Origin of the sequence: Streptomyces sp. NPDC046887 (genome assembly GCF_040644755.1) — a bacterium.
Taxonomy (GTDB): domain Bacteria; phylum Actinomycetota; class Actinomycetes; order Streptomycetales; family Streptomycetaceae; genus Streptomyces; species Streptomyces lichenis.
In genome coordinates this window covers 1-115,343 of record NZ_JBEYXH010000018.1, presented here as the reverse complement: position 1 = coordinate 115,343, position 115,343 = coordinate 1, and the positions used below count along the sequence as shown (strand labels likewise).

Sequence of the window (115,343 nt, the reverse complement as noted above, 5' to 3'; positions counted from 1 at the left end):
GGCCCCCGGAGGCCGGTCGGTCCGGGGGCTCTCCGGTGCCGGGGGTCAGCCCGCGTTCTGACCCGGGGTCCCGGAGCCCTTGGTGACGTCCTTGGCGATGTCCCGCGCGGTCTTGCCCGGGCCGCTCGCCGCCGCCGTACCGTCCACCGCCCCGTCGTCCACCCCGGCGGTGGTCCCGCTCCGGCCGAGCACCCCGGCGCCCAGCACCAGGCCGAAGGCCAGCACCGTCACCACGCCGAAGGAGACCGCCAGCGAGGTGAGGTCGGCGAGGCCGCCGATCGCCGAGGGGGCGATCAGCCCGGAGGTGTACGTGATGGTGGCGACGCCCGCGATCGCCTGGCTCGGGTTCGGCCCGCTGCGGGCCGCCGCGGCGAACGCCAGCGGGACCACCACCGCGATGCCCAGCCCGATCAGCCCGAATCCGGCCAGCGCCACCGCCGGGTGCGGCGCCAGCACCACCAGCGCCCCGCCGGCGGTCGCCGCCACGCCGCCCGTCCGGACCGTGCGGACCGGGCCGAAGCGGTCCACCACCCGGTCGCCGACCAGCCGCACCACCGCCATGGTCAGCGCGAACGCGGTGGTGGAGGCGGCCGCCAGCCCCGCCGAGGTGCCCAGTTGGTCCCGGAGGTAGACCGCCGACCAGTCCAGGCTGGCGCCCTCCGCGAACACCCCACAGAACCCGATCGCCCCGATCACCAGCGCCGACTTCGGCGGCAGCGCGAACCTCGGCGGCGGCTCCTCGTCCGGGGTGCTCCGCAGGTCCAGCACCCCCTGGCAGAACAGCAGCCCCAGCGCGGTCAGCACCACCGCGGCGATCAGATGGTGTACCCGGGCGTCCCCGCCCAGATGCGCGGCGAGGGTGCCGACCGCCGAGCCGAGCAGCGCCCCCAGGCTCCACATACCGTGCAAACTGGACATGATCGACCGGTCCAGCCGCCGCTCCACCTCCACCCCGAGCGCGTTCATCGCCACATCCGACATTCCGGAGGTCGCCCCGTAGACGAAGAGCGCGGCGGCCAGCCCCCAGACGTTGGGCGCGAGCGAGGGCAGGGTCAGCGACAGCGTCCAGAGCACCAGCAGCAGCCGTAGCGCCGGGCGGGAACCCATCCGGTGGCTGACCGCCCCGGCCAGCGGCATCGCCAGCGAGGCGCCCAGCGCCGGGAAGGCCAGCGCCAGACCCAGCTGACCGGCGCTCACCCCGGCGTGGTCCGCGATCCAGGGGATACGGGTGGCGAAGCTGCCCGTCACCGCGCCGTGCACACAGAACACCGCCGCCACCGCGAACCGCGCCCGGCGCAGCCGCTCGGCACCGAAGACCGTCTCCGTCGCCATAGGTCCTTCCCGTCCCTCCCCCTGGTCCCCGTGGGCCGGTTCCCCGGGGATCGGCCGTAAACTATCAGGAAGCCTGCCTGATAGTAAGATGGCCGCCTCACACGCTGCCCGCACGGTCCGCGGCTCCGGCTCCCGGACGGGTCCCGGCCTCTGGAAGGATTCCCGGCATGCCTGCATCGCCCAGCACCGCCCGGGCCATCAACGACCGCCTGGCCCTGCGCTTCCTGCGCGACGAGGGCCCGCTGACGGCCGGTCAGCTCAAGACGCTGACCGGGCTGTCCCGGCCCACCGTCGCCGATCTGGTCGAACGGCTCCGGCACACCGGGCTGGTCCGGGTGGTCGGCGAGACGGGCGCCCAGCGCCGGGGCCCCAACGCCAAGCTGTACGGGCTCGTGGCCGACCGCGCCCATCTGGCCGCCCTCGATGTGCGCACCGACAGCGTCACCGTCCTGGTCACCGATCTGCTGGGCGCCGAGCTGGCCCGGGCGTCCACGCCGATGGGGGAGCCCGGAAAGGGAGTGGGCACGGGCCGGGCGGAGGAGGCGGGTCCGGCGGTGGAGCGGGCCGTCGCGCTGCTGGAGCGGACCGTGGCCGAGGCCGGGGCCACCCGGCTGCACAGTGTCGGCATCGGCGCCCCCGGGCTGATCGACCCGTCCACCGGGGAACTGCGCGACTCCGGCGGGCTGCCCTGGTGGCACCGCCGGCTGGTGGCCGCGCTCCAGCAGCGGCTGACCGCCATCGTGCAGGTGGAGAACGAGACCAATGTGGCCGCCATCGCCGAGCAGCGCGAGGGCGCCGCCCGGGGCCGGGACACCTTCGTCCTGCTCTGGCTCGGCCAGGGCGTCGGCGCCGCCCTGGTGCTGGACGGCCGAGTGAGACGCGGTGCCTCCGGCGGGGCGGGGGAGATCGGTTTCCTGCCGGTCCCGGGGACGGGCGGGCTGCCCTCGGCGACCGACTGCGACGGCGGCTTCCACGCCCTGACCGGCTCCGCGGCGATCGCCCGGCTGGCCGCCCGGCACGGGGTCGCGGTGGACGGCGGGGGTACGGAGCCGGCCGGGGCCGTCGCGGTACGCGCCGCGCTGGCCGCCGGGGCGGACGGCTTCCTGGACGAGCTCGCCGGGCGGATCGCGCTGGGCGCGGCCTCGGTGAGCGCGGTGCTGGACCCGGGCTGTGTGGTGCTCGGCGGCGAGATCGGCCGGGCCGGCGGGGCCGCGCTCGCCGCCCGGGTGGAGGAGCGGCTCGCCGGGCTCTCCCCACTGCGGACCGAGGTCCGGGCCGGGGCGCTGGGCGGCGGCGCGGTGCTGCGGGGCGCGCTGCTGACGGTGCGCGACGCGGCCCAGGAGCAGTTGTTCGCGCCGGAGCCGATGTGAGGTGACGTGACCTGCTACCGCCCGTGCCCCCGGACGGATGGTCCTGGGGCACGGGCGGTAGGGACGGGCGGCAAGGGGGTGGGTGCTGGGTGCGGCCCGGCGGCGGGAAGGGCCGGTCTCCGCCGCCGGGCCGCGCTCTGGGGGGACCCGATCAGGGGTCTGCTGCGAGTGGCTCAGCAGGCGCCGAGGTCCTGCCAGACGCCCCACTGGCCGGTGGTCCCGGGCTCCTCGCCCTTGGTCCACCACTTGGCCTTCCAGTTGCGGGACTTGTGGGAGACCGCGGTCCCGCCGCCGTACTCGGTGGTCGCCTTCCAGGCGGGCGCGGTGCAGGCACCCGGAGTCGGAGTCGGCGTCGGGGTGGGAGTGGGGGTCGGCGTGGGGGTGGGTGTCGGGGTCGGGGTGGGGGTCGGGGTCGGGTCCGTGCCGCCGCCGGGCTCGACCACGGTGGTGCCGCGGGCCAGGTCGCCGGCGAGCGCGTAGCTGGTGCCGCCGATGTCCACCGTCCAGTTCCACGGGGTGGAGACTGGCAGGTAGTAGTTGAAGGAGAGCTCGACCGAGGCGCCGGGGGCGAGGGACTGCCAGGCCGGCAGCTTCAGCGAGGCCCGGTGGAAGTCGCCCTTCAGCCCGCCCACATTGGAGCCGGTGTGGTCGCTGGAGATCACCTTGGTGCCGAAGCCGGACTGGTCGGAGGCGTTGCCCGGGGCGGAGGTGGAGTAGTCGAACTGGAACTCCGTACCCCCCGGCAGGGCCGACTTGGTGTTGTTGGTGATCTTCACCTTGGGGGTGATCGGGTAGTTGGAGTCACCGAGCTTGAACTCGCCGAACTCCACCCCGATGTTCACCGCCTTGGTGGGCAGCGCCTTGTTGGAGACCTTGGCGCCGTACGCCGGGGCCGACTTGAACTTCTCGTACATCAGCGAGGTCAGGGTGGAGCCGGGCTCGTACTGGCCCTTGGCCGCGTTCCAGCCGTAGTCACCGGCCAGCTCCCAGACCATGGTGCCGCCGATGCCCTTGTCCACCACGTAGTCGGCCTTGCGGGCCACCGACTGCTCGTCCTCGGTGGAGAGGAAGGTCCTGGTCTGGGCGTTCCACAGCCAGGGGGCGACCAGGGTGGAGTCGTACTTGCGGGTGTAGCTGCCGGCCAGCTTGGTGCCGGCGCCGAAGCCGTAGCCGGTCAGGTAGTCGCCGAGGATCCCCTTCTCCAGGTTCTTGGCGTGCCACATCGGGTTGGAGCCGGCCGGGGACTCCTTGCCGTTGTCGTCCTTGTCGTGCCAGAGGTTGTCGATGCCGGTCGCCCCGTCACCGCACTTGGTCAGCCCGGAGCCGGCCGGGCAGCTGCTCGCCGTGGCTCTTCCCCACAGGCCGTCCGTGCCGCCCTGCACGTTCTTGTGGCCTCGCGTGTAGTACGGCAGGCCGATGTTGATCCGGCCGGCCGGCATCGAGCCGCGGAAGTAGTGGTATGCCCAGTCGGTGTTGAGGTAGCCGACGCCGCCGTACTGCTGGCTGCCGTACACGTTGGAGGCGGCCAGCTCGGCGTCCTTGCCGTCGTCGAAGAGCGAGGCGTTGGGGCCGACGTACTCGTTCCAGGCGCCGTGCAGGTCGTAGGACATGATGTTGACGTAGTCCAGGTACCTCTGCATCTGGTACGTCTCCATGCCGCGCAGCAGATAGCCGGAGGAGGGGGCCGCCACGGTCAGCAGGTAGTGCCGTCCGTCGGCCGCGCCCGCCCGGTCCAGCTTCTCGCGCAGGGTCTTCATCAGCGCCGCGTAGCCCTTGACCAGGCCGCCGCGCCGGGCGTTGGAGATCGCGAAGTCGGCCGGGTGGCCCGCGTCCTTCATCGAGGTGGCGTACTCGTAGTCGATGTCGACGCCGTTGAAGCCGTACTTCTTGATGAAGGCGACCGCGGAGTCGCTGAAGGTGTCGATGCCGGCCTGGTTGACCGAGCCGTCGGCGTTGGTGGCCATGGTGTAGAAGCCGCCGGAGCCGACCCGCTTGCCGTCCTCGCCGAAGTAGCCGCCGGTCTCGGCCCAGCCGCCGACCGAGATCAGCGTCTTCACCTCGGGGTGCTGCTTCTTGTACGTGTTCAGCAGGTTGAAGTGGCCCTTGTAGGGGAGCGCCGGGTCCATCTCGGCGCCCGCGGTGCCGGGCCAGGTCATCCCGGTGGCCGCGTTGTTCGGGCCGTCGGCGCCGACCGAGAGCTTGTTGGCGGAGTCGATGTGGCCGAAGGCGTAGTTGAGGTGGGTGACCTTGCCCCAGGGGATGTCCTTGGCCAGATAGGCGGGGGTGCCGTCCTTGCCGGTGCGCCAGCCGGTGAAGTAGCCGATGACCCGGCGCTGGTGGTCGGCGCCCATCTTCTCGCGGCCCTCGGTGTCGTACACCGAGCAGTACGGGACGTCGACGCCGGGCGTCTTGTAGAGCCCGTCGGGGCGACAGTTCTCTTGGTCCGCGGCGTGCGAGACGCCGCCGGAGAGCATGCCGAGCAGCAGTCCGGCGACGGCGGCGCCGGACGCCAGCGCGGTGGCTCTGGCGCGGGTGGGGGACAGCACGGGTTTCCTCCCGGGGAGGTGGGAGCGCGCCTGCGGCGGGGACGCGGGCACACGGCGGGGATCGGGACACACAGCGGCGAAAGCGGGGTGGTGCGTGTCGGCCGGGGTGTGCGCACACCGGGAGGCCGGCTCCGAGGAGGTGACGCAGAGATTAAAAGGACTAGACCAAGGGGTCAATAGGTCTGGACCAGTGGAATGTCCGCAGGTCCCGAAGGTTTCCTCGTATGGGCATGCTCATGACGTGATGTGACAGAGTCCATAGGACCGCCTTGGTGGGGCGGTGGGCGGCCGTGGCACACTTGCCGCATATCAGCAGCAGCGCACTCCGGGGTCGGTGCAATTCCGAACCGGCGGTTACAGTCCGCGACCCGACCGCATCCAGCGGCCGGTTGACCAGGTGAAATTCCTGGACCGACGGTGAAAGTCCGGATGGGAGGCAGTGCGCGGCGGGTGACCCTGCCCTCAGGGCCGCACCGGCCGTATCCACCGGCCGCCGTCTTCGGCGACCGGTGCCTCGGCCGATCGGCGTCCCCTGCGTACGGTGGTTCCATCCGTCCTCTGTCGTCATCGACAGGCCCCGGAGTCCGCGCCTCGACAGGCAGGAGGACCCGGTGGCCACCGCAGCCGACCACGCCGCCATGCGGCGGGCGATCACCCTCGCCGCCCGCGGTCTCGGCTCCACCAGCCCCAACCCGGTCGTCGGCTGCGTCGTCCTCGACGCCTCCGGCGAGACCGTCGGCGAAGGCTGGCACCAGCGCGCCGGCGGACCGCACGCCGAGGTGCACGCCCTGCGTGCGGCCGGGGAGCGGGCCCGCGGCGGCACCGCGTACGTCACCCTCGAACCCTGCAACCACACCGGCCGCACCGGCCCCTGCGCCCAGGCCCTGACCGACGCCGGGATCACCCGGGTGGTCTACGCGGTCGGCGACCCGAATCCGCAGGCCACCGGGGGCGCGGACACCCTGCGCGCGGCCGGCGTCCACGTCGAGGCCGGGCTGCTCGCCGAGGAGGCCGAGCAGGGCAACACCGCCTGGCTCACCTCCGTACGGCTCGGCCGCCCGCATGTCACCTGGAAGTACGCCGCCACCCTGGACGGCCGCACCGCCGCCGCCGACGGCACCAGCCGCTGGATCACCTCCGCCGAGTCCCGCGCCGACGTCCACCGGCTGCGCGCCGAGTCCGACGCCGTCCTGGTCGGCGGCGGCACCCTGCGCACCGACGACCCGCACCTGGCCGTCCGCGGCATCGAGGGCGCCGTCCAGCCGCTGCGGGTGGTGCTGGACACCCGGGCCGGCATCCACCCCGGGGCCAGGGTCCTGGACGGCGCCGCCCCCACCCTGCTGGTCGTGGGCGAGGACGCCGACACCCGCCGGCTGCCGGCCGGGGTCGAACTGCTCCGGCTGCCGCTGTACGACGGCCGGATCGGCGTAGACGAGCTGCTGACCGCCCTGCACGCGCGCGCAGTGCGCTCGGTGCTGCTGGAGGGCGGGGCCACCCTCGCCGGGGCGTTCGCCGCCGGCGGGGCGATCGACCGGGTCGTCGGCTATCTGGCACCGGTCCTGCTCGGCGCCGGACCGGCCGTCCTCGCCGACGCCGGAATCACCACCATCACCGGGGCGTTGCGGCTCGACGTCACCGAAGCCGTCCGCATCGGTCCCGATCTGCGGATCACCGCCAAGCCGAAGGAGAGCTGAGCGTGTTCACCGGAATCGTCGAAGAGCTGGGCGAGGTCACCGCCGTCGATGACCTCGGGGACTCCTGCCGCTTCCGCCTGCGCGGACCGGTCGTCACCGAGGGCGCCAAGCACGGCGACTCGATCGCCGTCAACGGCGTCTGCCTCACCGTGGTCGACACCGCCGACGGCGAGTTCACCGCCGATGTGATGGCCGAGACCCTCAAGCGCTCCAGCCTCGGCGCGCTGGCCCCCGGCTCCCGGGTCAACCTGGAGCGGCCCATGGCGGTCGGCGGCCGGCTCGGCGGGCACATCGTCCAGGGCCATGTGGACGGCACCGGCGCCATCCTGGCCCGTACCCCCTCCGAGCACTGGGAGCTGGTGAAGGTCTCCCTCCCCGCCCCACTCGCCCGCTACGTGGTCGAGAAGGGCTCCATCACGGTGGACGGCGTCAGCCTCACCGTGGTGGACGCGGGCACCGACCACTTCACCATCAGCCTCATCCCGACCACCCTCGCCCTCACCACCCTCGGCGTGAAGCAGCCCGGCGACCCGGTCAACCTGGAGGTCGACGTGATCGCCAAGTACGTCGAGCGGCTGATGGGCGCCGGCGGCGGGGCACCAACCCCCGGCCTGGCCGCCCCGGCCGGTGCCGACCCCGCGGACCCCGCTGCCGAGGCCCCCACCGCCCCGCCCACCGACCCCGAGGGGACCCTCCGGTGAACTGGCTCAACTCGGAGGCCTTCACCGCCTTCGGCCAGCAGATCAAGTGGGCCGACATGATCGGCAACACCATCGGCCTGATCGCGCTCGCCCTCGGCTGGCGGCGCTCCGTGCTCACCTGGCCCGCCCAGTTCCTCGCCGGGATCATCCTGTTCGCCGCCTTCGCCAATTCCCACCTGGCCGGCAGCGCCGGCAAGCAGGTCGTGGTGATGGTCGTCGCTTCCTGGGGCTGGTGGCAGTGGACCCGCGGCCGCCGCACGGCCCAGGACGGCTCCCTCGCCGTCCGCTTCGCCACCTGGCGGGAGCGCGTCCTGATGGCCGGCGCCGCCGCGCTCGGCACCCTCGCCGTCGGCGGGCTGTTCACCCTCTTCCCGAAGCTCTCCTGGGACCCGTGGCCCGACGCGTACATCTTCGTCGGCACCCTGGTCGCCATGTACGCCCAGGCCCGCGGCATGGTCGAGTTCTGGTTTGCCTGGCTGCTGGTCGACCTGGTCGGCGTGCCGCTGAACTTCGCCAACGGCTTCGCCTTCTCCGGCTTCGTCTACGTCATCTACGGCGCCCTGGTGCTGTGGGGCCTGCGCGACTGGTGGCTCCGCTCCCGCACCGACGCCCCCACCCTGGAAGGAGCGGGAGCATGACCGCGCACAGCATGATCTGGGACAACGAGGACCTCTCCCTGGACCCGGTGGAGCAGGCCATCCGCGACATCGCCGCCGGCCGGCCCATCGTGGTCGTCGACGACGAGGACCGGGAGAACGAGGGCGACCTGGTCGTGGCCGCCGAGAAGGCCACCCCGGAGATCGTCGCCTTCATGATGAGCGAGTGCCGCGGCCTGATCTGCGCCCCCATGGAGGGCGGTGAACTGGACCGGCTCCACCTGCCGCAGATGGTCGGCGACAACACCGAGTCCATGAAGACCGCCTTCACCGTCTCGGTGGACGCCGCCCCCTCCTACGGGGTCACCACCGGCATCTCCGCCGCCGACCGGGCCACCACCCTCCAGCTCCTCGGCGGCGGCCGCGCCGAACCCGGCGACCTGGTCCGCCCCGGCCATGTCTTCCCGCTGCGCGCCCGCCCCGGCGGGGTGCTCACCCGACCCGGCCACACCGAGGCCGCCGTGGACCTCGCCCGGCTCGCCGGACTCCGCCCGGCCGGCGCCATCGTGGAGATCGCCGGCGAGGACGGCACCATGCTCCGGCTGCCCGAACTCGTCCCGTTCGCCCGCAAGCACGGACTGACGATCATCTCCATCGAGGACCTGATCGCCTACCGCCGCGGCAACGAGCCCACCGTCCGCCGCGAGGCCGAGGTCCGCCTGCCCACCGCCCACGGCGACTTCACCGCGTACGGCTACCGCTCCACCGTCGACGGCGTCGAGCACATCGCCCTGGTCCACGGCGACCTCGCGGACGGCGAGGACGTGCTCGTCCGCGTCCACTCCGAATGCCTCACCGGCGACGTCTTCCACTCGCTGCGCTGCGACTGCGGCCCCCAGCTGGACGCCTCCATGGAGCGGATCACCGAGGCCGGCCGGGGAGTCGTGGTCTACCTCCGCGGCCACGAGGGCCGCGGCATCGGACTGCTCTCCAAGCTGCGCGCCTACGAGCTCCAGGAGCGCGGCCACGACACCCTCGACGCCAACCTGGAGCTGGGCCTGCCCGCCGACGCCCGGGACTACGCGGCCGGCGCCCGGATGCTCGCCGACCTGGGCGTCCGCAGCCTCACCCTGATGACCAACAACCCCGACAAGGTGGACGCCCTCACCCGGCACGGCCTCACCGTCACCGGCCGCGAACCGATGCCCGTCCAGGCCGGTGAGCACAACATCCGCTATCTGCGCACCAAGCGCGACCGGATGGGCCACGATCTGCCCTGGCTGGACCCGGCGGCCACCTCCCCCTGCCACACCCAGTAACCCCGAGAACCCCCGACCCAAGGAGACATACACGTGAGCGGCAAGGGCGCACCCGAACTGAGCGTGAAGAACTGCGGCGACCTCCGGGTGGCCGTGATCGCGGCCCAGTGGCACGAGAAGATCATGGACGGCCTGGTGGACGGCGCCCTGCGCGCCCTGCACGAGCTCGGCATCGACGAGCCCACCGTGCTGCGCGTCCCCGGCAGCTTCGAGCTGCCGGTCGTCGCCAAGGTCCTGGCCGGCCGCGGCTACGACGCCATCGTGGCCCTCGGCGTCGTCATCCGGGGCGGCACCCCGCACTTCGAGTACGTGTGCCAGGGCGTCACCCAGGGCCTGGTGCAGGTCACCGTGGACACCGGCGTACCCGTCGGCTTCGGCGTACTGACCTGCGACACCGAGGAACAGGCCCTGGACCGCGCCGGACTGGAGGGCTCCACCGAGGACAAGGGCCACGAGGCGGTCACCGCCGCCGTCGCCACCGCCACCACGCTGCGTACGGTCAGCGAGCCCTGGCGCTGAGTGCCGGGCCCTGGCGCCGGACGCCGGGCCCGCACCCCGTACTCTGGGGACCATCATGGCGAACAAAACCTTCGAAGAGCTCTTCGCCGAGCTGGAGCTCAAGGCCAAGACCGGCGACCCCGCCACCTCCCGTACCGCCGAGCTGGTGGACAAGGGCGTCCATGCCATCGGCAAGAAGGTCGTCGAGGAGGCCGCCGAGGTCTGGATGGCCGCCGAGTACGAGGGCAAGGAAGCCGCCGCCGAGGAGATCTCGCAGCTGCTGTACCACGTCCAGGTGATGATGGTCGCGCGCGGGATCTCCCTCGACGACGTCTACGCCCACCTCTGAGCCGCACCGCACCACCACCGACCCACCGCGAAAGAAGGAACCGCCCCATGCTGCGCATCGCCGTCCCCAACAAGGGTTCACTGTCCGGACCTGCGTCGGCGATGCTCCATGAGGCCGGCTACCAGCAGCGCAAGGAGTCCAAGGAACTGGTGCTGGTGGACCCGGCCAACGAGGTGGAGTTCTTTTACCTCCGCCCCCGGGACATCGCCATCTACGTCAGCTCCGGCAAGCTCGACATCGGCATCACCGGCCGCGACCTGCTGCTCGACTCCGGGGCCAGCGCCGAGGAGATCCTCCAGCTCGGCTTCGCCCGCTCCACCTTCCGCTACGCCACCCGGCCCGGGACGGCCTCCGGCCCGGCCGACTTCGGCGGGATGACGATCGCCACCTCCTACGAGGGGATCGTCGCCAAGCACCTCGCCGACCAGGGCATCGACGCCTCCGTGGTCCACCTGGACGGCGCCGTGGAGACCGCCATCGAACTGGGCGTCGCCCAGGTCATCGCGGACGTGGTGGAGACCGGCACCTCGCTGCGGAACGCCGGTCTGGAGGTCATCGGCGAGCCGATCCTCACCTCCGAGGCGGTCGTCATCAGGCGCACCGGCGCCCCCACCGACGACCCCAAGGTGCAGCAGTTCCTCCGCCGCCTCCAGGGCGTCCTGGTCGCCCGCTCCTACGTGATGATGGACTACGACTGCCGGGTAGAGCACCTGGAGCAGGCCGTCGCCCTCACCCCCGGGCTTGAGTCGCCCACCGTCTCCCCGCTGCACCACGAGGGCTGGGTCGCGGTCCGCGCCATGGTCCCGGCCCGCGAGGCCCAGCGGATCATGGACGACCTGTACGACCTGGGCGCCCGGGCCATCCTGACCACCGAGATCCACGCCTGCCGGCTCTGACCGCGGGCGGGCCGGGACCAGACCCGGCCGGGCGGGCCGGGACCAGACCCGGGAGAAAGCCGTCAGGGCCCGGGAAGCCGTCGGAACAAGAAAAGAACCGGAACCGCACATGCCCGACCCGCAAGCGCCCGCCCTCCCGGCGGTCTTCCGGCCGACCCGCACCCGGGTCGTCCTGCTGACCGCCGGCGCGGCCATGTTCGTCGTGATCACCGTGGTCGCGCTGGCGCTGGAGAAGCTCGGCCCGGGCGAACGGGCCAGCTTCATCTTCGTCGCCGCGCTCTTCGCCGCCGTGCTGGCGCTGCTCTCCCGGCCCAAGGTGGTCGCCGACGAGACCGGCGTCACCGTGGTCAACCTGGTGCACAGCCGCCGCCTCGCCTGGGCGGAGATCCTCCGGGTCAACCTCCGCGAGGGCGACCCCTGGGTCTTCCTGGACCTCAGCGACGGCACCAGCCTGCCCGCCCTGGGCATCCAGCCCGGCATCGGCCGCCGCCAGGCCATCCGCGACGCGACCGCCCTGCGCGCCCTCGCCGAGACCCGCGGCACCGGCACCGACCGCACCTCCTGACCACCGCCCTCCTGATCCCTTCGGGCCGTCAGGCCTCCGGGATGATCAGGCAGGTGGTGGTGGCGTGCGCGACCAGCCGCCCGTCCCCGTCGTGCACCCCGCCCTCGGCGGTCGCGGTGCGGCGGCCGACATGGACGGTGGTGCCCTCCGCGACCAGGGTCAGCCCGTCGGTGCGGGCCGCCCGGATGTAGTTCACCTTCAGCTCCAGGGTGGTGTAACCGACCCCGGCGGGCAGGGTGGTGTGCACCGCGCAGCCCATCACCGAGTCCAGCAGGGTGGCGGCGACGCCCCCGTGCGTACTGCCGAGCGGGTTGGCGAACTCGGGCCGGGTGTCCAGCGAGATGACGACCCGGCCGTGCTCCACGGTGTCGAAGCGCATACCGAGCAGCTCGCCGATGAACGGCCGCCCGGTGCCTCCCTGTGCCTGGACCCGGCGGATCACCTCCAGTCCGGACGGCTGGGACGGGGTGGCGGGGCTGTCGGCGCTCAACTGGTGCTCCTGAAGTGGGAGATGGGGTCGGGGAGGGGGTCGGGCTCGTCCAAGGCTGCCTTCAGCCGGCTCAGGGTCGTCCGCATACCGGACCGGTTCACCCGGACCCGGTCCGCCGGGCCGGTCCCGGCGACCAGCACGCCCAGCGCGTCGCCGACCCGGCCGGCGGGCCCCCGGCGCAGGTCCCGCCAGTGCTCGGTCACCCGGGTGGTGCGCTCGTCCACCGCTTCCACCCGGTACTCCCAGTCGGCCAGCGGCAGCCCGAACACCGAGACGCGGTAGGCGAACTCGTAGGGCGGAACGGCCCGGATCACCCGGCACAGGGTGATCCAGAGCCGGGGCCCGCGCCGGTTGAGGCCGAGGAACCACCGCCTCTCGCGCCGCGCCGACGGCAGCCGCAGCACCCCGGCGCACTCCGGGCTGAACCCGGCCATCCGCCGAGGATCGGCGACGATCCCGAAGACCCTCTCGGGTGAGGCGGCGACCACCACCGACTCCGTCAACTCCCAGGTCCTGCGGGACGCGTCGGCGCTCATGAGGCGAACCGCCCGCCATGACCCCGTATCACCGTGAACACCACGGCGTAGGTGATCGGTACCAGCAGCACCGGCAGCCCGACGGCGGGGGAGGCCCCGGCCGGGTGCCCGGTGTGCGGGGTCGCGGCGACCGGATGGGCGTGCCCGGGCCCGCCCATCGCGGCCTGCCGGAAGCCCGGATCGGTGAGGAAGGCGTACAGCAGGGCGCTCAGCGCCCAGGCCAGGGCCAGGCTCAGGGCAGCCGCCACCGGCAGCGCCCGCGGGCCGGGCAGGCGTCGGCGGACGGTCCGGAGTACGAGGAGGGTCAGCGCGCCCGGGGCGAGCCCCCACACCATCACCAGCCACCCCCCGAGCAGTGCCGCCCCCGGCCCGCCGCGCGCCGAGGCGAGCAGGGTGTCATGCCACAGCGCGATATCGACCAGGGCGGCCGCCGCCGACACGGCGAGGGCGGTACCGGTCTCACCCGGCGGGCCCGCCGCCATCCGCCTCGGTGCCTCGCTCACCGGAACACCCCGACCCGGCGTGTCAGCGCCCTGCCCGCCGGCGTATGGAGCTGGAAGGCGCCGAGTATCCCGCCCAGCACCGCCGCGACATACCCCTTGACCAGGAACAGCACCGGTTGGTCGACCGAACCCCAGTAGTTCAGACCGACGTTGTGGTCCAGGCTCCAGCACAGGGTCTGGCAGACGCTGTAGAGGGCGGCGGCACTGCCGGCCGTGGCGAGCAGGGCGGGACGGCTGCCCGGGGCGAGCCGACCGGTCACCAGGAACGTCAGCGCCCCGACGGCCGCCCCCATGCCGACGCCGCACAGGCCGAGCGTCCACACCGCCCGCCACAGCAGCGGGCCGTGGTCCGGGAAGAGGACCAGCCCCAGGACGAGGAACGAGGTCTCAGCGGCGAAGCCGGCCAGCACGAACACCTTGATGGTGTCCGCCGCCCGGCTGTCGGCGGTGGCGCCGGGCGCCGGAGGAGAGGCGGTGGGGGACAGGGAGGGATTCCGCACGGTGACACCTCGTCATGGTCGTCGTCGGCTCGGGTGCTTCTCTTACGGAGAGGGCGGGGCGCGGCTCAGGCGATGTACCGCGCGAGCTCGCCGGCCGCCTCCAGGAGCTGCGGTGCCAGATCGCGGATGCGCGCGGCCGGCAGGCGGTCGTTGACCCCGGACAGGGTGATGGCGAGATACGGATCGGAGGCCGCCGACGGCACGGGCGCCGCCATCCCGGACACGCCCGGCATCACCGTGTCCTTGTCAAAGCAGTAGCCGTACTCGCGGACCTGGGTGATCTGGCGCCGTACCGACGTCAGGGTCTCCTCGGGCCCGGCGACCGGGAACCGCATCAGCCGCCGCAGGGCCGCGTTGGCCCGCACCTGCGCCTCCACCCGTTCCGGTTCATGCCAGGCCAGCAGGGCGATCCCGGCGTAGGTGACACCCAGCGGCACGGTCTCGCCGACCTCGACGATCTCCGCACGGATCGGGTAGCCGCCGTCGGCCCGGGTCAGATAGTGCACCCCGTCCAGCCGTCTGATCGCCACATAGACGGTGTCGCCGGTCCGCCCCGCCAGATCCTGCGCCACCTGCCGTACGGCGTCGTGATCCCGGATCGGGGAGGGGGCGCCGAGCCCCAGCAGATACAGGGCGGGGCCCAGGCCGTAGCGCCGTCCCGGGCGCTGCTCCACGAACCCGGCCTCCGCCAGCTCGCGCAGGATGCGGTGCACCGTGGGCCGGGCCAGCCCGGTCTCACCGGCCAGGTCGAGCAGCCGGCGCCCGGCCGCTCCCTCCCGCGCCAGCGCGGTCAGCACGGCGGCGACCTTGCCCACCACCTGCGGCCTGCCCTCCTGTGCCGGTTCCATGATGCGGCTCCCCTCGGACGTGCTTCGGCCAGACCGAGTCCACTCGGTGGACTCGCGACCGCCTTACCGCGCCCCGTACCGGAGTCCCGGTCCGCGACGCGTTGACAGTGAAACCGACGGCGGCGTGTCATCGCATCACCGGCGGCGGTCCTCCGGCCGCCGATCAGGAGTCCGGACCGCTCAAAGTCCGCCCGACGGACTATCGGCCCTCTCCGACCTCGTCCCCACGCCCCGGCACCCTTCTCCGCCCCCGAAGGAGCACCACCATGACCACCCCCATCGACGCCCGTACCACCGAGGGGAGCGTCACCGTCGACGGCGTCCGGGTCCGCTACCTCGACTCGGGGGAGCCGGACCCTGGAGGCGAGGGTGATCGGCCTCCCCTCGTCCTCGTCCATGGCACCGGCGGCAGCATCGAGCGCGAGTACGGCTATCTCTTCCCGATGCTGGCGACCCGGCAGCGCGTGGTGGCGCTGGACTTCGCCCAGCCCGTCCACGCGGGGGGCAGGCTCACCCTGGACCAGTTGGAGCGCCAGGTCGCCGCCGTCCGCGAGAGCGTGCTGCCCGGCCGCCGGGTGACCCTGGTCGGCTACTCGCTGGGCGCCGTGGTCGCCACCGCCCTGGCCGCGCACCGGCCCGAACTCGCCGCCAACCTGGTCGCGGTGGCCGGTTGGGCGGCCACCGACACCCAGCAGCGGCTGCGCGGCGGCGTGTGGCGCCGGCTGCGCGAGGACCGCTCCCCGGCGCTCGCCTCGTACACCGCCTTCTGCGCGCTGGGCGGCCCCTTCCTGGCCGCGGCCACCCTGGAGCAGCTCGCCCCGCTGCTGGAGGGGCAGGTGCCCGGCGACTTCGACGACCTCCAGATGGAACTGAACCAGTCGATCGACATCACCGCGCTGCTGCCCGAGGTCCGGGCCACCACCCTGGTCATCGGCTGCACCCACGACCAGATGGTGCCGGTACGCCACAGCAAGGCCCTCTTCGCCGCCATCCCGGACGCCCGCTACACCGAGGTCGCCTCGGGACACGCCGTGCTCTTCGAGCGACCGGCCCAACTGGTGCAGCTGATCGACCGGTTCAACGCCATGCCGGGTGCCCGGCCGGCCGGCCGCATCATCCCCGAAGCCCGCGTCTGACCCCTCACCTGGAGCACCCCATGAGCCGCACCACCATCCCCCGAAGTGTCGACGTCCTCGTCATCGGCACCGGATTCGCCGGTCTCGGCACGGCCGCCCGGCTGAAGCGCGAGGGCACGCACTCCTTCCTCGTCCTGGAGCGCGCCGACGACGTCGGCGGCACCTGGCGGGACAACACCTACCCCGGCGCCGCCTGCGACGTCCCCTCCCACCTCTACTCCTTCTCCTTCCGCCCCAACCCGGACTGGTCCCGGCTCTTCGCCCGGCAGCCGGAGATCCACCGCTACCTCCGCGACACCGCCCGCGAGGAGGGGCTGCTGCCGCACATCCGCTTCGGCGCGGAGGTACGGGACGCCCGCTGGGACCCGGCCGAGGGGCGCTGGACCGTCACCACCACCCGCGGGGTCTTCAGCGGGCGGTACCTGGTGACCGGGACCGGCCACCTCAGCGACCACAGCCTCCCGGAGATCCCGGGCATCGAGACCTTCGGCGGCCCGGTGTTCCACTCCGCCCGCTGGGACCACGGCACCAGTCTGGAGGGCAAGCGCGTCGCGGTCGTCGGGTCCGGCGCCAGCGCCGTCCAGATCGTGCCCGAGGTCGCGGGCACGGCCTCCCAGGTGACTGTCTTTCAGCGCAGCGCCCCCTATGTCGTCCCGCGCCCCGACCGGGCGTACACCGAGACCGAGCAGCGGATCTTCCGGCGGGACCCGGAGGCCGTCCCCGCCCACCGCGCCGAGATCTTCTGGTACCTGGAGGCGGGGTTCGCCGCCCGCCGGGCCGCCCCGCACCAGCTCGCCGAGGCCAAGGCGGCGGCCCGGGCCCACCTGGAGCGGCAGATCGCCGACCCGGCGCTGCGCCAGGCGCTCACCCCCGACTACGAGCTGGGCTGCAAGCGCGTGCTGATCTCCGACACCTACTACCCGGCCCTCACCCGCGACCATGTCACCCTGGAACCCTCGGCGCTGGCGCGCGTCGAGCCCGGAAAGGCGATCGCCGCCTCCGGCACGGCTCACGCCGCCGACGTCATCGTCCTCTGCACCGGCTTCGAGACCACCGAACCCCCCTACGCCCGCCTGGTCCACGGCGCCGACGGACGGTCCCTGGCCGACCACTGGGCCCGCGGCATGGAGGCGTTCGCCTCCACCACGGTCGCCGGATTCCCCAACCTCTTCCTGGTCAACGGCCCCCACACCGGCCTCGGCCACAACTCGATCGTCCATGTCATCGAGGCGCAGATCGACTACCTCCTCGGCGCCCTGGCCTGGAGCCGCGCCCAGGGCGACCGCACCGTGGAGGTCTCAGCCGCCGCCCAGCAGCACTACGCGGCCGAACTCGACCGGCAGGCCCGCGGCACGGTCTGGGACGGCGAGCGCTGCCGGAGCTGGTACGTCGATCCGCGCAGCAAGCGGGTGACCCTGATCTGGCCGGACTTCGCCGACGCCTTCCGGCACCGCAACGGCACCTTCGACCCCGCCCCCTACGCGGCCACCGCCGGCTGAGCCCCCGATGCCTCTGCTGACGACGAGCGGCGCCGCGACCCTCGCGTACACCGACACCGGCCCGCCGCCGGGCCGCCCGGACGCCCCGACCGTGGTCTTCGGCCATGGACTGCTCTTCGGCGGCTGGATGTTCCGGCCGCAGACCGCCTCGCTGAGCGCCGACTACCGGTGCGTCACCCTGGACTGGCGGGGGCAGGGCGACAGCCCGCGGGCGCCCGGCGGCTACGACATGGACACCCTGACCGCCGATGTACGTGCGCTGCTGGACGCGCTCGGCACCGGACCGGTGCACTTCGTCGGCCTTTCCATGGGCGGCTTCGTCGGGATGCGGCTGGCGGCCCGCCACCCCGAGTGGCTGTGCTCCCTCTCCCTGCTCGCCACCACCGCCGACGGCCTCACCCCGGCCCGCTCCCGGAGCTTCCGGCAACTCGCCCTGGTCCACCGGCTGGTGGGCATCGGGCCGGTACGCGGACGGGCCGCCGCGATGGCCTTCGGGGCCTCGTTCCTGCGCTCCCCGGAGAGCGGGCCGGTGCTCGCGGAGTGGGAGCGCCGACTGCGCCGGAGCGACCGGGCCGGGATCGCGGACGCGGTACGCGGAGTGGCCGGCCATCCGCCGATCGGTGCCGAGCTGGGCCGGGTCACCGTGCCCACGCTGGTCCTGGTGGGGGAGGAGGACACCTCCACCCCGCCGTCCGACGCGGCCGGGATCGCCGCCCGGATACCCGGCGCGCGGCTGGAGCGGATCCCCCGGGCCGGGCACACCCTCACCCTGGAGCGGCCCGAGGCGGTCACCCCGGCTCTGCGCGCCTTCCTCGCCACCGCGTGATCCCGCGCAGGGGGCCGGCTCGGTAACACCGGGCAGCCCGGGGCCCGTCGGCTCAGTAGCCGGGCAGCCCGGGGAAGCCGGGGCCGCCGCCCGGGGGCGGCTCCTCCGGTCCGCGCCGTGCCGGATCGCGGCCGGACAGCACCTCCCCGTACGCCTGCATCAGGTCCGCCAGCCGCAGCGTCGCCAGGTCCTCGCGGGTCGGCTCGCCCCGGTAGGTGGTCAGCCGCAGGTCCCGGTACGCGCACGACTTCTCGTACAGGGTGCGCAGGAACCGGCCGTTGCCCAGCTCGTCGATCCAGCCCTGCTCCACCACATGGCCGCTGATCGACAGCAGCTCCTCGCGCGCCTCCGGGTCCCATACGTCGTCGTTGGCCGCCGCCAGCACCTCGCCGATGGCGGTCAGCTCCAGCGGGCGGTACGAGGGGAAGTCCACCCGGGTGGTGAAGCGCGAGGACAGCCCCGGGTTGGCGGCCAGCAGCCGGTCCATGCCCTCCGGATAGCCGGCCAGGATCACCACCAGATGGTCCCGGTTGTCCTCGGCCCGCTTCAGCAGTACCTGCAGCGCCTCGTCGCCGTAGGCGTCACCCTTGCTGTAGCCCGAGTTGGACAGTGCGTACGCCTCGTCCACGAACAGCACCCCGCCCAGCGCCGAGTCGATCAGCTCGTTCGCCTTTACCGCGGTCTGCCCCAGGAACTCGCCCACGAGGTCCGCCCGTTGCGCCTCCACCAGATGGTCGCCGCCGAGCAGCCCCAGGGCGTAGAAGGCCCGGCCCAGGATGCGGGCGACGGTGGTCTTGCCGGTGCCGGAGGGGCCGGAGAAGACAAAGTGACGTTTCGGCGGCTGCACCGGCAGCCCGCGGGCCGCGCGCAGCCGGGCCATCTCCAACTGCGCCGAGACCGCCTTCACCTGGCGCTTGACCGGTTCGAGACCGACCATCCGCTCCAGCTCGGCAAGGGCCTCGGCGAGCAGCTCCGGATCGGCCGGTCCCGCGGGGGCGGCCGCCGGGCCGGAGCCGCCCCGGGCCCGCGCCCCGCCGTCGAAGGCGGCCGAGGAGCCGGGGCCGGCCGGTGACCGGCGGCTCGGCCCGTCCGGCGCGCCCGAGCCAGGACCCGGGCCCGCCCCGCGCCGGGCGCCGCCACCGGCACCGGGTGGGATGTCCGGCCCGTCCGCCATATCCGTGCCGTCGCGCAGGTCCAGCGCGGTCACCGGGCCCTGCCCGACGCCCCCGCCCGCCCCACAGCCCCCCTCCTCCGACCCGTAGCCTCCGTCCCCCGGCCCGTAGCCCGCCTCCTCCGGCCCGCGACCGCCGTCCGGCCCGTAGCCGGCATCCGCCCCGGAGCCGCCGCTCTCCGCCCCGAACCTCGCGCCGCCCGAGCCGAAGGGGTCGCCGTCCTCCGGCCCGAAGGCCCCGGTGTCCTGCGCACAGCCCGGCTCCTGGAGGGTGAAGGCAGCGGAGTCCGGCCCACCGAAAGCGCCGGCATCCCGCCCCGGACCGGAGTCCCATCCCGGACCGGAGTCCCGCCCCGGACCGGAGTCCCTACCCGGACCGGAGTCCCGCCCCGGACCGGAGTCCCTACCCGGACCGGAGTCCCTACCCGGCCCCGGGTCCTGCCCCGGACCGGAATCCTGCCCCAGCCCGCCGTCCTGACCGAGGCCGGCCAGGGAGACCGCCGCGAGATCGGCGCCAGCCCCCTCGACCCCTTCCATCCCCTCCACCCCGTCGAACCCGTCGTCGGTGATGGCGGTGAGCCGGGCCGCGGTGTCCATGAACGCCGGGTCGATCCGGTACACCGCCCGGTAGAGCGGCAGGGCGGCCGCGCTGCGACCGGTTCCCTCGTGGGCGCGCGCCAGCCAGTAGCGCAGCTCCTTGCGCTGCGGCTGCTCGCTGCGGCAGCGCATCAGCGAGGCCGACAGCAGCGGCTCCGCCTGCGCGTACATCTCCAGCCGGACCCGGGCCATCCCGCCGAACAGGCCCGCCTCGATACCGAGCTGCGGATCGTCGACCAGCGGCTCGGTGTGGCGGGCGAGCTCCTCCCAGTCCTTGACCAGATAGGCGCGGCAGGCGTGCAGAAAACGCACCTGCCGGTCGGCGTCCACCGGCGGCAGCCCGGCGAGCGCCCGGTCCAGCTCGGGTACATGCCGTCCGTCCAGCCAGTGCGAGGCGTGCGCGAGCAGCAGATCGCGTGGCCGCTCCAGCACCGGCTGCACCCACCAGCCGAGCCAGTACCAGGAGTTGAGCCGGCGCCGATGGCGGGCGCGCTGCTCGCCGAACCGCTCGCGGTTGCGGTACATCCGCAGCAGCGCGGTGGTGGTCTCCACCCGCAGCGCGTGCAGGCCCAGCCAGCCGTCGGCCATCCCGGGATCGATCCGCACCGCCGTACGGAACTCCTCCTCCGCCTGGGGGTAGGCGCCCATCGTGTAGGCGTCCACACCGCGCAGCCAGGCGAGGTCGGCCGGGGCGTGTGCGCCCCGCGTGCCGATGTTCATCGGGTCCCCCCGCATCACCGTGTCCCCGTGCCGGTACCAGCCGGGCGACCGCCCGGTGGCGTCGATCCCATCGCCCTTCCGTCTCACGGGACTTGCCCGTAGCTGCCCACACCGAGAGGCATCGTACCGGCACGGGGAGTGCGCGACGAAGGGCGCGTGAGGCGGCCGGAGCCGGGCGCGGACGCGCGACGGCGGCGCGAACGGCGCGGTGACCGAGGGTGAGTGAGGCACCCACGCCAGGAGTGACGGAACGGGAGAAAGCGGAAAGGACGAAGCCCCCGGTCACGGGGGAACAACCAGGGGCTTCGCGTCGGGGGCGGCTTCCGAAAGCCGCACATTGAGAACGTAAGACCTGTACGGCCGCCCGGTCAAGCGAAGTTGGGGCGGTCCATCGGCCATTTTCCGACTAGTCGGTATGCGATCCCCGCCGGGTCACCCAGAGTGACGCTCTGCTGCGTGCAGCGTCGTCGCGGCGGGCCCGGGCCGCCACGCGTACCCCTCCCGGCACTCCCTTACCAGCCAGTCGGCGAACGGCCGGGACGGGTCGGCGGCGAAGTGGCGGGTCTCCGCCACCGTCCAGCCGTCCCAGAAGGCAGCCTGCGGGGGACCGTCCCGCCTCCGGCCCCGCTCCCAGGAGGTATCCCGGTCCCGGTCCATCCAGAGCAGCCCCGCCAGTCGCGGCCGCACCGCCCGTCGCCCGGCGCCCACCCCCTCGACCAGCACCACCTCCGCCGTCGGCAGCGTCCTCGGCGGCCCGAAGCGGCGCAGATTCCAGTCGTACGGGTGAACCCGCGCCGACTCACCACGGGCGAACGGCTCCAGCACCTCGGCCCGGAGGCGGTCCGTCCAGCCGAACAGCTCCTCATGCGTCGCGATGTCGTCCAGGTGGAGCACCGGGGCGCCCCCGAGCGAGACCGCCAGCCGAGCGGCGAAGGTGGACTTCCCGGACCCCGCGTGACCGTCGACGGCGACCAGCCGCACCGGGCCGCACGAGGGCGCCAGAGCGCGCAGTTCGGCGGCGAGCGGGGCGAGTCGGTCCATACGGCAACCCTATAGAGCCCCTCCGCCCCCTCCGCCGAATCCCCCTCCCACGCCACTGGTCGAGACCAATAACGGTGCGATGGCCCGGGTCCGACGGGTGGCTGACCGGGCCGTCAGGCCGGGATAGTGGCCCTGACCGGGACCGCGCCCCGGGCCCCTGGCTCCCATCGCCTCCGCCCGTGTCCTCCGCCCCGCCCCCACCGCCCTCATCCGCTCCGTTCCCACCGCGACCGATCGGGGATCACCGTATGACCGACAACCTGGGCACCTCCGGCGCCTCCGACGCCGGCGAGCCCACCCCTCCCGCCTCCCGCCGGGCCCTGCTGGCCGCCGCGCTCGCGGTGGCCGGCACCGCCGCCGCCACCGCACTGCCCGGCGGCTCCGGTACCGCCCGGGCCGCGACCGCGACCGCCGCGCCCGCCTCACCCCCGGCCCCGTCGGCCGGCGGCGGCGCGGCGGGCGGAGGCCTGGTCGACAACCGGTTCTGGACCTCGTACAGCGACTGGTGCGGAGGCGACCGCGCCGGCACCCGCGCCCTCGCGGGCGACCGTCCCGGACTGGTCATCGCCTCCGCCGCCGGACGGGTCGAGCGCACCGACCCGCACACCGGCGCCCGTACCACCTGGGAGTACGCCCGCTGGACCTCACCCGAGCACACCTCGGCGGTCCCGGCGACCGAGGTCATCGCCTCCTGGAACGCCGACACTCCGGCCGGCACCTGGCTCGCGGTGGAGCTCCAGGGGCGGTACGGCGACGGGACGCGGACGCCCTGGTATGTGATGGCCCACTGGGCGGCCGGCGAGGGCGACATCGCCCGTACCTCGGTGGACGGCCAAAAGGACGGCCGCAGCACGGTCTGGACCGACACCCTGGCGGTCGACGACGCGTCGACCGGCCTGCGGCTGGCCGCGTACCGGCTGCGCCTCACCCTGCACCGCCGCCCGGGCAGCGGGCTCACCCCGACGGTCTGGCGGGCCGGGGCGATGGCCTCCGACATCCCGGACCGCTTCACCGTCCCCGCCTCCACCCCCGGGACGGGCCGCGAACTGGCCGTCCCGCGCTACTCGCAGCACCTCCACGACGGGCGGTACCCCGAGTACGGCGGCGGCGGTGAGGCCTGGTGCAGCCCCACCTCCTCGCAGATGATCCTGGAGTTCTGGGGCCGCCGGCCCACCGCGCAGGACCTGGCCTGGGTGGACCCGGCCTACAACGACCCCCAGGTGTGCCACGCCGCCCGCCGTACCTTCGACCACGCCTACGACGGCTGCGGCAACTGGCCGTTCAACACCGCCTACGCGGCCACCTACCGGGACATCAACGCGGTCGTCACCCGGCTGCGGTCGCTCGCCGAGCTGGAGGACCTGCTCCGGGCCGGCATCCCGGTGATCACCTCGCAGTCCTTCCTCAAGGAGGAGCTGACCGGCGCCGGCTACGGCACGGCGGGCCATCTGATGACCGTGGTCGGCCTCACCTCCTCCGGCGACATCGTCGCCAACGACCCCGCCTCCCCGTCCAACCCGGCCGTCCGCCGCGTCTACCAGCGCCGGGAGTGGGAGAACATCTGGCTCCGCACCAAGCGCTACGACGCGAACGGCAAGGTCAGGGGCGGTACGGGGGGTGTCTGCTACATCTTCTGGCCGGTCAAGTCAGCACCAAGTCAGCACCGCGCGCTGCAGGCACTCGGCCTGGTGTGAGCATGTGCGGCCCGACGGCCGTCTCGACGACCTGACGGCAGCGCTCCTGACCGTCCTGCGTGAGGTGGCCGTACCGGTCCACCGTGACCTTGATCGAACGATGTCCGAGCCAGCGAGACACCTCGTGAATGGACACTCCGTCGGTCAGGGCCACGGTGGTCCACTTATGCCGCAAGTCGTGCGGGTTGTATGCGGGAAGCTCGAGCCGCCTGACGGCGCGGTCCCACGACTTGCGCAGAAGGTCGGGATACGGCATTCCGCCGCTCGCGTTGCGGATCGGAAGCCGGTCGATGAACGGCTCAAGGGAAGCAGGCACGGGTATATCGCGCCACTCGCCTTCTTTCCGATGCTTCAGCGGGGCGTATTTCGGCGTGTACTTTCCGGAGGCGTCCTTGTAGCGAATCACCTGCCGCCGGATTCGCAGGGTGCCGTCGCGCATGTCTTCCGGGAAGACTCCCAGCGATTCCCCTATACGAAGTCCGCAGCACGTCATGAGCCATGCCGCCGGAGACAGGCGAGGCCCGATCTCCTTGGCGATGGCGGTTATCTCGTCGAAGCTGGGAAGTTTCCTGTCGTCGACAGGAATAACAGGGTTCTCCAGCTTCTCGGCCTGCGTCATGGGATTCACGGGAATCCGCCTGTGGCGCACAGCGTGGGAGAACAGCGCCGAGAGGGCTATGTGCCGGGACTCGATGGTGTTGAGGGCCGCCCCATCTCGGCGCCAGCGTGCGTACAGACCCTCGATGTCCGTCGCGGTGACCTGCGAGATCATCTTGCTCCCCAGGTGGGGGACTACGTGGAGGCGGACGATGCGCTCGTACGACTCGAGGGCGCCGGCGGAAGCGGTCTTCTTCGCGAGCCAGTCGTCCGCGTACCGGCGGAGCGACACCTTGCCGGCGTCGGGATCGACGTAGATGTTCTCGCGCTTGTCGCCTTCCATCTTGGTGGCGAAGTCGACCGCGTCCTTCTTCCGGGCGAACGACTTCTCCCGCTGACGCCCGGTGCGTCCGCCCGGCTCCCGGTAGCGGACGGTCCACCGCTTGCCGGACACGGCAGAACCGTTGTCGATGATTTGAGCCAACCTGTCTCCCCATCTCTGCTCACACGGCCGTCGGCCATGTTTTTCGGTGTGGGTGGTGTTGTAGTCGATGTTTCCGGGCGCGCCAAATCTCCGGGCGTCGGAGGATTTGGCGGCCCACGTTTCCGCGGATGAAAAGACCACGACGTTCGAGCCCGTTCGACGGCAGACCAAAACGTCAAACTTAGCTCCGAGCCGCGCTCCACACGGTGGTCCCCTCGCCCCCCGATGTCAGTGCGGCGGGATACCGTTCTCATCACGCTGAGGTGAGGGGAGAATCATGGCGAGGAACGCCCGGGCCGAGCAGCTGCGGGAGTACGGCCGGTCCGTGCTGGAGGGGGCTCGGTCGGAGCAGGTCCTGCGCATGGCACGGCAGGTGAACGCCGTGTCGTACACGAGCGCGCGAGAGTACGCCGGCCGCTCGCTCTTCGAGTTGCTGCAGAACGGCTACGACGCTCATCCGACGGACCGCCGCGACGGACATGTCCACGTCCTGCTGGACGAGGCGGAGGGCGAGTGGGGGACGCTGTATATCGCCAACGGCGGCACGCCCTTCACCTGGCAGAACGTCGAGCGGATCTGTGAGCTCGCCCAGAGCTCGAAGGAGATCGGCGAGGGCATCGGGAACAAGGGCGTCGGATTCCGCAGCATCCTGCTGATCAGTGAAGCGCCCGAGATCTACAGCGCAGACCCCGACAGCCCGCTCGGCCCGGAACTGGACGGGTACTGCTTCCGCTTCGCGCAGAGGGCCGACGTGGAGGAGTTCCTCGGCGGTGAGGACAACGCCTATGAGGTGGCCGCCACGTATCCGCCGTTGCAGGCACCCCTGCCGCTGGACGACGTGCCCGCGACCTGTCAGCAGCTCGCCGCCCAGGGATACGTCACTGTCGTCCGGCTGCCCTTGCTGAGCGAAGCCGCACGGGCCGATGTCCGGTTGCGAATGCGTGAGCTCGTGGAGGCGAACGTACCCGTGATGCTGTTCCTCGACCGGCTCGCCGGCCTGACGCTGGAACGGCGGGCCGCCGGTGAGACGGGCGAGTTGGACGACCGCCAAGAGGCGCACGAGCGGCACGAGCTGACCCGCTCAGAGGAGCGCTTCGCGGTGGCGCAGGACGGCGCCGGGAACGGGCCCCCCGTCTCCTGCGCGACCGTGGATCTGGGGCCGTCCGGCACCTTCCTTGTGGCCCGGAGCACCGTCGAGAAGGAACGGCTGAATAGCACGCTCGCCGAAGCCGTGGGCTCCGGGCTCCTCGACGACACGTGGCAGGAGTGGAAGCGGTCCGCCGTCGTCGAGGTCGCACTCCCGCTGCCCGCCCCGCGTCGACCGCTGCATGGGCAGATCTACACCTTCCTGCCGATGGGAGAGGACCAGGCCGCGCCCTTCCCTGGTCATGTGAACGCCCCGTTCTTCACCAAGTTCGATCGCACTGGGCTTCCCTCCGACAACCCGCTGAACGTGCTGCTGCTCGATGCGGTCGCCGAGACCTGTCTGGCGGCCGCTGCGCTATTGCGCGCCTCGCCCGAGCCGTCCATGCGGCAGCTGGCCGTGGACCTGGTGAGCTGGGAGAACAAGAAGGACTCGGTGGGGCGGCTCCGCGCGGCGGCTCTGCGCGTGCACGGGAGCGAACTGGCCGACGTACCGCTCGTGCCCGTCCTCGCCGCGGACGGCACCCCGCCGGAGGCGGGATGGGCGGCGCCCCGGGGCGCCGCCCTGTGGCCGGACCTCGACCTGACGGTCCTCACGGCACACCGCGCGCACGAGGCCGGAATCGTAGTGGCAGACCCCGGGATCGGCAGCGACCGGCTGAAGCGGCTGGCCACCCTGTGCCGCGCCCTCGCATGCCCGTGGGAGCCGGCCCCGGAGCTCCTCGCCGATCACGTGGAGCGGATCGTCGGGTCCCTTCCGCTCCCCAGGTCCGGTGAGTTCCCCGAGGAGTGGAGCGCGCTGTACGAGGACCTGGCCGCCCTCTTCGAGGACCACGGGCGGATCCTGCATGACAGGCGGTTGCTGCTCGCGGAGGACTGCACGCTGCGGCACACCAACCGTTCCCCCGGCACGGCGGGTACGGCCACGAGCACACGTGCACAGGGCAAGCCGAGCGGTGCCCGTCGGGAGGCGTTCTTCCAGCCGGTGTGCACGGAGGCGAACCGGGCCGAGGGCCCGTCCGTCCCCTCCCTGCTCGGCAGGCGGTTGTTCTGCCTGCACCCGGGGCTGGTCTGGAAGGACCGCGGCGAACGTACGCGTGGGCGTTCCGCCCGCGTCTTCCTCGAAGAGGAGGGGCTCGTCCGGCCGTACGACACTAAGGGCCTGCTGGACCACGCACGGCAGCAACTCAACGCGAGCACCGATCTCCGACTGCGGCTCCGGACCCTGCGGTTCGTCTTCCGGCTGTGGCAGGCTCGGCGTTCGCTGGACGGGACGGAGGTCTCCTCGCTCGGACTGTACGTGCTGTCGGCGGACGGTCGGATGATCAGGGCGAGCAACGCCGTCTTCGGCCGGGGGTGGGGCCGCGGGTCCGTCGGTGAGGACCTGGCGGCGGTGGTCGCCGCCGGGCAGGACGTGTCGAAGAGCCTCAAAGCAGTGGCCGGATGCCTCCTCGCCGCGCCCGAGGAGTTTGCCAAGGGGGACGCGACCACGGCTGAGGAGTGGCGGGCGTTCCTGAAGGAGGCCGGGGTGGCCGACGGGCTGGTTCCGGTCAGGTCCTCCGACGCCGTGAGCTGGGTGAACCAGGGCCGGGAGCTCACCGCTCGGCAACTGGTCCGCATGGCGAAGGTGTCTGCCGAGGTGCAGGAACAGTGGGAGCCATACATCCGCAACTGGTCCCGTGCCTACTACCCCCGGACGCCGTATCGGGGAACCCACGCCTGGCGGCTCCCTGGCCAGGACGTCGTCGGACGCCTCGGCCAGGAGGCTCGGCTGGCGTACGCACGGCTCGTCCTGCACGGCCTGGCCGACTGGAGAGACAGGAGGTTCACCAGCGTCTGGACCAGCGCCGGCAGCCAGAGTTCCCCGGACACGGAACGGGTCCCGACCCCGCTCGGCGCCTTCGTCCGGGAGCAGTCGTGGCTCCCGGTGCGGGGCCGCGACCGGGCCGTCCGGTTCGTCCGGCCGGCCGACGCCTGGCACTGCCCGCCCGGGCTGGAGGAGGAGCCCTCATATGCACCGACTGTCGACCATCGACTGCGCCACCTTCTGGAACGTGGAAAGGCGGGCGCTCGGCTGCGGGAGATGGGGCTGCCGACCTGGGGCAACTCTTGGGACAGCGATCGCCTCATCGCCGCGCTGGGACGGCTTGCGGCGGAGGGCGCCCTCGGGACGGAGGACCGGCCTGCCGCGCAGCGCGCCAACGAACGCGCCTGGAGGTACCTCGTACAGCAGCCGCATCCCGTACTGCCCGAGGGCGCCAGTCTGCTCGCAGAGTCCGGGGACCGGCTGATCAGCGTTCCACTGTCCGACCTGGACGCCGGGGAGAGCGATGGCGATGCAGTGCTCTACGTCAGCGGTGAACGCGACGGTCTGACAGCCCTGCTGGTACGGGAGACGGGGCACCCCCTGCTGACCCTTCCGGATGTCTCGGCGGAGGCCGCCGAGCTGCTGGCGGACGGCCACCCCGCCACCGTCCGGCACACCGACGACCTGATGTTCACGGTGACCGTGGACGGCGCACGGGTGGACCCCGCGTCGATGGGAGAGCCACTGATCCAGCAGCTGCCCTGGCTCACGCTGGCCGTGGGTGTCCTCGCCGACCACCTGGCGCGCGGCCCCCGGGCGAGCGAGGCCGAGCTGAGCGAGCTGACGTCTCTGGTCCGGAGCATACGTCTGCACCGCTACCGCTCCTGGGACATCGAGCTCGACGGTCGACCCGTGACGTTGCCGGGCCGCCTCGGCGGAGTACTGCCGCTGCCCGACCCGAAGCATCCGCTCGTCCTCGCCCCGGCAGGCGAGCCGGGCTGGCCCGAGACCACCCGCATCGTGGTGGCGGTCGCCGAGCTGCTGGGGCGGCGGGAGTTCGGCGACCGGCTGCGTCTCGCTGCCCACCAGCTCGCCTCCCGCTACGCCGACCTGCACGACCCGGGCCACGAGGAGCTCGCCGATGCCCTCGAAGTCACGGTCCACCAGGTTGAGGAGACGAGCCGCCGGATCGACGGAGCTATCGGCGTGGTCCTGGAGCGCTGCCAGCCCTTCCTCGTCCACCTGCTCGGACCAGAGACGACGAACTCGCTGCTCCTGCCGCCGCCGGGCGACACCCGGGAGTTCCAGGCCCACCTCGAGGACTACGCCGCCGAGCTCCCGGTCCCCGTATCCGAGTTCATCGCCAGGGCTCGCGCGGCGCGCGGTACGGACGAGCTGCGGCGCGACCTGGGCATCGGATTCGCTGAGCTGAACGACACCCTGCGCGCGATGAGCCCGCTTTGGGAACCGGTCAGCCACGCCGACGAGCACGAGGAGGCGCTCCGCACCTACCTGGACCCGCGCAAGAAGGAGCTCGTCAACCGGCTGCGCTGGGCGGTGCTGGAGGACTTCGACGCGCGCCGTCCGATGCCCGACTGGCCCTCGGTCAAGACCCTGGACTGGATCACCGTGCCGACAGCATGGGAGTACACCGTGGACACGGCCGACACGGGGAGCCTGGCAGCGCACGTGGAGGAGCAGCTGGCGCTGCGCCTTGGCCGCTCGGCGCCGTTGCCCCGGTCAGGCGAACGCCTGCCCGCCCCCGACCAGGTAAGCGGCGTGAACCTCCGTACGATCACCGGCCTGGCCGCCGACCTCGCGGTTCTGGTCAGGGCGGCCGGCCACCCGTTGCCAGCGGCCCTGGCCGGAGCCGAGCCCGCCGAGGAGGTCACCGCGCGGCTGGAGGCCGCGGGCGCGTTGGACTTCCGTCCCTTGTCCCCCGCCGACGTCGTCGGCTGGCTGGCGATCCTCGGCCAGTGGCCCGAGGGGATGGCGGTCGACCCAGATCTCGGGCGGCACGGGCTGTCCGAGGCCGACCTGGATCGGGTGCGCAACGCGGCGGACCACGAGCGTCGCGAACGGGAGCGCAAACGACGGTCGATCACCGTCGGTGGCCGCGCTTTCGACGTGCACTCCGGCGACTACGCTGCCCTCACCCGCGAACTCGACCGGCTCCTGCACAGCGGCTCGGCGCTGGGCATCACCGCGGCCGGACCGCTCCGCTTCATGGACCCCCGTCCCCGGACCGGGCGCACCGGGCCCATCGGTCGCACGCCCGGATGGCGCTACGGGGGCAGCTCGGACAGCGGGCTCACCACGGCCCAGCGGGAGGCCATCGGGTACGTGGGCGAGTGGTACGCGTACCAGTGGCTGTGTGCGCGCTACCCGGACCGTATGGACGAGACGGGCTGGGTGTCGGGGAATCGCCGCAAGGCCTTTCCCGGCCCATCCGGCGACGACGGCCTCGGCTACGACTTCCGGGTCGGCTCCGGCAGTCAGCCCTACCTCTATGAGGTGAAGGCGACCGCAGGCGAAGGCGGGCGCTTCGAGCTGGGAGAGAGCGAGGTCCGCGCTGCCCGCCAGCACGCCGGCAATGACCGCTGGCGTCTCCTGGTGGTCACCCACGCGCTCACCCCTTACAAGGTAGCCATCCAGATGCTCCCCAACCCCTACGGGAAGCGCGGCCAGGGCCGCTACCGAGAGGAGGGCGGGGCACTCCGCTTCTCCTACCTGCTGTGACTTTGACGGTTAACCCCAGTGCGAGATGAGTCGGGGTTAAACGTCAAGGTGAGCCGGTGTGCGCGCTGATGGCGAGTGTCCCCGTCTCGGATGATCTGGTTCGGTTTTGCCGTTTCGAACTTCTACCACGCGCGCAGGGTGCGGACTGCTCCGGACAGAGGTTCCGCGAACTGGCGGTCGGACGCCGCAGGTTCTGGAAGAATTGTCGCTAGCAACCACTGGAGGGGCGGGGCGCCGGGTGAGGGAAGCCGCCGAGCTGCTCAGCAGGGTGGCCGTGATCGGGTCCCGGATGGCACAGCGCGCGACTCAGTCGCAAGCCAAGGAGACTGTGATTGCGTTGATCGATGGAGAATCTGACAGCGGCGATGCAGGGGTGGACGGATAGGTGACGGGTGACTTTGGCCCCGACCGCTTGCGGCAGCTCTTCGGCGACCCGAACGAGGACGGGGTCTACCTGGTCGGCGTCGTGGAGTTCTCGGACGATGCGAGCGAGGACCAGTGGTCGTATGTCGGGAACACTCAGATGGGGACCCTGGAGTCAGTTGCCAGCAGGCTCGGCTATGAGCGGCGTGACATCACGATTGCGGAGCCTTACCGAGAGCCTGGCCGTGGGGTGCTGCCGGACGGAACAGAGCTGGCAGTCACCTCGACCACCGTGCGAGGGAGCGCATCCTGGCATCGAAGTAGCCGGGAGCCAACCCCGGAGGAACGGCTCCGGTGGGCAGGGCATCCAGTGCCGCCGCCACCTCCGCCCGAGCCGGTGCCGGTCGGTCCCAACATGGAGACGGCGAGGCCTCGGATCGAGGAGCACCAGGGCGAGGTCTTCTACACGAAGACCGGCAAGCCCTTCACCTACCGGACTAACCACTACACCCTGGTGATCGTCGAGAGCCGGCGCAACGTGCAGTGGCACGAGATCAGGTCAGCGCTGGAGGCATGGCCGATCGCGGGGCCGTCGGAGATTCCACGATGCCCCGAACGTTCTGGGCGCTACGTCTACGGGATCGTGTCCGACGAGCGGATCCGGCAAGAGGACTGGTGACAACCTTGGGCCTGCGACTTTGTGGCGGCTGATGCTATGCCCGCCGAACCTGCCAAATAGTCGGACGCTGCAGCTACGGTCATGGGTGAGGTTCTACTACCGCGTCTTTCTCGTCGACCGAGCGCTGAGGAAGACCCGAGCACTGGCGAGGACGCATGGCCGAGGACCAAGAGTACGACGAGGTCCCTGCAGTCGTTCGTATCCCCAAGGGCGAGCGCCTCGCTGACTCGCGGAAGAGCGAAGGCTGGAAGTGTGGGTTTACTCCCAAGACGAGTGACAAGGGGCCGGAGCACGTCGAGATCCGCCTGAAGGCCGAAAAGGAGTCAGGTTTCACAGGCAAGCCCGAGATCGTCTACGTCACCGAGTACGTGGACGATCAGCGTCCTCAGCTCACCCCCGGCCAACAGGCGGTGGTTGACATCGCGGTCCAGGTCATCGATGGTCTCGTAGAAATCGCGGATGTGGCCACCGCGCCCAGCGACCCGAAGGCCACTGTGACGAGCGAGCAGTTCCAGCAGATGTTCATGACTTGGCTCGCTCGTGAGGACGCACAGCAGGCGCTCTGGAGCCTCATCGTGGATGCCGAGGTCGAGGATGGCGGTGCTGCCACCCTGGCATGGCAGCAGGAATTGAAAGAGCTTTCGCCTGAGCAGCGAACCGAGCGGGTCATGGAGTTCCTCGTTACCAACCCCTTAATCCTGGAGGACTTCGCTCGTCAGCTCATGGGCTGCATGGCCATCGGGCTCGGCGAGACGACTCTCAGGCGCGACCGGGTGTAGTGCCGTGCCGTTTCAGGATGGCGCGTCACTATCGTGCAGCACGGACTCGGCGATCTCGCGCACGCGGTCCATCGTGATGCCAGCGCGCTGTTCGACGGCGAGCGGGTGGTCGGTGGGTTCGAGCTCGACCAGGGGCCGCTCGCCGATCGGGTGAGTGTGGACGTGGGTCTTCAGGTTGATGGTCTACAACGGCATCTACGTCGCCCCCTGACCGCGAAACAAGGTGATCAGACACATCCCCGAAGCCTCCACGCACCCCAGTGTGGAGGCTTCGGCCCGTCCTGGGCAGAACGCTGGGGACGGTAGACCCCGGCATCAGGTCTGGTAAGCGGACCTGAGAATGCTCTCCCTGCCGAGTGAGAGGGCCGTCGGCAGGCGCAAGCGGGCTCCGCTGCTGCGCCGACCACTCGAGGATCCTAGGCCGGTCGAACGACCCTGCGTAAGGCGCGGCTGACGTGATCACGGACCACCGCCGCGGACACGTAGGAGAGCGCCTCCGGCAGGGACTCGGACACGGATGCGATCTGGTTCTCCTGCTGGCGCAGGTGGGCGTCAAGGAAGGGAACCATCGCACCCGTGGCGCTGCAGCGGGCCTGCCGCGCGTACAGCGCGGTGAGGGAGAAGGCCCAGCAGGCATGGAGGAAGCCGTAGACGGGGCGAGGCGTCCCCCGCCAGGGGGAGAAGAAGTTGACGTCGGCGGGGAGGCGCACGTCGTGGGCGGTCAGGGCGTCGTTGAGCCAGTTGTGGGCGGCCTCGTGGATAAGGTCGCGGGCCAGGACCTCGGAGTGCGCGGTGTAGTCGGTGAAGACCGTGCCCGGGAGGCGGGTGAGGGCCCAGCTGTGGAGGGTCTCGTCGAGCCGGCGGCGGTTGAGCAGGCAGATGACGGGGGCGTGCTGGGTGAGCAGGGTGCCGAAGCCGTACTCGGTTGCGGAGGCGATCGCAGCACGAACGAGGCCGAGGGCCTCGGCTAGGGCAGGGCTGGTGTCGGGGCCGACGAGGTAGTACGCGGTTTCGGAGATCTCCGAGCGGAGCAGGTCCGCGGGGTGCGGGCTGAGCACGATGTGCGGGCCGGCCGACAGGTGGGTCAGGTCTCGCACCGTCGTACGGCGGTGCCAGGCGAGGCGGTCCGCGTCCCGGGCGCGCGCCGCGTGTTCGGCGCCCTCGAGCAGGTGGTGGGCGACGGCGTAGTCGAGGGCGGACGAGCCGAGGCGGTTGCCGAGTACGGAGGCGATACGGCTGGTCCGTTGGCGCTGGTGGTCGGCGATGCCATCGAGGGCGACCAGGGCTTCCGGGGAGAGAGCGCTCATCTGGGGCTCCGGGAGTGGGACGGGGCCGGGCCGGGACGGGCCCGGCCCCGTTGCGGGTCAGGACTCGGTGGTGGGCTCAGCGGCGTCAGGCTGCACAGTGGTGGCCAGCCAGGTCTCGGTGGCCGCGTTGGAGGTGTGCGCGGTGGTGCGCACGGGGTCGCTGTCACGCAGGGACGCGACCGCCTCCAGGAACTCGTCGAACGTCTTCTCGTCTGCCACTGCTCGCTCTCTCTCCTCAAGTAGGGGCGGTGGGTCGGGGCGAAGGGCTGGTGCGGGCGGGCCGCGGGGGCCGGTCACGGATGCGTGGCTCCTTACTCGGAGACGAAGAGCGTCAGGAACTTACGAACGCGGCCGGCGCGGACCGGTTCGGTGCCGTGGACGAGCTGGCTGCCGAAGACCACGAGAGTGCCGGGAGAGGGGGCGACGCTCCATCGCGTGCGCGGCATGCTGCGAAACCAGGAAGAGGACGCATCCGTCCCGTCATGTGCGAATCGCATCCCCGGGGCGTAACCCGACCCGGTCGGCGCCTCGTCGGCGGTCCAGACGGCGTCGCTGCCCGTGGTCTCCACGTAGAACGTGCCGCCCGTGTCGTGGATGTCCGTGAGCGTGACCGTCGCGGCCGCGATCTGGCGGGGACGGGTGAGGGGATCGGGGGCGATGCCGTCGGCATGTGGGGTGATGTACTGGCCGGCGCCGTACTCGAGGTAGATCCACGGCCGGTGGCCGGTGACCGATGGCAGGGTGCGCGTGATGGCGGCCATGTGGAGCTTGAGGGCCTGGTCGAGGAGGGTGGTCGCCTCGTACGGGATGTCGGTCATCTCGATCCGGCCGGCCGGCTCGTAGACGTCCTGCGCCTCGGCGGGGGAGTGACCGGGGATCTCGTGGATGGTCGTGTGGCGGTCCGCGCCGTACCGGTCGCGCCCGAGGGGGCCGAGCGCGTCGTCCATGACGTCGTTGAGGCGCTCGATCTCGTTCGGCTTGAGGAAGCTCTCCACGGTCCGGATGGACAGCGTCTCGGCGATGTGGATCACTGCTCGCCTCCATCGCTGGAGGGGGTGGTCTCGGTCGCGCAGGCGCAGAGAGTGGACGGCGGGGCAGAGGCGGCCTCGGCCAGGGCTTCCGTGAGGACGTGCACAGCCCGGGCGAGGTCCTCGAAGTACTCGGGAGGCGTGGTGCCGGCAGAGGGTACGAGATGGAGGTCGAGCGTCGGATACACCCGGCCAGTAGTGCGGCACGTGAGCTCGTTGCGGCCGAGGACCAGCGAACACGCTGCGGGTAGGGAGGACTCGGCTCGGCTGGCGGCACGGCACAGGCGCGCGGCTGTTCGCGCGTGCTCGGTGCGGTCGCGCGGCAGGACGCCGACCGAGAGGAACCGGGGGTCGGCTCCGGGGAGGTCAGCGTAGGCGTGGCCCTGGCAGCTGTCATAGGTGACGGTGTTCCAGCCCGCGGTGAGCGCGTCGACGATCGGGCGGACGCCGGGCTCGATGCCCTCGTACCACTGGGGGTGTCGCGGGTCGAGATCGTCCGCCTCGTGGATGCCGGGGAGGCCGACCGTGTTGATGTTGCCGTGGGCGCTTACCTGGAGGCGTGCTGGCGGGCGTGGTGCGGCGGGGTCATCCCAGCGGGCCAGGAACGCCATGATGTGGTGCATGTCGTTGGGGCGGACGGGACGCCAGTGCAGCCGGGAACAGGAGGCACCGGGCGGGAGATCCGGCTGGGCGAGCAGGGCGGCGACGCCGTCGATCAGGCGCATGCGGTGGTCGCAGTACGCGTCCTCGTCGCCCGCGGCGGCGAAGCGGAGGCGGACCGCCGGGCAGCCCGCGCCGCAGGTGTCGCGGTAGTCGCAGGTCGTGCACTTCGTGATCTGGGAGCGTGCCTGCTGAAGCAGGGAAGAGCTGCCCTGGGTTCTGGCCACGTCCGCCTCAGCGTGTACGTCACCGAGCGCGGCGAGGCCGGCCTGCGGCCAGGGCAGTTCGTCGCAGCTTCCGAGGCGGTCATCGGGATAGAGCGTGAGGACGTGCTCGCACTTCAAGTCGGAGAAGTGACAGGAACGGGTTTGTAGACCCCTCAGGCGGCGGATGACGGAGACGACGGGCTCCAGCTTGACGCGGCAGAACAGGCCGTCGGCGACCCAGTGGTGGGCGGCCTCCAGAACGAAGTCGGCGTACTGACGCGGCGTGACGGCCCAGGCCGGGCCGGTGGGGCCGATGGCCCGTCGCTGGAGTGCCCGGCTGGTCGGCGTACGGGATCCGACCACCGTGGTCGACCGGGTGACGGCCGCGTCGAAGCACGGCACCAGGCTGACCGTCGTCACGGAGGGAAAGGAGGCGAGGTGCTCCATGACCTCGGAGGCCCGGCCGAGGACGTACGGGGTGACGGCGCAGATGACGCCGACGCGGCGTTCCCGACGGCCGAGAAGTTCCAGGGCTTCGACCACTCGGGGGTACGTGGGCTGGCCGTCGTAACCGACGCGCCACGAGTTCCCCAGTGCGTCCCCATCGAGGGAGAGGCCGATCTCCAGCTGGGGGCAGTGCTGCTCGAACAGGTCCAGCCAGGCATCGTCGAACTGGAGGCCGTTGGTCTGGAGGCTCACGCGGATGACGTTCGGCTGTGCGGCGAGCGCGTCCAGGATCTCCGCGATCCGTTCCCGGCCGGCGGTCAGGGGCTCCCCGCCGTGGAGTTCGACGCTGAGCGGACGCCCGGAGAAGATCGAACCGAGGCGGTGGACCTGTTCCGCGCTGATGCGGGCGCCGCCCGGTGACTCCTTGCGCTTCTCGAAGCAGTACAGGCAGTCGATCTCGCAGGTCTCCCCGCGGAGCTTGAGGATGACGGAGACGGCCGTGTCCGGCCCGGTGCTCAACAGCGGGGCGTAGAGACTCTCCAGGTCGATGGAGGCGGTGCGGGTGACGGGCATCAGAGGACTCCGGAGGAGGAGAGGCGCGGTCTACGCGTCATCGGTGGAGACCGTGGACAGCCACCCGAGGAGCTGTCCGCCGGTGATGGGGATGTGGACGTCGCCACGGCGAAGGAACCACCCGTCGGCGTACCGCTGGGGCAGCCAGCCGGCGTCAGGGGCACCAAGATGGGGAGGTTTCTGCAGTGGGTCGTCGACGGGCCAGCAGTCCAGAAGCGCTCTCGTCACGCCTCGCTGAACCGGACGGAACCACTCCCACGTCTCTGCGCGAGCCGGGTCGATCGACGGGCGGGGCTGCGCGTCGGCAAGCAGCGGCAGCCACTTGTCGCCGAGGACCGGGTGGCCGGCCGCCGCGCAGCCGAGCGCGGTGAGGCAGGTCTCCAGCTTCCGGCACACGACGCCGGCCGGTTCGGCCAGGCCGTCCTCGACGAGGCCGGTCAGGTCCTCCGCGAGACTCGCAGCGACCTCGGCTTGGTCGGCGACCGCCCAGCGGCGGTAGCCCTGGCGCTCCCCGGGGTCGAGCACCGGATCCCAGCGCCCGGAGTCGTAGGAGAGGGCGGTACGCAGACACATGAGGTCGTGCATCGAGGCGCGCACCCGACGGAACGATCCGAGGTCGTCGCGGCGCACGTCGAAGGAGCGGAGCAGGTGACGGAGTTCCTCGGCCCGCTGCGGCGCCGTCGCCTGGAGGTCGACACGGATGCCGTCCACGATGCGCGACTCCCACGCCGGAAGGCCGCCGTCCACGATGCCACGCAGGTCGATGTCGCTCGCTGCGTGGGCGAAGCCGCAGGCGAGGGCTCCCTCCAGCCAGACCTCGCGGGCCTCGCCGGATGCGACCAGCGCCTGGGCGACTCTGTCGGCGATCTCCCGGCGCAATCGTGCCGATGGGTTCACCGGTGGCCTCCTTCGATCAGGATCCTGTTGTCAGCGGTGATCTCCTTGAGGACATCGACGGCCCATCGGTCGAGCGCGCCGCGCACGTCGGAGCGCTGGGCGCCGATGTGGGGCGAGGCCAGGAGGTTGAGCGGCGTCGTGGAGCCGGTGAGGAGCGGCAGGTGCTCTCGCTCGACCGGGTCGAGGGCGAGCCCGGAGAGCCTCCCGTCCGCCAGTGCCCGCAGGCAGGCGGCCACGTCGAGGGTCTCCAGCCGACCTGCGCAGATGAGCAGAGGCCGCTGCGGTGCGACGCGTGCGAGGAAGTCCTCGCCGATGAGCTGTTCGGTCGTGGGACGCAGCGGCAGAGCGATCACGTGCACCTGAGACTGCTCCATGAGGGCTGTAGCTGACAGCTCCCGCAGACCGGGAGGGTTCGACAGCCACGCGGCGAAGGCCGTCCGGCCCACGAAGGGGGCAAGGGCCCAGTCGGCGGCCAGCCCGACCTGACCCGCGCCCCAGATACCTGCGGCCAGGGTGCCGAGTGACGCACCCATGCACGCCTGCTTCTCGTGCTGTCCGAGCAGCAGCGCGTGATGCCCCAAGGGGATCCGCCGGGCCAGGGCGAGGGCAGCGGCAAGGACCCACTCGCCCACGGCGCCCGCGCCGGCCTCGGCGTTGCGGTGCAGTGTGATGCCACGGTGCCGGAGGGCGCTCACGTCGATGTGGTCGATGCCGGAACCGGCCCGTACGACATGCCGCAGGCGAGGGAGCGCGTCGAGCTCCCGCTCGCCGAGCCGGACGCCGGAACGCAGGACGAGCACGACCGTGTCGGCGGGCGGAGGCGAGTCCAGGTCCGGCAACTCGTGTACGGCGACATCGGGCAGGGCGCGGCGGATCGCGTTCGTGTCCGCCGCACCGCGTAACACCAGGACAGCGCTCATCCGAGGAACTCCGGCTTCTCGTACCGGCCGAAGGCGAGATCACCCTCGCCGACGACGACGGTTACGGGCGACGGCGTGCCGAAGTACGCGTCGCAGGCGCGCTTCACGCCCGGGAGCCCGTCCCAGGCTCGCGGATTGACCGCCGTGTCCGCGTAGTCGTCGACGAACAACACGCCCGTCGGCATCAGGCGGGTGACGCAGTGCGTGAGTCCCGTGAGGGTCGAGTCGTAGAAGTCGCCGTCCAGGTAGGCGAACGCGATCTCGTCGGGCAGCTCCTCGGAAAGGGTCTCGTCGAACCATCCCGGATGGATGACCGGCGCCGGCCTGCCCCAGGCCGCGTGCGTGGCGCGCACGTCGTCCGGGGACGACCGGAGTTCGCCCGCCGCCAGGTGGTCCGAGTCCTCGGAGCCGGGCGCGGGCATGCCCTGGAAGGAGTCGTAGACGTGGATCTCGCGGTCGCGGTCGCCCAGCGAGTCGAGCACGCTACGGATCCAGAGGGCCATCGCGCCCCTGTAACAACCGAGTTCGACCACAGCTCCCGGCAGACTGCGGTCAGTCAGGTCGGCGAGCTCGTCGGCGATCACGCGGAGCCGGTCGGCACAGACCGTCCCTGCGTGCTCCCGTAGCAGCCACTCCCGCAGATCCTTCAGCTTCGGATCCATGAAGGTCACCACCTGTCCACGAAGGGGTCGGCGAGTTCCCCGCTCAACGCCGCGGACAGCGGGCGGTTGATCCGGGGTAGCAGATACACGTCGCCCAGACGTTCCAGCGGGACCCACTCGAAGCCCACCTGGATGGGGTCCGGCGGTTCCGGCATGCGCGGCTCCGCGTCGTCCACCTGCTCCGCGAGGAAGTTGAACTGGACCTTCTGTACGTCTCCGAACTCGTCCTTCCACGACTCGGGGACGTACTCGACGACGTACAGCAGACGCCGGGCCACGACCTGCAGACCGGTCTCCTGCGCGACCTTGCGGTTCACGGCCCGGCGCAGATCCTCGCCGACCTGGGCCTTGCCGCCGGGAAGGTTGTAGTGGAACCCAGCCTCGTCGTCGTACGACAGCAGGAGGACGGCGCCGTCGCGCACGATCGCCGCCTTCACGGAGACGCTGATCCGAGGCAGTTCGGGTGTCAGAGGCACGACAGCGCCTCCGGCTCGCCGACGCGCATCAGGTCGCCGACCTCCGCCAGAGACCCCACGACGGTGGAGTGGAAACTCCCTCCGCGCCGGAACTGACGGGCGGCGGCGCGCATACCCGCGAGGGCGGCACGGCTGAGCTGGTTCGCGTAGATGCACAGGCGGAAGCCGGCCTCGCCGAGTTCGGCGGCGCTCAGGTCGGGGAACGCCGTGGGCACGCTGACCAGCGGCACGCCGTGACTCCACGCTCGCCCGATGGCCCGCGCCTGATCACCGGTCGCGTCCTTGGAATGGATGAGTACCGCATCCGCTCCGGCTTCGGCGTACGCCTCGGCGCGGGCGATCGCCGTAGCCATGTCATGGCCTGCGATCAGGGCCTCGGTGCGGGCCACGACCACGAGGCCGTCGCCGGCGACCTTCCGTATGCGCCCCACCTGCTCGCACAGCAGGTCCCGGTCGGCGAGGTTCTGGGCCCGGTGGGCCGCGAAGCTGTTGCACTTCGGGTACGCGCTGTCCTCCACACACACAGCCGCGGCTCCGGCGCGCATCAGGTCGTACGCGAACCGCTCCGCCGTGCGCCCCGAACCGCCCGCGTTGTCGATGTCCACGATGACGGGCAGATCGGTGACACGGCCGAGCGACGCGACCACGTCGGACAGGTCCCGGGGGCCCAGGACGTTGGCGTCCGGCAGCCCGGAGGCCGCAGACACCTCCAGACCGCTCACCCACAGGGCGTCGAAGCCCGCTTTCGCCGCGACATGCGCGGCGAGCGCGTTGACCGCACCGATCGCCAGGAGCGGGTGCTTCCGTTCGCTGTCGGCAAGGGCCTTGCGCAGATGCACCGCCTTCGTGCCGTCAGCCATGGGTCTCTCCTCCTTCCGTGCGGGCGGCGACCGGCGGCACCAGCTGCCGTTCACGCAGTACGTCCCAGGCAGCGAGCAACACCTCGGACCGGGGCCGACGGGCGTCCAGGCGGACCACGTCGCCGAGGAGCGGGAACTCGTCGGGTTTCGAGACCACGGCCTCGTAGGTCTCGCGAACCCGGCTTTGGACGTCGTGCACGTCCCAGTCGGCCCGGACGGCGTCACCCTGGCGGGCCTGCGCCCGGCTCATCGAGGCGTCGGTCTCCAGGTCCAGGACGAACGTGAGATCCGGGGCCACGGTGAGCTGCGCGGCCAGCACCTCGTACGTCTCCGACACCCTCATGTCGTGCTTCACGGCGAAGAAGGCCAGCTCGCTGAGGAGCCAGCGATCCGCGATCACGGGCCGGGCCGGCCGCTGCGGGAGCACGAGGCGATCCAGCGTGGTCCGCTTGTCCGCCGCGATCGCGGACAGGTAGGCGTCACGGTTCCCGGCGTTCGGCTGGTACTTGCCGGTGACGATGGCGGCAGCCTGGTCTGCGGCGAGGAAGTTGGTGGTGAGCATGCAGAGCGGGGTGACGCCGTAGAGCCCGTCCCAGAGCCGGAACAGACCCTTGCGCAGCGTCGTCTTACCGGTGCCGTCGAGCCCCTCGATGACGATGAACGGATAGCGGTGGTTCATTCGACCTGCCCCGCCCCTGTGCCGCCGACGTACTTGGTGAAGCGACCCCGCCAGCGGGCCGTGGTGGACACCAGGTCCACGAGCCGGAGCTCCGCCAACTCGTCGATGAGGCCGGGCAGCTCAGGCTCGACGCAGATTCCGGCCTCGATGGCCCGGCAGTACGCGGCGCGGAGGGCCGGGTCATCGTCGGAGTCACGCAGCGCCGCCTCCAGCACCCGCGTGGCCATGCCGTGGGCCACGACGCTCACCGCGGTGCCCAGGGCCTGCTCATGGAGCGGGCTCGGGTGCGGCTCCAGCGTGATGTGGTGCACCCCGCGGTGGCGGATGACCGTGAAGAAGCCCACCCACCACGCGGCGGCGGCGCTGACGGTCGTCACAGCGTCGGACCAGGCCGCCCCGGACTGCTCAGCGAGGATGCTCTGGGCAGCGGCGTCGGCGGCGCGCTGAAGTGCCCCGTGCCGGTTCCGCGACTCCGCTCCGTGTCGCTGGGGCAGCTCCCACCAGAAGCCGAGCCCGGCGTCCTCCAGCAGCGCCATCGCGGACCCGTCGGTTGCCGGCAGCGGAGACGGGCGCTGGGCCAGCACGGAGACATCGGCGCCCGGCACGTCCGGCAGCACCTTTCCCTCGGCGACGGCAGCCCGCCATTCGTCGAGATGGAGATGGAGCCGCTGGGTCAGCAGCCCGTCCGCCAGCGTCTGCCAGGCATGGGCCAGCGGCGGCGAACCGGGGGGCCGTGGCGGCAGGGTCAAGGAGGTCACAGGTCGGATCCTCACGTCCGGGGAGTCGCGGCACGCGGCTCCGGTCGGTGGTGCTCCACCACGATGGCCGCCACCAAGGCCCACGCCTATGAGTGTTTATGAGCCCCACCAGCGGAACGTGTCCGGGCGGTCGCAGAGCGAGGGAGAATGCCGACCATGGTCGACAGCGGACAGCGGCGGTGTACGCGCTGCGGTGCCCTTCTCAGTCGCTTCAACGCCGGTACACGATGCGCCTCGTGCCAGGACGGGCAGGCCGCCCGACGGGCCGACTCGGCCTTCTGGCGCGATCCGACGGTCCGGCGAGCCGTGGCCGCATGGGAACTCGGCACCGTCGTCAAGCTGTTCAGGAAGCACACGGGCCTGTCCCAGGCCGGCGTGGCGCGGATGGTCCGCATCGACCAGGCCGAGGTCAGCAGACTGGAGCGCGGGCTCAAACAGATCCGCGACCGACGGCAGTTCGTCCAGTGGACCGACGCGCTGGGAGTTCCGGAGGAGTTGCTCGGGCTCCTGCCCACGGCCGATCCGCACATCCCGGACTCCACAGGCCGACCGGGAACGGCGGACACCGGAGCCCGTGGGTACGCGGCGTTGCCCGAAGGGTCGGGACAACTTCTTTTACCCGCCGGGCGGTCCGTCTCGACGACGGCGATTCCCGTGCTGACCCTTCCCGCAGCCTCCTTCCTCGGGGACAGCCTGCGACTCGACTCCCGCCCGGAGCTGGACGCCTGGCGCACTATGCCGATGCGCGCGCTCGTCGTCGCGAACCGCACGGTGGACGGGGCGGTCCGGCAGTTCGTCACCGACGCCCGACCGAGCGGCGTACGCGCCACCGCCTCCGACCCGGTCGACATTCCCGCCGCGTACGAACTGGACGACCTGACTTACGGCATCCTGTGGGCCGTGTCGGGATTCGAGGCGGCACTGCTCGGCGACGACCAGACCCTGCACACCTCGCTGGCCACGCTCACCGCTTCCCCAGGCGCGCCAATCGCCTCCGCCCAGGGACTGACCGATGTCTCCCGGATGCTCATCGGCTCGGAGACCGCAGCCCGGTACATCCTGGGCCACCGTGACCACCTGGGCGACGCACCCGTCTTCTGGACCAGGGAGCAGCGCGGTGAGGAGGCCGCCACCTGGCTGTTCTTCCGGCACAAGTACCGCTACCTCGAACGAATGGCACCCCGGCGACCGGGCGGTACCAGTGGCCGGGGGTTCTGCGTCCCCGAGACGGCGGTCGCAGCCTCGCCGGCGTACGAGCGCGTTCTGCTGTTCCTAGCCATCGCGCTCATGGAGTCCTTCGGCATCCGTACCTGGGTGACCGATGACGGAGGCTTCGCCCACACCGACGGCTTCGCGCTCTCCCACGGGCGCCGCGCCGTCATTGCCTCATGGGTACGGACCGATGGAGCGTCCCACCTCGCGGTCACCGCGCGGCCGGGAGCCCTGCGGACGTTCGCCGATGTGACGGGCCACGTCAGCCACCACTCGGCCACGGCGGCCGAGCAGGCCGGACAGCGCCTCGCGGCAACCGCGGAGTACCTCGGCCTCAACGTCTCCTGGCTCGGTCGCCGGTGCGCAGAGCTGTCGGCCGTCGGCACCGAGCGGCTCGCCCGGCCGCGCAGCCGGCTGCTCGGCCTCGAAGGGCTGGAGGCCGCCTGCCGGTTCGTGGCCGAGCAGCTGGTGATCATTCCGCGTACCCGGACGGCGCCGACCCGATAGCCTGCGTGAACCACTCGCGAGGCCGCGCTCGGCGGCGTCCGGTCAGGGGAGCAGGGGATATGACGGAGTCGGTCAGGAACGTGGCGGTCTTCTCCCTCGGCGGCACAATCGCCATGACCACGGATCCCACCACCGGAGGCGTCGTACCTGCGCTCTCGGCCCACGAGCTCCTCGCCGCGGTACCCGCCCTGGCCACGAGCGGCATCGGCCTCAAGGTGCGGGACTTCCGCCGTCTGCCTGGCGCCTCCCTGACCTTCGAAGACCTCACCGCCTTGTCGGCCGCGATCGCGGCGGAGCTGGAGACCGGAGACGTCGACGGAGTCGTCATCACCCAGGGAACCGACACCATCGAGGAGACCGCCTTCCTCCTTGACCTCTACCACGGCCACGAGCAGCCGGTCGTCGTCACCGGCGCGATGCGCAATCCCACTCTGCCCGGCGCCGACGGTCCGGCCAACCTCCACGCCGCCGTCCTGGCCGCCGCCGACCCCGTACTCCGGGGCGCTGGCTGCCTCGTCGTACTCGGCGACGAGATCCACTCGGCCTGGACCGTCCGCAAGTCCCACACCACCAGCCCCGCCGCCTTCACCTCGCCAGCGTGCGGCCCGATCGCGCGGATCGCGGAGAACCGGGTGCGGATGGTGAGCGGCCTGCCGCGCCGCGGACCGCTGGTCGGAGCCCCCGACCGTGAGGCGCGCGTCGGGCTCTACACCGTCACCCTCGGCGATGACGGAGCCCTGCTCGACCTGTGGGACGGCAACTGCGACGGACTCGTGGTCGCGGCCTTCGGCGTCGGCCACGTTCCGGAGTGCCTCGTCGAAGGGCTTACCAAGCTCGCGTCCCGCATCCCCGTGGTCCTCGCATCCCGCATCGGCAACGGACCCGTCCTGTCCGACACGTACGGCTTCCCCGGCTCCGAGAAGGACCTCCTCGGCCGCGGGCTCGTCGGCGCCGGAGACCTCGGCCCGTACCAGACGAGGCTTCTGCTGCAGGCGCTGCTCGCCCAGGGCGCCGACGGGGCGACTGTCCGCGAGACCTTCACCACCGCCTCCGCCCGCTGATCCCACTCCATCAGGAGACACCCGCGCATGCGTGCTCACGAGCTGACCGTCGGCCGTACCTTCGGCGTCACCTTCGACCACGGGGAGGATTTCTTCGAGGCGCTGTCCACGTTCTGCCGGGACAACGGCGTACGGCAGGGCTACATCCCCTCGTTCATCGGAGCCTTCGCGGAGGCCGAAATCGTGGGTGCCTGCGAGAAGCTTGCGGACCCGGACGCACCGGTCTGGGCGAAGACGTACGTCACCAACGTCGAGGCGTTCGGCGCCGGCACCCTCGCCCATGACCCCGCCACCGGCGGGATACTCCCGCACATCCACGTCTCCGCCGGCCTGAAGGCCCAGTCGGCCGACGGCAGGACGAGCCACCTCCTCAGCGCCAAGGTCCAGTTCCTCAGCGAGCTGCTGATCGTGGAGGTCACGTCGCCCACGATGACCCGGCCCCGGAACCCCGACCTCTACGACGTACCGCTGCTCACGTTCGGCTGACCGGCAGGAGCTGGCGGAGCCAGTGGTGGCCGGGCGCGATCACCTTGATCGCGTCCGCCAGCCAGGCACGTGCCGGGGCGTCGAGCAGCGGCAGTACCGCTTCGAAGTCGGTCTCGTCCTTGTCCCGGGTCGCCTTGGCCTTGTAAAAGAGCTGCACCTCGGGCGCGAGATACGGGATGCCCGTCTCGGTCGTGCGTCCGAGCTGGTCGATCGGGAGGCGAACCGCCGGGTCACGCCGCGAGACCCACTGGGTGCCCTCGGCCTCGTCCAGCATGAGCTGCACCGACCAGGGCGCCTTGGGCGTGCGGCGGCACCAGATGTCGTGGAGCGGCTGCCGAAGGACCTCGCCAGGACGCCATGGTCGAAGCTCCCCCTGGCCGGGCGGGTCCGCCACGTACAAGTCCCAGTCGGCCAGCAGGCCACGTACGAGGGCCTGGTCGCGCCGGAGGATGAGGACATCGAGATCGCCGTGCGCGCGCAGCTCGCGGCCGACCACGAGTTCGATCGCGTAGCCACCGGCGATCCACCACGGGAAGTCCGCCTTGGCGAAGACCGCGGCCACATCCACGGGGCGATCCGGCACCCAGCGTCCCAACAGGTCAGCACTCACATGCCCATACTCCCAGTGATCAGACTCGCGGAGGCGAAGGCCGGTGATGGGTCGGAGGTCTCGCTGGGGCGCCCTGTTGCCCGCTCGCACTCTCTGCGCTCATAAACGCCCATGAGCACCAGGGACACCGGCATCCATTGTTGAGTACGTGACTCGTGACCGGTCTCGTGGCCGGTGCTTGAGCCACGATCCTTCCGGGGCGGCGTGCCCGAAGCCAGGTGCTTCCTACGGCCGTATGCCTCTCAGCGGCGTACTGGCCGCATTTCCGCGACCACGCTGTAGCCCCGGGAGTAGGCCATCGCCGTTACCCACAGGAAGGTCCGTCGCCCGATGATCAGCGCGCCATCCGCCGCTCTCGGCCTCGTGTACCGCTGGACCGACCACACTCTCCATCCGACGGGTGAAGCCCGCGCGGTCCTGCGACGTGTCCTCAAGGACCTGGGGCTGTCTGGGGACCTCGTCAGCGGCGGCGTCCTGGCCGTCTCGGAGCTCGTGGCGAACGCGCACGAGCACGCGTGCGGCCCGTACGAGATGTACGTCCGCTCGGCCGCCGGGAGGTACATCTGCGAGATCCATGACGGAGACCCTCTGCTTCCTGCGGGCCTCTACAGCGGTGCCACGTCGCCTTCGGACGCCGAACCGGCCGAGGGGCCGGGCAGAGTCCTTGTCGAGCGTGGACGAGGACTGCGCATCGTCAACGAGCTGGCCCAGGGACAGTGAGGGAGGGGATACAAGAGGACCTGACGAGGCAGGTGCCGTCGCCTGGGAACTGGCGACGGGAGAGTCGAATCGGCTCCGATGCGCGTGGCGGGGCTGGTGAACATGCCGAACCGGCCCGCAGGACAGGGGTGTCCACGGGAACTTCAAGGTCCGCGAGTCAGAAGCCGCCATGGCACGACGCCATGGCCGGACAGCTTCTGCTTCTGCAAACCTGAGCAGCATGGGCTCACGTGGAGCGAAGTCACAAGCTGCTAAGCCGAATTGGTCAAGTCTGTCTCGAACGATTCGATCTCTTGCTTGAATCAATTGCGTTCGCTCATGCTCGAGAAGCGCGGTAGCTGTGCCCCTTGGCGTCAACCCGGCGCTCGGCCTCTGCCTCAGGGCAGGCTGCGAGTGGTTCCTTCCTTGAGGGGTCGGTTCGGTTGGCTGGCCCAGCCCGCAGCGTGCTGCCAGACCGGATCCCTTGATCCGCTGCTCAGACGCCCGTCCCGGCGTACGATGGCGAGCAGGTTCGTCACCTTCAGCCAGTCCAACGAGCGTCGTCACACAGGCTGTTGGCCGGAGCGTTAGGTGTTCTCTCCGCCAGCATAGTTCCGGACCTCCGAGAGCGTCTTCCTCGGCCGTGTTGCATGTAGCATGCCACTGCATGTGCCGATTCGGTGAATATTCTGCAGGTGCGGATGCCGAGCGCGGCCACGACAGGAGTTCAGGGTGGAACCGCCAGAGGCCCGCACGCAGTTGAGTGGGATGCTGCTGTGTACAGATGAGGGACGCCTTCCGCTGCCCACTTGGGCAGTTTGGTTTGCTGAACTCGGCTCCTGGGCTGTTGATGTGGCAGAGCAAGGAGTCTGTGGCACCATCGCGGTTTCAATTCCTGCTCGCGAGTTCGCCAGTGTCCTTATTGGCTGCGGAGCGGTGTATGCCGCCTTTAAACCACAGTTGGATACGTCGCCTCGAGGTTCACAGTTCCACCGCGCCGTCCGGCTGGAACCCGGGAGCCATGCTGTTCGCCTCGTTTCGACGCTGAACAACACTGCGTTCGTCGGAATCCTTAATGAAGCGGTGACGAAGAATCACCGCGAGGGTTACAGCGTCGGCGGAGCATGGATTCCGGCGGACAGATACCGGATCGACCTCCTCCGCTGGCCAGATAACCCTAAAGATTTCATGGGCCAGAGCCGCATCCTGGAGCACTTCGACATTCCGGTCGACGCGGATGTACTGTTCCCCGGCTCGGCCGCCGACTTCTGCGGCTTCAGCGCCCTCCACTGCGCGATCGTGGGCAACGGCGCGGCAGTACAGCAGGAGGCTGAGGTCTTGGTCGCGACCTCGACGACGGCCGAGCCGGTGCCGCTCGGAACCCTGCTCCGTCCCCGCACTGTCCGCGAAAAGGCCCGCCAGTTCCGCAGTGTGCTGGTGCCCGCCAGGGAAGACCCTGAGGACTACTGCGAACTCATTGCCTCGCGGAGACCCCAACTTGTGATCCTAGACGGGGCAGCAGCGGTCTGCAGGTGGCTCGGCTCAGAGATGGCACCGGTCACGATCGCGCTCGTCGAACGCACGGCACCCGCCGGCGAAGCCGCGGCAGATAATCTCGATCGCAGCCGGGCCAGGAGTTCGCGCGATTTGCTGCTTCCTGCGGACCTCATACCCGTTCCTGCTGGTATCGAGGTGCTTGCATGGCAGAGCGAAGCAGGGAACCCGTGACGATGCTGAAACAGATCAACCAGGTATACGCATGTGCAGCGAAGTGTGAAATCTGGGACCAAACCGTCGAACACCCGACCGTACGGGCTTTCGCCTTCGCGGCGACCCGCTTCTTGCGAGGCCTCGGCGAAGCCGCGGACTCCGAACTCTGGAGATCCAGCGCTGCCCTCCTGCGCCGGTATCGACGCCTCGTCTGCACGGTTCCGCTCCCGTTCAGTCATCCACTCCTTCAGCTGGAGGCGGCGGTCCTGCAGCTCGACGAGGCAGTCCTCAGGCTGGAGAAGATCGCCGACCCCGAGCACGTCGACCGGTTGCGGGACGCGAAGCCGATCCTTGCGATCCTCGCGGCTGACGGCGGCGATCCGCTGGGCCAGTGCGCGCGGGAGTTCCTGACTCTGGACGACCCCCGCAACGGTTTCGTCGTCTTGTCCGACCGGCGATTCACTCAAGCGGTCGCTGAGGCAATGGCACTGAACGGTGCGGAGGTAAAGGTTGGAACAAGTGCCGACCTGCTGGGGCACGATATCTATGCCTCTGCTGTAGTCGTCGGCTCACCTACCTGGATGAACCCGGGCCTCTTGAACGCGCCCCGGACCGAGAACCTCGCGCTTGTGCACTACGGTTTCTTCCGCGAGGACCCGGAGGTGACGCCACTCCTGTTCGGACCAGCAGACAGTACGGGTGTCACACGCCCCATCAAGAAGTCGAAGCTCTTCCGGTGCGAACCCTCGGAGGCTCCGGGGGCGGGATGGCAGTCTGCGGAACCGGACGAAGCCGACCTGCTTGCCGCTGGAGAGTGTTCTTCGGTCGAGGAAATCCGGGCTGCGTTTCCCCAGTATCTGTCGGCCGGCCACAGCGGAGCACCGGACCAGGTCGAGGCGCGTGTGGGCGTCCTCGCTGACGGCTCGCACGTGCTTCTGCCGACGGGACTCGACGCCCGTGTGCTTTCGCTGGACGTAGGAGAGTTCCCCGACGTCCAGGTAGAACAAGTGATGGCCTCTTCGGTGGGTCGCGGCGACTACCTCGTTTTGCGGAATCGCCCCCATCAACAGGACCTCATCGACCGGGCAGATTCCATCCTCGGCCCCGAGGCGGCTTCGCTGCGCGTTACACAGGCCGAGTGGAAGGGACAGCTGCTGGAACGAACCGAGCAGCACCCACGAGGCATCCGGGGGGTCGCTGACGAACTCCGCAGCCGGGGAGCAGCCACCGTCAACGTGAGCTACTGGGTCAGTGACTGGTGCATCCGCCCGAGGCACAAGGAGGACTTCGCCGTCGTGCTGCGCTACCTGGGAGCCGGCGCCAATGTCGACAGGATCTGGGAACGGCTGCGACGAATCGACAGTGCTCACCGCAGTGCCGGGCAGCGGCATGCGGACTACCTCCAGTGGGCAATGACGCCGGACTCCGTGCAGCAACTCGTAGCGGCTGGCTGGTGCACCGTCAGGCCCAAAGGTTCGGACAGCGAGACACTTGTCGCCCGCCTCGACGAGATGCTTCCGGACACCCTGCTGGTCCCGGTGAACGCCCTCTGCCGACTGCGCACCACGGAGGACACACAATGACACGAATGATCCCGCCGTCCTTTGACCCAGAGACCACCAGCCCTGGGGAACGCGAGGTCTTCGAGCGGTTGCGCGATGATCCGGCCACGGAAGGATGGATTGCGCTCCACTCTCTGGGTATCGCGAGGCACCCGAGGCAAATCCAGGGTGAGGCCGACTTCGTGGTGATCGTCCCGGGGAGGGGCATAGTCTGCCTGGAAGTGAAGTCGCACCTGAGCGTGGCGCGGCTCGCAGACGGGCGCTGGGCACTCGGGAGGCAGCGTCCGGAAGCTCGTGGTCCGTTCAAACAGGCGGACGAGGCACAGCATGCGATCACGGCAGAGCTCAGAAAGGCTTATCCCCCGCTGCCTTCCCTGCCCATTACCTCCGCTGTCTGCTTCACCCATGCCCGCTTTCAGGTTCCTCATCCCACCGAATGGCACCCGTGGCAGGCAATCGACACGGTTGCCTTTCATCGCAACCCCATCTCGGCGCTCCTGCTGGGTGTCATCAAAAGCCATCGTGAGCATCTCGCCGGAACCCCGAGTGCCCGTTCCTGGTTCTCGCTGTCGCATGTGGAACCGACCCCTGCGGCGTGCACTCGTATCCTGGACGTACTGCGACCGGCCTTCGAGTTCGTCGAGCCGCCGAAGATTCGGCGCTACCGCCGTCAAGAGGAAGTCGAGCAGTTCACACGCCAGCAGTACCAGCTACTCGACATGATCGCAGAGAACCCTCGCTGCATCGTGAAGGGGGCGGCCGGAACTGGCAAGACCTTCATCGCCCTGGAGGCTGCCCGCAGGCTTGCCGCCGAAGGCGCGCGAGTGCTCCTCTGCTGTTACAACAACCTCCTGGGGCAATGGCTCAAAGAAGAGACTGCCGCCGAGACCCTGATCACCGCAGGCACACTTCACAGCTACATGGGAAAGCTTGCACCGAAGGCACAGGAGCAGCATCGTCCGACCGACGGTGACTTCTATGCCGAGGTGCTCCCAGAGCTCGCCCTTGGCACCCTCCTGGAGGGGTTTCCGCCCTTTGACGTCTTGGTCGTGGACGAGGCACAGGACCTCATGTTGGATGCGTACCTTGATGTTCTCGACGTCTCTCTTCGAGGGGGTCTCGGCAGCGGCAGGTGGTTGTGCTTCGGCGACTTCACGAACCAGGCGATCTACGACTCAGGGTTTGCGGGGATCGGTCTGCTGAAGGACCGGACGGGCGCCGGCTCCGCGTCCTTCACTTTGACTGCGAACTGCCGCAATGTTCCCTCGATCTCCCAGTATGTGGAGGAGACCTCGCGTCTGGATCCCGGTTACAGCGGGACCCTTCGAGCGGAGAACGAGCGCGAGGCCGTACGAGAGTGGTGGTCCACGCCTGCTGAGCAGGACCAGCACCTTGCCAAGCATCTGGCCAGACTTCACGCCGACGGATTTGCTCCGGACGAGATCGTCGTGCTGTCGTTCCGCGGAAGGGGAAGCGCAGCAGAACTGTGCACCGACCCCCGCTGGTCGCGCCAACTGACTCCGTTCGCGAAGACGCAGAGCCGGAGCATCGCGCATGGAACGGTCCATGCGTTCAAGGGGATGGATGCCCCGGCAGTAATCGTCACAGATATCGAGGAGATAAAGGACGCCAAGGGTGAGGCACTCTTGTACATCGCCTCATCGAGAGCACGTGACGACCTCACCATCATCGCCCGGGAAACAGCGCGCGCTGACTTCCGACGACTGGTACTGGGAGAATGACCATGCCCGAGAATGACCGGACCGCAGGCCGAAGCAAGATCATAGAGGCCCTGCGGGCAGAACTTCTTGGTCCTGCGCCCGTCGGCAAACCCCTGGACACACGCACTTTCAAGACCAAGGAAGAGTCATACGGTCCCTGGACTGATGCCCTTACTGGCGAGGAAATCCTGGAGCGCGATCCACTGGTTCGCTATGGCGTTGGCGTCTTGTATCCCATCGTCGGCGCGGTAAGCCCGAAGATCGCCGATCAGGCGATCGTGCCCGGCCTGACTGCCGAAGACACCGAGGGGCCGCGGAACGGAGCATGGGCAGGCTCCGCAGGGCGGCTCGGAGCTACCTCTGACGACGCCGACTTCGAACTGGCCGGGGCCAACGAACGTCGGCCCACAGCCATGGGCATCTCGTTCCTGCTAGCCCCGGAGCCCCAGACCGCTCTGACGATCAAGGTGACTGGCGGCCGGTACGAACAGATCAAGGTCGATCTACCAGGCGGCGCCCGGCGGACGTGGTGGATGCGTGTCCCGGTCGAGGCCGTATGGCGGCTGACCCCTGAACACTTCGGGCAGCCTCCCGCTCTGCACCGCGACCTCATCCCCGTGGCTGACGAATCCAAAGGCTTGGAGGGCCTGACTCTGCGGCTGACAGCCAATCTGCGACGTCACGGTGCAGGCACTCTGACGACCGTTGCTCTTGTCAACCGGTCGCGTCCGGGCACCAGGGCGCTGGACGCCGCATGCCTCTTCCAGACCAGAGTGACAGCGACTCCGGAGAACAGCTGGATTGTCCCCTACCCCGAGGGCTCCAGTGCCGGTGCCCATCCTGACGATGCCTCATTCCGACTCCTTTACAGGCGCGAGCAGACGTACGCCGTCGGACACGGGTGTTCCGCCAACTGGGAGGATCCTGATCTCTCGGGACGTTCACGGTGGGCTGAGGCTGATCCGCTTCCGGAATACGAGACGCCCAGCATCACTCCTGACATCGTTCTCGCAGACGGGACGGCGCTGACCGTTTCCATGAAGCAGCTCGCTGGCACGGCCCCGGAGGGCATGACGCAGCTGGAACGTGTTCTGGTGGCGTATGCGGACTGGATTGAGAGGCGCCGGGAAGAAGCGGCCGGGCTGGAGGGCGAGCTCCGTACGACCGCTGAGCGGCACGTTGTCGAGTGCACCAGAGCGCTGGAACGCATGCACGAGGGGCTTGAACTGGTCCGTGACCCGGGTAGCCGGATTGGCCGGGCCTTCCGTCTGGCGAACGCGGCCATGTACAAACAGCAGTTGCGCTCCGGAACAGAGCTGCGGACAACCCAGCTCATCGATGGACGTCTTCGTGTCGAAGGCCAGCCGCCCGACGAAGCTGCCGCTGCGCAGCAGGGACGCGGAGCATGGCGTGCTTTCCAGATCGCCTTTCTGCTCGCCGCGATCCCTTCTACCGCCGATGCGGGGCATCCCGACCGATCAGTTGTCGACCTGATCTTCTTCCCCACTGGTGGCGGGAAGACTGAGGCATACCTCGGCCTCTCCGCTTTCGCGATGCTGTTGAGGAGGTTGCGAGACCACAAAGACGCTAGCGTCACCATTCTGATGCGTTACACCCTTCGGCTGCTGACGGCCCAGCAGTTCCTGCGCGCCGCGGGGCTGATCTGCGCGCTCGAGGACTTGCGGGGGCGAGAGGAGGGACTCGGCGAGGAACCGTTCTCTATCGGTATCTGGGTCGGCGGGGAGTCGACGCCTAACAAGAACAGCGAAGCTGTCAAGGCGTTGAGGTCGCTGGAACGCGATGGGCAAGACAACCCCTTTCTGCTTCTGCGATGCCCCTGGTGTGCGGCACAGATGGGGCCGGTGAAGAGCGTTGACAGCCCCAGCTCGGCAACAGGATCACGGAGCCGGCCCACACGCCGGAAGCAGCGGGACAGGCAGAATCCCGTAGCTGGCTATGAGGAGTACAGGGGCCGGGTTCTTCTTCAGTGTCCCGACACGAACTGCCAGTTCTCCACCATCAAGCGCCCGCTTCCGGTCTATGTCGTCGATGACGACGTCTACGACTACCGCCCATCCCTCGTCATCGGGACGGTGGACAAGTTTGCGCAGCTTGCGTGGAATCCAGATGCACGGGCCTTGTTCGGGCTTGCAAAGTCCGGCAGGCGTGAGTACTCGCCTCCGGGGCTGGTCATCCAGGACGAGCTGCACCTCATCGCGGGGCCTCTCGGATCGATGACCGGCTTGTACGAGGGCCTCATTGAAGAACTTTGCACCGACCGGCGCTCAGACAACCCGGCGCCGCCGAAGCTCATCGCTTCGACGGCGACGATCCGTCGCCACGAACAGCAGATCCGCGCTTTGTACGCTCGTGACAAGGTCTACCTGTTTCCTCCGCATGGCATCGATGCGGCGGACTCCTTCTTCGCTGTCTACGCACGTGATGCCGAAGGGAAGCTGCTCCCGGGGCGGAAGTACATCGGCGTCCATGCACCCGCGCTCGGTTCCATGCAGACCACCCAGGTGCGTTCCTTCGCCGCGCTCCTGCAAGCGGCGAAGGACGCTCCGGAAAAGGAGCACCAGGACCCCTGGTGGACGCTGATGGCGTTCTTCAACAGTCTCCGCGAGTTGGGTAATTCTCTGTCTCTTATGCAGTCGGACATCCCTGACTACCTCAAGACCATCAACAACCGCTCCCACGCGGACCGGACAGAGGTCCGGTACCTCAACCGCGTCGAGGAGATGACGAGCCGACTCCGGCAGGACCAGATTCCCGAAGCAATGGAAAAGCTGGCTCAGAAGGCTGCGGGCGGCAAGGCGATCGACGTCTGCCTCGCGTCGAGCCTGATCGAAGTGGGCATCGACATTGACCGGCTCTCCCTCATGGCCGTGGTAGGACAGCCCAAAAGCACCTCTCAGTACATTCAGGTCACCGGCCGCGTCGGTCGTAAGTGGGACAAGCGCCCTGGCTTGGTCGTCACCCTCTACGGTGCTGCCAAACCCCGCGACCGAAGCCACTTCGAGCGCTTCCGCAGCTACCATCAGCGGCTTTACGCACAGGTCGAACCCACCAGCGCGACCCCTTTCGCACCGTCGGCTCTGGACCGCGCTCTGCACGCTGTTGCCGTCGCGTATATCCGGCAGAAGGGCGATCACTCTCTCCAGCCGTTCCCCTTCCCGGCGGACCTCTTCGACGAGGCCGAGGAACTCCTGCGCGACCGGGTGGCGTTCTGCGATCCAGGCGAGGAGGACCGAGTCAGCGCCGTCCTAGAGAAACTCCGTAGAGAGTGGACCCATTGGCAGCCGACTACCTGGGGCACGCCTGGAGGGACCGCTGTACTCGGCAGCCTGATGCGGGCTGCGGGCCACTATGTGGACGGCGACGTCGAGGCGAGTACGTGGCCCACCCCTACCTCAATGCGTGGCGCCGACGCCGAGTGCCGTGCCGAGATTACCCAGCAGTACGCCATCGAAGGAGCCAGGCAGTGATCCGCGGTAAGGTCCGGCGCTCTCAGCTCGTCGCCCCTTTCGGGCCCGGGGCGATGCAAGTCCTGGCGGACGGCACCTCTGTGATCACGGCCGGTCTTGACCACTGGTTTGCCCCGGGAGAGAGGCTGGACCAAGAGGAGTTCCGTATCCGTGAATGGCGACTGGAGAGCCACCTTGGGGTAGACGCGCTGTACACACCTCCGGACTACCGAGACAACTTCAAGGCCAGCTCAGACCAGTACAACACCAGGCTTCAGGTCCCCGTCCTGCGCTTCCCCGCTTGGAGCTTCTGTCCTCGGTGCCGCGCCCTGACACCACAGCCATTGCACATCGCGGAGCGCCCCCGCTGCACCAACCCTGACTGCTCAGGACAGAGGGCCTCCTGGGCGCCGTTTCTCGCACAGGTGCCCTTCGTGGCCCTGTGCGAGCGTGGACACCTTCAGGACTTCCCGTGGCACGAGTGGGTCCACAGGGCGGCCAGCCCGAGTTGCCGGTCGCCCAAGCTCAAGCTCCGGACTTCGGGTGGTGGCACCCTCGCCTCGCAACGTGTCGTGTGCGAAACCTGCCACAAGGAACGGGGTCTGGAAGGCATCACATCAGTCGAACGCTCCAGCCAAGAGGACGGGCAGGAAACCACGTACCTGACCGCTCACCTTGAGGATGGTGCTGAGTTCCCCTGCCGTGGCGGAATGCCCTGGCTTGGCCTGGAAACGGGTGGAGAAACCTGCGGAAAACCGCTGCGCGGAAGTCTTCGAGGCGCGTCCAACGTCTACTACGCCCTGGTCAAGAGTTCCATCTTCATCCCTGAGACTTCATCGGATGAAGTGGATCCCCGGGTGCTTGAGGCTCTCGAAGAGCAGACCATTGCCAGGGCTCGGGCGAACGTCCGCGATGTTCTGGACGACGGGGACGTACTTACCGCGAGCCGATTGCGGAGGGCGGCGAAGAAGAACGCTTTCCGTCTGGAGAGCTTCACAGACGAGCAGATCGAAGCGGCCCTCGCGATTCTGGAGTCCCCCGTTGAGGCTTCCTCTCAGCTGGCGACCGACACTGTCGACGACCCGGCGCTGTTTCGCCACCAGGAGTACACGAGCATTCGGGACATGATCGATTCAGCCGAACTCGTGGTAAGGGAGCCAGAGGGTTACTACACCAAGGACATCAGGGAGCTGGTGTCACGAGTCCGCCTCGTCGAGAAACTGCGAGAGACCCGCGTCCTCTGGGGGTTCAACCGTATCTTCGCCGAGTCGTCCAGCCGGGACACGGCGACCCGCACCGCCTTGCTACGCCGCGATGCCGCAGAGGACGGCGAGTCATGGCTGCCTGCCTACACGGTGCTCGGGGAGGGTATTTACCTGGAACTCTCCCTAAAAGCCCTCGACGCGTGGGAAAATACCGATTCTGTGAAGGGTCGGCTGATCCCTATGGCCCAGCAGTTCCATTCAGTGGCGCAGGAACGTCACCTTGCGCCACGGGAGGTAACACCTCGGCTTGTCCTGCTGCACACGCTCGCACACCTGCTGATCAATCAGCTGACGTTCGAGTGCGGCTACAGCTCAGCGTCGCTACGGGAACGCCTCTACGTCTCACCCGGAAGTAGCGGAATGAACGGGCTGCTCATTTACACTGCCGCCGGCGACTCGGAAGGCACCCTCGGTGGGCTCGTGCGAATGGGCCAGCCTGAGCGCTTTGAAGAGGTCCTGAGGAACGCGATCACGAACGCCCGCTGGTGTTCTTCTGACCCAGTCTGCATGGATAGTAACGGTCAGGGGCCGGATTCTTGCAATCTCGCGGCATGCCACAGCTGTGCTCTGCTACCCGAGACGGCGTGTGAGGAGTTCAATCGGTTCCTGGACCGCGGGCTGGTCGGAGGAACACTGGATGATCCTGCAATGGGGTTTTTCAGTGGCTTTGGTTGAAATTCGGCAGGCGTGGTCTGTTTCCATTGAGGATCATTGCCTGACGCGGTTTCAGAGATCGTAAAGGCTATAATTTGGCCTCTTGTGAGTCGTCTCCAGTGAATTCGGGCGTGTGAGCGAGGGTGTATGCATCGGGGAGTTGGTTTCGGCGTTCCCGGCAGGTGGCGAGACCGGTGAGCCGGTGGAGGAAGGTGAAGATTCTGTTTGGTGGCGTGGTGTAGTGGAGTTCATCCAGGTCCTCGGTGTTGGGCGCCCCTCTGAGGGATTGCCGGGAGATCCAGCGATTTCGGAGTTCGCGGGCTGTAGGGGCAGAGGCGTATCCGTCGTCGCCGAGCAGGGCTTGGATGGAGCGGCGGGGACTTTCGGGTCAGTCTCAAGGAGGTTTCAGGGGCGTCCAGTCAGGAAATGGGTGTGAGACGGTCGCGCGCTTTCTCCTTGCGCTTAACGTTCATGCCGCAATTCGTCATCGCTCTTCCAGACATTGTTGAATCTCCGGCGGAGGGAATCGAAGCTGTTGGCCTACGCGGAAGCTCGGTAGTTCCTCCTTGAGGTGGTTGTCGTACACCCAAGAAGTGGGCTTCCCGAGATAGGCGGCAAGCGCCTTGACGTCCCACATCGGCTCGCTCACAGGCAATTCCTCTACGCTCGCTTCAGTTGCTCGCGAGGACAGTAGTGAGGAAAGACGGCCGTACCAAACGGGTGGAGGTCTGCCGGGCGGCGAGGGCCCCAGAGCCAGCACTGATCCAGCACAACGCGCCCGAACGGGCCGGAACGGACGACAGCGGAAGTCAGCACCAGGTCAGCACCAGCGCGTCCGCGCTCGATTTGTCTCGCGCGGCACGTGCCTCTGACCTGCATGTTTGTATGGGAGGGTGCCGCGTGGTAAGCGGCGCCCTCCCATTTGGAGAACATCTGGCTCCGCACCAAGCGCTACGACGCCAACGGCGCGGTCAAGGGCGGCTCCGGTGGGATGCCTATGTGTTCTGGCCGCAGAACGCCACCGCCGCCCAGCGCCGCGTGCTCACCGGCCTCGGCATCCGCTGACCCGCCGCCTCTCCGGTACCAGCGCCGGGCCGCCGACGGGCCGGGAGATCCGCGAACACCGGTCCGGGTGGCCCGAGAGGGGAATCCCCCAGGCCACCCGGACCGTCGGGCCCTGCCGGGCGGTGCGGGTGCCCGGGACGCGGGAGCCACAGTCGGTGGAAACTGCCCGAACCGCCTGCGCGCGGTGATCATCGGATGCCACAGTCGGGTCATGCGCAGTGACGAGGCGGGGGTGCCGGGATCCGTCACCGACCTGGCACGGGAGCGGTGGGGAGTCACGCTGGGCGGGGAGTTCCCGGCGCGATTCGGGGAGCCGGGATGGAGCTACGAGGCGGCCGTCGGCCGCCGCTGCCCCGCGTGCGGCGGTGAACTGCACGCGCTGCGCCGACCGTACGAGTCCCAGGGCCGTACCTACCAGTACACGGCGCTCGTCTGCCCGGCCTGCCCCACCGCCCTCACCCTCGCGGATCTCGGGGTGAAGCGGTACGACCAGCTGACCGGCGCCGTCCCCCGCCAGGAGCCGCAGCCGCCCGGCGCCCCTTCGGCGCCCGTGCCACCCGTGCGGCTCGGGGCGTGCCCGGTGGGACCGGGGGTCACCGTGACCGCGATCGTCAGGGTCCCGGCGCAGCCGCGTCCGGGGGTGCGGGCCCCTGGCGGCCCGGTGTGGCCGGAGGACCTGGTCGTACCCGACGGGACCGAGCGGCGCGCCCTGCTGTGGTGCAAGGCCGCCGATCCCGCGTGGCGCCCGGCCGAGGCCGCGCTCACGGCGGCCGAGGACGTGCGGGTGATCCTCCCCGAAGGGCCGGAGTACGAGGCGTTGCGGACCTGGCTGGCGGAACGGGACGTCCGGTACCGCGTCAGCCGCTACTGGGAGGAGGCCGGCCAGGTCGGTACGGTCGGCGACACCGGCGGCCGTACGGAGCTGGTCGCGGTCGGCCCGGACGGTGCGGCCCCCGCCGCCGGGCCGTGGGCGGCGGCGGCCCGGGACGCCTTCGCCGCCCAGTGGGACGCCCTGGAGGACCTGCCGGACGGTGACCGCGGCAGCTACGTCCCGGTCGGCGAGCTGGTGCCGGCCGAGTGGGCCGGGCTGCTGCCGCACCCGTCGTTCAACCCGGCGCAGGCCGCCGCCGTCCCGGCGGTGCTCGGGGGCGCCGAGCACCTGGTGAAGGTGGCGCCGACGGGTGCCGGAAAGACCCCGGTCGGGATGGTCGCGGCGCTGGAGGCCCACGCCCGAGGACGCAAGGCGGCCTGGCTGGTGCCGCAGCGCTCGCTCACCGACGAGCTCGACCGCGAGCTCCAACTGTGGCGCCGCCGCGGACTGCGGGTGGTGCGCCTGACGGGCGAGGCAGCGGTGGACGCGGAGCGGATCCGGTCGGCCGACGTATGGGTGGCCACCACCGAGAAGTTCGAGGCGATCTGCCGCGCGGGCTCGCTGCGGGATGCCCTCGCGGAGGTCGGCTGCCTGGTGGTGGACGAGATCCACCTGCTCGGCGACCCGACGCGCGGAGCCGTACTGGAGGCGCTGCTCGCCCGTGTACGGGAGGACAGTGCGGCCACCCGGATCGTCGGGCTGTCCGCGACGGTCGCCAACGCCGAGGAGGTCGCGGACTGGCTGGGGGCCCGGCTGGTCCGCACCACCTGGCGGCCCACCCGGCTCAGCTGGCAACTGCCCCACCTGCCCCCCGTCGACGAGGCGGACTGGGGGCAGCGGGCCGCCGTCCGCACCGGGGCCGCCGTGCGCATCGCCCGGCAGATCACCGAGGACGGCGGCAGCGTCCTGGTCTTCTGCGGCAGCAAGCGCAGGGTGCGGGCCACGGCGCTCGCGCTGGCCGCCGACCGGGGCGTGCCCACCGCCGGCGTGGACCCCGACGACGCGGAACGTGTCGAGCGGCTGTGCACCGAGGCCGGGGTACGCCTGCACTACCGGGACTGGCCCTACAAACGCGAGGCCGAGCAGGCCTTCCGCGCTCACGAGGCACAGGTCCTGGTCGCCACCTCCACCGTGGCCGCCGGCGTCAACCTGCCCGCACGCGCGGTGATCGTGTGCGACACGACCCTCGGTCTGGACCGTATCGAGGTCTCGATGGTCCAGCAGATGTTCGGACGCGCCGGCCGCATCGGCGCCGGAGAGCACGAGGGCTGGGCGTTCCTGCTCACCGACCCGGCCGAACGGGCGCACTGGCAGGCCCGGTTGGCCGCCGGCTATACCGTGCGGTCGCGGTTGGACGACCGCCTGGCCGACCATCTTCTCGCCGAGGCCGTACAGGAGCGGCTGTCGACCCTCGACGAGGCGGAGCGCTGGTGGGCCGGGACGTTCGCCGCGTACCAGGGGCACGACAGTGTGGAACCGCTGCACGAGGCGGCGCGGTTCCTCACCGCCACGGGCTGCCTGCGGCCCGGCACCGACGAGGGACGGTTGGAGCCCAGTCCGCTGGGCCGGCTGACCAGCCGCTTCATGGTCGACGCCGCGATCGCGGACGACCTGGCGACGGCGCTGCGGCAGGCCCCGGTACCCGAAGCCGCGCTCCCCGCCGAGCAGTTGCTCGCAACCCTGCTCAGCACCCGTCTGCCGGTACTCGAACAGGCGCCGTTCACCGAGCGGGCCAAGGCGTCCCTGCGCCGGGTCCTGCGCGAGATCGAGGCCACGGACGAGGAGCCGGACGACCCCTGGGGGCTGGGGCCGGCGGCGGAGGAAGCCGCGCGGGACGACGAGGAGCAGCGGCTGCGGCCCGGGGACCTGGCCCGTGCGGTCCTGCTGCTCGCGGCGACCCGTCCGCGTCTCTTCCGCGGCCGCCCCGGGTACGTCCTCGGCATCCCGGTGGACTCCATGACCGGCATCCTGGAGGAGGCCCAGCGCTATCTCGCCTGGCTCGGCGCGCAGGGCCCCCTCGGCACGGTCCACCCCTGGGTGGCGGTGGTCGCCGGCGATCTCGCGCTGCGTATCCGCTGGCGCACCCTGGGCGGCCGCCGCGGGGCCGGACGGCTGCTCTGGATGTGCGAGCGCATGGCCACCGCCCCGCACGCGCCCGCCCTCGTGCCCCAGATGTGGAACGCGGCCCGGGCCCGCTCCGTCGACGCGCCCGACTGGACCAGCACGACGCCGCCGGCCGGCTGCGAACTCGCCCCGGACCGCTACCGCGCCCTCCTCGCGGAGCGCGCCACCGGCACCCGCATCACTCTCCAGGACCACACGGTCCGGGTCTGGGCCCCGCCTGGAGCCGTGATCCGCCTGTGGAGCGGCATGGCCACCACCCTGCACATCGCCGACGGCGAGGAGGCCACGCTGCCCTTCCCGCCCGATGATCCCGACGACCCCGCCGACGCCTCCGGCGGGCACCGGGGCGCGGCCGTCTTCACCCGCGGTGACCGGCTGGCGGCGGGATGGCTCGCGGAGTACGCGGCGCTGCGCGCCTGACCGGAACGGCGGCGGCCGCCGGCCGCAGGGGCCCACGGGCTCACTCCCAGGCGCGTCGGTCCGCACACCGCCGGCCCAACTCGCCTACGCGCTGGCTGTGTGCCGCCCACGAGGTGGCACGGGTATGCGAAGCGCCGTCGTCCCGCTGACGGCGGGTCCTTTCAGCCCAGGGTGAGCTGTCCGGCGGGCGCCTGGCGCCGCGGGGGCGGTACGGCCGGGCCCGGGTGGGTGATGCGGTGGGGCAGTGCCGTGTGCCGGCGCCGGGTCTGGTTGTTGGCGACCGCCCGCTCCACGGCCTCCGGCTGGCCGATGAGCATCACGCCGTGGCGGGCGCGGGTGATGGCGGTGTAGAGCAGGTTCCGCTGGAGCAGCATCATTCCGGCCGCGCTGACCATGGGGACGATGACATAGGGGTACTCGCTGCCCTGGGACCGGTGGACGGTCAATGCGTAGGCATGGACGAGTTCGTCGAGATCGGTGAAGGGGTATGCGGCCGTCTCGCCGTCCGTGAAGGTGACGGTCAGCTGGTGGGACTCGGCGTCGACGGCGGTGACCGTGCCACCGCTGCCGTTGAAGACCCCCGACGCGCCCCGGTGGGGGTTGTTGCGGATCTGCTGGACGCGGTCACCGAGCCGGAAGGCCGTTCCGTCGTGGTAGTGCTGCGGCTTGTCCGGAGCGGGCGGGTTGAGGCGTTCCTGGAGGCGCAGATTGAGATCGCTCATACCGGCGACGTTCTTCTTGCCCGGGCACAGGACCTGGATGTCCTCCGGGCGGGCCCCGAAGTGCACGGGAAAGAGGTCGCAGACCAGTTCGACCACCCGCTGGGCGATGTCGTCGGGGGCGGGGACAGGCCGGTTCCAGAACGCCCGCGGGTCGTCGTGCGGGACGTCACCGCGCAGGACGCGGTGGGCGTTCACCACGATCGCGGCACTGTCGTCGTGCTGACGGAAGACCTTGCTGAGCCGGGTGCGCGGGATCTCCTCGACCGCCAGCAGATCGTGCAGGACGCGGCCGGGGCCGACACTGGGCAGCTGGTCGGTGTCCCCGACCAGCAGCAGATGGCAGCCGTCACGGACGGCGGCCAGGAGTCTGCGGGCGAGCGGGAGGTCGAGCATGGACGCCTCGTCGACGACCACCACGTCCGCCGACTCCAGCGGGCCGGCGTGGTCGAAGAGGGAGTCCCCGTCGGGCGGGCGGATCAGGCGGTGGACGGTCATCGCATCCTGCCCGCAGGTCTCCTCCAGGCGCTTGGCGGCCTTGCCGGTCGGCGCGGCCAGCGCGACGGCGGCGCCGGCCTGCTCGGCGAGCTCGACCAGGGTGCGCAGGGTATGGGTCTTCCCGCAGCCCGGGCCGCCCGTCAGGATGGACAGCGGCTGGGTCAGCGCGTGGTGGACCGCCTGCCGCTGCTCATCGGTCAGCCCCGCTGTCTCGGCCGACGCCAGCGCGGTCAACCGCTCCTCCCACGGGGCGAGTCCGGCCAGCGCGGACGAGGAGGAGAGCAGCCGGCGCACCTGCCAGGCAAGCTGGGTCTCATCCCGGTGCAGGTGCGTGAGCTGGGCGATCTCGGTGTCCGCCAGTGTGTCGGTGCCGTCCAGCACGGCCAGCGGCAGCGTCTCGGTGACCAGTTCCCCCTGCTCGGCCAGCGTCCCCAGCGCGTGCCGCAGCACCGCGTCGTCGATGATCTCGGCGGTGGCGGGGTCGCCATCGGACAGCAACTGCCGGGTGCGAGCGAGCAGTGAGCGTACGGGCAGATGGCAGTGGCCCTGGCCGCCGGCCTGGTCGAGCTCGTGCAGCAGCGCGGCCTGGAGGCGTTCGTCGCTGTGCTTGGGCACGCCCACCGCGAGCGCGATCCGGTCGGCGCTGTGGAACCCGACGCCGCGCACATCCCGGCACAGCCGGTAGGGGGTGCGGCGCACGACATCGATCGGATCGTGCTCGGTGCCGGTGTACGCCGTGTAGATCTTCACCGCGAGATGGGGCGTGATCCCCAGGTTCTGCAGGAACAGCATGATCTCGGCGATGCTCTTCTGCTCCTGCCAGGCGGCGGTGATCCGGCCGAGGCGGACGGCGCCGATGTTGCGCACCTCCAGCAGCCGCGCCGGTTCGGAGTCGATGACCCTCAACGTCCGCTCGCGAAACGCGTCCACGATCGCGGAGGCGAGGGCCGGACCGATGCCGCGGATCATGCCGGAGGCGAGATAGAGGCGGATCGCCCGTTCGCCCGCGGGCATGGTCCGTTCGCACCGCTCGGCCTTGAACTGCCGACCGTGGCGGGGGTGCCGGGTCCAGGTACCGCGCAGACGCAGGCTCTCCCCCGGCCGCACACCGAACAGCGCCTTGCCGAGCGCGGTGACGGTCTCCCCGGCGTCGGCCGTGATCAGCCGGAGCACCGTGTTCTCGTCGTAGCTGATGTACACCAGGTGATCGACGACGCCCTCGACCACATCCTGGGTCTCCCGGATCACCTGCTGTGCCACGTGCTCGTCTCCAGGAGTAGGTACGGCGCCGGATCAGGCCAGGCGGTGGTGCGGCGGCACCAGGATGAACCTCACCGCGGTGGTCCCTCGCCTGGCTGAAGGATTCTGCTCACCCGAACGAGTGAGTAAGCGGCGGGCGTCCAGCGCCGTGACCCCACCGGATCCGGCAGCCGCCGACGGCCCATCCCGGCAACGGTCCGGGCCGCCCCGGCGAGTGCCGTCGGGGCGGACCGAACCGTCGGGCCGGCTCAGGAGCCCGCGGCGGCGGTCCAGGCGTCCAACTGCTCCCGGGTGGTCGACGGGTCGGCCATCAGCTCGCCCAGCTCGTCACCGGCCCGGTGCCGGGTGGCGATCGCGGGGCACCGCCGGCAGGCGGCCACCCCGGTCTGCGACCACCACTGGCAGTGCGCCCGCAGATGGCACCGGGGGACCCGGTCGGTGTCCGGGGCGGGCGGTGCCGACAGCACCCGTTCGACCAGGGTGCAGTCGCCGCCCCGGCGGTTGACGCAGTCGCTGACGCAGTGCGAGGCGAACCGCAGCACCCGCCGAGGCTCCACACCCTCGGGCACCGCGCCCAGCACCTCCGAGGCCGGGACCGGATCGGCCAGATAGACCACCCGCCCGTCCTGACCGGAGCGCACGCCCAGCACGACCGACTCCGGCGCGTGCGCGTCCCCGCTGGGGCACCAGGTCCGCCCGTTCTCGTCCTTCCCCACGCTGCTCACCCCTTCCCCTTCTCCTCGGTTCCTCGGTTCCTCTTCCGCCTCCGCGGACTCCGCCGGATCAGGACTCGACGGCCTTGCCGATCGGGTCGTGGCCCAGGGCGCTCACCCCCGCCGACTCGTCCAGTGCGGCGGCGAGCGCGATGCTCTCCTTCAGCTGCTCCAGGGAGGTGATCCGCTCCGACGCGCCCGACGCGCCCGGGGCCGCTGCGGACGCCGCTCCGGCGCCGCCGACGACCAGGGTCGCGGCCAGCAGCGCGGCGGCAGCCGCCTTACGGGTGGGGTTCTCCACGGCGTACTCCTTCTGGTATCTCCCGGTGGTCCCGGTGAGTCCGGGTGAGTCCGGGTGAGTCCGGGGCCTGGAGCCTAGGTACGGGCCCGCCGCCCGACCGGCACCCCCGGGCGGCAGTTCCACCGGCGGTTTCCCCGGCCGCGGCCACCCGGCGGTTTCCCCGAGGCCACCGGGGGTTGCCCCCGGTCCGCCGGTGGTTTCCCCCGGTCCACCGGTGGCGGGAAACGATCTCCCCGGCGAGCGGCCCCGCCCCGCCCCCACCGCCGCATCGGTACAGTGCGCCCAGACCAGCGGACCGGTCCGGCCAGCGGACCACGGGAGGGGCCGTCGTGTTCGAGATCGTCACCATGGGAGCGCTGACCGCCTTCCTGACCTCGGTGGGCAACGGCGCCTTCGGGGAGATGGGCAAGCAGTTGCTGATCTCCACCGGCGCCCAGGTGCGCCGGGCTCTGGGGCGGCCCGTCCCGCTGCCGTCCGGGCCGGAGGAGGCCGCCGCGCTGGCGCGCCAGGTGCACCCCGCACTCGCCGGGGACGGCCGGGCCGCCCACCAGTGGGCCATGCTGATGCGCAGCCTGCCGGACGACCCGGATACGCCGCCGCCCTGGCCCGGACTGCCGCCCGCCACCCGACACTTCACCGACCGCGACGCGGTGCTGCGCCAGCTCCGCCGGGAGGTCTCCCGCCCGGCCGGTGGGCGCCCCCGGGTCGCGCTGCTGTACGGGCCGCCGGGCATCGGCACCAGTGAGATCGCCCTGCACTTCGGCGCCGACCAGACCGCCCGTTTCCCGGACGGCTCGATCCACCTCGACCTGCGGGACGGCGCCGAGGAGCACGGCCCGGAACCGGCCGCCGTCCTCCGCCGGCTGCTGGAGCGGATGGGCGCCGCCCCGGATGCCATCCCGGCCACCGAGCGCGGCCGGGTGGAGCTCTACCGGCGGCTGACCCAGGGGCGGCGCGCCCTGATCGTGGTCGACCATGTCACCTCCGCCGCCCAGGTGCGGGGACTGATTCCGGCCACCCCCGAGGTGTTCCTGGTGGTGGTCACCTCCGGCCCGGGGTTCGTCCTGGAGGCGGAGAGCATCGCGGTGCCCGGGCTGGCGGACCGCCATGCCCGGCAGCTGCTGGGACGGGTGGTCGGCCGGGAGGCGGTGGACCGCGCCAAGGACCGGCTGCCGACCCTGCTGGCGGAGTGCCAGGGCAACGCGCTCGCCCTGCGCGCCGCCGCCCTGGACCTCGGCGGGTGGCGGCCGGCGCCCCCCTCCGACGACCCCTCCGCCGCCTGGGGCGGACCCGGGCCGCTGGGGGAGGCGGTACGGGCGGCCGGCCTCCGGCTCGGGCCCGAGCAGCTGCGCGTCTGCCGGCTCAGCGCCCTCGGCGGCTGGCCCGCCGTCGACGCCCCGCTGGCCGCGCTGGCCGGGGACACCACTGAGGAGCAGGCCGCCCGGGCGCTCGCCGAGGCGGTGGAGGCACGGCTGGTCGAGGAGCTGGGCGACGGCCGGTACCGCTTCCGCCCCGCGGTCCGCCGCCGGCTGGAGCAGCTGGCGGGCTGGGAGGACGGCTACACCGAGTGCTCGGCGGCGGTCGCCCGGGTCCTGGACGGACTGCTGTACGCGGCGGTGGGCGCCGCCCGCGCGGCCCTGCGGAACAGCTGGCGGGTCGATCTGCCCCAGCCCACCGGACGGTCGTACGAGAGCCCCGGTGCCGGTATGGCCGCGCTGACCGCCGAGGTGGACAACCTGGTCCGGGCCGTCTTCCTGGCCGAGGAGCAGCGGCACCCGGCCACCGCCCAGCGGCTGGCCCGCGCGCTGTGGCCGCTCCAGCTGAAGGCCGGGCATCTGGACACCGTGCTGCCCGCCCTCCGCCGGGCGGCCTCCCTCGCCGACCGCCCGACCCCCGGCCCCGGTGCCGAGACGCCCGCTGACGCCGTGACGCCCGATGATGCCGAGATGGCCGGGGCCCTGTACTTCCAGCTCGCCCACTGCCTGGGCGAACTCAAGCGCTGGGACGAGGCCGACCGGGCGGCGCGGGCCGCGGTCGCCCAGGAGCGCGCGGCCGGCCACCGGCTCGGTGAGGCCTCCGCCGTGGAGTTCCAGGGCCTGCTGCGGCTGTACCGCTGGGAGTTCGAGGAGGCCTACGCGCACTTCACCGAGGCCGAGCGGATCTACCGGACCATCGGCCCGGGGGAACGCGGCCACGGGGATCTGCCCCGGGCGCTGGCCCTGGTCACCCGCCACCAGGGGCGTGCCCTGCGGGGGATGGGCCGACCGGCGGAGTCACGGGCCCTGCTGGAGACGGCGCTGGCCTTCTTCACCCCGTCCGCCGAGGACGCCGACGACACCGGCGCCGAGCGCGGCCGGGGCGAGGCCTACAACCGGGCCCGGGTGCTCACCGACCTGGCCGAGACCCTGCACGACGGGGGCGAGGACCCCGCCGCACGGGAGCGGATCGCCACCGCCGAGCGCCTGCTCGCCCCCGAGGGCGCCACCCTGCATCTGGCCTACCTCGCCCACCTCCGCGACCGCTGCCGGCCCGCCACCGACTGAGACCGCGCAAGGCTCCCGGCCCCCGCTACCCGCCGTACGGCCGTACGGAGAAGGGGTGCGCGGCTCCGGCCACCCGGACCCGCAGCCCGCTCCCATCCGGCGGCAGCGCCCGTCCCGCGGCCGTCCAGGCGTGCACCGCGGAGGCGTACGCGGCCGGGTCGGCGTCCGCACCCGGACCGGCGGCCAGCCGCAGCGGCCCCTGGTGGCGGATGCGCACCACGCACTCCCCGGGCCCGGTGACATAGGCCGCCAGCCGGCAGTGCGGGTGCCGGGCCAGCACCTCCGCCGTCCACCGTTCCGCCCCGCCCAACCGGGGGTCGTCCTGCGGTCCGTCCCGCCAGATGACCTCGGCCGACTCCAGGTCGCCGGGGTCCCGGGTGTCCTCGTGCACCGCCAGATGCACCGTCCCGGCCGCCCCGTACGGGACCTCCGTCGACCGCTCCACCACCACCTCCCCGTCGTCCCGCACCCGGGTGCGCACGGCGAGCGGCGCGGTACGGAGCGGCGGCTCGTACGGGGGCAGCGGCAGCGGTTCCAGCGAGGCAGGACCCGGCGGCTCGGGCAGCTCCATCAGCCCGTACAGGCACCGGCGGAGCAGCGCCGCCGAACGGCCGGGGGCGGAACTGGTGTACTCGGCGGGGCCGCCGTGCGGCCGGTGACCGGCGAGCAGCGCGTCCAGCTGCCCGGGCAGCGGTCCGAAGGGATCGAGCCGGGGAGCGGTGCGGACGAACTGCGCGAGCGGCGCCTCCGGATCCAGCGCGTCCTGGCCGTCGGCGGCCAGCAGTACGGGGATGCCGAGCGCCGCCGCGTAGTAGGAGACCGCCCCGAAGTCGCCCAGGACCGCGTCGGCGGCCAGCAGCGCCTGGCGCCAGCCGCGCACCGGGTCGATCAGGGTCAGCCCGGCCCGGCGGGCCCGGTCCAGCCAGGCGCGGAGCTGCCCCGGGCCGTGCCCGTGCCAGATGTTGGGGTGCAGCACGGCGGCCAGCCGGTAGTCGTCCGCGGGCAGTTCGGCGGCCAGCCGCGGCAGCAGCCCGGGCAGCACGTCCCGGCCGCCGCTGCCGAAGAAGCCGGACGGGTTCCAGGTGGAGTTGAGGACGACCAGCCGCTGTCCGCCGCGTACGCCGAGGGCGCGCCGGTAGCGGTCGCGGTACGGGCGCGCCGCCAGCATCCGGTCGAAGCAGGGGTCCCCGGCGAGCACCGCGGCGCCGACCGCCTCCGGGCAGACCCGGGCCAGCCGGTCGTGCTGCTCGGGGTGGGAGAGCACCAGCGCGTCCACGAAGGGCCTGCCGTCCGCCAGCAGCCACTGCGGCGAGAGCCCGAACGTAGGGGCGACCCCCGGCCCCGGCTCCCGGTGTCCGGCTCCCGGTGTCCGGTGTCCGGTGTCCGGTGTCCGGTGTCCGGTGTCCGGTGTCCGGTGTCCGGTGTCGCCAGCCTCTTAGTGTAGCCAACTCCGTGCGACAGTACGGCCAACTTCCCCTTTATCGCCTCAAGTTGGCCGCCGAAACTGGCGGAGACCGCCAGGTCCACCGGTGTCGCCAGGGCCTGCTCCCAGGGCAGTACGGGCAGCTCCAGTTCGCCGAACAGCTCCGCGATCCCGCCCCGGAAGGCGGAGGACCCGGTCGAGGTCACCAGCAGCTGCACCCGGAAGTCGTCGTGGAAGAGCGGCAGCACGTCCAGCAGCCGCCCCGCCGAGGTCACGTTGTGCACCACCAGCAGCACCCGCCGCCGTACCCCGCGGCTCGCCCAGCGCTCGGCGTCCGCGCCGACCGGGACCCGCAGCGCCGCCCCGGCTTCCGCCCCCGCCCCCATGCGCACCCCCTGCCGACCGCCTCGGGCCCCACCCTAGATCGATCATGAGCCGTCCCGGACGGAACGGCGTTTTCCGCAGGGCCGGTACGGTCCGTCAATCGGGGCGAACCGCCCAAAACGTGGCGTGCGGCACACTTCCCGCCCCCAGGCCCCCCGGCCCCGCCACCGAATCCGCGTCCGCCGCAAGGGAGTTGCGCCCGACCCGTCCCGCCACGCCCTCATCCGCCGTGACCCACGTCTCTACTCCGCCGGATGCGCAGCTGTCACTGTGGTCGGGCCATCGGAAGAACCGTCCCCGTGCCGGCCGCGTCCGCACCAGCCGACGACCGTCTCCGCACCCGCCGACGAAGCGAGAAGCCATGAGTGCCGCCACCACCGCCGCTGCCGCCCCCCGCGCCCGTACCGGAGGCCCGAAGGACGACGGCCCCCAGATCCTGGAGCACGTCCTCGGCTGGGTGCTGGTCGCCGTGATCGCCATGCTGGTGACCCAGGTCGGCCTGCTCTGACCCGCTTGCTCCGGCCTCCCCGGTAGCGGCCCCTTCCGTTCCGCTTCCGCCCCGCTTCCGTCCCACCCCGTAACGATCTCTCTCCACCCGTGACGGGAGCCCGCCGATCGGGCATACTCATCGCGCCCGCAGCCGCAGGTCAGCCCCTCGCGAGATCCGTGAGGGCGGCATCGGACGGGCAGTGGTTTCCGGCGGCGCCGCCCCCAACCCTTCGCGCGCGCCCCCGCAGCGCCCGACAGGGAGGAGAGCGCCCCCATGACCGACCGCGCCCCGCAGCAGGTGGACCGCGTACTGCCCACCGAGGAGGCCAGGGATCTGATCGCCCTGGTGCGCGACATCGTCCAGGGGGAGATCGCCCCCCGCGCCGCCGAGGAAGAGGACGCCGGCCGGTTCCCGCGCGACACCTTCGCCCTGCTCTCCGAGTCCGGACTGCTGGGGCTCCCGTACGACTCCGCCTTCGGCGGCGGGGACCAGCCGTACGCCGTCTACCTCCAGGTCCTGGAGGAGCTGGCGGCCGCCCGCCTCACCGTGGGGCTCGGGGTCAGCGTGCACTCCCTCGCCTGCCACGCGCTGGCCGGCTACGGCACCAAGGAGCAGCAGGCCGAGCATCTGCCCGCCATGCTCGGCGGCGGCCTGCTCGGCGCGTACTGCCTCTCCGAGCCGTCCTCCGGCTCGGACGCCGCCTCGCTGCGCACCCGGGCGGTGCGGGACGGCGACGACTGGGTGATCACCGGCACCAAGGCCTGGATCACCCATGGCGGCATTGCCGACTTCTACACCGTGCTGGCCCGTACCGGCGCCGAGGGCCCCAAGGGCATCACCGCCTTCCTGGTGCCCGGCGACGCGGAAGGGCTGTCGGCCGCCGCCCCCGAGAAGAAGATGGGGATGAAGGGCTCCCCGACCGCCCAGGTGCACTTCGACGGGGTGCGGGTGCCGGACGGCCGGCGGATCGGCGAGGAGGGCCAGGGCTTCTCCATCGCGCTCTCCGCGCTGGACTCCGGCCGGCTCGGCATCGCCGCCTGCGCCATCGGCGTCGCCCAGGCCGCGCTGGACGAGGCGGTGGCGTACGCGACCGACCGCCGCCAGTTCGGCCGGCCGATCGCCGACTTCCAGGGCCTGCGCTTCATGCTGGCCGACATGGCCACCCAGATCGAGGCCGGCCGCTCCCTCTACCTGGCCGCGGCCCGGCTGCGGGACGAGGGCGCCCCGTTCTCCCGCCAGGCGGCGATGGCCAAGCTGTTCTGCACGGACGCGGCGATGCGGGTGACCACCGACGCCGTCCAGGTGCTCGGCGGATACGGCTACACCGCCGACTTCCCGGCCGAGCGCTATCTGCGGGAGGCCAAGGTGCTCCAGATCGTCGAGGGCACCAACCAGATCCAGCGGATGGTCATCGCCCGCCATCTCGCGGGCCCGGAGACCACCCGCTGAGCCCGCGCCCCGGGGCTCCCACCTGCCCGCTTCCCGGGGCGCTCACCGGCCGTGCGGTGAGCCGGACCCACTCCTGGTCCGGCCGCCCCGGCACGGTCCGCCCGCCGCTCGCCCACTGGCGGACCAGCGCCCGGTAGATCGGCGGATCGGCCGACGCCGCCGGTCCTTCCCGAGTCCCCACCGGCCACGGAACCGATTCTTCCGTTCGGCCCTCGTCCGACGGGGGCGCCGGGAACCGGGCGGTGCCGTAGCCGGTGGCCGGGCAGGTCGAGTCCAGCAGGCTCATACCGGGCCAACGCGGCGCGGCCCCCACGGGTCACCGCCCCGGGGATTCGGCCGCCAGTTCGCGCCGTCCCCGTCCCGCCGGGAGCCTCCGGCGCATACGGCACCGCCCGGCCGCGCCCCGAGGGGAGCGGCCGGGCGGTGGGGATGCCGGGCGGGGTCAGGCGGCGCGCCGTACCTCCGGCGGCGTGGCGCGGTGCAGCGGCCGCAGCGGGGCCACCGCCTTCACCGGGCGGGAGCCGGGGCCGCCCACATGCGAGAACGGCTGGGTCCGCCAGTCCAGGCCCTGCGGCAGGGTCAGCAGCAGCGCCGTCTCCTGCTCCACCGGCTCCTTGGAGTGGTCGGCGGGGCGGGCGTCCGCGGCGGCCCGGCCGGTGCCGGCGCAGACGGTCAGCACGAACGGGTTCCACGGGGAGGGACACAGCGCGTGCTCCGGAAGCACCTCCTCGTCCGCCAGCAGCGCGATCGGCTGGGCGCAGTCCGGGCAGACGACCCGGAACATCTCGAACGTGTCATAGGCGTTCGCGCCATAGGTGTCAGGCTCGTCGTCCTCAAGCGGCACGACGGAATCAACAGGCTCCTGCATGGAGAATCTCCCCCTCGGGTGGGCCGACCGGGCTCACGCGGTCACGACCACAGCAAGCAATTCCCTTCCGCCCGCGCGAATAACCATCCGGTCACGGCCCGCACGGTCCGAAGTCCTGTGGCGTTGGTCACATGCCGCTCGCAGGTGCGCTCCGAGACCCCCTCCGGCTGTGCCCGGGGTGGTCCGGGGCAATAGGTTGACCGCATGGAGGAGCTGGATCGTCAGATCGTGGAGTTGCTCGTCAAGGACGGGCGGATGAGCTACACCGACCTGGGCAAGGCCACCGGTCTGTCGACCTCGGCCGTGCACCAGCGGGTGCGCCGGCTGGAGCAGCGCGGTGTCATCCGCGGCTATGCCGCCGTGGTGGACCCGGAGGCGGTCGGGCTGCCGCTGACCGCGTTCATCTCGGTGAAACCCTTCGACCCCAGCGCCCCCGACGACATCTCCGAGCGGCTCGCCGACATCCATGAGATCGAGGCCTGCCACAGCGTGGCCGGCGAGGAGAACTACATCCTCAAGGTGCGGGTCTCGGCGCCGCTGGAGCTGGAGCACCTGCTCACCCGCATCCGCTCCCAGGCCGGTGTCTCCACCCGTACCACGGTCGTCCTCTCCACCCCCTACGAGGCCCGTCCGCCGCGCGTCTGAGCCGCGAACCTAACCTTGGTCCATGACGTCCACGACCGAGTCCGAGTCCGCCGACCCCGGGCACCGCACCGTGCTGCTGCGCGGTGGAGAAGTCCACAGCCCCGCCGACCCCTTCGCCACCGCGATGGTGGTCGAGCGCGGCCATGTCGCCTGGGTGGGCTCCGAGGGCGCGGCCGACGCCTTCGCGGGCGGGGTGGACGAGGTGGTGGACCTCCGGGGCGCGTTGGTGGCGCCCGCCTTCACCGACGCCCATGTGCACACCACCGCCACCGGGCTCGCGCTGACCGGCCTTGACCTCTCCGCCGCCCGGACGCTGCCCGAGGCGCTGGCGGCGGTACGGGCGTACGCGGCGGGCCGCCCGGGCGACCGGGTGCTGCTGGGCCACGGCTGGGACGCCTCCCGCTGGCCGGAGGGGCGGCCCCCGTCCCGTACCGAACTGGACGAGGCGGCCGGCGGGCGCCCGCTCTACCTGCCCCGGATCGACGTCCACTCCGCGGTGGCCACCACCGCCCTGCTGGACCTGGTCCCCGGGGTCACCGCGCTCGACGGCTTCCACCCCGGCGCCCCGCTGACCGGCGCCGCCCACCACGCGGTCCGCGCCGCCGCGCACGCCGCGGTCACCCCGGCCCGGCGCGCCGAGGCCCAGCGGGCCGCACTGGCCCACGCCGCCGCCCAGGGCATCGGCACCGTCCATGAGTGCGGCGGGCCCGAGATCTCCGACGAGGAGGACTTCACCGCCCTGCTGGCCCTCGCCGGACGGGAGCCGGGCCCCCGGGTGGTCGGCTACTGGGCCGAGGCGGTCACCGGCGCCAAGGACGCCGACCGGGTACGGGAGCTGGGCGCCCTGGGCGCGGCCGGCGACCTCTTCGCGGACGGCTCCCTGGGCTCCCGTACCGCCTGTCTGCACCAGCCGTACGCCGACGGGCCGGGCACCGGCGCCGCCCACCTCGACGCGGCCGCCGTCGCCGCCCATGTCACCGCCTGCACCGAGGCGGGCCTCCAGGCGGGCTTCCACGCCATCGGCGACGGCGCCCTGACCGCGGTGACCGACGGGGTGTGCCGAGCCGCCGAGACGGTCGGCCCGGCCCGGATCCGGGCCGCCCGGCACCGGGTGGAGCACGCCGAGATGCTCACCCCCGCGACGATCGCCGCCTTCGCCGAGTTCGGCCTCACCGCCTCCGTACAGCCCGCCTTCGACGCGGCCTGGGGCGGCGAGGACGGGATGTACGCCCAGCGGCTCGGCGCGGAGCGGGCCCGCACCCTCAACCCCTTCGCGGCGCTGCTGCGGGCCGGGGTGCCGCTCGCCTTCGGCTCCGACAGCCCGGTGACCCCGCTCGACCCCTGGGGCTCGGTCCGGGCCGCCGCCTTCCACCGCACCCCCGAGCACCGGATCTCGGTCCGCGCCGCGTTCACCGCCCACACCCGCGGCGGCTGGCGGGCCACCGGACGCGACGACGCCGGGGTGCTGGTCCCCGGCGCCCCCGCCGACTACGCGGTCTGGCGCACCGGGGAGCTGCTGGTCCAGGCGCCGGACGACCGGGTCGCCCGCTGGTCCACCGACCCCCGCTCCGGCACCCCGGGACTGCCCGACCTGGCCCCCGGCGCCGAGCTGCCGGTCTGCCTGCGGACCGTGGTCGGCGGACGGACCGTCTTCGTACGACCGAACGAGTGAGGCACGCGCTTTCCGGACACCGCCCGCATCCCGCCCGCGGTCGGTCCGGCGCCCCGCCGGGGCCCGTACGACCTGCGGATCTTTCCCGCCGATCCGGCACCGATCCGCACTGACCTGCTGTTCAACCGCCGTCCACCGGGTGGTTCGGGTATTGACAGCGCGCGGTCGCGGACGGGTAGTTTCGGCCGGGTCCACTCCAGGACATCCGTCCGGCCGGACCGTTCCCGCGGTCGTCGAGTGCCGCTGGGCCATGGGGCGGTACGCCGACCCGGCGCGCCGCCACTGGGAGCCAGGTCCAGCGCCCTCGCCTCGTGAGCGGGTCCGGTGAGAGCCGGAAAGGGTGTCCCTCCCGCTCCCGGGCGCGTCCCCGGAGCGGGGGAGGGTGCGGACCCGGGTGGGGCCCGGACGTTCAGTAGACAACGGCTTTCGGTCGACCCGCAGCCAGCGGGCGCCAGGTCGGCCCGAAGGACTCCGGGCCCCATGGGCGCCCGCCGGCGCCCGGCCCGCGGGCTCCCCGCCTCCCCTTACCCGGCCGCCGCCCACCCGGCCCCGCCCGCGGCTCGCTATGGTGGTCATCCGTGTACGGACGTGAGGGGCAGCAGTGAACGACGGTGACCAGAGGCGCTACGGGCCGCTCGGCAGAGCCTTGGTGATCATCCCGACCTACAACGAGGCCGAGAACATCACGCCGATCGTCACCCGGGTGCGCGAGGCGGTGCCCGAGGCCCACATCCTGGTGGCGGACGACAACAGCCCCGACGGCACCGGGAAGATCGCCGACGAGCTCTCCGCCGAGGACGACCACGTCCACGTCCTGCACCGCAAGGGCAAGGAGGGCCTCGGCGCCGCCTATCTGGCCGGCTTCCGCTGGGGCATCGAGCAGGGCTACGGCGTACTGGTCGAGATGGACGCCGATGGCTCCCACCAGCCCGAGGAGCTGCCCCGGCTGCTGACCGCCCTCAAGGGCGCCGACCTGGTGCTGGGCTCCCGCTGGGTGCCGGGCGGCCGGGTGGTCAACTGGCCCAAGCACCGCGAGATCCTCTCCCGCGGCGGCAGCACCTACTCGCGGCTGCTGCTCGATGTGCCGATCCGCGATGTCACCGGCGGCTTCCGGGCCTTCCGCAAGGAGACCCTGGAGGGCCTGGGCCTGGAGGAGGTCGCCTCCCAGGGGTACTGCTTCCAGGTGGACCTGGCCCGGCGCGCGGTGACCGCCGGCTACCACGTGGTCGAGGTGCCCATCACCTTCGTGGAGCGAGAGCTCGGCGACTCCAAGATGAGCAAGGACATCGTGGTCGAGGCGCTGTGGCGGGTCACCGCCTGGGGTGTCGGCTCCCGCGCCGGCAAGCTGCTCGGCCGCGGCGGCCAGGACGGATCCGCCCGTCCGCCCCGGGAGCCCGGCGAGCCCGGGCGCTGACCCGGCACGCGTGATGGACAGGGGGGCGGCGTGAAGAGCCGACTGCGGAAGAAGCTGGCCGGCCGGCTGGTCTGGGCGGCAGGGACCGAGGACCCCGCCACCGTGCGGGCGGTGCTGCGCACCACACTCCACCCGGACACGGCGGACGCCTACGGCACCACCGCGCTCTACGCCGCCTCGGTGCACGGTGACGCCGAGATCGCCGGTCTGCTGCTGCGGGCCGGCGCCTCGCCCGACCGGGAGAGCGCCGGCCTCGGCTCCGAGGGCACGCCGCTGTGCGCGGCCGCCTGCTGGGGCCACACCGAGGCGGTACGCGCACTCCTGGCGTACGGGGCCGATCCGGCCCTCCGCGAGGACGGCGGCCAGGGGCGCACCCCGCTGGAGTGGGCCGAGGCCGGCCCCCACCCGGAGACCGCCGCCCTCCTGCTCGCCGCCACGCGCTGAACCTCCGACGCCGGTCCTCTTACGCCGGTACGACCGGCGCTTCGGCACACTGGGAGCATGACGACCGGTGCACCGCCCCCCGACACCCGCAAGCGCTCCCGAACCCGCTCCCTGGTCCCGCTCGCCCTCGCCGCCTGGCTGGTGCTGGAGATCTGGCTGCTGATCCTGGTGGCCGACGCGGCCGGCGGGCTCACCGTGTTCGCCCTGCTCGCCGGTGCCGCCCTGCTCGGCGGGGCGGTGGTGAAGCGGGCCGGCCGCCGGGCCTTCCGCAACCTCCAGGAGACCGTGCAGCGGCAGCAGGAGCCCGGAGCGGCCCCGCCCACCGGGCGCGGCAGTGAGGGCAACGGACTGCTGATGCTCGCCGGACTGCTGCTGATCCTCCCCGGGCTGGTCACCGACGCGGCCGGTCTGCTGCTGCTCGTCCCGCCGGTCCGCGCCGCCGTGGGCCGCTCGACGGAACGCCGGCTGGAGCGCCGGATGCGGGCGGCGGCGCCCGGCACCCTGGGCGGCGCCTTCCAGCAGGCCCGGATGCACCGCCCGGACGGCAAGGTGGTCCAGGGCGAGGTGATCCGCGATGACACCCCGCCGCGCCAGGACACCGGCGGCGACCCCGGCCCCCGCCCGCCCCTCACCCGCTGACCTGCGCACCCGCGGACCGGCCCGGCCCGGGCACGGGAGACGCCGGTCCGGGCGCGGGAAACGCGTACCCGGTCCAGGGAAACGCCTGACCGGGCGCGGGAAACGCCGGCCCCGGCCCCAGGGAAACGCCGGACGGGGCGCCGGCCCAGGCACGGGAAACGCCGGCCCCGGCCCCGGGCGACACCGGACCGGGCGCGGGAAACGCCGAGGGGCGGCGGTACGTGGATCACGTACCGCCGCCCCTCGGCGTTGGTGCTCTGCCGCCGTGCGCCGGGCGCCCGCCGTCAGGCGGTCACCTCAGGTGGACATCCGGGCCGGGCGAACCTCCGGTCGTCCGCGTCAGGCGGACTTGCGGCTGTCGCGCGGATGCACGGCGATGTTCATGGCGCCGGAGCGCAGGACCGCCAGCCTTTCGGCCAGCACCTCCTCCAGCTCCTCACGCGTACGCCGCTCCATGAGCATGTCCCAGTGCGTACGCGCCGGCTTGCCCTTCTTCTCCTCGGGGCCGTCCCCGTCCACCAGGAGCGCCTGGCTACCGCAGACCTTGCACTCCCACTCCGGCGGAATCTCCGCCTCGACCGAGAACGGCATCTCGAAACGATGCCCCTTCTCGCATGCGTACTCCACCGCCTGGCGCGGGGCCAGATCGATGCCGCGGTCGGTCTCGTAGCTGGTCACCACGAGGCGCGTGCCGCGAAGAGCTCGCTCACTCATGAATCGTGCCTCCCGGGCTTGTCGCCCACAGGACAGGTGTCGCTGTCGTCGTCATCCGGTCAACGTCCGGTCGGCGGATAAGATTCCCGTTCCGGGTCATGCGTCGCCCGTCGTGCCGCCCCTTGTTGTACCCACCACTGCCCGGTTTGTCACATCTGAACAGAGATGTAACCGAGTGTCTCGAACATGGCGGCACGCAGTAACGGTCCGCCAGGCAGGCCAAAGACGTACAGTACCGGTCTTCGGTGGTCGTGTTCAAACCGCACCCGCCGACGGGTGCCACCGGATCCGGATCCGGATCCGGCTATAGCCGCTCCGGCACCGGGTTGCCCGCCGCGGCGACCGCCCGGCGTACCGGCACCCTGGCCAGCAGCACGAAGCCGAGCGCGAAGAAGACCACCAGGGAGGCGATCGCGTCCCGGTAGCTGCCGGTGAGCTGGTAGGCGAGGCCGAACACCAGCGGCCCCAGCCAACTCACCCCGCGGTCGGACATCTCGTACGCCGCGAAGTACTCCGCCTCCTTGCCCGCCGGGACCAGGTGCGAGAACAGCGAGCGGGACAGCGCCTGGCTGCCGCCCAGCACCAGCCCGATGGCCGCCGCCAGTGCGTAGAACCACACCGGGGCGCCGGCCGGCAGGAAGTAGCCGGCGGCCAGGATCGCCGTCCACAGGGCGAGCGAGGCGAGGATCGTGCGCTTGGCGCCGTACGTCCGGGCCAGCCGGCCCATCCCCAGCGCGCCCGCCACCGCCAGCACCTGCACCAGCAGCACCGCCGTGATCAGCGTCGTCTGGTCCAGGCCCAGCTCCTCCGAGCCGAATACCGAGGCCTGGGAGATCACCGTCTGCACACCGTCGTTGTAGAGCAGATACGCCAGCAGGAAGGCGAGCGTCAGCGGATGGCGGCGCATGTCCTTCAGGGTGGCCCGCAGCTGCCGCCACCCCGAACCGGCCGCCTCGGCCCCCTCCGCTCCTTCCGCACGGGGCAGCCGCCGGTCGCGCAGCCGCCGCAGCGGAATGACGGTGAAGGCGCCCCACCACAGTCCCGCCGAGGCCAGGCAGATCCGGACCGCCTCCGACTCCGACAGCCCGAAGGACTCATGGCCGGTGTAGAGCACCAGGTCCAGCACCAGCACCAGCGCGCCGGAGGTGTAGCCGAACGCCCAGCCCCGCGAGGAGACCGCGTCCCGCTCGTGCGGGGCGGCGATCTGCGGAAGATAGGCGTTGTAGAGCGCCATCGACACCGCCAGCGCCGCGTTCGCCACGATGAGCAGCCCGGCGCCCAGCAGATAGCGGTCGCCGTCCAGGAGGAACAGCCCGGCCGTGGCGCCCGCGCCCACATAGGCGGCCAGCGCCAGCAGCGGCTTGCGGCGCCCGCTGCGGTCCGCCGCCGCTCCGGCCAGCGGCATCAGCAGCACGGCCAGCACCAGCGAGGCGGACACCGCGTACGGGAAGACCGACCCCGCCCGTACCGGGATGCCCAGCGGGTGGACGAAGCCGTCCGGATCCGCCGCCGCCTTGGCCACGGAGGTCAGATACGGCCCGACGAAGACCGTCAGCACGCTGGTGGAGTACACCGAGCAGGCGAAGTCGTAGAAGTACCAGCCGCGCTGCTCCCGCCGCCGGGCCGCCCGCGCCGCCGCGTCCTCCGCCCCGTCCGGGCCGTCCGCCCCGTCGGGCGGGTGGCCGGTGGTGCGTGTGTCCATTGCCGCCCCCTTGGTGCCGGCCCGGCGCGCCGCCCACATCATGGGCGGGCCCCGGACCTCAGACCCAGGCTCCCCGTTCGGTGAGGACCCCGCGCAGCGTCTGAAGATGATCGGTCATGATGCCATCGACCCCCAGGTCGAGGAGACGGGCCATCCGATCCGGTTCGTTCACCGTCCACACATGCACCTGGAGGCCGAGCCGGTGCGCGGTCGCCACGAACCGCCGGTCCACCACCCGCACCCCGCCCTGTGTCTCGGGCACCTGCGCCGCCACCGCGCCCGCCCGCAGCGGCACCGGGACGCCGAGCGAACGCAGCCGCAGCGCCAGCACGCCGCGCACCCCGTAGGAGGTGGCCAGTCGCGGGCCGGCCAGCCGTACGGCCCGGGCGACCCGGCCCTCGCTGAAGGAGCCGACGCACACCCGGTCCCAGGCGCCGGTGCGCCGGATGAGGTCGACCAGCGGCCCCAGCGCGGACTCCGCCTTGAGGTCCACGTTCCACCGTGCGTGCGGGAACTCCTCCAGCAGCTCCTCGAAGAGCGGTAGCGGCTCGGTGCCCCCGACTCTGGCCTCGGCCACCGCGCTCCACGGCAGCTCCCCGATCCTGCCCCGGGCGTCGGTCACCCGGTCCAGGGTGGCGTCGTGGAAGGCGACCAGCCGGCCGTCGGCCGTGGTGTGCACGTCCGTCTCGAAGTAGCGGTAACCCGCCGCGGTGGCCCGGCGGAACGCGGCCGCGGTGTTCTCCAGGCCGTCCGCCGCTCCGCCGCGGTGGGCGAACGGCAGGGGGAGCGGGTGGTCCAGATAGGGATGGGGACGGGGTACGGGCTGGGGTACGCGAGCGCTCACCGCCGCAGTATCGCCCCTGCTCCCCGACCCGGGTCCACCGAGGTCCCCGTCCCGCCGTCCGCCTCCGGCGCGGCCCGCGTCCCCGCGGCGACCACGGCGCCCGCCCCGGTGCCCGGGATGTCGAAGAACCGCAGGAAGAACTGGGCCAGCGGGCCGATGGCCAGCGCGTACAGCAGGGTGCCCAGGCCCACCGAGCCGCCCAGCGCGAAGCCGGTGGCCACCACCGACACCTCGATGACCGTGCGGATCAGCCGGATCGAGCGGCCGGTGTGCCGGTGCAGCCCGGTCATCAGCCCGTCGCGCGGGCCCGGGCCGAACCGGGCCGCGATGTACAGACCGGTGGCGATGCCGTTGAGGACGATCCCGGCCGCCATCAGCCCGGTCTGCGCGAACAGCCCGTGCACATCCGGGACCAGCAGAAGGGAGGCGTCCATCGCCGCGCCGATGACCAGCACATTGGAGACGGTGCCGAGCCCCGGGCGCTGGCGCAGCGGGATCCACAGCAGCAGCACCAGGGCGCCGAGGATGGTGAGGACGACGCCCATGGACAGCCCGGTCCGCTCGGCCAGGCCCTGGTGCAGCACGTTCCACGGCTCAAGCCCGAGGCCGCTGCGAACCAGCAGGGCCGAGCTGAAGCCGTACAGGGCGAGCCCGGCGTAGAGCTGGAACAGCCGGCGGGGGAGGTGCCGGGCAGGCCGGGGTGTGGTGGCCGGCTGAACCGACGTCGTGGACATGTTGCGCCCCCCGTTGGAGTGGTGGTGGACTGACTTCCACCACCCTGTGGCAGGCTTTCGGCCGGCGAATACGGCCAATCCGAGGAAGGTGGACTGATTTCCATGGCTGACTGGACCTCAGCGGTGGGTGCCGCCCAACTGGCCCGGCAACTCGGCGCGCAGCAGACCCGCCCGGCCGGCCCCGGGACCCGCCGCCCGCCCGCCTACCGGGCGCTCGCCGACGGCATCCGGTTGCTGGTGCTGGAGGGCCGCGTCCCGGTCGCCACCCGGCTGCCCGCCGAGCGCGAGCTCGCCCTGGCGCTGTCCGTCAGCCGCACCACGGTCGCCGCCGCCTACGAGGCGCTGCGTGCCGAGGGCTTCCTGGAGTCCCGCCGCGGCGCCGGCAGCTGGACCGCCGTCCCGGCCGGCAACCCGCTGCCCGCCCGCGGCCTGGAACCGCTGCCTCCGGAGTCGCTGGGCTCCCTGATCGACCTCGGCTGCGCCGCCCTGCCCGCCCCCGAACCCTGGCTCTCCCGCGCCTTCCACGGCGCGCTGGAGGACCTGCCGCCCTACGCCCACACCCACGGCGACTACCCGGCCGGGCTGCCGGCGCTGCGGCAGACGATCGCCGACCGCTACACCCGCCGGGGCATCCCCACCATGCCCGAGCAGATCATGGTCACCACCGGGGCGATGGGCGCCATCGACGCCATCTGCCACCTCTTCGCGGGCCGCGGGGAGCGGATCGCCGTGGAATCCCCCTCCTACGCCAACATCCTCCAGCTGATGCGCGAGGCGGGCGCGCGGCTGGTCCCGGTGGCCATGGCCGAGGGGCTGTCCGGCTGGGATCTGCCCCGCTGGCGGCAGGTGCTGCGGGACGCCGCCCCACGGCTCGCCTATGTGGTCGCCGACTTCCACAACCCGACCGGGGCACTCGCCGACGACGACCAGCGCCGGTCCCTGGTGGACGCGGCCCGCTCGGCCGGCACCGTCCTGGTCGTCGACGAGACCATGTCCGAGCTGCACCTGGAGGACGGGATCGAGCTGCCCCGCCCGGTCTGCTCCTACGACCCGGCCGGCGGCACCGTGCTCACCGTCGGCTCGGCCAGCAAGGCGTTCTGGGCGGGGCTGCGGATCGGCTGGGTGCGCGCCTCACCCGAGGTGATCCGCTCCCTGGTCGCCGCCCGTGCCTACGCCGACCTGGGCACCCCGGTGCTGGAGCAGCTCGCCGTCACCTGGCTGATGCGGGGCGGCGGCTGGGAGGAGGCGGTCGCGCTGCGCCGCGTCCAGGCCCGGGAGAACCGCGACACCCTGGTCGAGGCGGTCCGCCGGGAGCTGCCGGACTGGGAGTTCGAGGTGCCCCGGGGCGGGCTGACCCTCTGGGTGCGTACCGGGGGGCTGTCCGGCTCCCGGCTGGCGGAGGTGGGGGAGCGGGTCGGCATCCGGGTGCCGTCCGGGCCGCGCTTCGGGGTGGACGGCGCCTTCGAGGGCTATGTACGGCTGCCCTTCACGGTGGCCGGCCCGGTCGCCGACGAGGCCGCCGCCCGCCTCGCCGCGGCCGCCCGGCTGGTCCGCGCGGGCGCCAGCGGAACGGGCGAGACCCCGAGGACCTTCGTGGCCTGACCGGCCGCGCCCTCGGGGTCTCGCCCTGCTCTGCTCCCGCTACCTCCCGGGCTCTCCCGGTGCCGGTGCCGGTGCCGGTGTCTGCGGCGTGACGGTGGGGGACCGCAGCACGGTGTGCGGCACCACCCGGGGCAGCGGCTGGGTGGAGTCCAGCGGCGGGACGGCCGCCGGCGGCTCCGCCTTCGCCACCGGGTGCGCCAACGGCCGCGGCCCGACCCCGGCGGGGAACGCGGGTACGAAGACCGGGGCGGGGGCGGGCTCCGCGTATCCCGGAGGGGCGGTCGACGGTACGGGGTGCGATGCCGGGGCGGCCGGGGTGAGCGCCACCGGCTCGGGGTGCCGCTGCGGCATCGTCAGGGCCGGAGCCGGAGCCGGCGGTACGGGCTCGGGGTGCGGGCCCGCCGCGGGTTCCGGCAGCGGGGCCGGGGGTTCCGGCCGCGCCCGTACGGGCTCCGCCGAGGTCGCCGGAGGCGCCGGAACGGACTCGTCCGGGGCGGCGTCCCCCGTCCGCTCCGTCTCCGTCCCCGGCTCGTGTCCGGGCAGCAGGGCCAGGACCGCCTGCCGCTCCGCCTCGCCGGTCGCGTCGTCGTACGGGTCCGGGGTGGCCGGCACCTGGAGCCGCAGCACCCGCCCCGTACCCAACCGTGCGTACCCCCGGCCGGGCGGGACATCCGGCACCGGGGTGGTGTGCGGGGCGGTCTCCAGCGCTCCGGCGACCTCGGCGGCCGAGGCGGCGCCCAGCACCACCCGGGCCCTGGTGTATCCGCGTACCTCCTCCGACAGCTCGCCCAGGCCGTCCAGCTGCTCGCCGACGACCACCGTCACCCCGGCCGTCCGGCCGTGCCGCAGCGGGACGCCGAGCTCCCGCTGCGGGTCCGGGGCGCCGTCCGCCGCGGCCAAGTGGACGAAGGCGCTCGGCCGGTCCACCAGCACCCACAGCGGCCGGCGGACATCCTCGGGAGCCGGCTGACCCGTCTGGCGCGCCCGGTCCGCCGCGCCGAGGCGTCGCTCGGTCTCCCGGGCCGCCCACTCCAGGCCGGCCAGCGCGCCGGAGAGTCCGGACTCGATGGCCAGCACCCCGGGACGGCCCTTCAGGAACGCGTACTCACCGGTGCCGCCGCCGTCCACGATCAGCACCTCGCCGTGGTGCAGCGCCTGGAGGGCGAGGGAGCGCAGCAGGGTGGTGGTGCCGCCGCCGGGGCGGCCGAGGACCAGCAGATGCGGCTCGGCGGAGCGCGGGCCGGTCCGCCAGACCACCGGTGGGGCGTCGCGGTAGTCCTCGCCGTCCCACACCGGCACGGTACGGGCGACGGCCTCCTCGTCGGTGAAGCCGAGCACCGCCTCACCCGGTGCGGTGACGAACCGCTGGGCGGCGACGGAGGTGGGCAGCGGCGCCAGCACCCGCATCAGCAGCCGGTTGCCCTCCTCGTCCCAGTCGAAGAGGTACTCCCGGCCCCGGCCCGACTTGGCGCGCAGCACCTGCTCCACCCGGGCCCGGCAGCCGGGGTCGCCGTCCGGGAAGTACGCGGGGTAGGCGACCAGCAGCCGGCCCAGGCGGCCGTCGCCGTCGAACTCGGCGTCGGAGAAGGCGCCGGCCCACTCGCCGCCGTGCCGGAAGAGCGGCGCCGGGTCCTCGGGCACCGCGAGCAGCGGCACCAGCGCCTCGTACAGCGCCTTCAGCCGCTCGGACTCCGCCTCGTCGGGGCCGGTCCTGGCGACGGGGCGCTCACGGCCCTTCCACCCGGCGGCGCCCATCAGCGCGATCAGGGCGAGGACCGGGCCGTAGGGGATCATCGCCACGGCCAGGACGCAGGCCAGGGCGACGAGGAGGGTGGGGCCGCGCCGGTCCTTGGGGGTCGCGGCCCATCGGGCACGGGCGGCCGCGGACAGCTTGCGCAGGCCGCGGCCGACCGTGATCAGCGGTTGGAGGACGTCCGCGGCGCCGTCGGCGGCCGTCCGCGCGGCCTGCCGGCCACGGGCGATCCGCGCGCCGCCGCCGCTCACCAGACCGGACAGCGCCGAGCGCCTGCCGGGCTGGTGTGCCGGGCGGGGCGGCCGGCGCAGAGAGGGGCGGAGGAAGCGGGGGAGTGGTCGCCTGGCCACGTCGTACTCCTGGGGGTGAGGGGCCGCCGGGCGTCAGAAGTTGATGCCGCCGAGCAGGCTGGCCAGGCTCGCGCCGCCGGCCGTGATGCTGGGCGCGATCGCGGTGCCGGCCAGATAGAAGCCGAACAGCGCGCAGACCATGGCGTGGGAGGCCTTGAGCCCGTCCTTCTTGAAGAAGAGGAAGACGATGATGCCGAGCAGTACCACGCCTGAGATGGACAGGATCATGAGGGGTTCTCCTGGGTGAGGGGACAGTCACCTTCAGTTGTTCCAGCCTCGCCGGAAGTATCCATGGGGCGAAAGTGGCAATCAGGTGAAAGAGATGACTTTTCACCCCAATGGCACACGGGTCGGGATCTTCCCCCTGGCCGCCGGGCGCCGAGAGCCGGACCTCCCCGGCAGCCGGCAGGCGGGCGGGCTCCCGGACGAGCGCACGGCGCGCCGGGCAGTACCCTTCCGTTCGTTCCTCCGGCAGGCAGCCGGAGGAATCCGCCGCCGGACGGTCGGCGGCATCGCTCCTCCCGACGTGAAAGGCGGCCCGTCCGATGAGTGGGAACCCGTCGAGTGAAAACGCAGCGAGTCAGAACGCATCGAACGAGAACGCAGCGAGTCAGAACGCATCGAGCGAGAACCCGGCGAACGAGGGTCTCGACCCCGAGGTGATCGAGCTGGCGACCAAGGTCTTCGACATGGCCCGGAACGGCGACGCCGAGGCCCTCGCCTCCTATGTCGACGCCGGCGTCCCGGTGAACCTCACCAACGACCAGGGCCACACCCTGGTGATGCTCGCCGCCTACCACGGGCACGCCCCGGCCGTGCGGGTGCTGGCCGACCGAGGCGCCGACCTCGACCGCGCCAACGACCGCGGCCAGACCCCGCTCGCCGGAGCCGTCTTCAAGAGCGAGGACGAGGTCGTCCGGGTGCTGCTGGCCGGCGGGGCGAATCCGGAAGCCGGGACTCCGTCCGCGGTGGATACCGCCCGTATGTTTGGGAAGGCAGATCTGCTGGAGCTGTTCGCGGCCCGGTGAACGGAGGCCGAACCCCAGGTGGGGCGGTGTCGTAAATGTGGTCGCGGTGGCGAAATGACTGGGTCATCATGACGACGGGCCCACACGGGGCCACCGAGGAGAGGCAGAGGAAGATGCTCACGAAACTCAAGCGGAAGACGACGACGGGCGGCTCGACATGTTGCTGCGCGGCCTAGGCCACCACCGTCCCCCGCGGCGCTCGACGCGCCCGGGTCCCGGGGGCTCTCCGGGTTCGTCGACAGCTTGATATGAGGCAACTTCCATGTTCGATCCAGTCATAGCGCCGAGCGGCACCCTGCTCGGCCTGCTGCAGCGGGGGCGCGGCGACGGCACGCTGCACGCCCTCGCCGCCCCGCGGGCCGAAGCGCTGGCGGCCCTCGACCACTGTGTGACCGGTGATCCCCGCCAGGACTGGCAGGTGGAGAACCGCTCCCTCTACTACGCCCGCCTCTACCTGGACCTCCATGGCGGACTCCAGGGCGTCGAAGAGCACCTCTTCGACGCCGAGGACTTCCTCGACACCGAGGAGTCGCGCACCGGCCTTGCTCTCGCGGTCCTCGGGCACCTCGCCTCCTACGGCCGCCAGGACGCCCTGCTGCTGCTGCGCCGCTACGCCGCCACCGGCACCAACTGGGCCTGGGCGCTCGACGAGCTCGCCCTGCGCGACGACGACGCCGGACTGCGGGCGCTCGCCGAGCCGGTGCTCGCCCGCTTCCCGGCCGGCCCGGAGGGCGATGCCGAGCTGGCCGCCACCGTCCGGGACGCCTTCGAACCGCGCCCCTGGCGGCTGTGGGCCGACGACCCGCGCCCCGCGGTGGGTGCCAGGGTGCGCGCCGCCCGGGAGCAGGGCTCGTTCGACCGGTGGCAGCGCCAGCTGCGCCCGAGCGGACCGCGCCCGGGCTGGAGCGTCCAGGCCGTCTTCGACTGGGCGCAGGAGGCGCTGGAGCGCGGCTCCGCCCTCCATGTCCCCGCCGCCCGCTGCCTCACCGCGGTGGCCGGCCCCGAGGACCGCGCCGGCATCCTCGACGCGGCCCGGAGCGGCCCGGACGGTGCCCGCTGCGCCGCCCTGCACTACCTCGCGGAGGCCCGCGACCCGGCCGTGCTGGACCTGGTCGAGACCGCCGCCGACGCCGGCTCGCCCGCGGTCGCCGAGACCGCGGTCGCCGCCTTCGAGCGGATGTGCGGCGACGAGGCCGTGGACCGGGCGCGCCGCTGGGTGCACCGCTCCGACGAGCTCGGCGCCTCCGCCGCCAAGGTCCTCGCCTGCCGCGGCGAGGCCCGGGACGCCGGACTGGTGCTGAACGCGCTGCGCTACGCGGTACGGGTCGACGGCCCCGACGCGCCTTCCCTCTATGCCCTGGTGGACGGCGCCGGGCGGCTCGGTGTCGCCTGCGCCGCGCCCGTGCTACGGCACGTCTACCGGGAGACGGCCTCCTCCCAGCTGCGTGGCCGGGCCGCCCGCGCGCTGGCCGCCACCGACCCTTGCTTCCCCGCCGGCTTCGCCGTCGAATGCCTCTGGGACTGCGAGGAGACCACCCGGGAGATCGCCGCGCTGCACGCCGAGACCGGTGACGTCCGCGTCGCAGAGCGGCTGCGCCGGCTCGCCGCCGACCCCGCCGAGGAGGACGAGGTGCAGAGCGCCGTCCGCAGCCGCATCGGCCCCGACGGCGAAACCCTGCCGGCCCTCTGACCCCCGCCCACCCGCCCCGGCGCCCGCCCCACCCAGGCCGGCCCCGGGGCGGCGGCACGTCGACGCCCTCCGTGCCATCCGTCGGCGGGCTGCCCGACTACGGTGGAGCTCGCCCCGGCAGGGGGTCGACGGCAGTACCCGGGTGGGCCCTTCGCCGTCGCACCCGTGTGCACCGGCCTCGCCTCGTCGGCGCGCTGCCCGGCCCGGCGGTGCCCCTGCGGGCCCTGGTAGTGCTCGCCCCCGCATGGCGGACGACGACGATGTTCGGTCGGTCCCGTCGCTGCCGGCACCCATGAGCACCGCCCGTCGGCGAGCTGCCCGCCCGACCGCACGCCCGGCACGGGTAGGTCTCGCCACGGCAGGCAAGGTGTCGTCACCTGCCGCACCAGCCGGCCCCGCTCCGACCCTGCCCCGACGCGAGCTGCCCGCCCCGCCCGCCACCCTGAGCTGTCCGCCGCCGCAGGACGAGGGCACTGCCCGATCCCGTCCGCCCGCTGACGGAGCCACCCGCCGCCCGGGTCGTGCCGGTCGCGATGACCGAACGGGGCGGCAAGGTCCGGGCGCGGACGGGCGGGGGCTGCCCGGGGCGCCTCCGCCGTATCCGTCCATGGCGGGCGTCCTCCACGGGGACCGCCTATGGTCGGCGGCTCGTCGGGGCCCGGACCCGCGCACCCGACACCCGGGCCCGGGGTGAGCGGGCGAGGAAGCGCAGAGGGGTGCCGGGCACTGCCTGGGCCGCCGCGGCGAGGTCGTCCTCGCGGACCACCGCGATCACCGGGTAGCCCCCGGTGGTGGGGTGGTCGGCGAGGAACACCACCGGGAGCCCGTCCGGTGGCACCTGCACCGCGCCCAGGACCATGCCCTCGCTCGGCAGCTCGTCCTCGCGGGCCCGCTCCAGTGCGGGGCCCTCGGTCCGTAGCCCGATGCGGTTGCCGGCGGGCGAGACCCGGTAGGCGCTCGTGGTCAGCGTCCTCAACGCAGACGCGGTGAACCAGTCGGTGCGGGGGCCCAGTCGGACGCGCAGGATGAGCTCGTCCGGTGGGCCGGGCCAGGGCGGAGCCTCGTAGCAGGGGCCGGGCCCGTCTGGCGCCGGGTGGCCGAGTGGGAGGACGGCGCCGTCCCTCAGCGCGGGCGGGCCGAGCCCGGACAGCAGGTCCGTGGAACGGCTGCCCAGCACCGGATCGACGGCCACCCCTCCGGCGAACGCCACATAGGAGCGCAGCCCCCGCACCGCGGCGCCCACCTCCAGCACCGCGCCCGCCGGCATCCGTACCGCCGCGCCCCAGGCCGCGGGCCGGCCGTCCACCCGCACCGGGCAGGGCGCACCGCCCACCGCTGCCGTCACCTCGGCCGCGGACCGCAGCGCGCAGCCGTCCATGGTCGTCTCCAGGACGGCCGCCTCCTCGGGGTTGCCGACCAGCCGGTTGACCAGCCTGGCCGCCGAAGGGTCGAGGGCACCGGAGCGCGGTACGCCCAGGTGCGCCTGGCCGAAGCGGCCCAGGTCCTGAACGGTGGTCAGGGCCCCGGCGCGCAGCACCGCCACGGTCCGCCCGCTCATCCGGCCTCCGCTCGCCGCGGCAGGAAGCGCACCCGGGTCCCCGGCGCCAGCAGCGCGGCCGGCTCCCGCCCCGGGTCCCACAGCACCTCGTCCGTACGGCCGATGAGCTGCCAGCCGCCGGGTGAGGAGCGGGGATACACCCCGGTGTAGGGGCCGGCCAGGGCGACCGATCCGGCCGGCACCGCGGTGCGCGGCGTCGCCCGGCGCGGCACCTCGTACCGGGCGGGCAGCCCGGTGAGATAGCCGAAGCCCGGGGCGAAGCCGCAGAACGCCACCCGGTACTCCACGGCGGAGTGGATCCCCGCGACCTCCTCCGGGCGCACCCCCCAGGCCTCCGCCACCTCCGCCAGATCGGCCCCGTCGTAGCGGACGGGCAGCTCGACCACGGGCGCCGGACGGGAGTCGAGCGGCGGGATCTCCCACCCCGCGACCAGTACGGCGAGCCGGTCGGGGTCGTCCACCCCGTCGAGCAGCACCGTACGTGCCGCGGGCACCACCTCCCGGACGGTGGGCAGCTCGCCGGCCCGGCGGCGGCGCAGCAGCTCGGCGTGGAGGGCGGCCGAGGCCTCGCCGTCCGCGCACTCCAGCAGCAGGGCGTGCTCCCCGACCGGCAGGACCTTGACCCCCTCGCCGGGGCGCGGCCCCCCGCCCTCCGGAGCGTTCTCGGGGCCGCTCATACGAAGGCCTCCACCCGGACCTCGGCGTCCTCCAGCCGGGCCCGGACGCGGCGGGCGAGTGTGACCGCGCCCGGGGTGTCACCGTGCAGGCAGAGCGAGCGGGCCCGCACCGGTACCGAGGTCCCGTCCCGGGCGGTGACCGTGCCGAAGCGGGCCACCGCCACCGAGCGCTCCACGACCGCGTCGGCGTCCGTGATGACGGCGCCCTCCTCGGTCCTCGGCACCAGGGTGCCCTCGGGGGTGTAGGCGCGGTCGGCGAACGCCTCTCCGACCACCGGCAGTCCCGCCTCCTCGGCCGCCGCGTGCAGCCGGGAGCCGGGCAGCCCGAGCACCGGCAGGGCGCCGCCCGCCAGCAGGACCCCTCCCACCACCGCCCGGGCCTGCTCCTCGTCCCACACCGCGCGGTTGTACAGGGCGCCATGCGGCTTCACATAGGACACCCGGGAGCCCGCCGCCCGGGCGAACACCTCCAGGGCGCCGATCTGGTACGCCACCTCGGCCGCCAGTTCGCCGGCCGGTACGTCCATGGCGCGGCGGCCGAAGCCGGCGAGATCCCGGTAGGAGACCTGGGCGCCGATCCGCACCCCGTGCTCGGCCGCGGTGGCGCACACCCGCCGCATGGTGGCCGGATCCCCGGCGTGGAAGCCGCAGGCCACATTGGCGCTGGTGACGACGGACAGCAACTGCTCGTCGTCGGTGAGCCGCCAGCGCCCGAAGCCCTCGCCGAGGTCGGCGTTGAGGTCGATCGAGGCCCAGGTCATGGTGGTCTGTCTCCTTGTCGGTGGATGGGGGCGGGGGTGCCGCGAGGCGGCGACGGGTGAGCAGGGCCCTGCCGCGCACCGGCCCCGGGTACCCGCCTCTCAGAGCGGTTCCCGCCGCTCAGAGCAGCTCGCGGCCGCGGGTCTCGGGCAGGCCCAGCAGGGCCAGCACCGCTATCCCGTAGCCGACGGCGCCGAAGACCAGCGCACCGCCGACACCCCAACTGTCCGCGAGGAAGCCGACCAGGGCGGGGAAGACCGCCCCGACGGCGCGGCCCGTGTTGTAGGTCAGCCCCTGGCCGGTGCCGCGCAGCGCCGTCGGGTAGAGCTCGGCCAGGAAGGAGCCGAAGCCGCTGAAGATGGCCGACATACAGAACCCGAGCGGGAAGCCGAGCACCAGCACCAGGCCGTCCGCGCCGGCGGGTATGCCGGTGTAGGCGACCACGCAGATCGCGGAGAGCACGGCGAACACCGCGATGTTGCGCTTCCGGCCGAGCCGGTCGGTGAGGTACCCGCCGGTCAGATAACCGATGAAGGCGCCGGATATCAGCAGGACCAGATAGCCGCCGGTACCCACCACGGACAGCCCGCGCTCGCTCTTGAGGTAGGCCGGCACCCAGGTGGCCAGCGTGTAGTAGCCGCCCTGCACACCGGTGGAGAGCAGCACGGCGAAGAGGGTGGTGCGCCGCAGGCCCGGCCGGAAGACCGCGGTGAGGGAGCCGCGCTCGGCGCCGGCCTCCCGGCGCGCCTCGATGGCGCCCGGAGCGTCCTTGACGCTGCGGCGGAGGTAGAGGACGAACAGAGCGGGCAGCGCCCCGGTCCAGAACATCACCCGCCAGGCGGTGGCCTCGTCCAGGAAGTGGAAGACCAGGGTGTAGACGACGACGGCCAGGGCCCAGCCGGCCGCCCAGGCGCTCTGCACCGCCCCCAGGGTGCGACCCCGGTGGCGGGCGGAGGCGTACTCCGCGACCAGGATCGCGCCGACCGCCCACTCGCCGCCGAAGCCGAGCCCCTGCAGGGCCCGGAACACCAGCAGGGTCTCGTAGTTGGGGGCGAAGCCGCACAGCAGGGTGAACACCGCATAGGTGACCACGGTGACCACCAGCGCCCTGACCCGGCCGATCCGGTCGGCGAGGACACCGGCGAGCACCCCGCCGACCGCCGACACCACCAGCGTCACGGTGGTGAGCATTCCGGTCTGCCCGCTGCTCAGACCGAAGTAGGCGGCGATCGCCACCATGCTGAGCGGCAGGGTGAAGAAGTCGTAGGAGTCCAGGGCGTAGCCGCCGAACGCCCCGGCGAAGGCGCGCCGGCCGCGCGGGCCCAGCGCCCGCATCCACGCGAACGCGCCGTGTTCGCCGGGGTCCTCGCCACGGGTGGGACGGGATGTCTTCTGGGTCGTACTCATCTGCACCTCGCTCGGACAGGTGGGGGCGGCAGGAGCCGGATCGGAAGTGGTGCACATGCGCGGCCGTGGAAGTGCCGTATCGCCAACGTAGGGATCGTTCAACGATCCGACAAGGGGGTTGTAGGGGGTTGGCTACCTTCCGCCACGAGAAACTCCCTAGGATGGCGCCAGGGCTCCCGCCGACCGGTGCGGGAACGGGGCGGACCTGCCCCGGACGACCAGGGCGAAGAGCCGGGAGGCGCAGTGGGGACGACGATTCCCGAGGCCGGCGGGCTGTCGGAGGACCGGGCGCTGCTGGGCCGCACCAGCACGGCCGAGCGGGTCGCCGACATCCTGCGCTCGCGTATCGCCGACGGGTACTTCCCACCCGGCACCCGCCTCTCCGAGGACGGCATCGGCGGCGCGCTCGGGGTCTCCCGCAACACGCTGCGGGAAGCGTTCCGGCTGCTCACCCATGAGCGGCTGCTCGTCCACCAGCTCAACCGCGGCGTCTTCGTGCGGGTCCTCGCCGTCGGCGACGTCCTCGACATCTACCGCACCCGCCGGCTGGTCGAGTGCGCCGTGGTCCATGAGCTCGGCGAACCGCCCTACCCTCTGGACGGCCTGGACCGGGCGGTGGCCGGTGGCGAGCGGGACGCCGAGGGCGGTGACTGGAAGGCGGTGTCCACCGCCAACATCCACTTCCACCGGGAACTGGTCGCCCTGGCAGGCAGCGATCGCACCGACGAACTGATGCGCGGGGTGCTCGCCGAACTGCGGCTCGCCTTCCATGTGGTGGACGACCCGCGTGCCCTGCACGAGCCCTACCTCGTCCGCAACCGGGCCATCCTGGACGCCCTGCACGCCGGCGACCGGACCGCGGCGGAACGGCTGCTCGCCGACTACCTGGACGACTCGCGCGAACGGCTGGTCGCGGCCTACTCCCGTCATGTGGACGCCGCCGTTCCGGACGGTCGGACGGCTCCGTAGGGCCGGGTGCCGGACGGCGTCCGCGGCGCGGACCGCCGGGGCGGCGACCGGGGTGCGGGTGGGGCCATCTGCGCCGTTTCGACCGTTGTCAGTGCGAGGACCTAATCTGTGCACCGTGACTTCGCCTGCCTCGACGGAACCCGTTCCGCCCCAGCTCAGCGCGGGGCCGCGGCCCGCGCAGGGCCCGGCCGCCGACGAGGGGCTGGCGCGCCGGCTGCGCGCGCTCGCATGCACCGCCCCGCTGCACGACCTGGACGTCCGCAAGGCGAACCTGGCCGGTGAGTACGCGACCTACGCGATGGCCGAGGTCGCCCTCGCCGCCATCGACCTGGTCACCCTCAACATGGACTTCGACACCGGCGCCGACCACGAGCAGGTCGTCGCCCGGCTGCTGCCCCGGGTCGCCGCGCAGGCCCCGCGGCGACCCGCCGCCGAGCACGAGCGGGTGGCCCGCTGGGTGCTGGAGAACCTCATCAACGTCGGCAGCGTCGACCGCGGCTTCCGCGCCGTCTACGGCACCTTCGGCGCCGACGGCGCCTATATCCGCCGGGACTACGACTTCAAGCTCCTGGAGGAGGTCCCCGGCTACGGCGGCAGCGTCTATCTGCGCACCACCGACGAGGCGGTCAACGTCCTGGTCGGCGCTCTGGACACCGATGTGACCAGCGCTCAGATCGCCGCCGAGGTCAAGCTGGAGGTGCTGATCAGCCGCGGCCGGCTGGCCGACGCCCAGCTCGCCGCCGAGCAGGCGCGCTACCGCACGGTCCAGTACGCCGAGACCCTCCGCAAGACCCTGGAGGCCACCCGGCGCAACGTCCGCGCCGTGGACTGGCTCAGCGGCGTCCCCGACATGATCGACGAGGCGCTCGACCATGTCGCCGACCGCTACCGCCACGAGAACGCGATCCTCACCAACATCCGCAAGGCCCGCGACGAGGCGGACGACCAGGAGCACAAGCGGCGCGCCGCCGAGCTGGTCGACATCGTCAAGGACTGCATCCGCCGGCACACCCAGCTCCAGTCCCGGCTGCTGGAGGCCGGCCCGCTCTTCCGGGCCGAGCAGGACCGCCAGGCCTTCGCCCAGCCCGCCGCCCGTTCCGGGCTCGACCTCTACGGCCAGCTGCTCGCCCCGCTGCTGCCGCTGCCGGTGGAGCAGGCCACCCGGGCCACCGACGCCTTCTTCGCCCATGGCACCGGACTGCGCACCCCGGCGTCCGTGCGCGTCGGCGATCTCGTCGAGCTGCTGCTCACCCCGCCCGTCGAGCGGGAGCACCTGGGTGCGGAGATGCCCGAGCCCGACCTGATCGCCACCCCCGACGACAGCCGGTTCAGCGAGGAGCAGCTGGCCGCCGCCACCGAGCTGCTGACCCTGGAGTACGACGCCCCCCGGCGGCTCTCCGGCCTGCTCGCCGAGGCCCGCCGCCGCGCCCCCGGCACCGAACTGCCCTATCTGGTCGCCCTGCTGGCGGTGCACGCGGCCAGCCCGCCGGTCGGCACCGCCTACCGCCAGGGCGAGGAGCGGCTGCTGTTCGCCGTGGACGACGGCACTGAGCTGGACGACCCCGAGTTCGGCGGCGCCGACCTCATCTTGGGCACCGCCCTGCTGGACGCCGCCGGAATGGCCGCCGACCGGACGGACCCGGTATGACCACCACCCGGACCCGGGGCCGTACACCCGTCGCCCGCCCCGCCTCCGCCGCCCGGGCCGTCCCCGCCCGCCGCCCGGGTGCCCCCGACCCACGCGGGGCCGCCGCACCCGCCCCGGGCACGGGACCCGCCCCGGCCACGGCACCCGCCGCCCGCACCCACCGCGAGGGCCCCGCCTCGACACGTACCACCGCCTCGTCCCGTACGGCCGCCGGTGCTGCCCCGCCCGGTACGCCCGCCGTCGCCCGGCTCCGTACACCGGCCGCGGCCCCCTCATCCCGTACGTCCGACGCGGCCACCTCACCCCGTACACCCGCCACCCCGCCCCGTACACCGGCCGCCGCCGTACCCCAGCCCGTCCCCAGCAAGGAGCCCCAGCCGTGAGCGACCACCACGCCGAGCCCGCCGACGCGTGGAGCGAGCCCGAGGCCGTGGCGCAGCACGCCCCGGCCGCCGGGCAGGGCGGTGTCACCCCGGCCGACGCCGCCGATGCCGCGCGGCTGGTCTCCTTCGGGCTGCAGCCCAAGCTGCTGCCCGCCCGGGACGCCGAGTACGCCGATCTGCTCCGCCGCTACCGCGAGGAGCCCGCCTTCGCCCGCCTCGCCGACGCCGTCGCCACCGGCCTCGGGCTGATCGTCCTGGAGGTCTCCCCGCGCGCCGGGATGGCCGTCACCGCCTCCGAGGACTCCGTCTTCGCCGTCCGGATGGGCGACTACGCCCGCCGCGCCGCCAGCGACTCCGCCGACCGCTTCCTGCACGGCCTGGCCCATCTGGCCGTCGCCGCGATGGCCTTCCCCCGCCCGGAGGACTTGGCCGACGACGGCTATATCGGCCGCATCACGGTCAACGGGGTGGAGGCCTTCGTCCGGCAGGCCTGCCGCCGGCTGGAGGAGCGCGCCGAGGAGCAGGGGGAGAACACCGACCCGGCCACCGACGCCCCCGGTCTTGAGGCAGCCTGGCGGGTCTACCACCGCCGCAGCTCCACCGGCGCCACCAAGGACGCCCGCCGGCTCGCCGGTTCCACCACCGGCATCATCGGCAAGGCCGTCGCCTTCCTCACCGACTCCGGCTTCCTCCAGCGCACCGGGGACGAGGGCGGCGGCTCCTACCGCACCACCGCCCGCTACCAGCTCCAGGTCCGCGACATGGCCGGCAGCGCCGCCATGGCCGAACTGCTCGACCTGGGCGTCGTCCCGGTCGGCGACGGCACCGCCACCCTCCTCCCGCCCGAGGGCGACGACGCCGAGCTGGTCGCCGACGCCGGACTGCCCTTCCACGGCTGAGTCCGCCCGAGACCCGGCCCCCGCCCGCCGCCCCCCCCCACCGCGCAACCGCTGAACGACGACTGGAAGTCCGCCACATGTACGAGCTGTCCCGGGTACGCCTCTACTCCATCGGGCCCGCCGGTGCGCGTTACGCCGACACCGTGCTGGACCTGCGCGGAGTGGGCGCGCCCGTGCCCCACCCCGCCCCCACCCAGGCGGAGTTCTTCGAGGAGGAGCCGGTCGGGCCGCCGCGCCGCCCCGCCCCCGCGGGCGTGCTCTTCCTGGAGAACGGCGGCGGCAAGTCCGTACTGCTCAAGCTGATCTTCTCCGTCATGCTCCCCGGCCACCGCAACACCCTGGGCGGCGCCAGCTCCGGGGTGCTGCGCAAGTTCCTGCTCGCCGACGACTGCGGCCATGTCGCCCTGGAGTGGCAGCACACCCTCACCGGCGAGCTGGTCGTCGTCGGCAAGGCCAGCGAGTGGCGCGGCCGCCAGGTCTCCAACGACCCGCGCAAGTTCGCCGAGGCCTGGTACTCCTTCCGCCCCGGACCCGGCCTCGGACTGGACTCGCTGCCCGTCGCCGAGTCCACCGCCGTCCGCCCGCCCGTCGAGGGCGCCTCCGGCGCCCAGGGCCGCCGCCGCACCATGAAGGGCTTCCGCGACGCGCTCACCGAGGCCGGCAAGGCCTACCCGCATCTGGAGGTGTACTGGGAGGAGATCCACGACCGCTGGAACGAGCACCTCGGCGACCTCGGCCTCGACCCCGAACTCTTCCGCTACCAGCGTGAGATGAACGCCGACGAGGGCGAGGCCGCCGGCCTCTTCGCGGTCAAGAAGGACTCCGACTTCACCGACCTGCTGCTGCGCGCCGTCACCGACACCCGGGACACCGACGGCCTCGCCGACCTGGTCTCCGGCTTCGGCAACAAGCTCGGCCGCCGCGCCGAACTCACCGCCGAACGCGACTTCACCGCCGGCTCGGTCGACCTGCTGGGCCGGATCACCGAGGCCGCCGGCACCCGCGCCCGCGCCCGCGACATCCACGCCGGTGCCGAGCGCCGCACCCGCCGCCTCGCCCGCCGGCTCTCCCTGCGCGCCTCCGAGGAGCGCGCCCGCGCCGCCGAGCTGGCGAGGCAGGTCACCGCCGCCGCGCACACCGTCACCGAGGCCGAGCGGGCCCGCGCCGACGGCTCCCTGATCACCAGCGAGCTGGCCTACCGCCACGCCTCCCTGGCGCTGGCCGCCGCCGAGAAGAGCGCCGCCGCCCAGCGCCGCGAACTCATCGACGCCCGCACCCTGCACTCCGCCTGGCAGGCCGCCGAGGCCGTACTGCGGCACCGAGCCGCCGCCGACCGCTCCACCCGGGTCGCCGCCGCCATCCGCGAGGCCGAGCGGGACGCCGCCCCCGCCCTCGCCGCCCGCGCCAAGGCCGCCGCCGACCTGGTCCGCGCCCTGGCCGCCGCGGCCGAGGACGGCGAGCGCCACGCCGACGTGCAGGAGGAGCGCTCCGCCGCTCTCCAGGAGGCCGGTGAGACCGCGCACCGCGACGCCACCACGGCCGCCACCGAGGCCCAGCGCGCCCGCAGCGAGGCCGGGCACCTGCGCCAACGGCTCGCCGAGGTCGAGCAGGAGACCGCCGAGGCGGTACGGGCCGGCTGGCTGGACGACACCGCCCCCGACGCCGACCCGGCCCGCGCCGCGCTCGCCGCCAGCGACGCCGAGAAGACGGCCGTCGCCGCCTGGGACGCGGCCCGGGAGCGGGCCCGCACCGCTGCCGACCGAGCCCGCGAGGCCGGCGCCGCCGAGTCCCGCGCCGAGCTCACCGCCGCCCGCGCCGACGCCGCCGCCCAGGCCGCCGACCGCTCCTACCAGGCCGAACGGCGCGCCGCCGAGGCGATCGCCGCCGAACCGCGCCTCGCCGAGCTCCTCGGCCTCCCCGAGGACCGCCCGGCCCCCGGCGTCCCCGGCCAGCGCCGGGCCGACGGCGCCGAGCCCGAGGCCGCCGCCCCGCGTCCGGCGGGCGCGCTGACCGCCGAGGAGCTCGACCGGTACGCCGACGAGCTGCGAGAACTCCTCGACGAGGGCGTCACCTCCGCCGAGCGCAAACTGTTCGAGCTGCGCACCGCCGCCGCCGACGACTCCCGCATCCTCGGCGCCCTCGGCGACGGCGGACTGCTGCCGCCCGGCCCCGATGTGCTGGCCACCGTCGAGTTCCTGGGGGAGCACGGCATCCCGGCCCTGCCCGGCTGGCGCTACCTCGCCCAGTCCGTGGACCCGGCCGACCACGCCGCCGTGCTCTCGGCCCGCCCCGAGCTGGTCGACGGTGTGGTGATCACCGACCCCGTCTCCTACGCCCGGGCCCGCGAGGCCCTGGCCGGCGCCGCCCTGCTGCCCCGCTCCGCCGTCGCCGTCGGCACCGCCGCCGCCCTGCTCGCCCCGGTGCCCGGCCGGGAGGCCGCCACCGACGGCGATGTGTTCCTGGTGCCGCCCAACCCGGCCATGCACGACGAGAACGCCGCCGACGAGGAGCGCCAGGCGCTGCGCGACCGGGCCGCCGCCCGCGACGAGGAGATCCGCGCCCTCGCCGCCCGCCTCGCCGGAGACCGCTCACTGGCCGCCCGGATCGGCTCCTGGCGCGCCGACTGCCCGCCCGGGATGCTCGCCGAGCTGGCCGAAGGGGCGGCCGCCGCCCGGGAGGCCGCCGAAGTCGCCGAGGCCACCCTGGCCGAGGCCCGCGCGGTCCGCGCCGAGGCCGAGGAGGCCGCCGCCGACACCGCCCGGGTCCGCGACGAGCGCCAGGAGGCCGCCCAGCGGGCCCGCCGCACCGCCGACGCCCTCGCCGGGCTCGCCCACCGGCTGCGCGAGCGCTCCGGCTGGCAGGCCCGGCTGCGGGAACTGGCCGACGAGGCCGCCGAGTACGAGGCCAGGGCCGAGACCTGCCTGGAGCGGGCCCGCGCCGCCGACCAGGACCGCCGTGCCGCCCAGCGCGGAGCCGACGACGCCCACCGCACCGCCCGCGCCCTGCGGGCCGAGCGCGCCGAGATCGCCGGCGCCCCGGAGAACCTTCCCGAGGAGGACGGCGAGACCCCCCGCGTGCCGCTCGCCGCGCTCCGGGAGGCCTATCGCGCCGCCTCCCAGCTGTACGAGAAGGTGGGCGTCGGCGCCGACCTGCGCGCCGAACAGGCCCGCGCCGAGAGCGACGAGAGCGCCGCCCTCGCCGAGCTGGACCGGCTCACCAACAAGGTCCGCACCCGCGCCGCCCAGCTGCTTCAGAGCCCCGACGGCGCCGACGGCCCCTCCCGCCAGGCCGCCGCCGCCCGCGCCGAGGCCCTGGTCCAACTGCTGGAGTCCCGCACCTCCGAGGCCAGCGAGAAGCTCGGCCGGCTGCGCGGCGAGGCCGAACGGCTCGCCCCCGAGGACGGCGAGGCGCACACCGAGCTCCCCGAGGAGCTGCACCCCGCCGACGCCGAGCAGGCCCAGACCCTGCTGCGCACCGCCACCACCGAGCTGGCCGTCCGCACCGAGGCCCTGGAGACCGCCCGCACCACCCACGCCCGGCTGCTCCAGGGCCACCGGGCCTCCGAGGACGCCGCCGGCGGCTTCGACGAGACCGCCGCCCTCCTCCGCGACCAGCTGCGCGACCCCGCCGACGAGGACACCGAGGCGCCCGAGCCGCACCCCGGCACCCTGGAGGAGGCCCGGCAGTCCGCCGCCGAGGCCCGCCGCTCGCTGCGCGGCTGCGCCGCCGACCTGTCCGCCGCCGACGCCGCCGTACGCGAGGCCTGCGACATCCTCGTCCGGCACGCCAACTCCACCCGCTACGAGCAGGTCCGCACCCCCGCCCGCCAGCAGATCCGCGAACTGCCCGCCGCCGCGCTGCCCGAGCACGCCGCCCAGTGGGCCGAGGCCTTCGCCCCCCGGCTGCGGGTGCTCACCGACGAACTGGCCCAGCTGGAGCGCAACCGCGACTCCATCGTGGACCGGCTGCGCGGACTGGTGGAATCCGCCCTCGCCACCCTGCGCTCCGCCCAGCGCCTCTCCCGCCTCCCCGAGGGCCTGGGGGAGTGGTCCGGGCAGGAGTTCCTGCGGATCCGCTTCGACGAACCGGACCAGGCCACCCTGGTCGAACGGCTCGGCGAGGTCATCGACGAGGCCACCCGCGCCGCCGTGAAGAAGAACTCCGACCTGCGCCGGGACGGCATGTCCCTGCTGCTGCGCGGGGTGCAGGCCGCCCTCCAGCCCAAGGGCGTCGCGGTGGAGATCCTCAAGCCGGACGCGGTGCTGCGCGCCGAGCGGGTGCCGGTCGGGCAGATGGGCGACGTCTTCTCCGGCGGCCAGCTGCTCACCGCCGCCATCGCGCTGTACTGCACCATGGCCGCCCTGCGCAGCAACGACCGCGGCCGCGACAAGCACCGGCACGCCGGCACCCTCTTCCTGGACAACCCGATCGGCCGGGCCAACGCCACCTATCTGCTGGAGCTCCAGCGCGCGGTCTCCGACGCCCTCGGCGTCCAGCTGCTCTACACCACCGGGCTGTTCGACACCACGGCGCTGGCGGAGTTCCCGCTGGTCATCCGGTTGCGCAACGACGCCGACCTGCGGGCCGGGCTGAAGTACATCAGCGTCGAGGAGCACTTGCGGCCCGGACTGCCCCAGCAGCGGACCGAGGGGGAGCCGGCCGTGCACGGCGAGATCACCGCGACCCGGATGTTCCGCCGGTCCCCGCAGGAGCAGGCGTCCGTACCCGAGGAGTCCGGAACGACGGCATCGGTGGGCGGGCCGATGGACGCCCCGCGGCCGTAGCCGCGAGGCCGGGGCCCGGGCTTCAGGCCGCTCCCGGGCTTCAGGCCGCTCCCGGGCTTCAGGCCGCTCCCGGGCCTCAGGCCTGGGAGAGCCGGCCCCCGCCGGAGCCGCGGGCCCCTCGGGCGCGGTCCGTGTCCCGTACCCGGCCGCGTATGCGCTCCGCGTCCCGCGCCCCGGTGCGATCGGCCCGCCGGGCGTGGCGGCGCTCGCGGCGCAGCTCACGGGCGGTGCTGCTGGGCGCCGACACCACACCGTGGCGCTGGTTCCACACCTGGCGGGTGACCCACACGTCCAGCACCGCCCAGGTCGCCGCCACCGTGCTGGCGACACTGCTGAGCACCATCGGGAAGGCCAACCACGAGCCGGTGACCGAGAGGAAGAACGCCGCCGTCGCCTGCGCCAGCGTCAGCGCCGTGAAGAGGACCGCGCGGACGGCGGACGTTCGCACCGGGTCCGGCATTCGCCGCCGTCCCACGGGCTCCTCCACCCACAGTTCCTGCCGAGCCGTATCCATCGAACCGTCACTCCCCACCGCCGACCGTCTGAGAGGGTGGCTGCCCCTCTTGAGCCGTTTCACGCCCCGGATTTGAGTCGTTTCGCGCCCCGGCGCGCTCAACCAGCGCCTTGCAGTACCCCACAGGGAAGGACGTCCGAACGGCGGCGATGATTCCCGGCAACTCGGACGGAGCGGACCGCCGAGGCGCCGAAACGCTCACATCGCGCACCCTTCACCGGACAGTTCCAGCCAACCCGCACCTGTCCAAGAAGTGACGACCCGCCGGGTACGGGCTCGCCCGCCCGGACCCGTCAACTCGCCGAATACCAGGACAACTCGTGATCTTGTCCCGAGGCAACGTCCGAAAATCGTCCGGACATCTCTTCGGGATATCACCATCGCGGTAGTAGGCTCGCGCCGTTTGCTGCTGCTGCGTTGATGTCAACACCCGTACGGGTGACTCCTGATGGGTCGCCAGAACGACTGCACGGGTGCGAGTGGGGGAGGCCATGCGCTTTCGCGGGAAGTCGATCCGCAGGAAGATCGTGGCGTTGCTCCTCGTTCCCCTGGTATCGCTCACCGGCCTCTGGGCCTTCTCCACCATGCTGACCGCCCGCCAGGCCGACCAGCTGCTCGACGTCGGCCATGTCGTCGACAAGATCGGCTACCCGCTGGAGGCCACCGTCCGGGACATCCAGGACGAGCGCCGCCAGACCCTGGTCTATCTGGCCGATCCCCGTGGAGCCGAGGCGCTGCCCAAGCTCCGCGCCGAGCGCGCCGCCACCGATCGCGGCATCGCCCGTATCCGTACCAACGCCCGGGACGCCGGTGTCGCCGACACCCTGTACGGACGCCCGGCCCGCCGGCTGGACGCCCTGCTGACCGCCCTGGACGAGATCACCGCACTGCGCCGCAGCGTGGACAACCGGGCCGTCGGCCGGCTCCAGGCGCTGGAGTTCTACAACCGGCTCATCGACCCCTGCTACGGCTTCCTCGCCGGTCTGACCGCCCTGGAGGACGTCGAACTGGAGCAGCAGGCCCGCGGCCTGGTCGGCGCCATCCGCGCCCGGGAGGTCCTCGCCCGCGAGGACGCCCTGGTGGCCTCCTCCCTGCTCAGCGAGCGCACCACCGCCGCGGAGCTGCGTACCGTCTCCGACCTGGTCGCCCAGCGCAAGCTGCTGTACGACCTCAGCCTGGAACAGCTCCCCTCCTCCGAACGACGGGTGTTCCGCGCCTACTGGGGCGGGCCCGACACCGGACCGCTGCGGGAGGCCGAGGAGACCCTGCTGGGCGCCGGACCGGACAAGGCCCGGGCCACCCTCACCGCGGGACGCTGGCAGGAACTCGCCACCCCGGTCCTCGACCGGCTCGCCACCGAGAACACCGCGGCCGGCGAGCGCTACCGCGCGCGGGTCGAGCCCGTGGCCCGTAACGTCCTGGTCAAGGCCGGGATCGCCGGTGTCCTCGGCTTCGTCGCGCTGCTCGCCTCCCTGATCGTCTCGGTACGCGTCGGCCGCTCGCTCGTCCGCGACCTGCGGACCCTGCGCAAGGAGGCCCAGGAGGTCTCCGGAGTCCGGCTGCCCAGCGTGATGCGCCGGCTCGCCGCCGGTGAGCATGTGGACGTGGAGACCGAGGTCCCGCACCTCAGCTACGACCGCGACGAGATCGGCCAGGTCGGCCAGGCCCTCAACACCCTCCAGCGGGCCGCCGTCGAGGCCGCCGTCAAGCAGGCCGACATGCGCCGCGGGGTCTCCGAGGTCTTCGTCAACCTGGCCCGCCGCAACCAGGTGCTGCTGCACCGCCAGCTCACCCTGCTCGACGCCATGGAGCGGCGCACCGAGGACACCGCCGAACTGGCCGACCTGTTCCGCATCGACCACCTCACCACCCGGATGCGCCGCCACGCCGAGGGCCTGGTGATCCTCTCCGGCTCGGCCACCTCACGCCAGTGGCGCAAGCCGGTCCAGCTGATGGACGTGGTCCGGGCCGCGGTTGCCGAGGTCGAGGACTACGAGCGCATCGAGGTACGCCGGCTGCCCCGGATCGGCGTCGGCGGCCCCGCCGTCGCCGACCTGACCCACCTCCTGGCCGAACTGCTGGAGAACGCCACGGTGTTCTCCCCACCGCACACCGGCGTCCAGGTGCACGGCGAACGCGTGGCCAACGGCTTCACCCTGGAGATCCACGACCGGGGCCTCGGGATGCAGCCCGAGGCGATGCTCGACGCCAACCTCCGCCTCGCCGAGACCCCCGAGTTCGAGCTCTCCGACACCGACCGGCTCGGCCTCTTCGTCGTCAGCCGCCTCGCCCAGCGCCAGAACGTCCGGGTGTCGCTCCAGCCCTCCCCGTACGGGGGGATGACCGCGATCGTCTTCCTGCCCGCCGCCCTGCTCACCGACGCGCCCGACACCGAGGGCACCGGCTTCCGGCTGGACCGCACCGGCTCCCGCCGTACGGAGGCCGACGACCGGCTCACCGCCCCCGACCCGTCGGCCGTCGGCCGGACCGCCGAGCGGGCCGGGGCCGGAGCCCGCCCGGGTCGTGGCGAGTTCCGGGCGGCCAACGGCGACCTCCTGCCCCGCCGCACCGCGCTCTCCCAGCTCCCCTCCGGCCGCACCGGGCATCACGCGCCGCCGGTCCTGGACGGCCCCGTCGAACTCGACGCCCCGGTCGGCTCCCTCGGTCCCGACGACCGTCCCGAGCCCCCGCACGGCCCCGCCGGCCACTCCCAGCCCCCGCGCGGCTCCACCGGCCTGTCCGGAACCGAACCCTTCGGTAAGGGCCGGCCGACCCCCGACAGCCGGGTCGAGGGCCCGTCCCCCCGGTACCGCGCGGGCGGCCCCGGCGACGGTCCCGCCGCCCGTGCCCGCACCGAGGCCGGCACCCCGCCCGAGTCCCCGTACCGCGGCCGGCCCCAGCTGCGCCCCGTACCCGGCCGACCGACCGGGGACGACGACCAGCATCAGCAGGCGGCCGACGAGCACCCCGCGCCGCTTACGGCCGACCCGGACGCGCTGCCGCCCCGGATCGCGCCCGTGCTGGTCGCGGACCACGGCCGCCGGCTCGACGCGCACGGCCGCGGCCGCCCCGCCCCGGCCCCCGGCCCGGACCACTCCGCCGCCACTCCGTACGGTGCGGACCCCGGCGAGCCCGCCCGCCAGGGGTACGGCGAGGACGCCGCCGATCCGCACCCGTGGCCCCACCACCGGGACGCGGACGCCCCCGGCCCGGCCGCGCCCCCGGCACCCCGCGAGCAGCCACCGGGCGAGCCGAGCCCGACCGAGGACGGCGCCTTCCTCGCCGGACTGCCCCGCCGGGTACGCCAGGCCAACCTGGCCCCCCAGCTCCGCCAGACCCCGGCGGCCGGCGCACGGCCCACCGCGAGCGGACCGGCTCCCGGCGCAGACGACGACTTCGAACGGGACGCCGAGGAGGTCCGCAGCCGGATGGCCGCCATGCAGCGCGGCTGGCAGCGCGGCCGACGGCAGCACGCCGCCGATCCGGCGGACCCGGCCGACCCCGCCCGTACCGGAGCCACCGGCCCCGACGGGACCGCACCGGGAACACCAGCACCAGGAAACACATCGGAGGGGAACGGTCGATGACCGCACCGCACGCAGCAGCGAACTCAGCCGGCTCGACCGGGGAGCTCAACTGGCTCCTGGACGAGCTGGTCGACCGGGTCTCCTCCATCCGCAAGGCCCTGGTGCTCTCCAGCGACGGCCTGCCGACCGGGGCCTCCAAGGACCTCTCGCGCGAGGACGGGGAGCACATGGCGGCCGTCGCCTCCGGCTTCCACAGCCTCGCCAAGGGCGTGGGCCGCCACTTCGACGCGGGGCGCGTCCGGCAGACCGTGGTGGAACTGGAGGAGGCCTTCCTCTTCGTCACCGCCGCCGGCGACGGCAGCTGCCTCGCCGTGCTGGCGGACGCCGACTCGGACGTCGGGCTGGTGGCGTACGAGATGACGCTCATGGTCAAGCGGGTGGGCGTCCACCTGGCGACGGCACCGCGGGCCGGTCAGCACGCCGGAGGGTGAGTGGGGATGTCATGAGCGACTCCAGCGGGGCGGCGCCCCACGACGGCACGCCGCCATCCGGCATCCACGACGAACGGCCGGCGGTCGGCGACCCCGCCGAGGCCCGGGAAGCGGACGGCCCCACCGCCGCCGGCGCCCCCTGGGCGGCACCTGCCCCCGGCGAGCCCTGGACGGCCGGCTCCCCCGACCACCCCGTCCGCCCGGGGTCCGACCGGTCGGCCGGTGCGTCAGCCGGTGTCTCGGCCGGTGTGTCGGCCGCCTCCTGGCCCGGCCCCGCACCCGGCGGGCCGCCCACCGGGGACGGCAGCCCGGGACCGTGGTCCAGGGAGGGCACGCCCAGCCCCTGGACCGCTCAGGGGTACGGGACCTCCCGCGAACGCATCGCGGACGGACACGGCGTCGGACACAGCGCCGGACAGGGACCCGGATTCGGCACCGCCGGGCAGGCCGGGGGAGACGGGGCAGGCCCGGACGACCCGACCGAGCCCGGCCACGGCGACCGGCGGCCACGGCACCCCTCCCACTGGTTCGACGCCGACGCGGGGCCCGTGGTCCGCCCGTACGCCATGACCCGCGGCCGCACCAGCACCGCCACCCGCCACCGGCTCGACCTGATCGCCATCGTCGTCCCCGAGCCCGCCGCCGACGACCCCGGCCGCGACCAGACCCTGTCACCGGAACATGTGGAGATCGTCGAACGCTGCGCCGAACTGCCGCAGTCCATCGCCGAACTGGCCGCCGGACTCGACCTCCCCGTCGGGGTGGTCCGGGTGCTCATCGGCGACCTCGTCGAAGAGGCGCTCGTCCATGTGACCCGTCCCGTCCCGCCGGCCGAGCTGCCGGACGTGAGCATTCTTCAAGAGGTGATCAATGGCCTTCGGGCGCTCTAAGACGGCCACCGCCGGCCCGCGCAGGCCGCCGGTCGAGCCGGTGACGCTCAAGATCCTCGTCGCCGGCGGCTTCGGGGTGGGTAAGACCACCCTGGTCGGAGCCGTCAGCGAGATCCGTCCGCTGCGCACCGAGGAGACGCTCAGCGAGGCGGGGCGGCCGGTGGACGACATCAGCGGGGTGGAGTCCAAGACCACCACCACCGTGGCGATGGACTTCGGCCGGATCACCCTCCGCGAGGACCTGGTGCTCTATCTGTTCGGCACCCCGGGCCAGGACCGCTTCTGGTTCCTCTGGGACGAGCTGGCGCAGGGCGCCCTGGGCGCCGTCGTGCTGGCCGACACCCGCCGGCTGGAGGACAGCTTCGCCGCCATCGACTACTTCGAGCGGCGCGGGATCCCCTTCGCGGTGGCGGTCAACTGCTTCGAAGGCTCGGCCCGCTACCCGGCCGGTACGGTACGGACCGCGCTCGACCTGGACCCCGAGGTCCCGCTGCTGCTGTGCGACGCGCGGCTGCGCGACTCGGTCAAGGAGGTGCTGGCGACCGTGGTCGAGCACGCCCTGACCCTCGCCACTCCGCCCGCCACCGCCGACCGCGCCTCGGCCGCCACCTGAAGCGGCCCCCCGCGCCGAAGGGTGCCGGGGGCCGCCGGGAGCTACTCCACCCGCGGGCTGAATACCCGGAACCTGTTGCCCTCGGGGTCGTGGAAGACCACCCAGTGCAGTCCGTCCTGCTCGTGGTCGCTGATCCGCCGGGCGCCCAGCGCCTCCATCCGGTCGGCCTGGGCCGCCCACTGCTCACCGCCGCCTAGGTCCAGCATCAGCCGGTTCTCCCCGGCGGGCAGATCCCCCTCGGGCCGGTGGAACATCCAGGTCACCCCGCCGCCCTCGAAGTCGACGGTCGCGAAGGCCGCGGTGGCCCCCTCGTCCACCCGGCTGCCGAGCACCGACGCCCAGAACGCGGCGAGCCGGGCGGCATCCGCGCAGTCGAACGAGTACATACCGATCGGCATACGCTCCGGAACGGCCATGGGTCTCTCCTCCTCGGGGTCGCTGGTCATCCCCTTCCTCCCCAGGACAGACCGGCCGCTCCGCCGAAACTCATCGCTGTCCGCCGGGTGCCCGAGCACCCGGCGCCGCTACTCCGGCTCCGGTCAGCCGTTCTCCGCCAGCCACTTGGCCGCCGTCTCGGCCAGCTCGCCGTCCCGCCCCGCCAGCATCATCCGGATCATCCGCGCGTCACCCCGCAGCGACCAGGCCGGATGCCCGAAGGTGGCCGAGTTGTTGCCCTCGATCAGGAAGTGCGCCGGCCAGGCCGTGCCGTACCCGATCAGCGGCAGCGCCGCCAGATACCGGGGCCGTCCGCGCGCCAGCCCGTAGGCGCTGACCGCCAGACCCGTCAGCGTCCCGGTCAGATGCACCCACCGCGTCGCGGCGCGGGAGTGCATCGCCACGTAGTACGGCCAGAACTCCTCGTACGAGGCGAACGTCCGCGGCTCATCCTTCAGATGCTGTGCCTCCATGCGGTCGACCGTAGCCGCTCACCGCCTCCGCAGGGAGCGCTCGGACACCGGGAAGTCGAAGACGGTCCCCGGGTAGGGCTCCGGCGCGAAGGTGAAGTGCCACCACTCCTGAGGCAGGTTGACGAACCCCTGCGCCTCCAGCGCCTCCAGCAGCAGCCGGCGGTGGGCCCGCTGCACCGGGCCGATGTACGGATCGGCCGTCCGGGACAGCGGGTCGAAGCAGTCGAAGGCGGTGCCCATGTCCACCGAACCGTCCGGCGCCCGCTCCCCGACCGGCGCATGGCAGGGCGCCGCCGGCGTGCCCGGCGCCGGCGGCCGGGGTCGAGCGGCGGGCAGCCGTACCAGGGTCACATCCACCGTGGAACCGCGGCTGTGCCCGGACCGCTCCGCGATGTACCCGTCCGCGAACAACCGGGACTTCGCCACCCGGGGGTAGAACTCGCCCTTGGTCCGCTGGTCCGCCAGGTCCCTCGCCCAGCGGACGAAGTGGTCCACGGCCCGCTGCGGCCGGTAGCAGTCGTACACCTTCAGCGAGTAGCCCGCCCGCAGCAGCGTCCGCTGCGCCCTGCGCAGCGCCTGCGCGGCGGGCCGGGTCAGCAGGCAGACCGGCCGCCGGTAGCCGTCCACCGGAGCGCCCACGAAGGAATGCGAGCCCGCGTACCGGATGTCCTGCCGGACCGTCGGATCCACCGCCCGCAGCGCCGTGAACCCATCCGGCGCCACCTCCGCCCGCTGTCCGATCCCTGTACGCGGCCCGGCCCCGGCCCCCGTACCGGATGCGGCCCCCGTCCCGAAGGCGCCCGTCGGCGCGAGCACCGACACCGCCAGCACCGCGGCACCCGTCACCAGCCCGCGCCGGCCGCTCCACCTCCGTCCCACACCCCACCACCTCTCCCTGATCTCCCTGAGCGCTACGGTCCGCGAGCGATACAGTCCGGCGGATGACGGACACCGCGGCGCAGCCACCCACCACCCACCCCGCCTCCCCTAGCGCCGAGGCGGGCGCCAAGGACTCGCACTGCTCCCACTGCGGCGCACCCTACGCACCCGGCGCCGGCTGGCCCCGGATCTGCCCCCGCTGTGGCGCGGCCGCCTACCGCAACCCGCTGCCGGTCGCCATCGCCCTGCTTCCGGCCACCGGACCGGACGGCACCGGACTGGTGGTCATCACCCGGACCATCGAACCGGCCCTCGGCGGCATCGCCCTGCCCGGCGGCTTCATCGACCAGGCGGAGGACTGGCGGGACGCGGTCGTACGGGAACTGTGGGAGGAGACCGGTATCGAGGCCGACGCGGGGGAGGTGCGCCTCGCCGACGCCCTGAGCTCCCCCGGCGGCCATCTGCTGGTCTTCGGTTTGCTCCCCGAGCGCCCGGCCGCCGCGCTGCCGCCCTCCGCGCCCACCGACGAGACCACCGGCCACCACCTCCTGTACACACCCGCCGAACTCGCCTTCCCCCTGCACACCGAGGCGGTGGCCCGCTACTTCGCCGGCCGGTACGCCACGCCCTGACCGCTCTCGGCGCGGACCCGAGCGCGGGCCGTCAGCCCAGGTCGGTGCCCGGGTCGATCGCCCAGTGGTTGCTCCGCAGCTTCCGGTCCCGGAAGTCCACCTCGACCTCACCGAGCAGACGGAAGCCGACGGACCGGCATATCCCGTTCGACGCCCCGTTGTCCGTAGCGGGGAACGCGTGCACCACCCCCCAGCGGCCGTCCTTGTGCGCCCGCTCCAGCAGCGCCCGCACGGCCCGCTTCGCCACACCCCGCCCCTGGTACTCCGGCAGGACCATCCACCCCGCCTCGGAGAGCGGGCCCTCCTCCCCTTCCTCGTGCGACCAGATGGTCACCTGCCCCGCCACCACCTCCGGCACCGCCGGGTCCGGGACGATCATCTTGATCCACGACCGGTCCGCCGCCGCCTCCCGGGCGTCCTGCCGGACCTTCTCCGCCATTTCCCCGGCCGGCAGCGGCCCGCCCAGGCCCGCCATCATCACCGGATCGCAGCGCATCCGGACGTAGGCGTCGACATCGCCCGGCACCACATCACGCAGCAGCACAGGCCACCCCCCTCTCACACACCACCAGGACGCTCCCCATCATGCAGCGCACCACTGACAGTCCCGGTCGGCCCGGGCCCCACCGGCCCGCCCGCCACCCGCCGGCGGCCCTGGTGCGGGGGACGATCACATGGCATCGTCCCAGTCAGCCGCGTCCCGCACCCACCCCCGCGACGGCGCGCGCCCCACCCGTACAGCCCCAGCACCACCGGGACGACACCGCACACCGCGTACCGCGGGGACCGGCACCGCACGGACCGCCGACGCCGTACGCATGGCCAGGGAGCAGCCGCATGACCACTGAGCACGCCCAGCCCGAGCCGCTCTGGCAGCCGGACCAGGAGCGGATCGACGCCGCCGCGGTCACCCGGTTCCAGGACTGGGCGGCCGCCCGCCACGGCGCTCCGGCCGAGGGCGGCTACCCCGCGCTGCACCGCTGGTCGGTCGAGCACCTGGACACCTTCTGGCAGGCACTCGCCGACTGGGCCGGCATCCGCTTCAGCACGCCCCCCGAGCGCGTCCTCGGCGACCGGACCATGCCCGGCGCCCAGTGGTTCCCCGGCGCCACCCTCAACTACGCCGAGCACGCCCTGCGCCACGCCGCCGAGCGTCCCGACGCGCCCGCCCTCCTCTATGTGGACGAGACCCATGAGGTGACGCCCATCGCCTGGGCCGAGCTGCGCCGCCAGGTGGGGTCGCTCGCGGCGCAGCTGCGCGCCCTCGGCGTACGCCCCGGCGACCGGATCAGCGGCTATCTGCCCAACATCCCGGAGGCCGCCACCGCGCTGCTGGCCACCGCCGCCGTCGGCGCCGTCTGGACCTCCTGCGCCCCCGACTTCGGCGCCCGCAGCGTCCTGGACCGCTTCCAGCAGGTCGAACCCGTGGTGCTGTTCACCGTGGACGGCTACCGCTACGGCGGCAAGGAGCACGACCGCCGCGACACCGTGGCCGAACTCCGCCGCGAACTGCCCACCTTGCGCGCCGTCGTCCACATCCCGCTGCTCGGCACCCCCACCCCCGAGGGCGCCCTCGACTGGTCCGCCCTGACCGCCGGCGACGACGAACCGGTCTTCGAGCAGGTCCCCTTCGACCACCCCCTGTGGGTCCTCTACTCCTCCGGCACCACCGGGCTGCCCAAGGCGATCGTCCAGTCCCAGGGCGGCATCCTGCTGGAACACGTCAAGCAGCTCGCCCTGCACTGCGACCTCGGCCCGGAGGACCGCTTCTTCTGGTACACCTCCACCGGCTGGATGATGTGGAACTTCCTCGTCTCCGGCCTGCTCACCGGCACCACCGTGGTCCTCTACGACGGCAGCCCCGGCTACCCCGACACCGGCGCCCAATGGCGGGTCGCCGAACTGACCGGCGCCACCCTGTACGGCACCTCCGCCGCGTACGTCATGGCCTGCCGCAAGGCCGGAGTGCACCCCTCCCGCGACTTCGACCTCTCCCGCATCGCCTGCGTCGCCACCACCGGCTCACCCCTGCCGCCCGACGGCTTCCAGTGGCTCCACGACGAGGTCGCCGACGACCTGTGGATCGCCTCCGTCAGCGGCGGCACCGATGTGTGCAGCTGCTTCGCCGGAGCCGTCCCCACCCTCCCCGTGCACATCGGCGAACTCCAGGCCGCCTGCCTGGGCACCGACCTCCAGGCCTGGGACCCCGAGGGCAAGTCCGTCACCGGCGAGGTCGGCGAACTCGTCGTCACCAACCCCATGCCCTCCATGCCGATCCGGTTCTGGAACGACCCCGACGGCAGCCGCTACCGCGACAGCTACTTCGACATGTACCCCGGCGTCTGGCGGCACGGCGACTGGATCACCATCACCGACCGCGGCTCCGTCGTCATCCACGGCCGCTCCGACTCCACCCTCAACCGCCAGGGCGTCCGCATGGGCAGCGCCGACATCTACGAGGCCGTCGAACGGCTCCCGGAGATCCGCGAGTCCCTGGTCATCGGCCTGGAGGAGCCCGGCGGCGGCTACTGGATGCCGCTCTTCGTCCACCTCGCCGAAGGCGCCACCCTCGACGACGAACTGATCGGCCGCATCAAGCAGACCATCCGCACCGAACTCTCCCCGCGCCACGTCCCGGACGAGATCATCGCGGTGCCCGGCGTCCCGCACACCCTCACCGGCAAGCGCATCGAGGTCCCGGTCAAGCGCCTCCTCCAGGGAACCGACCTCGCCAAGGCCGTCAACCCCGGCTCCGTCGACAACCTCGACCTGCTCCGCTTCTACGAGGAGCTGGCCCGCGAGCGCGCCCAGCGCACCGCCTGACCTCCGCCGCCCCACCCGCGCCGGCTCCCCGACACCCCCGGGAAGCCGGCGCGGCCGTCCCCACCTCCGTACGCCCGGCGATCGTTGTCAGACCCTCCGGCTACTCTCCGTAATCAGAGTGGAACAAGGGGGAACCATGGCACACACCGACCGCACCGACCGCACCACCATCGCCCAGCGCAAGGCGCTCCACCGCGAGGTCTCGACCGCCGTCGGCCTCCTCGCCGACCCCGCTGACTTCGACGCGATGCGCCGCTACCGCACCTTCGTCTTCCGAGACCACCAGAGCTACCTACGGCAGATCGAGTGCCTGCTCCAGCACCTCGCCGCCCGGGGCGGGCACACCACCGTCGCCCTCTTCGACCCCGAGGACTACGCCGACTACTGCGCACGCGCCGGACTCGACCCCGACACCGCCGCCGGCCGCAGCCGCTACACCGCACAACTCGCCGCCACCGGACCGCACATCCCCTACACCGGCCAGCCCATGGACCGGCTCGTCCCCCTCCTGGTCGACACCGCCGTCCGCCGCGCCACCTGGGAGTACGCCACCACCCTGCTCACCGGCCTCGGCACCTGTGCCGACTGCGGCCAGGACATCGGAGACGCCGCCTTCGACCAGGCCGGCCGACTCCTGGGACTCCTCCTCGACGGGGCGGGCCCGGGCGTCCACCACCTCGTCTGCAGCGTCCCCGCCGACGAACAACTCCTCGCCGCCCTGCACACCGAACACCCGCCGGCCGGCCCACCCGGCTACGACACCGCCGAAGGCGCCCGCTTCACCGCCGTCCTCGCCGTCGGCATCGCCCTGGAGATCACCGGCGGGGTCGTCCTGCGTACCAGCACCCCGGAGCAACCCGACCGCGTCCACGGCTGGCGGCTCGACCGCGGAACGCTCCACCCCCTCACCGCCGCCGAGGTGTTCAACGCCTACTGCACCGACGCCGACACCGGCGAACCCATCCCACCCGAGTCACACGTCGACTACCGGCCCGGCTTCCCGGTGGCCCCTGACGACCCCTGGCCCGCCCACCCCTGACCCACCCGGCCCCGCTTCCCCGGCGCAGCACGGCCGAGGGGCCCTCCCGCACCCGCGGAAGAGCCCCTCATCACCCTCATACCGATCCGCTGCCGACTACTACTCGCCGGAGAGCACCGCCTGCGCGGCCAGCCGCGCCTCCTCGGCGGAGTCCGCGGCCCGCGCCGCCGCGGCGGCCCGCTCGCACTGGGCCAGCGTGTGCTTCGCCAGCGCCGCCCGCACATAAGGAATCGACGCCGCACCCATCGACAGGGAGGTGACACCCAGACCCGTCAGCACACACGCCAGCAGTGGATCGGACGCGGCCTCACCGCACACCCCGCAGCTCTTGCCCTCGGCCCGGGCCGCCTCCGCGGACAGCGCGACCAGGTCCAGCAGCGCGGGCTGCCACGGGTCCTGCAACCGGGACACCGCACCGACCTGCCGGTCCGCCGCGAAGGTGTACTGCGCCAGGTCGTTGGTGCCCAGCGACAGGAACTCCACCTCCTGGAGGATCGACCGCGCCCGCAGCGCCGCCGACGGGATCTCCACCATCGCACCGAACTTCGCCATCAGACCCGCCTCCCGGCAGGCCTCCGCGAACGCCCGAGCGTCCGTACGGTCCGCCACCATCGGGGCCATGACCTCCAGATACACCGGAAGCCCCTCCGCCGCCTTGGACAGCGCCGTCAGCTGGGTCCGCAGCACCTCCGGGTGGTCCAGCAGCGAGCGCAGACCCCGCACGCCCAGCGCCGGGTTCGGCTCGTCCGCCGGCGTCAGGAAGTCCAGCGGCTTGTCCGCGCCGGCGTCCAGCACCCGCACCACCACCCGGCTCTCCGGGAAGGCCTCCAGCACCGCGCGGTACGCCTCGATCTGCTTGGCCTCCGACGGGGCCTGAGAGGAGTCGTCCAGGAACAGGAACTCGGTGCGGAACAGCCCCACACCCTCGGCGCCCGCCTCCACCGCGGCGGCGACATCCGCCGGGCCGCCCACGTTCGCGAGCAGCGGCACCTTGTGCCCGTCCGAGGTCGCCCCTGGCCCGGTCGTCGCCGTCAGCGCGGCCTTGCGCTCGGCCGCCGACTGCTCCAGGGCCGCCCGGCGCTGCTCGCCCGGCTCCACGAAGACCTCACCCGTGCTGCCGTCCACCGCGACCACGGTGCCCTCGGCCAGCTCGCCGGCGCCCGGCAGCGCCACCACGGCCGGCACCCCGAGCGCCCGCGCCAGGATGGCGCTGTGGCTGGTCGGGCCGCCCTCCTCGGTCACGAACCCGAGCACCAGCGCCGGGTCCAGCAGAGCGGTGTCCGCCGGCGCCAGGTCACGGGCGATCAGTACATAGGGCTCGTCGCTGTCCGGCACACCCGGCATCGGCACACCCAGCAGCCGCGCCACGATCCGGTTGCGCACATCGTCCAGGTCGGCGACCCGGCCGGCCAGGTACTCGCCCGCCCCGGCCAGCAGCGCCCGGTACGCGGCGAAGGCGTCGTACACCCCGCGCTCCGCCGTACTCCCGACCGCGATACGGCGCTCCACATCGGCCATCAGCTCGGGATCCTGCGCCATCATGGCCTGCGCTTCGAGCACATGCTGCGCCTCGCCGCCGGCCAGGTTGCCGCGCGCGATCAGATCGGCCGCCACCGCCTCCACGGCCTGGCGGGCGCGCCCCTGCTCGCGCTCGGCCTCTCCGGCCGCGATCTGCTTGGCGGGCGGCTCCAGGACCGCCGTGCCCATGTGCCGCACCTCGCCGATCGCCACACCGTGGCTCACACCGACGCCTCGAAGCGTTGTCTCCATTACACCTGTCTCCGATTCAACGGCGGCCCCGGCCGCCCCGCTGTGTCCTGTCACGCCCGTGGCGTCCCGTCGTCACGCCGCCGGCCCCTTACTCCTCCCAGGAGCGGCGGGGGAGGGGTCACTGCCAGACGAAGAGGGTGTCGCCGGTCCCGACGTCGCCCTTCTCGACCACATCGCCGAGCGAGTCGACCGTCGCCTCCAGCGCCACCACGGGGCAGATGGCGGACTTGCCGGCCTCCTCGACCGCGGCCGGGTTCCACCGCACGATCGCCTGGCCGCGCGTCACGGTGTCGCCCTTGCTCACCAGGAGCTCGAAGCCCTCGCCGTTGAGCTGCACGGTGTCGATACCGAGGTGGGTGAGGACGCCGTGCCCCTCGTCGTCCACCACGACAAAGGCGTGCGGGTGGAGGGAGACGACGACACCGTCCACCGGAGCCACGGCCTCCGAGGGCTCGCGCACGGGGTCGATCGCGGTGCCCGGTCCGACCATGGCCCCGGAGAAGACCGGGTCGGGTACGGCGGCGAGTCCGATGGCGTTGCCTGCGAGCGGCGACGTCACGGTGGTCATGGGGGCCTCCCAGGGGGTGGAGATTCGGTCGGCGCCGCCATTGCCTGTCCCGGCGGCGTACTGCTGTGAAGCGTATGTCATGGGTAGTCCCGGTTCCGCCTGAAAGATCCGAGTTGGCGGGGCCTAGGGACCACCGGAAACGATTTGCCTCAACTACCGGCTGCCGGTACTGTCGTACCCCTGCTTGGGCACGCCACGGGTACGTGACGGAGTCGGCAGCGCCTGTTGAGCCAGAACTCTAACTGGTCTACACCACTGGTCTACACCTCCGGGGGCATCCGTGTGCCCGGGCGTCGATCGGATGGGGTGGTCATCGGGAAGACAAAAGGCTGATATGGTTTGAACCGCCGCAAGGGAAAAGCGCGAAAAGCGCCGGAACTGAAATCGGCAGCCCGCTCCAGCGGGGCAGAAACGGAAAACGGATCTGCTAAGCTGGAGACAAGAAAGACCGAAGGGAAGCGCCCGGAGGAAAGCCCGAGAGGGTGAGTACAAAGGAAGCGTCCGTTCCTTGAGAACTCAACAGCGTGCCAAAAGTCAACGCCAGATATGTTGATACCCCGTCCACAGGCCATCATCGGTCTGGGGATGAGGTTCCTTTGAAACACAGATACACACACAGCGAGGACGCTGTGAACAGGCACTCGGGACTATTCCTCCCGGCCTGTTCCACTCTTCACGTGATGTGTTGCACCGGATTACCGGTAAACATTCACGGAGAGTTTGATCCTGGCTCAGGACGAACGCTGGCGGCGTGCTTAACACATGCAAGTCGAACGATGAACCCGCTTCGGTGGGGGATTA

95 protein-coding genes, 1 rRNA gene, 1 pseudogene and 1 riboswitch are annotated in these 115,343 nt (G+C 72.4%); of the genes and pseudogenes, 50 read left to right on the top strand and 47 right to left on the bottom strand.

Annotated elements, in window-relative coordinates; all coding sequences use genetic code 11:
* Positions 1–45 precede the first annotated feature (45 nt).
* Positions 46–1,332: an MFS transporter gene (locus ABZ945_RS18620; protein WP_361270402.1), complete on the bottom strand. Its 1,287-nt coding sequence runs from the start codon at positions 1,330–1,332 to the stop codon at positions 46–48.
* Between the two features lie 167 nt (positions 1,333–1,499).
* Between ABZ945_RS18620 and ABZ945_RS18615 the strand changes: the two genes are divergently transcribed.
* A complete protein-coding gene (locus tag ABZ945_RS18615; RefSeq protein ID WP_361270399.1) occupies positions 1,500–2,702 on the top strand; it encodes an ROK family transcriptional regulator in 1,203 nt (400 codons plus the stop codon).
* Between the two features lie 173 nt (positions 2,703–2,875).
* Here the strand turns inward: ABZ945_RS18615 and ABZ945_RS18610 are convergent, their stop codons facing one another.
* Positions 2,876–5,248: a chitinase C-terminal domain-containing protein gene (locus ABZ945_RS18610; RefSeq protein ID WP_361270396.1), complete on the bottom strand. Its 2,373-nt coding sequence runs from the start codon at positions 5,246–5,248 to the stop codon at positions 2,876–2,878.
* Between the two features lie 316 nt (positions 5,249–5,564).
* A riboswitch (FMN riboswitch) is annotated at positions 5,565–5,695 on the top strand.
* A 164-nt stretch (positions 5,696–5,859) separates the two neighbouring features.
* Between ABZ945_RS18610 and ribD the strand changes: the two genes are divergently transcribed.
* From ribD to ABZ945_RS18570, 8 genes are all read left to right on the top strand, one after another.
* The gene (gene ribD, locus ABZ945_RS18605; protein WP_361270393.1) at positions 5,860–6,942 is read left to right on the top strand and encodes a bifunctional diaminohydroxyphosphoribosylaminopyrimidine deaminase/5-amino-6-(5-phosphoribosylamino)uracil reductase RibD; all 1,083 of its coding nucleotides are present in this window, start codon (positions 5,860–5,862) and stop codon (positions 6,940–6,942) included.
* A 2-nt stretch (positions 6,943–6,944) separates the two neighbouring features.
* Complete coding sequence (locus ABZ945_RS18600; protein ID WP_361270390.1) at positions 6,945–7,643, top strand: riboflavin synthase; 699 nt, start codon at positions 6,945–6,947, stop codon at positions 7,641–7,643.
* On the top strand, positions 7,640–8,281 hold the full coding sequence (locus ABZ945_RS18595) for a nicotinamide mononucleotide transporter family protein (protein ID WP_361270388.1): 642 nt from the start codon (positions 7,640–7,642) through the stop codon (positions 8,279–8,281). Before ABZ945_RS18600 ends, ABZ945_RS18595 begins: the two co-directional genes overlap by 4 nt.
* On the top strand, positions 8,278–9,558 hold the full coding sequence (locus tag ABZ945_RS18590) for a bifunctional 3,4-dihydroxy-2-butanone-4-phosphate synthase/GTP cyclohydrolase II (RefSeq protein ID WP_361270385.1): 1,281 nt from the start codon (positions 8,278–8,280) through the stop codon (positions 9,556–9,558). Before ABZ945_RS18595 ends, ABZ945_RS18590 begins: the two co-directional genes overlap by 4 nt.
* A gap of 33 nt (positions 9,559–9,591) precedes the next feature.
* Positions 9,592–10,077, top strand: a complete 486-nt coding sequence (gene ribH, locus ABZ945_RS18585; RefSeq protein WP_248637267.1) for a 6,7-dimethyl-8-ribityllumazine synthase — start codon at positions 9,592–9,594, stop codon at positions 10,075–10,077.
* 55 nt (positions 10,078–10,132) lie between these two features.
* Complete coding sequence (locus tag ABZ945_RS18580; protein ID WP_031078175.1) at positions 10,133–10,405, top strand: phosphoribosyl-ATP diphosphatase; 273 nt, start codon at positions 10,133–10,135, stop codon at positions 10,403–10,405.
* Positions 10,406–10,452: 47 nt separating this feature from the next.
* Positions 10,453–11,301 (top strand): ATP phosphoribosyltransferase, encoded by an 849-nt coding sequence (gene hisG / locus ABZ945_RS18575; RefSeq protein WP_361270380.1) that lies wholly within the window; start codon positions 10,453–10,455, stop codon positions 11,299–11,301.
* Between the two features lie 109 nt (positions 11,302–11,410).
* Positions 11,411–11,866: a PH domain-containing protein gene (locus ABZ945_RS18570; RefSeq protein ID WP_361270376.1), complete on the top strand. Its 456-nt coding sequence runs from the start codon at positions 11,411–11,413 to the stop codon at positions 11,864–11,866.
* 28 nt (positions 11,867–11,894) lie between these two features.
* Here the strand turns inward: ABZ945_RS18570 and ABZ945_RS18565 are convergent, their stop codons facing one another.
* From ABZ945_RS18565 to ABZ945_RS18545, 5 genes are all read right to left on the bottom strand, one after another.
* Positions 11,895–12,356 (bottom strand): PaaI family thioesterase, encoded by a 462-nt coding sequence (locus ABZ945_RS18565; RefSeq protein ID WP_361270374.1) that lies wholly within the window; start codon positions 12,354–12,356, stop codon positions 11,895–11,897.
* On the bottom strand, positions 12,353–12,892 hold the full coding sequence (locus ABZ945_RS18560) for an SRPBCC family protein (RefSeq protein WP_361270371.1): 540 nt from the start codon (positions 12,890–12,892) through the stop codon (positions 12,353–12,355). The genes ABZ945_RS18565 and ABZ945_RS18560 overlap by 4 nt, the downstream gene beginning before the upstream one ends.
* The gene (locus tag ABZ945_RS18555; RefSeq protein WP_361270368.1) at positions 12,889–13,395 is read right to left on the bottom strand and encodes a hypothetical protein; all 507 of its coding nucleotides are present in this window, start codon (positions 13,393–13,395) and stop codon (positions 12,889–12,891) included. The genes ABZ945_RS18560 and ABZ945_RS18555 overlap by 4 nt, the downstream gene beginning before the upstream one ends.
* A complete protein-coding gene (locus ABZ945_RS18550; RefSeq protein WP_361270365.1) occupies positions 13,392–13,895 on the bottom strand; it encodes a hypothetical protein in 504 nt (167 codons plus the stop codon). The genes ABZ945_RS18555 and ABZ945_RS18550 overlap by 4 nt, the downstream gene beginning before the upstream one ends.
* Positions 13,896–13,960: 65 nt before the next feature.
* Complete coding sequence (locus tag ABZ945_RS18545) at positions 13,961–14,743, bottom strand: IclR family transcriptional regulator (RefSeq protein WP_361270362.1); 783 nt, start codon at positions 14,741–14,743, stop codon at positions 13,961–13,963.
* A gap of 266 nt (positions 14,744–15,009) precedes the next feature.
* Between ABZ945_RS18545 and ABZ945_RS18540 the strand changes: the two genes are divergently transcribed.
* The 3 genes from ABZ945_RS18540 to ABZ945_RS18530 are packed head-to-tail and all read left to right on the top strand — an operon-like array spanning position 15,010 to position 18,204.
* Complete coding sequence (locus ABZ945_RS18540; protein WP_361270360.1) at positions 15,010–15,879, top strand: alpha/beta hydrolase; 870 nt, start codon at positions 15,010–15,012, stop codon at positions 15,877–15,879.
* 20 nt (positions 15,880–15,899) lie between these two features.
* Positions 15,900–17,378 carry an NAD(P)/FAD-dependent oxidoreductase gene (locus ABZ945_RS18535; protein ID WP_361270357.1) on the top strand — a complete coding sequence of 493 codons (1,479 nt, stop codon included), beginning with the start codon at positions 15,900–15,902 and terminating at the stop codon, positions 17,376–17,378.
* A 7-nt stretch (positions 17,379–17,385) separates the two neighbouring features.
* Positions 17,386–18,204 (top strand): alpha/beta fold hydrolase, encoded by an 819-nt coding sequence (locus ABZ945_RS18530; protein ID WP_361270354.1) that lies wholly within the window; start codon positions 17,386–17,388, stop codon positions 18,202–18,204.
* Positions 18,205–18,256: 52 nt separating this feature from the next.
* Here the strand turns inward: ABZ945_RS18530 and ABZ945_RS18525 are convergent, their stop codons facing one another.
* The gene (locus ABZ945_RS18525; protein ID WP_361270351.1) at positions 18,257–20,692 is read right to left on the bottom strand and encodes an AAA family ATPase; all 2,436 of its coding nucleotides are present in this window, start codon (positions 20,690–20,692) and stop codon (positions 18,257–18,259) included.
* A 432-nt stretch (positions 20,693–21,124) separates the two neighbouring features.
* Positions 21,125–21,733 carry a hypothetical protein gene (locus ABZ945_RS18520; RefSeq protein WP_361270348.1) on the bottom strand — a complete coding sequence of 203 codons (609 nt, stop codon included), beginning with the start codon at positions 21,731–21,733 and terminating at the stop codon, positions 21,125–21,127.
* A 248-nt stretch (positions 21,734–21,981) separates the two neighbouring features.
* On the opposite strand from ABZ945_RS18520, the gene ABZ945_RS18515 reads away from it, so the two are divergent.
* Positions 21,982–23,427, top strand: a complete 1,446-nt coding sequence (locus ABZ945_RS18515; protein ID WP_361270345.1) for a peptidase C39 family protein — start codon at positions 21,982–21,984, stop codon at positions 23,425–23,427.
* Here ABZ945_RS18515 and ABZ945_RS18510 read toward each other — a convergent pair.
* On the bottom strand, positions 23,375–24,508 hold the full coding sequence (locus tag ABZ945_RS18510) for a tyrosine-type recombinase/integrase (RefSeq protein WP_361270343.1): 1,134 nt from the start codon (positions 24,506–24,508) through the stop codon (positions 23,375–23,377). The genes ABZ945_RS18515 and ABZ945_RS18510 overlap by 53 nt on opposite strands.
* 277 nt (positions 24,509–24,785) lie before the next feature.
* Here ABZ945_RS18510 and ABZ945_RS18505 point away from each other — a divergent pair, with 277 nt between their 5' ends.
* The 3 genes from ABZ945_RS18505 (at position 24,786) to ABZ945_RS18495 (ending at position 32,018) form a co-directional block, all read left to right on the top strand.
* The gene (locus ABZ945_RS18505; RefSeq protein ID WP_361270340.1) at positions 24,786–30,197 is read left to right on the top strand and encodes a DUF3883 domain-containing protein; all 5,412 of its coding nucleotides are present in this window, start codon (positions 24,786–24,788) and stop codon (positions 30,195–30,197) included.
* A gap of 385 nt (positions 30,198–30,582) precedes the next feature.
* Positions 30,583–31,239: a hypothetical protein gene (locus ABZ945_RS18500; protein WP_361270337.1), complete on the top strand. Its 657-nt coding sequence runs from the start codon at positions 30,583–30,585 to the stop codon at positions 31,237–31,239.
* A 155-nt stretch (positions 31,240–31,394) separates the two neighbouring features.
* A complete protein-coding gene (locus tag ABZ945_RS18495; protein ID WP_361270334.1) occupies positions 31,395–32,018 on the top strand; it encodes a hypothetical protein in 624 nt (207 codons plus the stop codon).
* Between the two features lie 12 nt (positions 32,019–32,030).
* Here the strand turns inward: ABZ945_RS18495 and ABZ945_RS18490 are convergent.
* The 12 genes and pseudogenes from ABZ945_RS18490 to ABZ945_RS18435 all read right to left on the bottom strand — a co-directional run.
* Positions 32,031–32,201 (bottom strand): annotated as a pseudogene (locus ABZ945_RS18490) (DUF2199 domain-containing protein); the annotation flags it as partial.
* A gap of 233 nt (positions 32,202–32,434) precedes the next feature.
* Positions 32,435–33,325 (bottom strand): HEXXH motif-containing putative peptide modification protein, encoded by an 891-nt coding sequence (locus ABZ945_RS18485; protein WP_361270332.1) that lies wholly within the window; start codon positions 33,323–33,325, stop codon positions 32,435–32,437.
* Positions 33,326–33,382: 57 nt separating this feature from the next.
* The gene (locus ABZ945_RS18480) at positions 33,383–33,544 is read right to left on the bottom strand and encodes a hypothetical protein (RefSeq protein ID WP_361270330.1); all 162 of its coding nucleotides are present in this window, start codon (positions 33,542–33,544) and stop codon (positions 33,383–33,385) included.
* A 92-nt stretch (positions 33,545–33,636) separates the two neighbouring features.
* Positions 33,637–34,320 carry a 2OG-Fe(II) oxygenase gene (locus tag ABZ945_RS18475; protein ID WP_361270328.1) on the bottom strand — a complete coding sequence of 228 codons (684 nt, stop codon included), beginning with the start codon at positions 34,318–34,320 and terminating at the stop codon, positions 33,637–33,639.
* Positions 34,321–34,352: 32 nt separating this feature from the next.
* Positions 34,353–36,239 (bottom strand): radical SAM protein, encoded by a 1,887-nt coding sequence (locus ABZ945_RS18470; protein WP_361270326.1) that lies wholly within the window; start codon positions 36,237–36,239, stop codon positions 34,353–34,355.
* Positions 36,240–36,269: 30 nt separating this feature from the next.
* Complete coding sequence (locus ABZ945_RS18465) at positions 36,270–37,136, bottom strand: hypothetical protein (protein ID WP_361270324.1); 867 nt, start codon at positions 37,134–37,136, stop codon at positions 36,270–36,272.
* Entirely contained in the window at positions 37,133–38,056 is a 924-nt protein-coding gene (locus ABZ945_RS18460) for an NAD(P)-dependent oxidoreductase (protein ID WP_361270322.1), read from the bottom strand. Before ABZ945_RS18460 ends, ABZ945_RS18465 begins: the two co-directional genes overlap by 4 nt.
* On the bottom strand, positions 38,053–38,718 hold the full coding sequence (locus ABZ945_RS18455; protein WP_361270319.1) for a TylF/MycF/NovP-related O-methyltransferase: 666 nt from the start codon (positions 38,716–38,718) through the stop codon (positions 38,053–38,055). Before ABZ945_RS18455 ends, ABZ945_RS18460 begins: the two co-directional genes overlap by 4 nt.
* 5 nt (positions 38,719–38,723) lie before the next feature.
* On the bottom strand, positions 38,724–39,194 hold the full coding sequence (locus ABZ945_RS18450) for an NUDIX domain-containing protein (RefSeq protein WP_361270316.1): 471 nt from the start codon (positions 39,192–39,194) through the stop codon (positions 38,724–38,726).
* Entirely contained in the window at positions 39,185–40,054 is an 870-nt protein-coding gene (locus ABZ945_RS18445; RefSeq protein WP_361270313.1) for an isocitrate lyase/phosphoenolpyruvate mutase family protein, read from the bottom strand. Before ABZ945_RS18445 ends, ABZ945_RS18450 begins: the two co-directional genes overlap by 10 nt.
* Positions 40,047–40,733 carry a dTMP kinase gene (locus ABZ945_RS18440; protein WP_361270311.1) on the bottom strand — a complete coding sequence of 229 codons (687 nt, stop codon included), beginning with the start codon at positions 40,731–40,733 and terminating at the stop codon, positions 40,047–40,049. The genes ABZ945_RS18445 and ABZ945_RS18440 overlap by 8 nt, the downstream gene beginning before the upstream one ends.
* Entirely contained in the window at positions 40,730–41,491 is a 762-nt protein-coding gene (locus tag ABZ945_RS18435; RefSeq protein WP_361270309.1) for a hypothetical protein, read from the bottom strand. Before ABZ945_RS18435 ends, ABZ945_RS18440 begins: the two co-directional genes overlap by 4 nt.
* A 306-nt stretch (positions 41,492–41,797) precedes the next feature.
* Here ABZ945_RS18435 and ABZ945_RS18430 point away from each other — a divergent pair, with 306 nt between their 5' ends.
* Genes ABZ945_RS18430 through ABZ945_RS18420 form a run of 3 tightly spaced genes read left to right on the top strand, consistent with a single transcriptional unit; the run spans position 41,798 to position 44,757 of the window.
* Positions 41,798–43,210, top strand: coding sequence for a helix-turn-helix transcriptional regulator (locus ABZ945_RS18430; RefSeq protein WP_361270306.1), 1,413 nt, complete (start codon positions 41,798–41,800; stop codon positions 43,208–43,210).
* A gap of 59 nt (positions 43,211–43,269) precedes the next feature.
* The gene (locus ABZ945_RS18425; RefSeq protein ID WP_361270303.1) at positions 43,270–44,271 is read left to right on the top strand and encodes an asparaginase; all 1,002 of its coding nucleotides are present in this window, start codon (positions 43,270–43,272) and stop codon (positions 44,269–44,271) included.
* Between the two features lie 27 nt (positions 44,272–44,298).
* The gene (locus ABZ945_RS18420; RefSeq protein WP_009311896.1) at positions 44,299–44,757 is read left to right on the top strand and encodes a DUF296 domain-containing protein; all 459 of its coding nucleotides are present in this window, start codon (positions 44,299–44,301) and stop codon (positions 44,755–44,757) included.
* Here the strand turns inward: ABZ945_RS18420 and ABZ945_RS18415 are convergent.
* Positions 44,744–45,367, bottom strand: coding sequence for an amino acid transporter (locus tag ABZ945_RS18415; protein ID WP_361270300.1), 624 nt, complete (start codon positions 45,365–45,367; stop codon positions 44,744–44,746). The genes ABZ945_RS18420 and ABZ945_RS18415 overlap by 14 nt on opposite strands.
* 330 nt (positions 45,368–45,697) lie before the next feature.
* On the opposite strand from ABZ945_RS18415, the gene ABZ945_RS18410 reads away from it, so the two are divergent.
* The 6 genes from ABZ945_RS18410 (at position 45,698) to ABZ945_RS18385 (ending at position 56,466) form a co-directional block, all read left to right on the top strand.
* Positions 45,698–46,087, top strand: coding sequence for an ATP-binding protein (locus tag ABZ945_RS18410; RefSeq protein ID WP_361270297.1), 390 nt, complete (start codon positions 45,698–45,700; stop codon positions 46,085–46,087).
* 711 nt (positions 46,088–46,798) lie between these two features.
* Positions 46,799–47,794: a hypothetical protein gene (locus tag ABZ945_RS18405; RefSeq protein WP_361270296.1), complete on the top strand. Its 996-nt coding sequence runs from the start codon at positions 46,799–46,801 to the stop codon at positions 47,792–47,794.
* Entirely contained in the window at positions 47,791–49,359 is a 1,569-nt protein-coding gene (locus ABZ945_RS18400) for a hypothetical protein (RefSeq protein WP_361270294.1), read from the top strand. The genes ABZ945_RS18405 and ABZ945_RS18400 overlap by 4 nt, the downstream gene beginning before the upstream one ends.
* Before the next feature lie 5 nt (positions 49,360–49,364).
* Positions 49,365–51,080 carry an NERD domain-containing protein/DEAD/DEAH box helicase gene (locus tag ABZ945_RS18395; RefSeq protein WP_361270291.1) on the top strand — a complete coding sequence of 572 codons (1,716 nt, stop codon included), beginning with the start codon at positions 49,365–49,367 and terminating at the stop codon, positions 51,078–51,080.
* Between the two features lie 2 nt (positions 51,081–51,082).
* Positions 51,083–54,547: a helicase-related protein gene (locus ABZ945_RS18390; protein ID WP_361270288.1), complete on the top strand. Its 3,465-nt coding sequence runs from the start codon at positions 51,083–51,085 to the stop codon at positions 54,545–54,547.
* Positions 54,544–56,466 carry a DUF1998 domain-containing protein gene (locus ABZ945_RS18385; protein WP_361270286.1) on the top strand — a complete coding sequence of 641 codons (1,923 nt, stop codon included), beginning with the start codon at positions 54,544–54,546 and terminating at the stop codon, positions 56,464–56,466. Before ABZ945_RS18390 ends, ABZ945_RS18385 begins: the two co-directional genes overlap by 4 nt.
* A gap of 463 nt (positions 56,467–56,929) precedes the next feature.
* Here ABZ945_RS18385 and ABZ945_RS18380 read toward each other — a convergent pair whose 3' ends face one another.
* Entirely contained in the window at positions 56,930–57,094 is a 165-nt protein-coding gene (locus tag ABZ945_RS18380; protein WP_361270283.1) for a helix-turn-helix domain-containing protein, read from the bottom strand.
* Positions 57,095–57,721: 627 nt separating this feature from the next.
* Between ABZ945_RS18380 and ABZ945_RS18375 the strand changes: the two genes are divergently transcribed.
* Entirely contained in the window at positions 57,722–60,925 is a 3,204-nt protein-coding gene (locus ABZ945_RS18375; RefSeq protein ID WP_361270280.1) for a DEAD/DEAH box helicase, read from the top strand.
* 161 nt (positions 60,926–61,086) lie between these two features.
* Here ABZ945_RS18375 and ABZ945_RS18370 read toward each other — a convergent pair whose 3' ends face one another.
* The 3 genes from ABZ945_RS18370 to ABZ945_RS18360 all read right to left on the bottom strand — a co-directional run bounded on the left by ABZ945_RS18370 (position 61,087) and on the right by ABZ945_RS18360 (position 64,416).
* Positions 61,087–63,402, bottom strand: coding sequence for an ATP-dependent RecD-like DNA helicase (locus ABZ945_RS18370; protein WP_361270277.1), 2,316 nt, complete (start codon positions 63,400–63,402; stop codon positions 61,087–61,089).
* A gap of 248 nt (positions 63,403–63,650) precedes the next feature.
* Positions 63,651–64,127 carry a hypothetical protein gene (locus ABZ945_RS18365; RefSeq protein ID WP_361270275.1) on the bottom strand — a complete coding sequence of 159 codons (477 nt, stop codon included), beginning with the start codon at positions 64,125–64,127 and terminating at the stop codon, positions 63,651–63,653.
* 58 nt (positions 64,128–64,185) lie between these two features.
* Positions 64,186–64,416 carry a hypothetical protein gene (locus ABZ945_RS18360; protein WP_361270272.1) on the bottom strand — a complete coding sequence of 77 codons (231 nt, stop codon included), beginning with the start codon at positions 64,414–64,416 and terminating at the stop codon, positions 64,186–64,188.
* Positions 64,417–64,745: 329 nt separating this feature from the next.
* Between ABZ945_RS18360 and ABZ945_RS18355 the strand changes: the two genes are divergently transcribed.
* Positions 64,746–66,959, top strand: coding sequence for an ATP-binding protein (locus tag ABZ945_RS18355; RefSeq protein ID WP_361270270.1), 2,214 nt, complete (start codon positions 64,746–64,748; stop codon positions 66,957–66,959).
* Between the two features lie 25 nt (positions 66,960–66,984).
* Here the strand turns inward: ABZ945_RS18355 and ABZ945_RS18350 are convergent, their stop codons facing one another.
* A complete protein-coding gene (locus ABZ945_RS18350; RefSeq protein ID WP_361270267.1) occupies positions 66,985–68,235 on the bottom strand; it encodes a hypothetical protein in 1,251 nt (416 codons plus the stop codon).
* Between the two features lie 892 nt (positions 68,236–69,127).
* On the opposite strand from ABZ945_RS18350, the gene ABZ945_RS18345 reads away from it, so the two are divergent.
* Positions 69,128–69,274, top strand: a complete 147-nt coding sequence (locus ABZ945_RS18345) for an SCO1431 family membrane protein (RefSeq protein WP_361270265.1) — start codon at positions 69,128–69,130, stop codon at positions 69,272–69,274.
* A gap of 255 nt (positions 69,275–69,529) precedes the next feature.
* Entirely contained in the window at positions 69,530–70,705 is a 1,176-nt protein-coding gene (locus ABZ945_RS18340; protein ID WP_361270262.1) for an acyl-CoA dehydrogenase family protein, read from the top strand.
* Here ABZ945_RS18340 and ABZ945_RS18335 read toward each other — a convergent pair.
* Together ABZ945_RS18335 and ABZ945_RS18330 are read right to left on the bottom strand one after the other, a co-directional pair.
* Positions 70,665–70,886 (bottom strand): hypothetical protein, encoded by a 222-nt coding sequence (locus ABZ945_RS18335; protein WP_361270260.1) that lies wholly within the window; start codon positions 70,884–70,886, stop codon positions 70,665–70,667. The genes ABZ945_RS18340 and ABZ945_RS18335 overlap by 41 nt on opposite strands.
* A gap of 261 nt (positions 70,887–71,147) precedes the next feature.
* Complete coding sequence (locus ABZ945_RS18330; protein WP_361270257.1) at positions 71,148–71,573, bottom strand: hypothetical protein; 426 nt, start codon at positions 71,571–71,573, stop codon at positions 71,148–71,150.
* Between the two features lie 204 nt (positions 71,574–71,777).
* Here ABZ945_RS18330 and ABZ945_RS18325 point away from each other — a divergent pair, with 204 nt between their 5' ends.
* The 5 genes from ABZ945_RS18325 to fxsA all read left to right on the top strand — a co-directional run bounded on the left by ABZ945_RS18325 (position 71,778) and on the right by fxsA (position 76,387).
* Positions 71,778–72,218, top strand: coding sequence for an Lrp/AsnC family transcriptional regulator (locus ABZ945_RS18325; RefSeq protein WP_248637201.1), 441 nt, complete (start codon positions 71,778–71,780; stop codon positions 72,216–72,218).
* A 22-nt stretch (positions 72,219–72,240) separates the two neighbouring features.
* Positions 72,241–73,890, top strand: a complete 1,650-nt coding sequence (locus ABZ945_RS18320) for an amidohydrolase (protein ID WP_361270254.1) — start codon at positions 72,241–72,243, stop codon at positions 73,888–73,890.
* A gap of 601 nt (positions 73,891–74,491) precedes the next feature.
* Complete coding sequence (locus ABZ945_RS18315) at positions 74,492–75,304, top strand: polyprenol monophosphomannose synthase (protein ID WP_361270251.1); 813 nt, start codon at positions 74,492–74,494, stop codon at positions 75,302–75,304.
* A gap of 30 nt (positions 75,305–75,334) precedes the next feature.
* Entirely contained in the window at positions 75,335–75,748 is a 414-nt protein-coding gene (locus tag ABZ945_RS18310; protein ID WP_361270248.1) for an ankyrin repeat domain-containing protein, read from the top strand.
* A gap of 57 nt (positions 75,749–75,805) precedes the next feature.
* Positions 75,806–76,387, top strand: a complete 582-nt coding sequence (fxsA, locus tag ABZ945_RS18305) for an FxsA family membrane protein (RefSeq protein ID WP_361270246.1) — start codon at positions 75,806–75,808, stop codon at positions 76,385–76,387.
* A 339-nt stretch (positions 76,388–76,726) separates the two neighbouring features.
* Here fxsA and ABZ945_RS18300 read toward each other — a convergent pair whose 3' ends face one another.
* The 4 genes from ABZ945_RS18300 to ABZ945_RS18285 form a co-directional block, all read right to left on the bottom strand.
* Positions 76,727–77,101, bottom strand: a complete 375-nt coding sequence (locus tag ABZ945_RS18300) for an RNA polymerase-binding protein RbpA (protein WP_026278069.1) — start codon at positions 77,099–77,101, stop codon at positions 76,727–76,729.
* A 304-nt stretch (positions 77,102–77,405) separates the two neighbouring features.
* Positions 77,406–78,803: an MFS transporter gene (locus tag ABZ945_RS18295; RefSeq protein WP_361270243.1), complete on the bottom strand. Its 1,398-nt coding sequence runs from the start codon at positions 78,801–78,803 to the stop codon at positions 77,406–77,408.
* A 58-nt stretch (positions 78,804–78,861) separates the two neighbouring features.
* Positions 78,862–79,647, bottom strand: a complete 786-nt coding sequence (locus ABZ945_RS18290; protein ID WP_361270240.1) for a glycerophosphodiester phosphodiesterase family protein — start codon at positions 79,645–79,647, stop codon at positions 78,862–78,864.
* Positions 79,644–80,381: a hypothetical protein gene (locus ABZ945_RS18285; protein WP_361270238.1), complete on the bottom strand. Its 738-nt coding sequence runs from the start codon at positions 80,379–80,381 to the stop codon at positions 79,644–79,646. The genes ABZ945_RS18290 and ABZ945_RS18285 overlap by 4 nt, the downstream gene beginning before the upstream one ends.
* A 102-nt stretch (positions 80,382–80,483) precedes the next feature.
* Here ABZ945_RS18285 and ABZ945_RS18280 point away from each other — a divergent pair, with 102 nt between their 5' ends.
* On the top strand, positions 80,484–81,983 hold the full coding sequence (locus ABZ945_RS18280; protein WP_361270235.1) for a PLP-dependent aminotransferase family protein: 1,500 nt from the start codon (positions 80,484–80,486) through the stop codon (positions 81,981–81,983).
* Positions 81,984–82,022: 39 nt separating this feature from the next.
* Here ABZ945_RS18280 and ABZ945_RS18275 read toward each other — a convergent pair whose 3' ends face one another.
* Both ABZ945_RS18275 and ABZ945_RS18270 read right to left on the bottom strand, forming a co-directional pair.
* Positions 82,023–83,999 (bottom strand): hypothetical protein, encoded by a 1,977-nt coding sequence (locus ABZ945_RS18275; protein WP_361270456.1) that lies wholly within the window; start codon positions 83,997–83,999, stop codon positions 82,023–82,025.
* A gap of 120 nt (positions 84,000–84,119) precedes the next feature.
* Positions 84,120–84,314, bottom strand: coding sequence for a hypothetical protein (locus ABZ945_RS18270; protein WP_248637192.1), 195 nt, complete (start codon positions 84,312–84,314; stop codon positions 84,120–84,122).
* Positions 84,315–84,775: 461 nt separating this feature from the next.
* Here ABZ945_RS18270 and ABZ945_RS18265 point away from each other — a divergent pair, with 461 nt between their 5' ends.
* Together ABZ945_RS18265 and ABZ945_RS18260 are read left to right on the top strand one after the other, a co-directional pair.
* Positions 84,776–85,114 carry an ankyrin repeat domain-containing protein gene (locus ABZ945_RS18265; protein ID WP_361270453.1) on the top strand — a complete coding sequence of 113 codons (339 nt, stop codon included), beginning with the start codon at positions 84,776–84,778 and terminating at the stop codon, positions 85,112–85,114.
* A gap of 262 nt (positions 85,115–85,376) precedes the next feature.
* Positions 85,377–86,804: a HEAT repeat domain-containing protein gene (locus ABZ945_RS18260; RefSeq protein ID WP_361270232.1), complete on the top strand. Its 1,428-nt coding sequence runs from the start codon at positions 85,377–85,379 to the stop codon at positions 86,802–86,804.
* Positions 86,805–87,438: 634 nt separating this feature from the next.
* On the opposite strand, the gene ABZ945_RS18255 is transcribed toward ABZ945_RS18260, so the two are convergent.
* The 4 genes from ABZ945_RS18255 to ABZ945_RS18240 form a co-directional block, all read right to left on the bottom strand.
* Entirely contained in the window at positions 87,439–88,362 is a 924-nt protein-coding gene (locus ABZ945_RS18255) for a biotin-dependent carboxyltransferase family protein (protein ID WP_361270229.1), read from the bottom strand.
* Positions 88,359–89,039: a 5-oxoprolinase subunit PxpB gene (gene pxpB / locus ABZ945_RS18250; protein WP_361270226.1), complete on the bottom strand. Its 681-nt coding sequence runs from the start codon at positions 89,037–89,039 to the stop codon at positions 88,359–88,361. The genes ABZ945_RS18255 and pxpB overlap by 4 nt, the downstream gene beginning before the upstream one ends.
* The gene (locus ABZ945_RS18245) at positions 89,036–89,800 is read right to left on the bottom strand and encodes a 5-oxoprolinase subunit PxpA (protein WP_361270223.1); all 765 of its coding nucleotides are present in this window, start codon (positions 89,798–89,800) and stop codon (positions 89,036–89,038) included. Before ABZ945_RS18245 ends, pxpB begins: the two co-directional genes overlap by 4 nt.
* Before the next feature lie 118 nt (positions 89,801–89,918).
* Positions 89,919–91,205 (bottom strand): MFS transporter, encoded by a 1,287-nt coding sequence (locus ABZ945_RS18240; protein ID WP_361270221.1) that lies wholly within the window; start codon positions 91,203–91,205, stop codon positions 89,919–89,921.
* A gap of 243 nt (positions 91,206–91,448) precedes the next feature.
* Between ABZ945_RS18240 and ABZ945_RS18235 the strand changes: the two genes are divergently transcribed.
* From ABZ945_RS18235 to ABZ945_RS18215, 5 genes are all read left to right on the top strand, one after another.
* Positions 91,449–92,174: a GntR family transcriptional regulator gene (locus ABZ945_RS18235; RefSeq protein ID WP_361270218.1), complete on the top strand. Its 726-nt coding sequence runs from the start codon at positions 91,449–91,451 to the stop codon at positions 92,172–92,174.
* Between the two features lie 115 nt (positions 92,175–92,289).
* Positions 92,290–93,822 (top strand): hypothetical protein, encoded by a 1,533-nt coding sequence (locus ABZ945_RS18230; RefSeq protein ID WP_361270215.1) that lies wholly within the window; start codon positions 92,290–92,292, stop codon positions 93,820–93,822.
* A complete protein-coding gene (locus ABZ945_RS18225; RefSeq protein WP_361270213.1) occupies positions 93,819–94,205 on the top strand; it encodes a hypothetical protein in 387 nt (128 codons plus the stop codon). Before ABZ945_RS18230 ends, ABZ945_RS18225 begins: the two co-directional genes overlap by 4 nt.
* Positions 94,202–95,104: a hypothetical protein gene (locus ABZ945_RS18220; RefSeq protein WP_361270212.1), complete on the top strand. Its 903-nt coding sequence runs from the start codon at positions 94,202–94,204 to the stop codon at positions 95,102–95,104. The genes ABZ945_RS18225 and ABZ945_RS18220 overlap by 4 nt, the downstream gene beginning before the upstream one ends.
* A 77-nt stretch (positions 95,105–95,181) precedes the next feature.
* Positions 95,182–99,888 (top strand): hypothetical protein, encoded by a 4,707-nt coding sequence (locus ABZ945_RS18215; protein WP_361270210.1) that lies wholly within the window; start codon positions 95,182–95,184, stop codon positions 99,886–99,888.
* Positions 99,889–99,964: 76 nt separating this feature from the next.
* On the opposite strand, the gene ABZ945_RS18210 is transcribed toward ABZ945_RS18215, so the two are convergent.
* Complete coding sequence (locus ABZ945_RS18210; protein ID WP_361270207.1) at positions 99,965–100,402, bottom strand: hypothetical protein; 438 nt, start codon at positions 100,400–100,402, stop codon at positions 99,965–99,967.
* Between the two features lie 491 nt (positions 100,403–100,893).
* Here ABZ945_RS18210 and ABZ945_RS18205 point away from each other — a divergent pair, with 491 nt between their 5' ends.
* From ABZ945_RS18205 to ABZ945_RS18190, 4 genes are all read left to right on the top strand, one after another.
* Positions 100,894–103,989: a nitrate- and nitrite sensing domain-containing protein gene (locus tag ABZ945_RS18205; protein WP_361270205.1), complete on the top strand. Its 3,096-nt coding sequence runs from the start codon at positions 100,894–100,896 to the stop codon at positions 103,987–103,989.
* Positions 103,986–104,420: a roadblock/LC7 domain-containing protein gene (locus tag ABZ945_RS18200; protein WP_361270202.1), complete on the top strand. Its 435-nt coding sequence runs from the start codon at positions 103,986–103,988 to the stop codon at positions 104,418–104,420. The genes ABZ945_RS18205 and ABZ945_RS18200 overlap by 4 nt, the downstream gene beginning before the upstream one ends.
* 380 nt (positions 104,421–104,800) lie before the next feature.
* Complete coding sequence (locus tag ABZ945_RS18195) at positions 104,801–105,310, top strand: DUF742 domain-containing protein (RefSeq protein WP_361270451.1); 510 nt, start codon at positions 104,801–104,803, stop codon at positions 105,308–105,310.
* Positions 105,291–105,923, top strand: coding sequence for an ATP/GTP-binding protein (locus ABZ945_RS18190; RefSeq protein ID WP_361270200.1), 633 nt, complete (start codon positions 105,291–105,293; stop codon positions 105,921–105,923). Before ABZ945_RS18195 ends, ABZ945_RS18190 begins: the two co-directional genes overlap by 20 nt.
* A gap of 41 nt (positions 105,924–105,964) precedes the next feature.
* Here ABZ945_RS18190 and ABZ945_RS18185 read toward each other — a convergent pair whose 3' ends face one another.
* The 3 genes from ABZ945_RS18185 to ABZ945_RS18175 all read right to left on the bottom strand — a co-directional run bounded on the left by ABZ945_RS18185 (position 105,965) and on the right by ABZ945_RS18175 (position 107,710).
* Positions 105,965–106,339 carry a VOC family protein gene (locus ABZ945_RS18185; RefSeq protein WP_361270198.1) on the bottom strand — a complete coding sequence of 125 codons (375 nt, stop codon included), beginning with the start codon at positions 106,337–106,339 and terminating at the stop codon, positions 105,965–105,967.
* Between the two features lie 123 nt (positions 106,340–106,462).
* Positions 106,463–106,831 (bottom strand): DUF962 domain-containing protein, encoded by a 369-nt coding sequence (locus tag ABZ945_RS18180; protein WP_361270195.1) that lies wholly within the window; start codon positions 106,829–106,831, stop codon positions 106,463–106,465.
* A gap of 18 nt (positions 106,832–106,849) precedes the next feature.
* Positions 106,850–107,710 carry a M15 family metallopeptidase gene (locus ABZ945_RS18175; protein ID WP_361270192.1) on the bottom strand — a complete coding sequence of 287 codons (861 nt, stop codon included), beginning with the start codon at positions 107,708–107,710 and terminating at the stop codon, positions 106,850–106,852.
* Between the two features lie 62 nt (positions 107,711–107,772).
* Between ABZ945_RS18175 and ABZ945_RS18170 the strand changes: the two genes are divergently transcribed.
* On the top strand, positions 107,773–108,342 hold the full coding sequence (locus tag ABZ945_RS18170) for an NUDIX domain-containing protein (RefSeq protein ID WP_361270189.1): 570 nt from the start codon (positions 107,773–107,775) through the stop codon (positions 108,340–108,342).
* A 31-nt stretch (positions 108,343–108,373) separates the two neighbouring features.
* On the opposite strand, the gene ABZ945_RS18165 is transcribed toward ABZ945_RS18170, so the two are convergent.
* Complete coding sequence (locus ABZ945_RS18165) at positions 108,374–108,886, bottom strand: GNAT family N-acetyltransferase (RefSeq protein ID WP_361270186.1); 513 nt, start codon at positions 108,884–108,886, stop codon at positions 108,374–108,376.
* 293 nt (positions 108,887–109,179) lie between these two features.
* On the opposite strand from ABZ945_RS18165, the gene ABZ945_RS18160 reads away from it, so the two are divergent.
* Positions 109,180–111,165 carry an acetoacetate--CoA ligase gene (locus ABZ945_RS18160; RefSeq protein ID WP_361270184.1) on the top strand — a complete coding sequence of 662 codons (1,986 nt, stop codon included), beginning with the start codon at positions 109,180–109,182 and terminating at the stop codon, positions 111,163–111,165.
* Between the two features lie 136 nt (positions 111,166–111,301).
* Positions 111,302–112,204 (top strand): hypothetical protein, encoded by a 903-nt coding sequence (locus tag ABZ945_RS18155; RefSeq protein ID WP_361270182.1) that lies wholly within the window; start codon positions 111,302–111,304, stop codon positions 112,202–112,204.
* Between the two features lie 99 nt (positions 112,205–112,303).
* Here ABZ945_RS18155 and ptsP read toward each other — a convergent pair whose 3' ends face one another.
* Entirely contained in the window at positions 112,304–113,974 is a 1,671-nt protein-coding gene (ptsP, locus tag ABZ945_RS18150) for a phosphoenolpyruvate--protein phosphotransferase (protein WP_361270179.1), read from the bottom strand.
* Positions 113,975–114,092: 118 nt separating this feature from the next.
* On the bottom strand, positions 114,093–114,542 hold the full coding sequence (locus ABZ945_RS18145; RefSeq protein WP_361270176.1) for a PTS glucose transporter subunit IIA: 450 nt from the start codon (positions 114,540–114,542) through the stop codon (positions 114,093–114,095).
* A 708-nt stretch (positions 114,543–115,250) separates the two neighbouring features.
* Between ABZ945_RS18145 and ABZ945_RS18140 the strand changes: the two genes are divergently transcribed.
* Positions 115,251–115,343 (top strand): 16S ribosomal RNA (locus tag ABZ945_RS18140); the annotation flags it as partial.

Coding starts and splice junctions, on each gene's coding strand:
- ABZ945_RS18615 (WP_361270399.1), top strand. CDS start 1,500: ATGCCTGCATCGCCCAGCACCGCCCGGGCCATCAACGACCGCCTGGCC.
- ABZ945_RS18505 (WP_361270340.1), top strand. CDS start 24,786: ATGGCGAGGAACGCCCGGGCCGAGCAGCTGCGGGAGTACGGCCGGTCC.
- fxsA (WP_361270246.1), top strand. CDS start 75,806: ATGACGACCGGTGCACCGCCCCCCGACACCCGCAAGCGCTCCCGAACC.
- ABZ945_RS18440 (WP_361270311.1), bottom strand. CDS start 40,733: ATGAACCACCGCTATCCGTTCATCGTCATCGAGGGGCTCGACGGCACC.
- ABZ945_RS18375 (WP_361270280.1), top strand. CDS start 57,722: ATGCGCAGTGACGAGGCGGGGGTGCCGGGATCCGTCACCGACCTGGCA.
- pxpB (WP_361270226.1), bottom strand. CDS start 89,039: ATGAGCGGCCCCGAGAACGCTCCGGAGGGCGGGGGGCCGCGCCCCGGC.
- ABZ945_RS18520 (WP_361270348.1), bottom strand. CDS start 21,733: ATGGACCGACTCGCCCCGCTCGCCGCCGAACTGCGCGCTCTGGCGCCC.
- ABZ945_RS18445 (WP_361270313.1), bottom strand. CDS start 40,054: ATGGCTGACGGCACGAAGGCGGTGCATCTGCGCAAGGCCCTTGCCGAC.
- ABZ945_RS18160 (WP_361270184.1), top strand. CDS start 109,180: ATGACCACTGAGCACGCCCAGCCCGAGCCGCTCTGGCAGCCGGACCAG.
- ABZ945_RS18345 (WP_361270265.1), top strand. CDS start 69,128: ATGAGTGCCGCCACCACCGCCGCTGCCGCCCCCCGCGCCCGTACCGGA.
- ABZ945_RS18155 (WP_361270182.1), top strand. CDS start 111,302: ATGGCACACACCGACCGCACCGACCGCACCACCATCGCCCAGCGCAAG.
- ABZ945_RS18485 (WP_361270332.1), bottom strand. CDS start 33,325: ATGAGCGCTCTCTCCCCGGAAGCCCTGGTCGCCCTCGATGGCATCGCC.
- ABZ945_RS18145 (WP_361270176.1), bottom strand. CDS start 114,542: ATGACCACCGTGACGTCGCCGCTCGCAGGCAACGCCATCGGACTCGCC.
- ABZ945_RS18620 (WP_361270402.1), bottom strand. CDS start 1,332: ATGGCGACGGAGACGGTCTTCGGTGCCGAGCGGCTGCGCCGGGCGCGG.
- ABZ945_RS18525 (WP_361270351.1), bottom strand. CDS start 20,692: ATGAACATCGGCACGCGGGGCGCACACGCCCCGGCCGACCTCGCCTGG.
- ABZ945_RS18515 (WP_361270345.1), top strand. CDS start 21,982: ATGACCGACAACCTGGGCACCTCCGGCGCCTCCGACGCCGGCGAGCCC.
- ABZ945_RS18540 (WP_361270360.1), top strand. CDS start 15,010: ATGACCACCCCCATCGACGCCCGTACCACCGAGGGGAGCGTCACCGTC.
- ABZ945_RS18300 (WP_026278069.1), bottom strand. CDS start 77,101: ATGAGTGAGCGAGCTCTTCGCGGCACGCGCCTCGTGGTGACCAGCTAC.
- ABZ945_RS18560 (WP_361270371.1), bottom strand. CDS start 12,892: ATGAGCGCCGACGCGTCCCGCAGGACCTGGGAGTTGACGGAGTCGGTG.
- ABZ945_RS18425 (WP_361270303.1), top strand. CDS start 43,270: ATGACGGAGTCGGTCAGGAACGTGGCGGTCTTCTCCCTCGGCGGCACA.
- ABZ945_RS18570 (WP_361270376.1), top strand. CDS start 11,411: ATGCCCGACCCGCAAGCGCCCGCCCTCCCGGCGGTCTTCCGGCCGACC.
- ABZ945_RS18270 (WP_248637192.1), bottom strand. CDS start 84,314: ATGATCCTGTCCATCTCAGGCGTGGTACTGCTCGGCATCATCGTCTTC.
- ABZ945_RS18170 (WP_361270189.1), top strand. CDS start 107,773: ATGACGGACACCGCGGCGCAGCCACCCACCACCCACCCCGCCTCCCCT.
- ptsP (WP_361270179.1), bottom strand. CDS start 113,974: ATGGAGACAACGCTTCGAGGCGTCGGTGTGAGCCACGGTGTGGCGATC.
- ABZ945_RS18265 (WP_361270453.1), top strand. CDS start 84,776: ATGGCCCGGAACGGCGACGCCGAGGCCCTCGCCTCCTATGTCGACGCC.
- ABZ945_RS18340 (WP_361270262.1), top strand. CDS start 69,530: ATGACCGACCGCGCCCCGCAGCAGGTGGACCGCGTACTGCCCACCGAG.
- ABZ945_RS18580 (WP_031078175.1), top strand. CDS start 10,133: ATGGCGAACAAAACCTTCGAAGAGCTCTTCGCCGAGCTGGAGCTCAAG.
- ABZ945_RS18320 (WP_361270254.1), top strand. CDS start 72,241: ATGACGTCCACGACCGAGTCCGAGTCCGCCGACCCCGGGCACCGCACC.
- ABZ945_RS18390 (WP_361270288.1), top strand. CDS start 51,083: ATGCCCGAGAATGACCGGACCGCAGGCCGAAGCAAGATCATAGAGGCC.
- ABZ945_RS18180 (WP_361270195.1), bottom strand. CDS start 106,831: ATGGAGGCACAGCATCTGAAGGATGAGCCGCGGACGTTCGCCTCGTAC.
- ABZ945_RS18535 (WP_361270357.1), top strand. CDS start 15,900: ATGAGCCGCACCACCATCCCCCGAAGTGTCGACGTCCTCGTCATCGGC.
- ABZ945_RS18470 (WP_361270326.1), bottom strand. CDS start 36,239: ATGCCCGTCACCCGCACCGCCTCCATCGACCTGGAGAGTCTCTACGCC.
- ABZ945_RS18285 (WP_361270238.1), bottom strand. CDS start 80,381: ATGTCCACGACGTCGGTTCAGCCGGCCACCACACCCCGGCCTGCCCGG.
- ABZ945_RS18215 (WP_361270210.1), top strand. CDS start 95,182: ATGTACGAGCTGTCCCGGGTACGCCTCTACTCCATCGGGCCCGCCGGT.
- ABZ945_RS18225 (WP_361270213.1), top strand. CDS start 93,819: ATGACCACCACCCGGACCCGGGGCCGTACACCCGTCGCCCGCCCCGCC.
- ABZ945_RS18200 (WP_361270202.1), top strand. CDS start 103,986: ATGACCGCACCGCACGCAGCAGCGAACTCAGCCGGCTCGACCGGGGAG.
- ABZ945_RS18495 (WP_361270334.1), top strand. CDS start 31,395: ATGGCCGAGGACCAAGAGTACGACGAGGTCCCTGCAGTCGTTCGTATC.
- ABZ945_RS18395 (WP_361270291.1), top strand. CDS start 49,365: ATGATCCCGCCGTCCTTTGACCCAGAGACCACCAGCCCTGGGGAACGC.
- ABZ945_RS18410 (WP_361270297.1), top strand. CDS start 45,698: ATGATCAGCGCGCCATCCGCCGCTCTCGGCCTCGTGTACCGCTGGACC.
- ABZ945_RS18260 (WP_361270232.1), top strand. CDS start 85,377: ATGTTCGATCCAGTCATAGCGCCGAGCGGCACCCTGCTCGGCCTGCTG.
- ABZ945_RS18420 (WP_009311896.1), top strand. CDS start 44,299: ATGCGTGCTCACGAGCTGACCGTCGGCCGTACCTTCGGCGTCACCTTC.
- ABZ945_RS18185 (WP_361270198.1), bottom strand. CDS start 106,339: ATGGCCGTTCCGGAGCGTATGCCGATCGGTATGTACTCGTTCGACTGC.
- ABZ945_RS18210 (WP_361270207.1), bottom strand. CDS start 100,402: ATGGATACGGCTCGGCAGGAACTGTGGGTGGAGGAGCCCGTGGGACGG.
- ABZ945_RS18460 (WP_361270322.1), bottom strand. CDS start 38,056: ATGAGCGCTGTCCTGGTGTTACGCGGTGCGGCGGACACGAACGCGATC.
- ABZ945_RS18455 (WP_361270319.1), bottom strand. CDS start 38,718: ATGGATCCGAAGCTGAAGGATCTGCGGGAGTGGCTGCTACGGGAGCAC.
- ABZ945_RS18190 (WP_361270200.1), top strand. CDS start 105,291: ATGGCCTTCGGGCGCTCTAAGACGGCCACCGCCGGCCCGCGCAGGCCG.
- ABZ945_RS18280 (WP_361270235.1), top strand. CDS start 80,484: ATGGCTGACTGGACCTCAGCGGTGGGTGCCGCCCAACTGGCCCGGCAA.
- ABZ945_RS18330 (WP_361270257.1), bottom strand. CDS start 71,573: ATGCAGGAGCCTGTTGATTCCGTCGTGCCGCTTGAGGACGACGAGCCT.
- ABZ945_RS18295 (WP_361270243.1), bottom strand. CDS start 78,803: ATGGACACACGCACCACCGGCCACCCGCCCGACGGGGCGGACGGCCCG.
- ABZ945_RS18545 (WP_361270362.1), bottom strand. CDS start 14,743: ATGGAACCGGCACAGGAGGGCAGGCCGCAGGTGGTGGGCAAGGTCGCC.
- ABZ945_RS18590 (WP_361270385.1), top strand. CDS start 8,278: ATGACCGCGCACAGCATGATCTGGGACAACGAGGACCTCTCCCTGGAC.
- ABZ945_RS18245 (WP_361270223.1), bottom strand. CDS start 89,800: ATGACCTGGGCCTCGATCGACCTCAACGCCGACCTCGGCGAGGGCTTC.
- ABZ945_RS18325 (WP_248637201.1), top strand. CDS start 71,778: ATGGAGGAGCTGGATCGTCAGATCGTGGAGTTGCTCGTCAAGGACGGG.
- hisG (WP_361270380.1), top strand. CDS start 10,453: ATGCTGCGCATCGCCGTCCCCAACAAGGGTTCACTGTCCGGACCTGCG.
- ABZ945_RS18255 (WP_361270229.1), bottom strand. CDS start 88,362: ATGAGCGGGCGGACCGTGGCGGTGCTGCGCGCCGGGGCCCTGACCACC.
- ABZ945_RS18240 (WP_361270221.1), bottom strand. CDS start 91,205: ATGAGTACGACCCAGAAGACATCCCGTCCCACCCGTGGCGAGGACCCC.
- ABZ945_RS18205 (WP_361270205.1), top strand. CDS start 100,894: ATGCGCTTTCGCGGGAAGTCGATCCGCAGGAAGATCGTGGCGTTGCTC.
- ABZ945_RS18530 (WP_361270354.1), top strand. CDS start 17,386: ATGCCTCTGCTGACGACGAGCGGCGCCGCGACCCTCGCGTACACCGAC.